General features: G+C 66.1%; 110 protein-coding genes, 1 other RNA gene and 1 pseudogene (2 of these 112 cut by a window edge). 61 read left to right on the top strand and 51 right to left on the bottom strand.

The genetic code is table 11. The annotated features are described in order from the left end of the window. A protein-coding gene (locus HH212_RS03960; protein ID WP_169434190.1) for a DUF4214 domain-containing protein crosses the window boundary here: on the top strand, positions 1-703 show its 3' end. 3443 nt of this gene lie to the left of the window's left edge; only the last 703 of its 4146 coding nucleotides appear in the window; its start codon lies beyond the left edge, outside the window; it ends in the stop codon at positions 701-703. 123 nt (positions 704-826) lie between these two features. Here the strand turns inward: HH212_RS03960 and HH212_RS03955 are convergent, their stop codons facing one another. Continuing rightward, positions 827-1549 carry a TetR/AcrR family transcriptional regulator gene (locus tag HH212_RS03955; protein WP_169434189.1) on the bottom strand — a complete coding sequence of 241 codons (723 nt, stop codon included), beginning with the start codon at positions 1547-1549 and terminating at the stop codon, positions 827-829. A 103-nt stretch (positions 1550-1652) separates the two neighbouring features. On the opposite strand from HH212_RS03955, the gene HH212_RS03950 reads away from it, so the two are divergent. Next, positions 1653-2807 carry an epoxide hydrolase family protein gene (locus HH212_RS03950; RefSeq protein WP_169434188.1) on the top strand — a complete coding sequence of 385 codons (1155 nt, stop codon included), beginning with the start codon at positions 1653-1655 and terminating at the stop codon, positions 2805-2807. 15 nt (positions 2808-2822) lie between these two features. Here HH212_RS03950 and HH212_RS03945 read toward each other — a convergent pair whose 3' ends face one another. The 4 genes from HH212_RS03945 to HH212_RS03930 form a co-directional block, all read right to left on the bottom strand. Further along, positions 2823-4493: a rhamnogalacturonidase gene (locus HH212_RS03945; RefSeq protein WP_169434187.1), complete on the bottom strand. Its 1671-nt coding sequence runs from the start codon at positions 4491-4493 to the stop codon at positions 2823-2825. A 282-nt stretch (positions 4494-4775) separates the two neighbouring features. Next, the gene (locus HH212_RS03940) at positions 4776-5261 is read right to left on the bottom strand and encodes a glutathione peroxidase (protein WP_308633268.1); all 486 of its coding nucleotides are present in this window, start codon (positions 5259-5261) and stop codon (positions 4776-4778) included. A gap of 256 nt (positions 5262-5517) precedes the next feature. Further along, positions 5518-6654 carry a PilT/PilU family type 4a pilus ATPase gene (locus HH212_RS03935; protein WP_169434185.1) on the bottom strand — a complete coding sequence of 379 codons (1137 nt, stop codon included), beginning with the start codon at positions 6652-6654 and terminating at the stop codon, positions 5518-5520. A gap of 17 nt (positions 6655-6671) precedes the next feature. Beyond that, entirely contained in the window at positions 6672-7715 is a 1044-nt protein-coding gene (locus tag HH212_RS03930; protein WP_169434184.1) for a type IV pilus twitching motility protein PilT, read from the bottom strand. 88 nt (positions 7716-7803) lie between these two features. Between HH212_RS03930 and HH212_RS03925 the strand changes: the two genes are divergently transcribed. Next, positions 7804-8505, top strand: coding sequence for a YggS family pyridoxal phosphate-dependent enzyme (locus HH212_RS03925; protein ID WP_169434183.1), 702 nt, complete (start codon positions 7804-7806; stop codon positions 8503-8505). A gap of 31 nt (positions 8506-8536) precedes the next feature. Then, a complete protein-coding gene (proC, locus tag HH212_RS03920; protein ID WP_169434182.1) occupies positions 8537-9355 on the top strand; it encodes a pyrroline-5-carboxylate reductase in 819 nt (272 codons plus the stop codon). 142 nt (positions 9356-9497) lie between these two features. On the opposite strand, the gene HH212_RS03915 is transcribed toward proC, so the two are convergent. From HH212_RS03915 to HH212_RS03895, 5 genes are all read right to left on the bottom strand, one after another. Then, positions 9498-9815: a hypothetical protein gene (locus tag HH212_RS03915; RefSeq protein ID WP_169434181.1), complete on the bottom strand. Its 318-nt coding sequence runs from the start codon at positions 9813-9815 to the stop codon at positions 9498-9500. Continuing rightward, the gene (locus HH212_RS03910) at positions 9808-10233 is read right to left on the bottom strand and encodes a phage holin family protein (RefSeq protein ID WP_169434180.1); all 426 of its coding nucleotides are present in this window, start codon (positions 10231-10233) and stop codon (positions 9808-9810) included. Before HH212_RS03910 ends, HH212_RS03915 begins: the two co-directional genes overlap by 8 nt. Further along, positions 10233-10553 carry an ElaB/YgaM/YqjD family protein gene (locus HH212_RS03905; RefSeq protein ID WP_169434179.1) on the bottom strand — a complete coding sequence of 107 codons (321 nt, stop codon included), beginning with the start codon at positions 10551-10553 and terminating at the stop codon, positions 10233-10235. The genes HH212_RS03910 and HH212_RS03905 overlap by 1 nt, the downstream gene beginning before the upstream one ends. A 98-nt stretch (positions 10554-10651) precedes the next feature. Further along, on the bottom strand, positions 10652-11506 hold the full coding sequence (gene ubiA / locus HH212_RS03900) for a 4-hydroxybenzoate octaprenyltransferase (protein WP_169434178.1): 855 nt from the start codon (positions 11504-11506) through the stop codon (positions 10652-10654). Positions 11507-11724: 218 nt separating this feature from the next. Beyond that, positions 11725-12675 (bottom strand): hydrogen peroxide-inducible genes activator, encoded by a 951-nt coding sequence (locus HH212_RS03895; RefSeq protein ID WP_169434177.1) that lies wholly within the window; start codon positions 12673-12675, stop codon positions 11725-11727. Between the two features lie 172 nt (positions 12676-12847). On the opposite strand from HH212_RS03895, the gene HH212_RS03890 reads away from it, so the two are divergent. Both HH212_RS03890 and HH212_RS03885 read left to right on the top strand, forming a co-directional pair. Beyond that, positions 12848-14023: a PilT/PilU family type 4a pilus ATPase gene (locus HH212_RS03890; protein ID WP_169434176.1), complete on the top strand. Its 1176-nt coding sequence runs from the start codon at positions 12848-12850 to the stop codon at positions 14021-14023. Positions 14024-14154: 131 nt separating this feature from the next. Then, on the top strand, positions 14155-14637 hold the full coding sequence (locus tag HH212_RS03885; protein WP_169434175.1) for an adenylyltransferase/cytidyltransferase family protein: 483 nt from the start codon (positions 14155-14157) through the stop codon (positions 14635-14637). Positions 14638-14818: 181 nt separating this feature from the next. Here HH212_RS03885 and HH212_RS03880 read toward each other — a convergent pair whose 3' ends face one another. The 3 genes from HH212_RS03880 to HH212_RS03870 all read right to left on the bottom strand — a co-directional run bounded on the left by HH212_RS03880 (position 14819) and on the right by HH212_RS03870 (position 16617). After that, positions 14819-15136, bottom strand: a complete 318-nt coding sequence (locus HH212_RS03880) for an H-NS histone family protein (RefSeq protein WP_169434174.1) — start codon at positions 15134-15136, stop codon at positions 14819-14821. A 156-nt stretch (positions 15137-15292) separates the two neighbouring features. Then, complete coding sequence (locus HH212_RS03875) at positions 15293-15763, bottom strand: tRNA (cytidine(34)-2'-O)-methyltransferase (RefSeq protein ID WP_169434173.1); 471 nt, start codon at positions 15761-15763, stop codon at positions 15293-15295. Between the two features lie 77 nt (positions 15764-15840). Beyond that, positions 15841-16617, bottom strand: a complete 777-nt coding sequence (locus HH212_RS03870) for a ComF family protein (RefSeq protein WP_169434172.1) — start codon at positions 16615-16617, stop codon at positions 15841-15843. A gap of 56 nt (positions 16618-16673) precedes the next feature. Between HH212_RS03870 and HH212_RS03865 the strand changes: the two genes are divergently transcribed. The 7 genes from HH212_RS03865 to HH212_RS03840 all read left to right on the top strand — a co-directional run bounded on the left by HH212_RS03865 (position 16674) and on the right by HH212_RS03840 (position 22854). After that, positions 16674-17579, top strand: a complete 906-nt coding sequence (locus HH212_RS03865) for a methyltransferase domain-containing protein (protein ID WP_229217556.1) — start codon at positions 16674-16676, stop codon at positions 17577-17579. 393 nt (positions 17580-17972) lie between these two features. After that, positions 17973-19169, top strand: coding sequence for a cytochrome c oxidase subunit II (gene coxB / locus HH212_RS03860; RefSeq protein WP_169434171.1), 1197 nt, complete (start codon positions 17973-17975; stop codon positions 19167-19169). Between the two features lie 81 nt (positions 19170-19250). Next, positions 19251-20864 carry a cytochrome c oxidase subunit I gene (gene ctaD / locus HH212_RS03855; protein WP_169434170.1) on the top strand — a complete coding sequence of 538 codons (1614 nt, stop codon included), beginning with the start codon at positions 19251-19253 and terminating at the stop codon, positions 20862-20864. Positions 20865-20866: 2 nt separating this feature from the next. Then, positions 20867-20995 carry a cytochrome oxidase small assembly protein gene (locus tag HH212_RS27040; RefSeq protein WP_308633243.1) on the top strand — a complete coding sequence of 43 codons (129 nt, stop codon included), beginning with the start codon at positions 20867-20869 and terminating at the stop codon, positions 20993-20995. 10 nt (positions 20996-21005) lie between these two features. Then, positions 21006-21584, top strand: a complete 579-nt coding sequence (locus HH212_RS03850; RefSeq protein ID WP_169434169.1) for a cytochrome c oxidase assembly protein — start codon at positions 21006-21008, stop codon at positions 21582-21584. A gap of 119 nt (positions 21585-21703) precedes the next feature. After that, positions 21704-21868 carry a DUF2970 domain-containing protein gene (locus tag HH212_RS27180; RefSeq protein WP_229217713.1) on the top strand — a complete coding sequence of 55 codons (165 nt, stop codon included), beginning with the start codon at positions 21704-21706 and terminating at the stop codon, positions 21866-21868. Between the two features lie 92 nt (positions 21869-21960). Beyond that, the gene (locus HH212_RS03840; protein ID WP_169434167.1) at positions 21961-22854 is read left to right on the top strand and encodes a cytochrome c oxidase subunit 3; all 894 of its coding nucleotides are present in this window, start codon (positions 21961-21963) and stop codon (positions 22852-22854) included. Between the two features lie 186 nt (positions 22855-23040). Here HH212_RS03840 and HH212_RS03835 read toward each other — a convergent pair whose 3' ends face one another. Further along, complete coding sequence (locus tag HH212_RS03835) at positions 23041-23241, bottom strand: twin transmembrane helix small protein (RefSeq protein ID WP_169434166.1); 201 nt, start codon at positions 23239-23241, stop codon at positions 23041-23043. Positions 23242-23327: 86 nt separating this feature from the next. On the opposite strand from HH212_RS03835, the gene HH212_RS03830 reads away from it, so the two are divergent. The 6 genes from HH212_RS03830 to HH212_RS03805 all read left to right on the top strand — a co-directional run bounded on the left by HH212_RS03830 (position 23328) and on the right by HH212_RS03805 (position 28498). Next, on the top strand, positions 23328-24089 hold the full coding sequence (locus HH212_RS03830) for an SURF1 family protein (protein WP_169434165.1): 762 nt from the start codon (positions 23328-23330) through the stop codon (positions 24087-24089). Positions 24090-24165: 76 nt separating this feature from the next. Next, positions 24166-24741, top strand: a complete 576-nt coding sequence (locus HH212_RS03825) for an SCO family protein (RefSeq protein ID WP_170205253.1) — start codon at positions 24166-24168, stop codon at positions 24739-24741. 6 nt (positions 24742-24747) lie between these two features. Beyond that, the gene (locus HH212_RS03820) at positions 24748-25902 is read left to right on the top strand and encodes a COX15/CtaA family protein (protein ID WP_169434164.1); all 1155 of its coding nucleotides are present in this window, start codon (positions 24748-24750) and stop codon (positions 25900-25902) included. Next, positions 25899-26804 (top strand): heme o synthase, encoded by a 906-nt coding sequence (gene cyoE, locus HH212_RS03815; RefSeq protein ID WP_169434163.1) that lies wholly within the window; start codon positions 25899-25901, stop codon positions 26802-26804. Before HH212_RS03820 ends, cyoE begins: the two co-directional genes overlap by 4 nt. A gap of 1 nt (position 26805) precedes the next feature. Then, positions 26806-27414 carry an SCO family protein gene (locus HH212_RS03810; RefSeq protein WP_169434162.1) on the top strand — a complete coding sequence of 203 codons (609 nt, stop codon included), beginning with the start codon at positions 26806-26808 and terminating at the stop codon, positions 27412-27414. Positions 27415-27427: 13 nt separating this feature from the next. Continuing rightward, positions 27428-28498, top strand: a complete 1071-nt coding sequence (locus HH212_RS03805; RefSeq protein ID WP_169434161.1) for an AI-2E family transporter — start codon at positions 27428-27430, stop codon at positions 28496-28498. Positions 28499-28710: 212 nt separating this feature from the next. Here HH212_RS03805 and HH212_RS03800 read toward each other — a convergent pair whose 3' ends face one another. The 14 genes from HH212_RS03800 to nhaR form a co-directional block, all read right to left on the bottom strand. Next, entirely contained in the window at positions 28711-29547 is an 837-nt protein-coding gene (locus tag HH212_RS03800; protein ID WP_229217555.1) for a LytR/AlgR family response regulator transcription factor, read from the bottom strand. Beyond that, complete coding sequence (locus HH212_RS03795) at positions 29544-30689, bottom strand: sensor histidine kinase (protein WP_229217554.1); 1146 nt, start codon at positions 30687-30689, stop codon at positions 29544-29546. Before HH212_RS03795 ends, HH212_RS03800 begins: the two co-directional genes overlap by 4 nt. A 56-nt stretch (positions 30690-30745) precedes the next feature. Beyond that, the gene (locus HH212_RS03790; RefSeq protein ID WP_169434160.1) at positions 30746-31234 is read right to left on the bottom strand and encodes a nuclear transport factor 2 family protein; all 489 of its coding nucleotides are present in this window, start codon (positions 31232-31234) and stop codon (positions 30746-30748) included. Between the two features lie 173 nt (positions 31235-31407). Beyond that, entirely contained in the window at positions 31408-31605 is a 198-nt protein-coding gene (locus tag HH212_RS03785) for a type II toxin-antitoxin system antitoxin (RefSeq protein WP_169434159.1), read from the bottom strand. A gap of 12 nt (positions 31606-31617) precedes the next feature. Continuing rightward, positions 31618-32508: an SPFH domain-containing protein gene (locus tag HH212_RS03780; protein ID WP_169434158.1), complete on the bottom strand. Its 891-nt coding sequence runs from the start codon at positions 32506-32508 to the stop codon at positions 31618-31620. 67 nt (positions 32509-32575) lie between these two features. Then, positions 32576-34138 (bottom strand): hypothetical protein, encoded by a 1563-nt coding sequence (locus HH212_RS03775; RefSeq protein WP_169434157.1) that lies wholly within the window; start codon positions 34136-34138, stop codon positions 32576-32578. After that, entirely contained in the window at positions 34135-35001 is an 867-nt protein-coding gene (locus HH212_RS03770; RefSeq protein WP_169434156.1) for an ABC transporter ATP-binding protein, read from the bottom strand. Before HH212_RS03770 ends, HH212_RS03775 begins: the two co-directional genes overlap by 4 nt. Positions 35002-35271: 270 nt before the next feature. Beyond that, a complete protein-coding gene (locus HH212_RS03765) occupies positions 35272-35739 on the bottom strand; it encodes an RES family NAD+ phosphorylase (protein ID WP_169434155.1) in 468 nt (155 codons plus the stop codon). Continuing rightward, positions 35736-36401, bottom strand: a complete 666-nt coding sequence (locus tag HH212_RS27175) for an Xre family toxin-antitoxin system antitoxin (RefSeq protein WP_229217553.1) — start codon at positions 36399-36401, stop codon at positions 35736-35738. The genes HH212_RS03765 and HH212_RS27175 overlap by 4 nt, the downstream gene beginning before the upstream one ends. Positions 36402-36487: 86 nt before the next feature. Continuing rightward, the gene (locus tag HH212_RS03755; protein WP_169434154.1) at positions 36488-36853 is read right to left on the bottom strand and encodes a VOC family protein; all 366 of its coding nucleotides are present in this window, start codon (positions 36851-36853) and stop codon (positions 36488-36490) included. Positions 36854-36918: 65 nt separating this feature from the next. Then, a complete protein-coding gene (locus tag HH212_RS03750; protein ID WP_169434153.1) occupies positions 36919-37746 on the bottom strand; it encodes a helix-turn-helix domain-containing protein in 828 nt (275 codons plus the stop codon). A gap of 21 nt (positions 37747-37767) precedes the next feature. Next, positions 37768-38391: a glutathione S-transferase family protein gene (locus HH212_RS03745; RefSeq protein ID WP_169434152.1), complete on the bottom strand. Its 624-nt coding sequence runs from the start codon at positions 38389-38391 to the stop codon at positions 37768-37770. A gap of 149 nt (positions 38392-38540) precedes the next feature. Next, positions 38541-39884, bottom strand: coding sequence for a hemolysin family protein (locus HH212_RS03740; protein ID WP_169434151.1), 1344 nt, complete (start codon positions 39882-39884; stop codon positions 38541-38543). Between the two features lie 106 nt (positions 39885-39990). Next, entirely contained in the window at positions 39991-40914 is a 924-nt protein-coding gene (nhaR, locus tag HH212_RS03735; protein WP_169434150.1) for a transcriptional activator NhaR, read from the bottom strand. Positions 40915-41019: 105 nt separating this feature from the next. On the opposite strand from nhaR, the gene HH212_RS03730 reads away from it, so the two are divergent. The 5 genes from HH212_RS03730 to eruA all read left to right on the top strand — a co-directional run bounded on the left by HH212_RS03730 (position 41020) and on the right by eruA (position 48478). Beyond that, positions 41020-42090, top strand: coding sequence for a DUF475 domain-containing protein (locus HH212_RS03730; RefSeq protein ID WP_169434149.1), 1071 nt, complete (start codon positions 41020-41022; stop codon positions 42088-42090). Between the two features lie 88 nt (positions 42091-42178). Next, complete coding sequence (locus HH212_RS03725) at positions 42179-42754, top strand: TerD family protein (RefSeq protein ID WP_169434148.1); 576 nt, start codon at positions 42179-42181, stop codon at positions 42752-42754. A gap of 67 nt (positions 42755-42821) precedes the next feature. Beyond that, on the top strand, positions 42822-43517 hold the full coding sequence (locus tag HH212_RS03720; protein WP_169434147.1) for a TIGR00266 family protein: 696 nt from the start codon (positions 42822-42824) through the stop codon (positions 43515-43517). Positions 43518-43543: 26 nt separating this feature from the next. Beyond that, positions 43544-44125, top strand: coding sequence for a TerD family protein (locus tag HH212_RS03715; RefSeq protein ID WP_169434146.1), 582 nt, complete (start codon positions 43544-43546; stop codon positions 44123-44125). 417 nt (positions 44126-44542) lie between these two features. After that, on the top strand, positions 44543-48478 hold the full coding sequence (gene eruA, locus HH212_RS03710) for an NACHT domain-containing antiphage protein EruA (RefSeq protein ID WP_169434145.1): 3936 nt from the start codon (positions 44543-44545) through the stop codon (positions 48476-48478). A 334-nt stretch (positions 48479-48812) separates the two neighbouring features. Here eruA and ggt read toward each other — a convergent pair whose 3' ends face one another. The 4 genes from ggt to HH212_RS03690 form a co-directional block, all read right to left on the bottom strand. Next, positions 48813-50573, bottom strand: coding sequence for a gamma-glutamyltransferase (gene ggt, locus HH212_RS03705; RefSeq protein WP_169434144.1), 1761 nt, complete (start codon positions 50571-50573; stop codon positions 48813-48815). A 28-nt stretch (positions 50574-50601) separates the two neighbouring features. Further along, positions 50602-51111, bottom strand: a complete 510-nt coding sequence (locus tag HH212_RS03700) for a hypothetical protein (RefSeq protein ID WP_169434143.1) — start codon at positions 51109-51111, stop codon at positions 50602-50604. Between the two features lie 88 nt (positions 51112-51199). Next, positions 51200-52732: an MDR family MFS transporter gene (locus HH212_RS03695; protein ID WP_229217552.1), complete on the bottom strand. Its 1533-nt coding sequence runs from the start codon at positions 52730-52732 to the stop codon at positions 51200-51202. After that, a complete protein-coding gene (locus HH212_RS03690; RefSeq protein WP_169434142.1) occupies positions 52729-53184 on the bottom strand; it encodes a MarR family winged helix-turn-helix transcriptional regulator in 456 nt (151 codons plus the stop codon). The genes HH212_RS03695 and HH212_RS03690 overlap by 4 nt, the downstream gene beginning before the upstream one ends. A gap of 185 nt (positions 53185-53369) precedes the next feature. Here HH212_RS03690 and HH212_RS03685 point away from each other — a divergent pair, with 185 nt between their 5' ends. Further along, positions 53370-54254: a dienelactone hydrolase family protein gene (locus tag HH212_RS03685; protein WP_169434141.1), complete on the top strand. Its 885-nt coding sequence runs from the start codon at positions 53370-53372 to the stop codon at positions 54252-54254. Between the two features lie 325 nt (positions 54255-54579). Here the strand turns inward: HH212_RS03685 and rpoH are convergent, their stop codons facing one another. From rpoH to ftsY, 4 genes are all read right to left on the bottom strand, one after another. Then, a complete protein-coding gene (gene rpoH, locus HH212_RS03680) occupies positions 54580-55470 on the bottom strand; it encodes an RNA polymerase sigma factor RpoH (RefSeq protein ID WP_370663907.1) in 891 nt (296 codons plus the stop codon). 586 nt (positions 55471-56056) lie between these two features. Then, on the bottom strand, positions 56057-56977 hold the full coding sequence (ftsX, locus tag HH212_RS03675; protein ID WP_169434139.1) for a permease-like cell division protein FtsX: 921 nt from the start codon (positions 56975-56977) through the stop codon (positions 56057-56059). Next, complete coding sequence (locus tag HH212_RS03670) at positions 56974-57663, bottom strand: cell division ATP-binding protein FtsE (protein ID WP_169434138.1); 690 nt, start codon at positions 57661-57663, stop codon at positions 56974-56976. Before HH212_RS03670 ends, ftsX begins: the two co-directional genes overlap by 4 nt. A gap of 5 nt (positions 57664-57668) precedes the next feature. Continuing rightward, on the bottom strand, positions 57669-58925 hold the full coding sequence (gene ftsY / locus HH212_RS03665; RefSeq protein ID WP_169434137.1) for a signal recognition particle-docking protein FtsY: 1257 nt from the start codon (positions 58923-58925) through the stop codon (positions 57669-57671). A gap of 303 nt (positions 58926-59228) precedes the next feature. Between ftsY and HH212_RS03660 the strand changes: the two genes are divergently transcribed. Then, the gene (locus tag HH212_RS03660) at positions 59229-59546 is read left to right on the top strand and encodes a hypothetical protein (protein ID WP_169434136.1); all 318 of its coding nucleotides are present in this window, start codon (positions 59229-59231) and stop codon (positions 59544-59546) included. Between the two features lie 74 nt (positions 59547-59620). Here the strand turns inward: HH212_RS03660 and HH212_RS03655 are convergent, their stop codons facing one another. Continuing rightward, positions 59621-61321 carry a thiamine pyrophosphate-binding protein gene (locus HH212_RS03655; RefSeq protein ID WP_169434135.1) on the bottom strand — a complete coding sequence of 567 codons (1701 nt, stop codon included), beginning with the start codon at positions 61319-61321 and terminating at the stop codon, positions 59621-59623. A gap of 200 nt (positions 61322-61521) precedes the next feature. On the opposite strand from HH212_RS03655, the gene HH212_RS03650 reads away from it, so the two are divergent. The 5 genes from HH212_RS03650 to HH212_RS03630 all read left to right on the top strand — a co-directional run bounded on the left by HH212_RS03650 (position 61522) and on the right by HH212_RS03630 (position 65771). Then, positions 61522-62637 carry a S41 family peptidase gene (locus HH212_RS03650; protein WP_169434134.1) on the top strand — a complete coding sequence of 372 codons (1116 nt, stop codon included), beginning with the start codon at positions 61522-61524 and terminating at the stop codon, positions 62635-62637. 79 nt (positions 62638-62716) lie between these two features. Then, positions 62717-63064: RNase P RNA component class A (rnpB, locus tag HH212_RS03645), an RNA gene on the top strand. A gap of 26 nt (positions 63065-63090) precedes the next feature. Further along, entirely contained in the window at positions 63091-64584 is a 1494-nt protein-coding gene (gene glpK / locus HH212_RS03640) for a glycerol kinase GlpK (RefSeq protein ID WP_169434133.1), read from the top strand. Positions 64585-64691: 107 nt separating this feature from the next. Then, positions 64692-65195 carry a hypothetical protein gene (locus HH212_RS03635; protein WP_169434132.1) on the top strand — a complete coding sequence of 168 codons (504 nt, stop codon included), beginning with the start codon at positions 64692-64694 and terminating at the stop codon, positions 65193-65195. 72 nt (positions 65196-65267) lie between these two features. Continuing rightward, complete coding sequence (locus HH212_RS03630) at positions 65268-65771, top strand: hypothetical protein (RefSeq protein ID WP_169434131.1); 504 nt, start codon at positions 65268-65270, stop codon at positions 65769-65771. Positions 65772-65944: 173 nt separating this feature from the next. Here the strand turns inward: HH212_RS03630 and HH212_RS03625 are convergent, their stop codons facing one another. Further along, the gene (locus HH212_RS03625) at positions 65945-66568 is read right to left on the bottom strand and encodes a YcxB family protein (RefSeq protein ID WP_169434130.1); all 624 of its coding nucleotides are present in this window, start codon (positions 66566-66568) and stop codon (positions 65945-65947) included. Between the two features lie 318 nt (positions 66569-66886). Here HH212_RS03625 and HH212_RS03620 point away from each other — a divergent pair, with 318 nt between their 5' ends. The 23 genes from HH212_RS03620 to lpxC all read left to right on the top strand — a co-directional run bounded on the left by HH212_RS03620 (position 66887) and on the right by lpxC (position 95496). After that, positions 66887-69643: a type VI secretion system Vgr family protein gene (locus HH212_RS03620; protein WP_169434129.1), complete on the top strand. Its 2757-nt coding sequence runs from the start codon at positions 66887-66889 to the stop codon at positions 69641-69643. A gap of 21 nt (positions 69644-69664) precedes the next feature. Continuing rightward, positions 69665-71878: a T6SS effector phospholipase Tle3 domain-containing protein gene (locus HH212_RS03615; protein ID WP_169434128.1), complete on the top strand. Its 2214-nt coding sequence runs from the start codon at positions 69665-69667 to the stop codon at positions 71876-71878. Beyond that, positions 71875-73353 carry a hypothetical protein gene (locus tag HH212_RS03610; RefSeq protein ID WP_229217550.1) on the top strand — a complete coding sequence of 493 codons (1479 nt, stop codon included), beginning with the start codon at positions 71875-71877 and terminating at the stop codon, positions 73351-73353. The genes HH212_RS03615 and HH212_RS03610 overlap by 4 nt, the downstream gene beginning before the upstream one ends. A 62-nt stretch (positions 73354-73415) precedes the next feature. After that, entirely contained in the window at positions 73416-73679 is a 264-nt protein-coding gene (locus tag HH212_RS03605) for a PAAR domain-containing protein (RefSeq protein ID WP_169434127.1), read from the top strand. 1090 nt (positions 73680-74769) lie between these two features. Continuing rightward, positions 74770-75198, top strand: a complete 429-nt coding sequence (gene mraZ, locus HH212_RS03600; RefSeq protein WP_169434126.1) for a division/cell wall cluster transcriptional repressor MraZ — start codon at positions 74770-74772, stop codon at positions 75196-75198. An 8-nt stretch (positions 75199-75206) separates the two neighbouring features. Continuing rightward, a complete protein-coding gene (gene rsmH / locus HH212_RS03595) occupies positions 75207-76178 on the top strand; it encodes a 16S rRNA (cytosine(1402)-N(4))-methyltransferase RsmH (protein WP_169434125.1) in 972 nt (323 codons plus the stop codon). Continuing rightward, positions 76175-76447, top strand: coding sequence for a cell division protein FtsL (gene ftsL, locus HH212_RS03590; protein WP_169434124.1), 273 nt, complete (start codon positions 76175-76177; stop codon positions 76445-76447). The genes rsmH and ftsL overlap by 4 nt, the downstream gene beginning before the upstream one ends. Continuing rightward, the gene (locus HH212_RS03585; protein ID WP_169434123.1) at positions 76444-78213 is read left to right on the top strand and encodes a peptidoglycan D,D-transpeptidase FtsI family protein; all 1770 of its coding nucleotides are present in this window, start codon (positions 76444-76446) and stop codon (positions 78211-78213) included. The genes ftsL and HH212_RS03585 overlap by 4 nt, the downstream gene beginning before the upstream one ends. Continuing rightward, on the top strand, positions 78213-79775 hold the full coding sequence (locus HH212_RS03580; protein WP_169434122.1) for a UDP-N-acetylmuramoyl-L-alanyl-D-glutamate--2,6-diaminopimelate ligase: 1563 nt from the start codon (positions 78213-78215) through the stop codon (positions 79773-79775). Before HH212_RS03585 ends, HH212_RS03580 begins: the two co-directional genes overlap by 1 nt. A 2-nt stretch (positions 79776-79777) precedes the next feature. Further along, positions 79778-81292 carry a UDP-N-acetylmuramoyl-tripeptide--D-alanyl-D-alanine ligase gene (locus HH212_RS03575; protein ID WP_211172501.1) on the top strand — a complete coding sequence of 505 codons (1515 nt, stop codon included), beginning with the start codon at positions 79778-79780 and terminating at the stop codon, positions 81290-81292. 1 nt (position 81293) lies between these two features. Then, positions 81294-82463, top strand: a complete 1170-nt coding sequence (mraY, locus tag HH212_RS03570) for a phospho-N-acetylmuramoyl-pentapeptide-transferase (protein ID WP_169434120.1) — start codon at positions 81294-81296, stop codon at positions 82461-82463. Between the two features lie 20 nt (positions 82464-82483). Next, positions 82484-84028, top strand: coding sequence for a UDP-N-acetylmuramoyl-L-alanine--D-glutamate ligase (gene murD, locus HH212_RS03565; protein WP_170205246.1), 1545 nt, complete (start codon positions 82484-82486; stop codon positions 84026-84028). Beyond that, positions 84028-85263: a putative lipid II flippase FtsW gene (gene ftsW, locus HH212_RS03560; protein WP_169434119.1), complete on the top strand. Its 1236-nt coding sequence runs from the start codon at positions 84028-84030 to the stop codon at positions 85261-85263. The genes murD and ftsW overlap by 1 nt, the downstream gene beginning before the upstream one ends. After that, positions 85260-86366, top strand: coding sequence for an undecaprenyldiphospho-muramoylpentapeptide beta-N-acetylglucosaminyltransferase (gene murG, locus HH212_RS03555; RefSeq protein WP_229217549.1), 1107 nt, complete (start codon positions 85260-85262; stop codon positions 86364-86366). Before ftsW ends, murG begins: the two co-directional genes overlap by 4 nt. Beyond that, on the top strand, positions 86363-87760 hold the full coding sequence (murC, locus tag HH212_RS03550; RefSeq protein WP_169434118.1) for a UDP-N-acetylmuramate--L-alanine ligase: 1398 nt from the start codon (positions 86363-86365) through the stop codon (positions 87758-87760). Before murG ends, murC begins: the two co-directional genes overlap by 4 nt. After that, positions 87757-88731 (top strand): D-alanine--D-alanine ligase, encoded by a 975-nt coding sequence (locus HH212_RS03545; protein ID WP_169434117.1) that lies wholly within the window; start codon positions 87757-87759, stop codon positions 88729-88731. The genes murC and HH212_RS03545 overlap by 4 nt, the downstream gene beginning before the upstream one ends. A gap of 46 nt (positions 88732-88777) precedes the next feature. Beyond that, positions 88778-89602 (top strand): cell division protein FtsQ/DivIB, encoded by an 825-nt coding sequence (locus HH212_RS03540; RefSeq protein ID WP_169434116.1) that lies wholly within the window; start codon positions 88778-88780, stop codon positions 89600-89602. A 21-nt stretch (positions 89603-89623) separates the two neighbouring features. Further along, positions 89624-90856 (top strand): cell division protein FtsA, encoded by a 1233-nt coding sequence (ftsA, locus tag HH212_RS03535; protein WP_169434115.1) that lies wholly within the window; start codon positions 89624-89626, stop codon positions 90854-90856. A 238-nt stretch (positions 90857-91094) separates the two neighbouring features. Beyond that, the gene (gene ftsZ / locus HH212_RS03530) at positions 91095-92309 is read left to right on the top strand and encodes a cell division protein FtsZ (protein ID WP_169434114.1); all 1215 of its coding nucleotides are present in this window, start codon (positions 91095-91097) and stop codon (positions 92307-92309) included. A gap of 305 nt (positions 92310-92614) precedes the next feature. Continuing rightward, positions 92615-93118, top strand: a complete 504-nt coding sequence (locus HH212_RS03525; protein WP_169434113.1) for a peroxiredoxin — start codon at positions 92615-92617, stop codon at positions 93116-93118. Between the two features lie 12 nt (positions 93119-93130). Beyond that, a complete protein-coding gene (locus HH212_RS03520; RefSeq protein ID WP_169434112.1) occupies positions 93131-93580 on the top strand; it encodes a GNAT family N-acetyltransferase in 450 nt (149 codons plus the stop codon). Positions 93581-93645: 65 nt separating this feature from the next. Further along, entirely contained in the window at positions 93646-94488 is an 843-nt protein-coding gene (locus tag HH212_RS03515) for a DMT family transporter (protein ID WP_170205245.1), read from the top strand. 72 nt (positions 94489-94560) lie between these two features. Beyond that, on the top strand, positions 94561-95496 hold the full coding sequence (gene lpxC / locus HH212_RS03510) for a UDP-3-O-acyl-N-acetylglucosamine deacetylase (protein ID WP_169434111.1): 936 nt from the start codon (positions 94561-94563) through the stop codon (positions 95494-95496). A 220-nt stretch (positions 95497-95716) separates the two neighbouring features. On the opposite strand, the gene HH212_RS03505 is transcribed toward lpxC, so the two are convergent. Next, entirely contained in the window at positions 95717-96220 is a 504-nt protein-coding gene (locus HH212_RS03505) for a DciA family protein (RefSeq protein ID WP_169434110.1), read from the bottom strand. A 318-nt stretch (positions 96221-96538) separates the two neighbouring features. Here HH212_RS03505 and secA point away from each other — a divergent pair, with 318 nt between their 5' ends. After that, positions 96539-99331, top strand: a complete 2793-nt coding sequence (gene secA, locus HH212_RS03500; RefSeq protein WP_169434109.1) for a preprotein translocase subunit SecA — start codon at positions 96539-96541, stop codon at positions 99329-99331. A gap of 251 nt (positions 99332-99582) precedes the next feature. Here secA and HH212_RS03495 read toward each other — a convergent pair whose 3' ends face one another. After that, positions 99583-100581: a MerR family transcriptional regulator gene (locus HH212_RS03495; protein WP_169434108.1), complete on the bottom strand. Its 999-nt coding sequence runs from the start codon at positions 100579-100581 to the stop codon at positions 99583-99585. Positions 100582-100658: 77 nt separating this feature from the next. Next, positions 100659-101717, bottom strand: a complete 1059-nt coding sequence (locus HH212_RS03490) for an AI-2E family transporter (protein ID WP_169434107.1) — start codon at positions 101715-101717, stop codon at positions 100659-100661. A 148-nt stretch (positions 101718-101865) separates the two neighbouring features. On the opposite strand from HH212_RS03490, the gene argJ reads away from it, so the two are divergent. Genes argJ through HH212_RS03475 form a run of 3 tightly spaced genes read left to right on the top strand, consistent with a single transcriptional unit; the run spans position 101866 to position 104510 of the window. Continuing rightward, on the top strand, positions 101866-103104 hold the full coding sequence (gene argJ / locus HH212_RS03485; protein ID WP_169434106.1) for a bifunctional glutamate N-acetyltransferase/amino-acid acetyltransferase ArgJ: 1239 nt from the start codon (positions 101866-101868) through the stop codon (positions 103102-103104). Between the two features lie 10 nt (positions 103105-103114). Continuing rightward, positions 103115-104026 carry an ATP-binding protein gene (locus HH212_RS03480; protein WP_169434105.1) on the top strand — a complete coding sequence of 304 codons (912 nt, stop codon included), beginning with the start codon at positions 103115-103117 and terminating at the stop codon, positions 104024-104026. Positions 104027-104063: 37 nt separating this feature from the next. Then, positions 104064-104510 carry an NUDIX domain-containing protein gene (locus HH212_RS03475; protein ID WP_255486925.1) on the top strand — a complete coding sequence of 149 codons (447 nt, stop codon included), beginning with the start codon at positions 104064-104066 and terminating at the stop codon, positions 104508-104510. Positions 104511-104654: 144 nt separating this feature from the next. On the opposite strand, the gene HH212_RS03470 is transcribed toward HH212_RS03475, so the two are convergent. Genes HH212_RS03470 through HH212_RS27655 form a run of 3 tightly spaced genes read right to left on the bottom strand, consistent with a single transcriptional unit; the run spans position 104655 to position 107919 of the window. Beyond that, positions 104655-105113, bottom strand: coding sequence for a response regulator (locus tag HH212_RS03470; RefSeq protein WP_169434103.1), 459 nt, complete (start codon positions 105111-105113; stop codon positions 104655-104657). Beyond that, positions 105110-107104 carry an ATP-binding protein gene (locus tag HH212_RS03465; RefSeq protein WP_211172450.1) on the bottom strand — a complete coding sequence of 665 codons (1995 nt, stop codon included), beginning with the start codon at positions 107102-107104 and terminating at the stop codon, positions 105110-105112. The genes HH212_RS03470 and HH212_RS03465 overlap by 4 nt, the downstream gene beginning before the upstream one ends. Continuing rightward, positions 107101-107919: a helix-turn-helix transcriptional regulator gene (locus tag HH212_RS27655; protein ID WP_308633242.1), complete on the bottom strand. Its 819-nt coding sequence runs from the start codon at positions 107917-107919 to the stop codon at positions 107101-107103. The genes HH212_RS03465 and HH212_RS27655 overlap by 4 nt, the downstream gene beginning before the upstream one ends. Before the next feature lie 163 nt (positions 107920-108082). On the opposite strand from HH212_RS27655, the gene HH212_RS03455 reads away from it, so the two are divergent. Beyond that, positions 108083-108616: an SgcJ/EcaC family oxidoreductase gene (locus HH212_RS03455; RefSeq protein ID WP_229217547.1), complete on the top strand. Its 534-nt coding sequence runs from the start codon at positions 108083-108085 to the stop codon at positions 108614-108616. On the opposite strand, the gene yidD is transcribed toward HH212_RS03455, so the two are convergent. The 7 genes and pseudogenes from yidD to HH212_RS27790 all read right to left on the bottom strand — a co-directional run. Next, entirely contained in the window at positions 108613-109179 is a 567-nt protein-coding gene (gene yidD / locus HH212_RS27035) for a membrane protein insertion efficiency factor YidD (protein WP_211172449.1), read from the bottom strand. The genes HH212_RS03455 and yidD overlap by 4 nt on opposite strands. Next, the gene (locus HH212_RS03445) at positions 109176-109556 is read right to left on the bottom strand and encodes a tautomerase family protein (RefSeq protein ID WP_169434102.1); all 381 of its coding nucleotides are present in this window, start codon (positions 109554-109556) and stop codon (positions 109176-109178) included. Before HH212_RS03445 ends, yidD begins: the two co-directional genes overlap by 4 nt. Positions 109557-109620: 64 nt before the next feature. After that, positions 109621-109803: a DNA gyrase inhibitor YacG gene (gene yacG, locus HH212_RS03440; RefSeq protein WP_169434101.1), complete on the bottom strand. Its 183-nt coding sequence runs from the start codon at positions 109801-109803 to the stop codon at positions 109621-109623. A 28-nt stretch (positions 109804-109831) separates the two neighbouring features. Further along, positions 109832-110587, bottom strand: a complete 756-nt coding sequence (zapD, locus tag HH212_RS03435; RefSeq protein ID WP_169434100.1) for a cell division protein ZapD — start codon at positions 110585-110587, stop codon at positions 109832-109834. 117 nt (positions 110588-110704) lie between these two features. Beyond that, positions 110705-111364, bottom strand: a complete 660-nt coding sequence (gene coaE, locus HH212_RS03430; RefSeq protein WP_169434099.1) for a dephospho-CoA kinase — start codon at positions 111362-111364, stop codon at positions 110705-110707. 25 nt (positions 111365-111389) lie between these two features. Then, the gene (locus HH212_RS27650; RefSeq protein WP_370663928.1) at positions 111390-112559 is read right to left on the bottom strand and encodes a prepilin peptidase; all 1170 of its coding nucleotides are present in this window, start codon (positions 112557-112559) and stop codon (positions 111390-111392) included. A gap of 36 nt (positions 112560-112595) precedes the next feature. Further along, positions 112596-112964: pseudogene (locus HH212_RS27790) on the bottom strand (prepilin peptidase); the annotation flags it as partial. Between the two features lie 201 nt (positions 112965-113165). On the opposite strand from HH212_RS27790, the gene HH212_RS03415 reads away from it, so the two are divergent. Then, on the top strand, positions 113166-113843 hold the full coding sequence (locus HH212_RS03415) for a hypothetical protein (protein WP_169434098.1): 678 nt from the start codon (positions 113166-113168) through the stop codon (positions 113841-113843). 46 nt (positions 113844-113889) lie between these two features. Beyond that, positions 113890-114273, top strand: the 5' portion of a protein-coding gene (locus HH212_RS03410; RefSeq protein WP_229217546.1) for an RES family NAD+ phosphorylase. It continues 231 nt past the right edge of the window; the window shows 384 of its 615 coding nt (coding positions 1-384); it begins with the start codon at positions 113890-113892; the stop codon falls past the right edge of the window.

The raw sequence follows: 114273 nt of genomic DNA, 5'->3' as shown, positions 1-114273 counted from the left end.
TGTCGCCGCAGGCAGCACGACCTTCGCCGGCGGTGTGGCAGGCAAGACCCTGGTGCAGGGCTTCGTCATCGGCCAGACGCTCAAGGCCGCCGGCGGCACCGTCGACCAGGCCGGCACCAGCCTGAACACCGCGTTCATCGACGATGGCCAGTCGACCACGCAGATTACCAGCGGCCACAGCATGGACCTGATCGCGGACAACGGCGGCACCCTGCGCATCGTCTACAACCAGTTCGTCAAAGGCGCCCAGGACCTCATCCTGGGCTTTGACAGCGGCAACGACAAGATCCTGCTGGGCGGCCAGGCCGCGAGCCTGGTGGATGCCGACGGCAACGGCGCCATTAGCTGGGCCGTGGCCGACAAGTCGCCGTACATCGTCACCGCCGACAAGGAAGCGGTCGAGGTCGCGGTATCCGGGCCGTTGCGCATCAGCAGCTTCGAAAGCGACCTGGGCTACGACGCCAGAACGCTCAACAGCGTGCTCGACTTCGGCGACATCCAGCAGGACCATGGCGTGCTGATCCTGGCCAACGACCAGGACCACGGTGTCCTGTTCTACTACAACAATATGGATGACAACGGCAAGATCGACGCCGGCGAACTCACGGTGGTCAATGTGTTCTCGGGCGGCGTGATCCACAACGCGGATATCCAGCTGGTCGGCGTCGCGGCGCTCCCGCCGCCATCGTCCACCAACGGCTGACTGCCGTGTGCGGCCTGCAACCGGTTTCCGGATGCGAGGCCGCCAACGGGTTGTCATGAACAGGAACATCCTCCGCTGCGGCGACGCGGCGGAGGATGTTTTGTTTTCATTGGCGTCGGCTCTTCAGTCCAAGCCGTCCAGCACGCCGCTCGCCTGCAGCGCGTCGATCGCCGCGCCGATCCGGACCGGCGCCGCGGCGGCCAGCAAACCGGGCTCTTCTCCCAGCAGGGCCAGCAGCAAGGGCGGCGCCAGCACCAGTTCGGTGAAGCGGGCGGCGGCAGGCGCCACCCTGGCGGCCACGGCTGCGTCATCCGGCGCGCCCGCCGCCAGTACCGCGGCGATGCGCTGCGTGCCGATCCGGCGGCGGATGCCGGCGGCGTCCAGGTCCAAGTCCGGAAAGCGTGGGCTTTCGGCGACCAGTAGCCGCAGCAATGCGAGCGCATCGGGCGACAAGGCTGCTTCGACCACCCGCATTCCCGCCTCGTGCAAACGTTCGCGCAGCGGCTGCAGCGGCTGCAGCGGCTGCAGCGGTTGCGCGGCCGGCGCCCGGTCCGGCCCTTGCGCCGTCGCGTCTGGAAACAGCCTGGCCAGGCTGGCGTCGACCACTGCGCGCAGCAGCGCCGTCTTATCGGCATAGCGCGCATAAATGCTGGCCTTTCCCGCGCGCGCATCGGCCGCCACCTGGTCGCAACTGGTTCCTTCGAATCCATGACGCAGGAATAGCCGGGTCGCCGCCTCCAGGATGCGGATATCGACCTCGCCCTTGCGGCTGGATGGCGGACGTCCGCCCGTGCCGCGTCCTTCTTGTACCTGCGCTTTCGTGCCGGCGCGCGTTCGTAAAATCATTGTATCCATCAAATGCCGTGTTAAAATAGACTGAACCGTTCAGTTCAATTATGGTGCATCGTTATTCCCGATTGTATGCGCACCGCCAACCAAAGGAGTCATCATGCCGGATGCAATCCACGCTTTCCATCTGTCGATTCCCCAAGCCGACCTCGACGATTTGCGCGATCGCCTGGCGCACACCCGCTGGCCCGATGCGGAAACCGTCGGCGATACCAGCCAGGGACCGCAGCTGGCCAAGCTGCAGGCGCTGGCCGCGCATTGGCAGGAACGTTACGACTGGCGCCGCTGCGAGGCGCTGCTGAACGGCTTCGGGCAGCATCGCACCGAAATCGATGGCCTCGGCATCCATTTCCTGCACGTGCGCTCGCCCGAGCCGGATGCGCTGCCGCTGCTGATGACGCATGGCTGGCCGGGCTCGGTACTGGAATTCCGCAAGGTGATCGGGCCGCTGACCGATCCGGTGGCGCACGGCGGCAAGGCGGACGATGCCTTCCACCTGATCGTTCCCTCGCTGCCCGGCTTCGGTTTCTCGGACAAGCCGACGGCAACCGGCTGGCACCCCGATCGGATCGCCGACGCCTGGATCGCGCTCATGCAAAGGCTGGGCTACGAACGCTGGGCCGCGCAGGGCGGGGACTGGGGCGCGGCGGTGACCATGGCGCTCGGCCGCAGGGCGCCGCCCGGCCTGCTCGGCATCCACCTGAACATGGTCATGTACCAGCCGACCGCGCAGGAACGTGCCGAGGCCACGCCGCAGGAGCAGGCCATGCTCGACGCGGCGCAGCGCTACATGGACGAGTATGCGGGCTACTACAAGCTGCAGAGCACGCGGCCGCAGTCGGTCGGCTTCGGCCTGGCCGATTCGCCGGTCGCCCTGGCGGCCTGGATCTATGCCTTGTTCCAGGACGTGGCGGATTGCGGCGGCGACGTCGAAAGCGTGTTCGACCGCGACGAGCTGCTGGACGACATCATGCTGTACTGGCTGCCGAACACCGGCGCCAGTTCGGCGCGCCTTTACTGGGAAGCGATGCAGGCGATGCGCCAGGGCGCGCCGGCGGCCGATCCGATCCGGGTCCCGGCCGGCATCAGCATGTTCCCGGGCGAACAGCTGCGCCTGTCGCGGCGCTGGGCCGAGCGGCGCTTCTCGCAATTGGTGCATTTCGGCGAGCTGGCCCAGGGCGGGCACTTCGCCGCGCTGGAGCGTCCCGACGATTTCGTGGCGGAGGTACGCGCGACATTCCGCTTCGCGCGCTGATCCGGCCGCAACGGATCAATAACTGGCCTGCGTATGGCTGGCGCGCGCGAGGTCGCGCATGCCCTCTGCTTCCTTTACCGTCAACCCGCGCACGTCGCGCAGCAGGAAGGTCGGCGTACCGGCGGCGTGCATCAAGCGCACGTGATCGAAGGCGGCGCCGTCGACATCGTGCAGCACCACCGGCGGCCGCCCTTCGTTGGCGGTGCTGCGCAGATCGACATGGTGCACCTGCAGGTTGCGCGCGTGGCGCACGAACAGGCCGTAGCCCGGCGTCACGCCGAACATGCTCGGCTCCGGATAATGGTCGGCGTGCTCGGGAATGGGACGTTGTGCATCCGCTGCCTTGCCGCCGCCGCCGCCGTGCAGCACCGTGAGGTTACTGATGCGCACATCCTCGACCGGCGCTTCCGCCAGGCCGGCGACGGTCGAGGCATAGGGCGCGTTGGCGCCGGACACGGTGACATTGCTGATGTTGACGCGCCGGATCGCGCCCACCGGCGTGCCCTGCGGCGCGCGCATGCGCCGGCCCAGGCGGATGAACAGCGGCGCCGTGGTCAGATCGCGCATGCTGAGGTTGTCGACCGTGACGTCCTCGATCAGCGCGCCGTCCACGCTCTCGATGGCCAGGCCGCGGCAATGCGCGAACACGCAGTTGGCGATGGCGATGTTCCTGAAGCCGCCGTTCGATTCGGTGCCCAGCTTGATGCGGCCGCACACGCCTTCCTTGTCCGGTGCTTCGGTCTGCGTGGTGCCGTAGCTGCCGTCCAGGAAGGTGCCGAGGTCGTAGCCGGACACCTGGCAATTGGTGATCGTGACGCGCTCGGTGAAGCGTGCCGCGCCCAGCGCATACGAACTTTTCAGGCAGATGGCGTCGTCGTTGGGCGTGTTGACCGCGCAGTTGGCGATGCGCACGTTGCGGCAGCAATCGATGTCGAAGCCGTCGCGCTCGGTGTCCACGCTCAGGTTGTCGATGGTCAGATTGTCGACGCCGGTCGCCAGCACGGCAAAGTGGCCGCACTTGAGCATCGAAAAGTCGCGCAGCGTGACGTTGCGGCAGTTCTTCAGCGCGATCGCCTTGTTGCCCTTGCCGGCCATCTCGGCGCCGAAGCTCGCGCCCTGGCGCGTGCGCTCGCCCATCGGGTCGGCGCCGCCCAGCGAGGAGGGCATGTCGCCGGCTTTCAGCGGGCGGTTGGCGCCGGGGCCGGAGCGCGTCAGGCCGCGGCCCCAGATGCGGCCCGGTCCGGCGATCGTCAGGTTGTCCAAGTTCTCGCCCCACAGCAGGCTGTTGTGCCAGTGGCTGTGGCCGAAGTCCTGGTAGGCGTCCCAGCGGTTCGGTTCGGCGTCGTCGTAGCGGCCGCCGTCCGTGGCCGGGTCGGCGGCGATCAGCACGCAGCCGGCGTCCAGGTACAGCGCGACGTTGCTGCGCAGGTGGATCGAAAAGCTCAGGTAGCGCCCGGCCGGGAACAGCACGGTACCGCCGCCGGCCTGCGCCGCGGCGGCGATGGCGTCATTGATGGCGGCGGTGTCCAGCGTCACGCCGTCGCCGCGCGCGCCGTGGCTGCGCACGTCGAAGGCATTGGCCGGCGCGGCGGCATGGGCGGCGGCGAGCGGGAATAGCGCGGATGCGGCGCCGGCCGCGGCGATGCCCTTGAGGCAGGCGCGGCGCGTGGTACGGAATGGAGGCATGGTGTCTGGTCCTGGAATCGTGCCCGACAAGGTAGCATTCGCGGCGGGTGCGGCACGCGCAAGATCGTGATCGATTGCGACGAGACCAGTGACCGCTATGAGGCCGCTTGCCTTGAGACCGTCGTCCCCGCGGAAGCGGGGACCCATACCGAATATCCAATTCGTTATCTTGGAAGTATTCCGGCCATTCCAAGCACCTGACTTCGGCAACTCAGCATGGGGTGAAGAATGCCGGTGGCATTCTTCACCCTGCGCGGGGACGACGGCGTGACCGGCAGCAGCTTATTGAGCGAGCGCCTTTTCGATCTCCACGATCATATTGTCCGGCCTGGTCCGCGGCGCATACCGCCGGATCACCTTGCCGTCGCGCCCGACCAGGAACTTGGTGAAGTTCCATTTGATGCTTTCGGTGCCCAGGAAGCCCGGCGCCTCGGCCTTCAGGTGCTTCCACAGCGGATGCGCATGGTCGCCGTTGACGTCGATCTTGGCGAACATCGGGAAGCTGATGCCGTAGTTGCGCTCGCAAAAGGCGCCGATCTCGGCGGCGCTGCCGGGTTCCTGGCTGGCGAACTGGTTGCAGGGGAAGCCGAGGATTTCCAGTCCCCGGTTCTTGAAACGGTGGTACAGCTCTTCCAGCGCTTCGTATTGCGTGGCGAAGCCGCATTTGCTGGCGGTGTTCAGGATCAGCAGCACCTTGCCACGGTATTCGGCGAGCTTGACCGGTTTGCCGGCGAGCGAGGTGGCCTGGAAATTGAAGACGTTCATGATGATTCCTGCATACAAGTGTTCCTGATAACTTATGGGCAAGAGTGTACGCCAAAGCGGTGCCAACGGCGCAGACGGGAGACACGCGGCGGTGCGGGGAGATGCGGGGAGGACGATGGGATGCGTAGTGGCGAACGTGAAACGCAAGGTGTGCCGGACGCGTGGATGGCGCGGACGTCGCGTGGAAGCGGACGACAGGGTGTAGCCATCCACCCTGCGGGAACCGGAGGAACGGAAGCCGCAAGGCGCGGCGTCCGGTTCAGACCAGGCCGAGGGTTTCGGTGCCGGCCGAGAAATCGCGGTTCTTCGCGTGCTTGCTGTTGAGCTTGATGTTCAGGCGCAGGTCGTTCACCGAGTCGGCGTTGCGCAGCGCATCTTCGTACGAAATCTTGTCGGCCTCGTACAGGTCGAACAGCGCCTGGTCGAAGGTCTGCATGCCGAGCTCGCGCGACTTCTTCATGATTTCCTTGATCTCGTGGACTTCGCCCTTGAAGATCAGGTCCGAAATCAAGGGAGAGTTCAGCATGATCTCGATGGCGACCACGCGGCCCTTGGTTTCCTTCCTCGGGATCAGGCGCTGCGAGATCAGGCCCTTCATGTTCAGCGACAGGTCCATCAGCAGCTGCTGGCGCCGCTCTTCCGGGAAGAAGTTGATGATGCGGTCGAGCGCCTGGTTGGCGCTGTTGGCGTGCAGCGTGGCCAGGCACAAATGGCCGGTCTCGGCGAAGGCGATCGCGTGCTCCATGGTTTCGCGGTCGCGGATTTCGCCGATCTGGATTACGTCCGGCGCCTGGCGCAGCGAGTTCTTCAGCGCCGCCTCGAAGCTGTCGGTGTCCACGCCGACCTCGCGCTGGGTGATCACGCAATTCCTGTGCGGGTGGACGAATTCGACCGGGTCCTCGATGGTGATGATGTGGCCGTAGCTGTGCTCGTTGCGGTAGCCGACCATGGCCGCCATCGTGGTCGACTTGCCGGAACCGGTGGCGCCGACCATGATCACCAGGCCGCGCTTGGTCATGATCACGTCTTTCAATACCTCCGGCAGGTCCAGCTCGGCGAACTTCGGAATGGTCGTCGTGATCACGCGCAGCACCATGCCGACCGCCCCCATCTGCATGAAGGCCGAGACGCGGAAGCGCCCCAGGTCGCCCGGGCTGATGGCGAAGTTGGCTTCCTTGCTCAGCTCGAAGCCGGCCGCCTGCTTGTCGTTCATGATGGCGCGCGCCAGGTCGGCCGTGTGGGCGCCGGTGAGCGGCTGGCTGGAGACCGGCGTCATGCGGCCGTCGATCTTGACGGCCGGCGGAAAGCCGGCCGTGATGAACAGGTCGGAGCCGCCCTTGTTCACCATCAGGCGCAGCAGGTCGAACATGAATTTGGAGGCCTGGTCGCGTTCCATGTCGGGGTTCCTGTGGCTCAGCCGGGGAAGTTTTCGGGGATCTTGGCGGCGCTGCGCGCGGCCATGCTGGAGATGACGTTGCGGCGCACCAGGTCGGTCAGGTTCTGGTCGAGGGTCTGCATGCCGGCGTTGGAACCGGTCTGGATCGCCGAGTACATCTGGGCGATCTTGGCTTCACGGATCAGGTTGCGGATCGCCGGGGTACCGATCATGATCTCGTGCGCGGCCACGCGGCCGGACCCGTCCTTGGTCTTGAGCAGCGTCTGTGAGATCACCGCCTGCAGCGATTCCGACAACATCGCGCGCACCATTTCCTTCTCTTCGGCCGGGAACACGTCGACGATACGGTCGATGGTCTTGGCCGCCGACGAGGTGTGCAGGGTGCCGAACACCAGGTGGCCGGTCTCGGCGGCCGACAGCGCCAGGCGGATGGTCTCCAGGTCGCGCAGTTCGCCCACCAGGATCGCGTCCGGGTCTTCGCGCAGCGCCGAGCGCAGCGCGTTGTTGAAGGACAGCGTGTGCGGTCCGACCTCGCGCTGGTTGATCAGGCATTTCTTGGAATCGTGCACGAATTCGATCGGGTCTTCGATGGTGAGGATGTGGCCGTACTCGTGCTCGTTCAGGTGGTTCACCATCGCCGCCAGCGTGGTCGACTTGCCGGAACCGGTAGGGCCGGTCACCAGCACCAGGCCGCGCGGCTTCAAGGCCAGTTCGGCGAAGATCTTCGGTGCGTTCAATTCTTCCAGCGACAGGATCTTCGAGGGAATCGTGCGCAGCACCGCGGCGGCGCCGCGTTCCTGGTTGTACGCGTTGACGCGGAAGCGCGCCAGGCCGGGAATCGCGAACGAGAAGTCGCACTCCAGCATTTCCTCGTACTGCTTGCGCTGGCCGTCGTTCATGATGTCATAGATCATGCCGTGCACGTCCTTGTGCTCCAGCGGCGGCAGGTTGATGCGGCGGACGTCGCCGTGCACGCGGATCATCGGCGGCAGGCCGGCCGAGAGGTGCAGGTCCGACGCCTTGTTCTTCACGGAGAAAGCGAGGAGTTCCGAAATGTCCATCTATAATCCTTGTGTTGGCTCAAGACCGGGTTGTCACATGGTCATGTCCAGTATTGCCGCATAAAAATATTTCCTACAGAAAATCATTATGTCCATAATCGCCGAGAACTTGCAAGCTGTCGAAGCGACAATCGAAGCAGCCTGCAAGGCCGCCGCCAGGCCGCGTTCGACGGTCGAACTGCTGGCCGTTTCCAAGACCTTCCCTGCGGAAGCGGTGCTGGAAGCGGTCGATGCCGGCCAGCGCGCGTTCGGCGAAAACTATCTGCAGGAAGGCGTCGACAAGATCGCCGCTGTGGCGAAAGCGCGACCGGACCTGGCGCTGGAATGGCATTTCATCGGCCCGATCCAGAGCAACAAGACGCGCCCGATCGCCACCCACTTCGACTGGGTGCACACGGTCGAGCGCCTCAAGATCGCCCAGCGCCTGTCGGAACAGCGCCCGCCCGAGCGCGGTCCATTGAACGTCTGCCTGCAGGTGAACATCAGCGGCGAGACCAGCAAGAGCGGCGCCCAGCCAGGCGAAGTGCTGGCGCTGGCGCGCGCCGTTGCGGCGCTGCCGAACCTGCACCTGCGCGGCCTGATGGCGATTCCCGAGCCGCAGGCCGACCCGCAGCTGCAGCGCCAGCCGTTCGCGCAGCTGCGCACGCTGGCGCGCGACATCGTCAAGGCCGGCATCTTCATCGACACGCTGTCGATGGGCATGTCGGCCGACATGCATGCGGCCATGCTGGAAGGCGCCACCATCGTGCGCGTGGGCAGCGCCATCTTCGGCGCGCGCCACTATGAGTAAGAGCGCCTGACGCTCTTTCGGAAGGAAGCACATGAAGATCAGTTTCATCGGCGGCGGCAACATGGCCGCGGCCCTCATCGCCGGCCTGGCCGGCAAGGTGGCGCAAGCCGCCGACATCCACGTGGTCGATCCCAGCCAGGATGCGCTGGCGCGCCTGGGCGCGCAATACGGCGTGGGCACCGCGCCCGGGATCGGCGCCGCGGTCGGCGCGTCCGACGTGATCGTGCTGGCGGTGAAGCCGCAGCAGATGCGCGACGTGGCGCTGCGCCTGCAGGCGGAATTGACGAACCGTCCGCTGGTGCTGTCGATCGCCGCCGGCATCCGCGGCGCCGACCTGTCGCGCTGGCTGGGCGGCTACGGCGCCATCGTGCGCACCATGCCGAACACGCCGGCGCTGATCGGGCAGGGCATCACCGGCATGGTGGCGATGGCGGGCGTGAGCGACGCGCAAAGGGATGCCGCCGACCGCATTTTGCGGGCGGTCGGCAAGACCGTGTGGCTGGACGAGGAAGCGCTGATCGACCCGGTGACGGCGGTCTCGGGCAGCGGCCCGGCCTACGTGTTCTATTTTCTGGAAGCGATGCAGCAGGCGGCGCTGGACATGGGCTTGTCGGCGCAGCAGGGCCGGGAGCTGGCGCTGGAGACGTTCATCGGCGCGGCGCAACTGGCGGCGCAGTCGGAGGAATCGCTGGAAACCCTGCGCCAGCGCGTGACCTCGAAGGGCGGCACGACCCATGCGGCGATCACCAGCATGCAAGCGGCGGGCGTGAAGGAAGCGATCGTCGCGGCGATGCAGGCTGCCGCGGCGCGCGGACGCGAGTTGGGTGACGAGTTGGGGCGGGATGCGTGAGCCGGAGAATGGCGCATCGTCGTCGGACGCGATGCGTAGGGTGGACGGCTAGGCCGTCCACGCGTTCACGGAACGCATGCATACCGCACGGCCGTTCGAACGCCGCTTGAACGCGTGGACGGCGAAGCCGTCCACCCTACGATTATTGTCGGTAGCGTCCCATCAGGGACATCGCCCCCTGCGCCAGCTTCCAGGCCGACATCGCCGAGGTCGCCACGCCGGCCAGCGACTTGCGCCGGAACAGCGCCAGCCCCACCACGACGCCGAGCGCGCCCAGCGCCAGCTTGCGGTGGCCGTTGACGTACTCCATCACCCGCACGGCGGCCGGATTGGCCGCCGCCATGTCGCCGACGGCAGCCGACGGGCGCAAGGCGCGCAGCTCGTCCGCCAGTTCGGCGCGCTGTACGGCGCAACGCGCGACCAGGTCGCGGCGCTGTTGGTCCAGGCTCGGTTTATCCATGGGTCTTCTCCGGGTGGGCATGGCGTTCGGCCGGGTTGCTCGAGGTAACCGCGGCGGCGTGGCCGCGCAACTGCGCCACGTCGTTCTTCAGCTCGGCGATCGTGCTCTGCAACATCGGCGGATGCGCACCGAGCGCACTCTTGATCTTCAGCAGGATGGCCAGGGCCCCCAGCGCGAACAGGATCGCCATGCCGGCCGTGGCCTGCAGCGGGTAGGTATCCCAGAACAGTACGATCACGAACAGCGCCGCCAGCATGATGGCGCCGCACACCAGGAATACCGCGACCGCGCCCATGGCCAGGTAGACCAGCATGCGCTGGGCGTCTTCGCGGAATTCCACCGCGGCCAGCGCCAGGCGCGTGTGCGCCATGTCCAGCAGGGTCGATGCTGCGCAGCGTGCAGCCGCCAGGATAGCCATTATTTACGGGCGATCAGCATGCCGAGCACGACACCGACGGCGGTGCCCAGGCCGACCGATTTCCATGGATTCTCGGTCACGTATTCGTTGGTCGCCTTGGCGGTGGCCTTGGTTTTTTCGACCACGGTCTGCTCGATGCGGACGATGTCTTCCTTGGCCTTGCCGATGGTGCGCTCGAACTTGGCCTTGGCCGCCTTCAATTCGTCGCCGGTCAGCTGGGTGCTCTGGCGCAGCCAGGTTTCCGCATCCTGGATCACGCCTTTCAGGTCGGACAGCAGTTGGTCGGTGGCGCCGGATTGGGTAGGGATTTTTTCCATCATGGAATACCTCGTTCGTAGTATGTGGCGCTGCCGGGGCAGCGAAGCGACAGGTGCTTGTCTCCATGCACCATGTATTCAGTAATATATATCAGACAATATTATCTTAAAGCATAGTCCAGCGCGACGCCAACGAACAGTGCGGCCCCCAGCCAGTTGTTGTGGCGGAAGGCGGCGAAGCAGCGCATGCGCTCGCGTCCGCGGATCAGCGTGTAGTGGTACAGCGCCATCCCGGCCGCCACGGCCACGCCCGCCACGAACCACCAGCGCAGGCCCAGCAGCCAGCCGCAGGCCAGGTCGATGCCCAGCGCCAGCGCGTAGCAGAGCATGACGGCGAACACGTCGTAGCGGCCGAAGGTGATGGCCGAGGTGCGGATGCCGATCCGGATGTCGTCGTCGCGGTCGACCATCGCATATTCGGTGTCGTAGGCCACCGCCCAGAACACGTTGGCCGCCAGCAGCCACCATGCCACCGCCGGCACCGTGCCCTGCACGGCGGCGAAGGCCATCGGGATGCCGAAGCCGAACGCGATCCCCAGATACGCTTGCGGAATGGCGAAGAAGCGCTTGAAGTACGGGTAGCTGCCGGCCACGATCACCGCCACCACGGACAGCTGCTTGGTGAGCGTGTTGAGCGGCAGGATCAGCAGGAAGGAAACGATGGCCAGCACCGCCGCCACCATCAGCGCTTCCCAGCCCTCGATGCGGCCGCTGGTGAGCGGACGGTCGACGGTGCGCTTGACGTGGCGGTCGAAGTCGCGGTCGGCGTAGTCGTTGATGGCGCAGCCGGCGGAGCGCATGAGCGCGGTGCCGAGCACGAAGATGGCGACGATGGCGGGGTCCGGATGGCCGCTTGATGCCATCCACAAGGCCCACAGGGTCGGCCACAACAGCAGGAGGATGCCGATCGGCTTGTCGGCACGGATCAGGCGGAGGTACAGCGCCAGCTTGGTCATGAGGGATTCGGATCGGTGATCGGCAAACCCGGATTGTAGCGTGCCGACGGGTACGCTTTGGCCGAAACCGTCGATTCGCCTGGTGCGTCGTCCCCGCGAAGGCGGGGACCCATAGTAAGCTTCCGAAGTCGGGATCTGAAAAAAGATCGTGGTATCGCTGACTTGACGAATTCTGTTGCTTCGTATGGGTCCCCGCCTGCGCGGGGACGACGGTGATGCTAAGCCGCCGCCTGCAGGCTGACCATCTCCACCCCCGGCAGCCGGCAATCGCCCACCGCCTGCACCACCGCGTCGATCGCCGCGCGTCGTGTAAAACTCTTGCGCCAGACGATCACCACGCGGCGCGACGGTGCCGGCTCCTGGAACGGCACGAAGGTCAGCATGCCGTGCGGGTCCTTCATGTCCGGCACCGAGGCGCGCGGCAGCACGGTCAGGCCGATGCCGCTGGCGACCATGTGGCGGATGGTTTCCAGCGACGAGCCCTCGAAGGTACGCTGCATGCCATTGCCCGCGCCCGAGCCGGACGAGAAGCGCGCCATTTCCGGGCAGACTTCCAGCACCTGATCGCGGAAGCAGTGGCCGGCGCCGAGCAGCAGCATGGTTTCGCTCTTCAGGTCTTCGGCCGAGATGTCCTTGCGCTTGGCCCACGGGTGGGTCTTCGGCATTGCCACCACGAAGGGTTCGTCGTACAGCGGCTGTACCGCCATGCCGTGTTCCGGCAGCGGCAACGCCATGATGGCGGCGTCCAGCTCGCCCTGGCGCAGCAGGTCGAGCAGCTTCACCGTGAAATTCTCCTGCAGCACCAGCGGCATCTGAGGCACGTGCTCGATCAGGTTCTTCACCAGCGGCGGCAGCAGGTAGGGGCCGATCGTGTAGATCACGCCCAGGCGCAGCGGGCCGGCCAGCGGGTCCTTGTTTTGCTTGGCCAATTCCTTGATGGCGGCGGTCTGTTCCAGCACGCGCTCGGCTTGCGCCACGATCTGGGCGCCCAGCGGCGTGACGGAGACTTCCGAGCCGCCGCGCTCGAACAGGGTCACGCCGAGCTCGTCCTCGAGCTTCTTGATGGCGACGGACAGGGTCGGCTGCGCCACGAAACAGGCTTCGGCGGCGTGCCCGAAATGGCGGGCGCGGGCGACGGCAACGATGTATTTCAGTTCGGTCAAGGTCATGGGTTTCGTCGGGCGGAATGCGAAAGCGGAATGCGAGAGCGGACATACCGCGCCGTGTTGTGAACGACACGTTTGCCGCAAAATCAAGGATGTAAGCCCTATTTTACCGGTAAAGCTGTGGCTATAATGCCCAAACAGGCGATGTTGCCTGTGGTTAATATAAAGGCATGCCATGTCTTCGACCTTCGGCCCGGCGGAAGCCCAGGCCTACATGCACAAGCTGCTGACCGTGATGCAGCACCAGGGCGGCTCCGACCTGTTCATCTCCGCCGACTTCCCGCCCAGCATGAAGCACCAGGGCGCCATGAAGCCGCTCAGTAACCAGCGCCTGACCGGCGAGGTCACGCGCGCGCTGGCGTTGTCGCTGATGAACGAGCGCCAGCGCGCCGAGTTCGAGGCCGAGATGGAATGCAATTTCGCCATCTCGCTGCCGGGCGTGTGCCGCTTCCGCGTCAACGTGTTCGTGCAGCAGCAGAGCGTGGGCATGGTGGTGCGCACCATCGCCTCCGAAATCCCGAACTTCGAAAAGCTGGATTTGCCCGAGGTGTTGAAGGACGTGGTGATGACCAAGCGCGGCCTGGTGCTGGTGGTGGGCGGCACCGGTTCCGGCAAGTCGACCACGCTGGCAGCGATGATCGACTATCGCAACGCCAACTCCGCCGGCCACATCATCACGGTCGAGGACCCGGTCGAGTACGTCCACAAGAACAAGAGCTGCCTGATCACGCACCGCGAGGTCGGCGTCGACACGCTGTCCTGGCACAACGCCCTGAAAAACACGCTGCGCCAGGCGCCGGACGTGATCCTGATCGGCGAGATCCGCGACACCGAAACCATGGAGCACGCGATCGCCTTCGCCGAGACCGGCCACCTGTGCCTGGGCACGCTGCACGCGAACAACGCCAACCAGACCATGGACCGCATCATCAACTTCTTCCCGGAAGAGCGAAGGAACCAGTTGCTGATGGACCTGTCCTCGAACCTGCGCGCCATCGTCTCGCAGCGCCTGGTGCGCACCGAGGACGGCAAGGGCCGCAAGGCGGCGATCGAGATCCTGCTGAACACCCCGACCATCGGCGAGATGATCCTCAAGGGGAACTTCCACGGCATCAAGGAAATCATGCACAAGTCGCGCGAACTCGGCATGTGCACCTTCGACCAGGCGCTGTTCGACCTGTACAACAAGGGCTACATCGGCTACGACGAAGCGATCCGCAATGCCGACTCCGCCAACGGCCTGCGCCTGCAGATCAAGCTCTCGGGCGAGCGCAAGGCGCCGGGCGAGGGCGCCGTGTCGAAACCGGCCGAACTGTCGATGCTGGCGGACGAACCGGAAGAAGGGGTTTGAAGCGTTCGAGGACCGGGATAGTGGGCTAGAATCGGCCACCCATAACCGTCGTCCCCGCGCAGGCGGGGACCCATGCTGCGCTTGCCAAAGCACGAACGCTCGCGCAGCCCAGCCGCGAACCGAAGCCAACCATGCCCACCTTCGAACAAAAACTCTGCACCCGCGCCACCCTGCCGCAACGCATCGCCGACCTGCCGCAACCGGTGGTGCTCACCAACGGCGTCTTCGACATCCTGCACCGCGGCCACGTCACCTACCTGGCGCAAGCGCGCGCACTGGGCGCCTCGCTGGTGGTCGCCGTCAACACCGACGCCTCCGTGAAACGCCTGGGCAAGGGCGACGACCGCCCGTTGAACACGCTGCACGACCGCATGGCCGTGCTGGCCGCGCTGGAATCGGTCAGCCTGGTGGTCGACTTCGACGAGGACACCGCCCTGGAAGTGGTGCGGGAAGCGCGCCCCGGCATCTACGCCAAGGGCGGGGACTACGTGATGGACGCCATCCCCGAAGGCAAGGAGGTCATCGCCCAGGGCGGCAAGGCGGTCGCCATCGATTTCCAGCACGACCGCTCGACCAGCAAGCTGGTGGCGAAAATCCGTCAATTCGGCGGCTGATGCAGGCGCGGCGAGGCCGCGCTTAGAACCTATCTCAGTAGGGAGAGGGAAGTTGATGACGATGACTGACAAGCGCGGGCAAGGCGCGAGGAGGCGCATGGCGAGCCATGCAACGACGAGCAACGCAGCACCCGCTTGTCAGGCGCGTCAGCAACGACCGGTTTCCTACTGGGATAGGTTCTTATGCCTTCGCGTCGTCCAGCGACTTGCCGGAGGCAATCCACGCCTTGACCCAGGCCGGCTGGCGTCCACGGCCGCTCCATTGCTGGCTCGGATCACCGGGATGGCGGTACTTGGCCTCGGCAACTTCCTGCTTCGGCAGCTTCGGCGTCTTGATGGCGAGGAGATCCTTGTCGGACATGCCCGCGCTGCGCGCGATGTGGAGAATCTGCTCGCGCGCCTTGCTGACGCTGAGGAAATGGCGCGTCTTGAGTTCCTCGATGACTTGCGCTTCCAGCGCCTGGAGTTTGGTGAGCGAGTATTTGGATAAATCGTACATTGTTTGGCCTGATTGCTTCGTTACAGAAAAATGCTTATACCGCGTTGCGCGGTTAGCAGCTTGTCACTATTCTGACAGCTTTGCGCCATCGAGCGCTCATCGGCATGCTCATCGGCATGCTCATTGACGTTTTTCGGTCGCGCCGGCGCAGCGCATTCAGCCGCCGCCCGCATACGCGTTCTGGCGCCACGCCTCGTACACCACCACCGCCACCGTGTTCGACAGGTTCAGGCTGCGGTTCCCCGGCATCATCGGCAGGCGGATGCGCTGGGCCGGCGGGAAGGATTCGCGCAAGGCCGGGTCCAGCCCGCGCGATTCGGCGCCGAACACGAACACGTCGCCCGGCCGGAAAGCCGCATCGGCGAACGGCGCCGAACCGTGCGTGGTCATGGCGAACATGCGCGCCGGGTCGGGCCGGGCATCGGCCAGGAACGCCGCCCAGTCCTTGTGCACCTTCATGGTGGCGTAGTCGTGGTAGTCGAGGCCGGCGCGCCGCATCTTGGCGTCGTCCAGCGGAAAGCCGAGCGGTTCGACCAGGTGCAGCTGGGCGCCGGTGTTGGCGCACAGGCGGATGACGTTGCCCGTGTTGGGCGGGATCTCGGGTTCGACCAGTACGACGTGAAACACGACCTTCTCCTTTGACCGGCCGGCGCCGGCGATGTTTTACAAGGCCGCCATATTAAGCGCTCGTGCAGCTAATTGCATCATGGATGCGGTGGGGTACGCGCCACCACCAGGTTGGTCACGCGCGCCGCGCCGAAGCGTTTGCAAGTCGCCGCCAGCTCGCCCAGGGTGTGGCCGCTGGTCATCACGTCGTCGACCAGGCCGACGTGGCGCCCGACGATGGCATCCGGGTCGGCGATGGCAAAGGCGCCGCGCACGTTGCGGGCGCGTTCGGCCGGCGTGACGCCGGACTGCGCCGCGGTGTCGAGGAGGCGTTCGGCCAGGCGCGCATGGACCGGGACGCCAAGCGACGCCCCCAGCGGCCGCGCGATTTCCAGCGCCTGGTTGAAGCCGCGTTCCACCAGGCGCCGCGGTCCCAGCGGCACCGGGCACAGAAGATCCGGCAGGCCGGCATCGGGCCGCGCCGAGACGGCGTCGCGCAGCAACCGCGCGAACCAGGGCGCCAGCGCCAGGCGCGCCCCGAATTTCAATTGCAGCACCAGCTGGTCGAGCGGGGCGGCATAGTCGACCGCGGCGATGGTGGCGTCGAAGGCGGGCGGGTTCGACAGGCAGGCGCCGCAGAGCGGTGCGTGCGCCGGCGAAGCGGCGCACGCCTGCATCGCGGCGGCGTCCAGCGCCGGCAGTGGATTCGCACAGCAGGCGCAGCGCCCGGCGCGCGGCGCCGCATACTGTTCCCGGCAGGGCGCGCACACCGCCGCGTCGCAGCCGGCGCCGCACAGCGCGCAACTGGAGGGCAGCAGGCGCGCCAGGGCGCGCGCCAGGCCGGCAGGCAAGACATGGGGCAGGCGGATCGGCATCGCTTCGTTTTCCTCATGTACACTCCCGCCATTATTCCATTTGACGGCAGTCGACCATGGCTTCACCCCAAACCCCTTCCAGGATGAGCGCGCCGATCGATGCGGCGCGCGTGCGCCGCCTGTTCGCCGATCCGGCGCGGGTGGCGCCGTCCGATTTCCTGCGCCGCGAGATCGCTTCGCGCATGTTCGAGCGGCTGGCGCTGGTCAAGGTGGCGCCGCGCCACGTGCTGGATGCCGGCTGCGGCGCCGGCGCCGACCTGGCCGAGCTGCAGAAGCGCTATCCGGCGGCCCAGGTGCTCGGCCTGGACGCGGTGCCGGCCATGCTCGCCGCGGCCGCCGCCAACGCGGCGGCGCCGCGCACTTTCCTCAGCCGCCTGCTGCCGGCCAAGACCGGCATCGACCTGGTCGCCGGCGACTTCGGCCAGCTGCCGCTGGGCTCGAACTCGCTCGACCTGGTCTGGTCGAACCTGGCGCTGCACTGGCATCCGCAGCCGGACCGCGTGTTCGCCGAATGGCGCCGCACGCTGCGCACCGACGGCTTGCTGATGTTCTCGAATTTCGGGCCGGACACTTTTACCGAGCTGCGCGCCGCCTTCGGCGCCATGGACGAGACAGCGCACACGCTGCCCTTCGTCGACATGCACGACTTCGGCGACCAGCTGGTGGCTGCCGGCTTCACCACGCCGGTGATGGACATGGAAAAGATCACGGTTACCTACGACGATGCAGGGAAGATGCTGGCCGACGTGCGCGCCTTCGGCGGCAATCCGCTGGCCACGCGCCGGCGCGGCCTGGTCGGGCGCGTCGCCTGGCAGCGCATGCTGGATGCCTTGGAGGCGGGGCGCCGCAGCGACGGCAAGCTCGGCGTGACCTTCGAGGTAATCTATGGACACGCCTTCCTGCCGGCGCCGCGCACCACGGCGGCGGGCGAGGCGATCGTGCGTTTCCAGCCGCGCGCGTAGCCGCGCGCCAGGGCGTGGCGTGCCCGGCGGCGCGACTGTCGCAGCGCCGCCCGCCGCTTGCGATCGCCGCCAATTTTCCTTGAATAAAAATTAGTGCTTTAAGTATAATCAATGACACTTTTTTCGACTTGCACCGAAAAAAGGCCGCAAAAAAGCAGGGATCGACAGCCGTACCGGAAACAGCCGGCGCCGCAAGGCCCGCAAGCGCTTTGGAAACGACAGAATAAAAACAGGGTAGAGTCGAAGGTTGCAGCAACAGCAGGCCAAGGCCGGCGCATCCTCCGGGATGCAGCGTGGAAGGCGTTTGCTGGCAAAGATTTCGGAGCGGCAGCGGTTCGTTCATGGAATTGCTGACTGTTTGAAGAAACTGGTTCTTGGACGGTTGGGGACAACATGACTTATGCAAAGCGAATCAAGGCGTTGATGTTCGGTCTTGCGGTGTCGGCCAGTATCCAGGCCCTTGCCGCGCCGGAACCGGTGCTCACCGGCCGGCCGCAGGCGCTGCAGTTGAACCTGCAGCAACCGGTGACGGGCATCGGTTCCTATATCTACAACCTGCACACCTGGATGCTGATCGTCTGCCTGGTGATCTTCGTCGGCGTGTTCGGCGTCATGTTCTACTCGGTGTTCAAGCACCGCAAATCCCTCGGCCACAAACCGGCCACCTTCCACGAATCCACCAGCGTCGAGATCGCCTGGACCATCGTGCCGTTCCTGATCGTGATCGGCATGGCGCTGCCTGCCACCCACGCGGTGGTGGCGATGAAGGACACCTCGAATCCCGACCTGACCATCAAGGTCACCGGCATGCAGTGGAAGTGGGGCTACGACTACCTGAAAGGGGAGGGCGAAGGCATTTCCTTCCTGTCCAACCTGGCCACGCCGCGCTCCCAGGTCGGCGAGCCGGGCGTAGCGCCCACCGAACGGCGCACCGAGAACTACCTGCTCGAAGTCGACAACCCGGTGGTGGTCCCGGTCAACAAGAAGGTGCGCCTGGTGCTGACCGCCAACGACGTGATCCACTCGTGGACCGTGCCCGCCTTCGCGGTGAAACAGGATGCGATTCCCGGCTTCGTGCGCGACACCTGGTTCCGCGCCGAGCAGGTCGGCACCTACCGCGGCAATTGCGTCGAGCTGTGCGGCAAGGAGCACGCCTTCATGCCGATCGTGGTGAAGGTCGTCTCCGACCGGGACTACACCGCCTGGGTGAACGGCGAGAAGAAGCGCATGGCGGCGCTGGCCGACGACCCGAACAAGGTCTGGACCCTGGACGAGCTCAAGACCAAGGGCGAAAAGGTGTACGCCGCCAACTGCGTGGCCTGCCACCAGGCCAGCGGCCAGGGCGTGCCGAACGCCTTTGCCGCGCTGGTCGGCTCGCCGGTCGTCAACGGCCCCAAGGCGGAGCAGATCGCCGTGCTGCTCAAGGGTAAGCACAGCGGCAAGTACCCGACCGCGATGCCGGCCTGGGCCCAGTTGTCCGATACCGACATCGCCTCGGTCATCACCTACACGCGGAACAACTGGACGAACAAGGCCGAGGAGAATATCGTACAACCGGCCGAGATAGTGGCCGCACGCGGCAAGCTGTAGGCAGCAAGCGTTTGGATTCAAGGATGGGCTCGCCGTCAATGCGGCATAGCTCCTGTAGTTCTGCTCGACTAGGACACCGACATGACTTCCAGCACGATCGACCACGCTCACGAACGCGGCCACGGCAACGACCACGCCCACGATCACGAACATGAGCACCCGCACGGCGCCCGGCGCTGGCTGTTCGCCACCAACCACAAGGATATCGGCACCCTGTACCTGTGGTTCGCCTTCGTCATGCTGCTCTCGGGTGGCGTGCTGGCGCTGATGATCCGCACCGAGCTGTTCCAGCCCGGCCTGCAATTCTTCCGCCCCGAATTCTTCAACCAGCTGACCACCATGCACGGCGTGGTGATGGTGTTCGGCGCGATCATGCCGGCCTTCGTCGGCTTCGCCAACTGGATGATCCCGCTGCAGATCGGCGCGTCCGACATGGCGTTCGCGCGCATGAACAATTTTTCCTTCTGGCTGCTGCCGCCGGCGGCCATCCTGCTGGCCTCGTCCTTCTTCGTGCCGGGCGGCGCCACCGCGGCCGGCTGGACGCTGTACGCGCCGCTGTCGACCCAGATGGGGCCGGGCATGGACATGGCGATCTTCGCGCTGCACATCATGGGCGCCTCGTCGATCATGGGCTCGATCAACATCATCGTCACCATCTTGAACATGCGCGCGCCGGGCCTGACGCTGATGAAGATGCCGATGTTCTGCTGGACCTGGCTGATCACCGCCTACCTGCTCATCGCCGTGATGCCGGTGCTGGCCGGCGCCATCACCATGACCCTGACCGACCGCCACTTCGGCACCTCGTTCTTCAACGCCGCCGGCGGCGGCGATCCGGTCATGTACCAGCACATCTTCTGGTTCTTCGGCCACCCCGAGGTCTACATCATGATCCTGCCGGCGTTCGGCATCATCTCGCAGATCATCCCGGCCTTCGCCAGGAAGCCGCTGTTCGGCTACGCCTCGATGGTGTACGCCACCGCCTCGATCGCCATCCTCTCGTTCATCGTCTGGGCACACCACATGTTCACCACCGGCATGCCGGTGACCAGCCAGCTGTTCTTCATGTACGCCACCATGCTGATCGCGGTGCCGACCGGCGTAAAGGTGTTCAACTGGGTCGCGACGATGTGGAAGGGTTCGATGACCTTCGAGACGCCGATGCTGTTCGCGGTCGGCTTCATCTTCGTGTTCACCATGGGCGGCTTCACCGGCCTGATCCTGGCGGTGACGCCGATCGACATCCAGGTGCAGGACACCTACTACGTCGTCGCCCACTTCCACTACGTGCTGGTGGCCGGTTCGCTGTTCGCCCTGTTCGCCGGCTTCTATTACTGGGGCCCGAAGTGGACCGGCCACATGTACCCGGAACTGCGCGGCAAGATCCACTTCTGGAATTCGCTGTTCTGGTTCAACGTCACCTTCTTCCCGATGCACTTCCTGGGCCTGGCCGGCATGCCGCGCCGCTATGCCGACTACGCCGTGCAGTTTACCGACTTCAACCAGATCGTCTCGGTGGGCGCCTTCGGCTTCGGCCTGAGCCAGGTGTACTTCCTGTTCTTCGTGGTGCTGCCGACCATCCGCGGCGGCGCCAAGGCCGACGCCAAGCCGTGGGAAGGCGCCGAAGGGCTGGAGTGGACCGTGGCCAGCCCGGCGCCCTTCCACACCTTCGAGAACCCGCCGCTGGTGAAGTGACCGTGCGCGAGGAACCGATGGCCGAGCAGCCGCCCCGCAAGCCGAACAACCTGCGCACCGCCTTGCTGCTGGCGGCCCTGGCACTGTTCTTCTTCGCGATGTTGTTCGTCAAGCGCCTGTGGCTGGGCTGAGGAGACGAGCATGAGCGCCCCCGCCACCGCCGGCGTCGAGGAGAGCGGGCGCCTGCGCCTGAATCGCGTCACCTTGCTGAAGCTGGTGGTGGTGGCGTTCGTGATGTTCGGCTTCGGCTACGCGCTGGTGCCGGTGTACCGCCAAGTGTGCGAGGCGCTCGGCATCAACGTGCTGACGCAAAAGGACGGCACCGTGGCGCGGCCAGGCAACACGCAGGTCGACCTGGCGCGCACGGTCACCGTCGAGCTGGACGGCAATGCTCAGGGACCGTGGCGCTTCCGCCCGACCACGCGCAGCATCGACGTGCATCCGGGCGAGATGGCGACCGTGGTCTACGAAGTCGTGAACACCCAGGCGCGCACGGTCAAGGCGCAGGCGATCCCGAGCTATGCGCCGCAATCGGCGACGCCGTTTTTCAAGAAGGTCGAGTGCTTCTGCTTCCAGGAGCAGGTGCTGGGACCGAACGAGGCGCGCCAGATGCCGGTGGTGTTCTTCATCGACCCCGGCTTGCCGCGCGAGGTGAAGAACATCACGCTGTCGTACACCTTCTTCGAGATCGGCGGCGCGGTCACCGCGCGCAAGGAATGACGATGGCGGACGACGAACGGGATCGGCCGGTGCCGGCGGAAACGCCGGCGCGGCAGCGGCCGGGGCAGGGGACGCAGCGGTCCGATGCGCAGCCGCGCGCGGCCTCGTTCGGCGCCACGATGAAGGCGGTGTTCTGGTCCTTCTTCGGCGTGCGCAAGCGGCGCGACTATGAGGACGACGCGGCGCGCCTGAACCCGGTGCACGTGATCCTGGGGGCGCTGCTGGGCGTGGCGCTGTTCATCGGCATCCTGCTGGTGGCGGTGCGGTTCGCGGTGGCAAAGTAAGCGCCGCCGATACAGGCGCCATGGCGGCGCTGCAGTCGGCAAGACATGGCAGGCAAGCGGCATTCGACCAATCTTTGAGCGAGGAGACGAACATGAACGCACCGCACAGCGCACCGCCCGGCGCCGCGCACGGCGCACCCCCTACGGCGCCGTATTACTTCATTCCGGGACCGTCGCGCTGGCCGCTGGCGGCCGGCACCTCGATGCTGGCCACCATGGCCGGCGCCTCGGGCTGGGTCAACGGCGCCGGCTGGGGCATGCCCCTGTGCCTGGCCGGTATCGCGGCCATGCTGGCGGTGCTGTACGGCTGGTTCGGCGATGCCATCCGCGAATCGGAATCCGGCGTCTACGGCCCGCGCATCGATTCGTCCTACCGCTGGTCGATGAGCTGGTTCATCTTTTCGGAAGTGATGTTCTTCGCCGCCTTTTTCGGCGCGCTGTTCTACGCGCGCGCGATCTCGATGCCGTGGCTGTCCGACCTCGACCACAAGGTGATCTGGCCCGACTTCGCCGGCCACTGGGGCAACACCGGCCCCGCCGGCACGGTCGAGGACTTCAACGTCATGGGACCGTTCCCGATCCCGACCATCAACACCGCGCTGCTGCTGACCTCGGGCGTGACGCTGACCATCGCCCACCACGCGCTGCGCATCGGCCAGCGCGGCAAGACCGCGTTCTGGCTGTTCCTGACGATCCTGCTGGGCGCCGTGTTCATGGGCTTCCAGGCCTACGAATACCACCACGCCTATTCGGAATTGAACCTGAAGCTCAGCTCCGGCATCTACGGCTCGACCTTCTTCATGCTGACCGGCTTCCACGGCTTCCACGTGACGATGGGGGCGATCATGCTGTCGGTGGTGCTGTACCGGGTGCTGCGCGGGCACTTCACGCCGGACCACCATTTCGCGTTCGAAGGGGCGGCGTGGTACTGGCACTTCGTGGACGTGGTGTGGCTGGGGTTGTATGTGGTGGTGTACTGGTTGTAGAAATGTTGTCGGCTCGACGTAAGCCGCCGGCGTGAAAGCGTCGTCCCCGCGCAGGCGGGGACCCATACTGAGTTTCCAAAATCGTCCATTTGAGAGTGCCGCGGTATGCAAGCGCATTGGTTTCTGATGCTCGGCATGGGTCCCCGCCTGCGCGGGGACGACGTACGGTTGCAACCAGGCTGATGGTCAGTGCAACCCCGTCGGCTGTATCCACCCCATCTTGTACGAAAACAGCACCAGCAGGAACAAGGTGATCGACAAGCCCACCCGCATCGCCAGCGCCTGCACGGTGCGGTTGCTGCGGCCCTTGTCGCGCATCAGGAAGAACAGCGCGGAAGCCAGGCTGCCGAGGATGAGCACGAAGGCGATGGCGACGACGATTTTCATGGCGGGTCCTGGAATGACGAATGCGTGGAAGGAGTGACAAGTTTGATCGAAAATCCCCGCTTTGTCCGCATGCATTGAGTACCACGATGCCATCCTCCCCCCGCGCCGGCCTGCGTTTTTCCTTCCGCGCCATCCCGTTCGCCGCCACCCTCGTGCTGGTCATCCTCGGCATCGCGCTCGGCAACTGGCAGACCCGGCGCGCGTTCGACAAAACCGCGTTGCAGGCGCGGTTGAACCAGCGCGCCGGCGCGCCGCCGCTGGTGCTGGACGGCGCGCTGCAGGATCCGGCTGCCGTCGAATTTCGCCGCGTGCGCGTGCGCGGCCGTTTCGTCGTCGGCTGGCCGCTGTTCCTCGACAACCGCCCGCTCGATGGCCGCAGCGGCACCATTCTGCTGATGCCCTTTACAATAGCGGGTTCGAACCGCCAGGTCTTGGTGGCGCGCGGCTGGCTGCCGCGCGACCCCGGCGCGACCGCTCCGGGCGCGCGCCCGGCGCCGCCGGCGCCGCCGGGCGGCACCGTCACCATCGAAGGCATCGCGGTGACGCATGCGGCGCGCGTGCTCCAACTGGGGACGGCGCCGCGGCCCGCGCCCGGCGCCGTACTGCAGAACCTCGATATCGGCGAGGTCGCGCGCGCCAGCGGGCTCGACCTGCAGCCCTTCCTGGTCGAGCAGACCGGGGCGGGGCAGGGCGCGGATGACAGTGGGCTGGTGCGCAAGTGGCCCGCGCCGGCGCTCGACGTGGACCGCCACAAGGGGTACGCCTTCCAGTGGTATGCGCTGGCGGCGATGGCGCTGGTGTTTTTTCTCGTGACAGGAATGCGACGTGGAAGCAGACAAGCAGGTTGAAGCCGCCGATGTGCCCGCCAACTCGCCGGCCTCGGCCCCGGTTCCCGCCGCGGCCGCCGTGGCGCCGGACCCGGCGATGCGGCGCCGCGGCCGCCGCATGCTGTTGCTGGTGCTGCTGGTATGCGCGGCGCCGCTGATCGCCTCGTACTTCACGTTCTATGTGCTCAAGCCGGAAAAGCGCAACAACTACGGCGCCCTGGTCGACCAGCGCGCCCACCCGGTGCCCGAACTGGCCAGCACCACGCTGGACGGCCGCCGGCAGACGCTGCAGGACTTCAAGGGCAAGTGGATCATGCTGATGGCCGCGCCCGGCGCCTGCGGCGACGCCTGCCGCAACCGGCTGTTCACGATGCGCCAGCTGCGGCTGATGCAGGGCAAGGAGATGGACCGCATCGAACGGGTCTGGCTGATCACCGACCGCGCACCGCTGGACACCATCGTCATCCGCGAATTCGACGGCACCCGCATGCTGCGCGCCGACGGCGCGGCGGTGGCGCGCTGGCTGCCCGCCGATACGGGTACCACGGCCGCCGACCACATCTACCTGATCGACCCGCTCGGCCACCTCATGCTGCGCTTTCCGAAAGACCCGGAACCGCGCAAGGCTTACAAGGACCTCTACAAATTGCTCAAGGCTTCGGCCGTGGGCTGACTCACCATGCATTCCACCACGCTCCCCCAATTGGCGATCACCGGCCTGCTGGTCGCCTGCCTGCCGCTCTCGATGGTCTGGATGTCGTCCGACCCGCACAAATTCCGCAAGCTGGTCTGGACGATCGCCTTCCTGACCTTCGACCTGATCGTGTTCGGCGGCTTTACCCGGCTCACCGATTCCGGCCTCGGCTGCCCCGACTGGCCCGGCTGCTACGGCCTGGCCAACCCGTTCCTGGCGCACGCGCACATCGCCGCCGCCGAGGCGCTGATGCCGACCGGGCCGGTGAACGTGTTCAAGGCCTGGATCGAGATGATCCACCGCTACCTCGCCATGGGCATCGGCGTGCTGATCGTCGGCCTGATGTCCACCGCCTGGATCCAGTGGCGCCGCTCGCATGCGCGCGCCTTCAACCCGCTGCTGCCGACCGTGCTGTTCCTGTGGGTGTGCGTGCAGGGCGCGTTCGGCGCCTGGACCGTGACCCTGAAACTGCAGCCGGCCATCGTCACCACCCATCTGCTGCTGGGCATGACCATGCTGGCGCTGGCGACCTGGCTCGGTGGGCGCCAGGACGCCATCCTGGCGCCGCCGCCGGCGCCCGATGCCGCCGCCGAAAGCGCGCTGCGCCGCCTGCGTCCGCTGGCCTGGGCATCCGGCGCCGTTCTGCTGCTGCAACTGGCGCTGGGCGGCTGGGTGAGTACCAATTACGCGACACTGGCCTGCACCGACTTTCCTTTATGTAATGGACAAATTGTCCCAGACATGGACTTCCAGCACGGCTTTACCCTGTGGCGCGAACTCGGCAAGACCGCCGCCGGCCACTACCTGCCGTTCCAGGCGCTGACCGCGATCCACTGGGTGCACCGCAATTTCGCCGTGGTCGTGGTGCTGGTGCTGGGCTCGACCGCGCTGCGCGCCTGGCGTTTGCCGGGCCTGCACGGCACGGCGCGCAACCTGGCGCTGGTACTGCTCGCCCAGGCAATGACGGGCATCGCCACCGTGTATTTGAGTTTCCCGTTGACGATCGCAGTACTGCACAACGCGGGGGCGGCCCTCCTCGTCTTGCTGGTGACCATGTTAAACTACAAGGTACAGCACCTACTCGACCCGGCGTCACGCCCGCCCAGATGGCAGGCCGCGGCGTCCGCGAGCCATTCATGATTACCCAGACCGCCACCCACAAACCGCCCAGCCGGATCGCTCAGTACTGGGCGCTGACCAAGCCCCGCGTCACCCAGCTCGCCGTCTTTTGCGCCGTCATCGGCATGTTCCTGGCTACCGACGGCTTTCCGGGCTGGCACGTGCTGGTCTGGGGCACGGTCGGCATCTGGCTGCTGGCCGGCGCCGCCTTCGCCGTCAACTGCCTGATCGAGGCCGAAGTCGACGCGCGCATGGCGCGCACCGCGCGCCGCGCCACCGCCATGGGCGAACTCAGCACCATGCAGACGCTGGTGTTTTCCGGCGTGCTCGGCGGCCTCGGCATGGGCGTGCTGTACACCATGGTCAATCCGCTCACCATGTGGCTGACGCTGGTCACCTTCGTCGGCTATGCGCTGATCTACACGATCCTATTAAAACCGAACACGCCGCAGAACATCGTCATCGGCGGCCTGTCCGGCGCCATGCCGCCGGCGCTCGGCTGGGCCGCGGTCGCCAATACCGTGCCGATGGAAGCCTGGCTGCTGGTCTTGATCATCTTCATCTGGACCCCGCCGCATTTCTGGGCGCTGGCCATGTACCGGCGCGACGACTACGTGCGCTCGGGCCTGCCGATGCTGCCGGTCACGCACGGCATGGCGCATACCGGCCTGCAGGTATGGCTGTATTCGGTGGCGCTGGCCGCCTGCACGCTGCTGCCGTTCGCGGTCGGCATGAGCGGTTATTTGTACCTGGCGGCGGCCGTCGCGCTGAACGCGGTGTTCCTGCGCTACGGCTGGCTGATCCACAAGCGCTACAGCGACCAGATCGCACGCAAGGCCTTCGCCTGGTCGATCGTCTACCTGTCGCTGCTGTTCGCGGCGCTGCTGGTCGACCATTACGTCAAGCTCTACCTGCACTTCTGACATGAAAAAACTGCTGCCCCCCTTGCTGATTGCCTGTGCGCTTGGCGCCTCGCTCGCCGCCTGCGACAAGACGCCCGGCACGCCGGCCAAGCCGGCGGTCAGCTTCCAGAACACCGACGTCACCGGCCTCGACTACGCCAAGGGCTTCAGCCTGACCGACCACACCGGCAAGCCGCGCACGCTGGCCGACTACAAGGGCAAGGTGGTGGTGGTGTTCTTCGGCTACACCCAGTGCCCGGACGTGTGCCCGACCACGATGGCCGACATGGCGGCCGCGATGCAGAAGCTGGGACCGCTGGCCGACAAGGTGCAGGTCGCCTTCATCACCCTCGACCCCGAGCGCGACACGCGCGAACTGCTGGCCAGCTACGCGCCGGCGTTCGACAAGCGCTTCGTCGGCCTGTACGGCACGCTTGATCAGACGGCGAAGGTGGCCAAGGACTTCAAGGTGTTCTACGCCAAGGTGCCGGGCGCCACGCCGACCACCTATACCATCGACCACACCGCCGGCAGCTACGTGTTCGACCGCGACGGCCGCCTGCGCCTGTTCGTACGCCACGGCACCAGCCCCGACGCCATCGTGCACGACATCCGTCAGTTGTTGTCCTGACGCGCGGCGCGGCATGCACTCCCGACCAGGACGCAACTATGCCCGCGCCGCCGCCGTCATCCTGCTGGCGATCGGTTGCTTGTATGTGCTGCGGCCGTTCCTGGCCGCGATCCTGTTCGCGGCGGCGGTGGTCATCTCTTCCTGGCCGCTCTACCTGCGCCTGCTGAACCGCCTGCGCGGCCGGCGCACGCTGGCGGCGCTCACCATGACCCTGTCGCTGACGCTGCTGGTGATCATCCCGCTGGCGCTGGGGGCCTACCGGCTGGCCGACAACGTCGCCGACGCCTTCGACCAGATCCGCGTGGCGCTCGACCACGGCGAACTGGTGCCGCCATCCTGGATCCGCACGCTGCCGCTGGTCGGCGAGCAGCTCGACGCCTATTTGCGCCAGCTGGTGGCCAGCCGCGAGCGCATGCTGGAGCTGGGACGCCGCCTGATCGAGCCGGCGCGCCACTACCTGCTGGCAGGCGGGCTGGCGCTCGGCACCGGCATCGTGCAGATGGGCCTGGCCGCCTTCGTCAGCTTCTTCTTCTACCGCGACGGCGCCGCCCTGATGACCGTGATCGGCGCCTCCATGCGCCGCATCATCGGCGAGGAAGCCGGCCCGGTCGCCGAGATCGTCAGCCAGACCGTGCGCGGCGTGATGTACGGCCTGCTCGGCACCGCGCTGGCGCAGGCGGTCGTCGCCGCCATCGGCTTCCTGGTCGCCGGCGTGCCGGGCGTGCTGGTGCTGTCGGTGCTGGTGTTCGTGCTGTCGCTGATCCCGGTCGGCCCGCCGCTGATCTGGGGCGGCGCGGCGGTCTGGCTGTTCAGCCAGGGCGAGAACGGCTGGGGCATCTTCATGCTGGTCTGGGGCTTCTTCCTGATCAGCGGCGTCGACAACGTGGTGCGGCCGATGCTGATCAGCCGCGGCTCCAGTTTGCCGTTCCTGCTGACCTTGCTCGGCGTGCTGGGCGGCGTGCTGGCGTTCGGCTTCGTCGGGCTGTTCATCGGGCCGGTGCTGCTGGCGGTGGGCTATTCCTTGATGAGCGGGTGGACGCATACGCGCGATCCGATCGTGCGGCAGAAGGGGGAGGGGCTGTGATGGGCCTGTTGCTCGTCTGCCCGCATTGCTGCCTTGGATGATATCGCTGACGCAAAGGCCGTCGTCCCCGCGAAGGCGGGGACCCATGCCGAGTGTCCAAAGTTGGTATCTTTGAACCATTTGGGTAGTTCTTGAGGTACCGGATTTCGTTGCTCAGTATGGGGTAAAGAATGCCAGTGGCATTCTTTACCCTGCGCGGGGACGACGGTGTATCAGCCGGTTTTCAGCAGCGCCGCTGCCGGCTGCCCCTGCCGCGCCAGCGCCTGCGTCAGCGCCGGCATGTAGGTGCGGCTGGCGCGTAGCAGGGTGCCGTCGCGCAGGCGCAGCAGGGCGTCGCGGTTGGTGAGGGCGCGCAGTTCGGCCACCATGTCCAGGCGCACGATGCTGGAGCGGTGCACGCGCTGGAACTGCAGCGGATCGAGGCGCCGCGCCAGCGCATGCAGGCGTTCGCGCACCAGGTAGCGGCGCGTGCCCACGTGCAGCGTGGCGTAGTCGCCGTCGGCCTCGATGCGCTCGACCTCGGCGGCGCCGACCAGCACCGTGCGGGCGCCGGCGCGCACGCTGAAGCTGCGCAGCCAGGGGGCCGCCGCTGCCGCCGCGGCGCTCGTGCGACGGTAGGGAAAGGCGTCCAGCGCGCGTTCCAGCGCTTCGTCCAGGCGCTCGTCGTCGATCGGCTTGAGCAGGTAGTCGAGCGCCGCCAGTTCGAATGCCTGCAGGGCGAAACCTTCGTGGGCGGTGAGCAGGATCGCCATCGGCCGGCTGTCCCTGGGCAGCGCGGCCAGCGCCGCCAGCCCGCTGCGGCCGGGCATCTGCACGTCGACGAAGGCCAGGTCGGGGCGCAGCAGGGCCAGGCCGTGCGCGGCGGCGTCGCCGTCGGCGTATTCGGCGACGATCTCGAAGCCCGGGCGGCGCGCCAGGTGCGTGCACACCGCCAGCCGCGCCAGCGGTTCGTCGTCGACGATCGCGACGCGCAGCGGCGTGCGCTGCATCCTGTTGCCAGCGCCAGCGCCGGCGGCATCGCCGATGTGATGGTCCGCGGCGCCGCTCATGGTGCCACGCCGGCGTCGTTCGCGGCCAGTGCCGGGGATGGCGGCGGCAACGGCCGCAGCGGCAGCGCGATGCGCACGCCGAAGCGGCCATCGGCGCGCCAGCCGGCATCGACCTGCTGCGCCTCGCCGTACAGGCGGCGCAGGCGCTCGGCGACGTTGGCCAGGCCGATGCCGCCTTGGGTCGTGCCGGCTTGGTCGATTCCGCCCGGCGCGTTTGCGGCCCTGTCCGCCACGGCCGCCACGTCGCTGCGCGCAGCTGCGCCAGGCCGTCCGTCGTTGCACACCTTCACCAGCAGGCTGCCACCGGCGCGCCCGACCACGATGTCGAGCCGTCCCGGCACGGCCAGCGGCGCGATGCCGTGGCGCACCGCATTCTCGACCAGCGGCTGCAGCATCAGGTAGGGCACGGCGGCATCCAGCAGGTCCGGCCCGGCCTTCATCGACAGTTGCAGGCGCGGGCCGAGCCGCGCCTTTTCGATGTCGAGGTAGGCTTCGGTCAGCGCCAGCTCCTCGGCCAGCGCGTGCTCGTGGCGGCCGTCGTGCGCCAGCGTGGCGCGCAGGAAGTCGGACACGCGTCCGATCATGCGGTTGGCGTCCTGGGCGGCGCCGGCCGTCACCAGCGCCGAGATCGCGTTCAGCGTGTTGAACAGGAAGTGCGGATTCACCTGCAGGCGCAGGGCGCGCAGCTCGGCGTCGCGCGCCGCCGCCTCGGCCTGGGCCAGGCGCAGCCGGGTGCGCTGCAGCGACAGGTAATACACGGCCAGCGCATGCACCGCGCAGAACATGGCCAGCGCCAGCCAGCAGCCGTCCAGGCCGTATACCAGGTCGCGCCAGTCGATGTGTCTGGCGAGGCCCAGCGCGATTCCCAGGAATTGCCCGAACAGGTTGTTCAGCAAGGACATCCCGTAGCTGGCGCCCAGCAGCGCCAGGCCGGTCACGAGCCAGGAAGCCTCGCGCCGCCACAGCGCACGCTGCAGCAGCGCCAGCGGCACGGTCCAGGCCATGCAGGCCACCAGGTACATCGTGCGGAATGCCAGCGCAGGGCCGTTGCCGAGCGCCGCGGGCAAGCCCAGGATCGCCATGCACAGCGCCACCGGCAGGGCGGCGAGGACGGGGACGAGCGGCGGCGCCGGTTGGTTCACGCGATGGGTCCTGGAAGTGGATGAAGGTGCATGGATGACGCTGCAATTCTAGCCGCTCAGCGGTCGAACGAGTACAGCATCGAGCTGATCTTCCAGCCGTCGGCGTCGTGCACCATCTGCCACGATTCGGCGCCGCGGTTGGTGACCTCGCCATTGCTCAGGAAATCGAAATCGAAGTAGACCGAGGCCACGGCGCCATTGGTGTCGATGCGCACGTTATAAAAGCGTTCCTCGACCGGCCGCTTGCCGTTCTGGATCATGTCGGCGAACTTGCGCCAGCTGGACTTGAGCACCTTGCGCGCGTCCGGGTGGCGCACCTTGACCTCGGCCCAGGCGGTGTCGTCCGCCACCGACAGCCAGCTGTCGTGGTCCTGCAGGAACAGCGCGCCCAGCGCCTTGCCGTCGTGGGCGATGATGGCGGCCTGGAACTGCTGCACCACCTGCCGGATGGCGGCGCGGTCGGCCTCGTGCGGGTCGGCGGCGCGCGCCGGGCCGATGCAGCAGGCGGCGAGCAGGCAGGCGGACAAGAGGTGCTTGGCATTCATGGAGACTCCCGTTGTGATGGACGTCTTCACATTACGGGGTGCCCGCATGCCGGTCCAGCGCGGTGCGGCGACCCGTGTACGGGGTGCGATGAAGCGGTGAAGCGACGGAGTAATCGGGCGATAAGCGATGCGCGCTGAAGCGATGGGCGCTAAAGCGGTGCGGCGGCGACAACCTACTTGCCGTCCTGGACCTGGTCGCCGTCCGGCGCCGGGGGCGCGATGCGGATGCCGCGCCGCGCCAGCGCCTCGCGCAGCAGGAACTCGATCTCGGCATTCACGCTGCGCAGTTCGGTCGCGGCCAGCCGCTGCAGCTGTTCCCACAGGGCCGGATCGATACGCAGCGGATATGCTTTTTTACTGGGACTTGCCATCGCCGCATTATCTCAGTTGTACAGCGTGCCCGCATTCACGATGGGTTGCGTGTCGCGGTCGGAGCACAGCACCACCAGCAGGTTGGTGACCATCGCTGCCTTGCGCTCGGCGTCCAGCGCGACGATGTCGCGCTCGGCCAGGCCCTTCAACGCATCCTCGACCATGGCGACGGCGCCGTGCACGATCTGGGCGCGCGCGCTGATGATCGCCTGCGCCTGCTGGCGGCGCAGCATCACCTGCGCGATCTCGGGGGCGTAGGCGAGGTGGGTCAGCTTGGCATCGACCGTCTCGACGCCGGCGGCCTCGAAGCGCTCGGTCAGCTCGTTCTTCAGCGCCAGCGCCACCTCGGCGGCGCCGCCGCGCAGGGTCAGCTCGCCCGGCGCCAGGTCCAGGCCTTCGTCGTAGGCATACTGCGCGGCCAGGTGGCGCAGCGCGGCTTCGGCCTGCACGCTCACGTAGCGCTCGAAACTGTCGACCTCGAACAGCGCCTGGGCGGTATCGCGCACGCGCCAGACCACGGCCGCCGCGATCTCGACCGGATTGCCGCGCTTGTCGTTGACCTTCAGGATCGGGATGTTCAGGTTGCGTGCGCGCACCGTCAGGCGGCTCTTGCGGTACAGCGGAAAGGCCCAGCGCAAGCCTTCGCTGCGGTCGGTGCCGACATAGCGGCCGAACAGCGTCAGCACCGCGGTCTGGTTCGGCTGCAGCATGTACAGGCCGGCCCAGGCGAACACGCCGGCCAGGATCGCCGCGATGCCCAGCAGCGCCGCCAGGCCCGAACCCGCCTCCGCCGCCGTCTTGAGCAGCCAGGCGCCGGTGGGGATGGCGAGCAGGCCGCCGCCCAGGGCGAGGTAACCGTTCATCGACGAAAGCGGCGTTTCGTGCCGGGTGTGCGTGGACATGCTGGGCCTCCTGGTTATATGAAAGTGATATCACTTTAAGATCAGGCAGCCTGTTCGTCAAGCACGATCATCGATGTCGTTGATGCCGCCCATTCCATGCATGGCCCGTGAAGGCGGCGGCGATTCCCACGGCCAGCCATCCCAGCACCGACGCCGCCGTCGCCACGCCGTGGAAGCCGACCACGTCGGCGAACGGCTTGGCAACCTGCATGCCGAGGTACAGGCCGAGCAGGAACAGCGCCAGGAAGGTGCGCGCGCTGCCGCTGGCGCGGCCCAGCAGGCCGGCCAGCGCCGCCAGCGCGCACAGGCCCGCCACGATGGCCGCGGCCCGCAAGGGCGTGGACGAGGCCAGGCGCAGCGCCGCCACGCCGGTGAACATCAGTCCCAGCAGCATGGATGCGGCCAGCTGGCGCCAGTAACGGCGCACGGCGCCGCCGGGCACCGCCGCGCCCAGCGCGGCGCAGCCGGCCTCGTCGTCGCGCGTGGACAGGTCGCCGGCCAGGATGCCCCAGCACGCCACGCAGGCCAGCACCAGCGCCGGCAGCAGGCGCGCATCGAGCGCCAGCGCGGCTACTTGCGCCGCCAGCAGCAGTGCGACCGCCGACGGCGCCGCCGCCAGCGCCAGGGCGACGTCGGCCACGGCCTGGCCGGCGCTGCCCGGCAGGCGCGCGCCCAGCGCGAACAGCGGCTGCGCCAGGCGCCCCAGCGGGCGCAGCCAGCCGTCCACCAGCGCCAGCGGCGAGCGCCGCGCATGCGCACGGGTGCGCTTGACGTGGTCGGGCGAAAAGCGGTGGAACAGCAGCACGGCCGGTGCCAGCGGCAGCAGGGCCAGCAGCGCCGTCGCACAACGCATCGCCGCCAGCTGCCCGGTCCACAGCGAGGCCGGCAGCATCAAGGGTGCCGCGGCGCGGTCGAAGTCGGCGATGCCGAGCATCATGTCGTGTACGTCGACGTGCGCCGCCAGCGCAGCGATGACGGCGCTGATACCGATGAAGTCGACCGGGACGGCGGCCGGCGCCTGGCCTTCGGAGGCGCTGGCCAGCAGCCCCACCTGGCCGACCCAGACCAGGAAATACAGCAGGTCGCCGACCTTGCCCATCAGCAGCGCCCAGCTGTCGCACAGCGTGGCGCAACTGGCGGTGAACAGCGCCAGCGGCGCCAGCACCAGCACATAGGTCTGCAAGTAGACCAGCGGCTGGATCGGCCCTTCGCCGCGCACCGCGTGGCACACCAGCACGGTGGCCATGAAGGCGCCCGCCAGCCCCAGCAGGTACAGCACGCCGCCGCACCAGCGCCCCAGCACGAGGGACGCGTTGCCGGCCGGGCTGGCGCCGATCACGCCGGCGATGCCGCTGCGCAGGTCTTCGGCCACGCGGCCGCGCAACAGATAGAAGCCGGCCAGCCCGAACAGCAGCCCGGCCATGGCCGCGCTGCCCAGCGCCAGCGCCGAACTGGTGTACAGCACGCGCGCGCCGCCCACCGCGATCAGCGTCTCGCCGCCGGCGGGATCGGAAATCATCAGCCAGCTCAGCGCGACCACCGCCAGCAGCGTGGCCAGGGTGGCCGGACGGCGCAGGCGCAATCGCGCCTCGGCCAGCGCCAGGGTGCGGACGACGAACGCGCCGCTCATGCCGCCTCCCGCACCGCGTAGCGCTGCGCCATCAGCGCTTCTTCCAGGCTCGGTTCGGCCAACCGCGCGCCGGGGCAGGGAGAGTACGGATGGGCGATGCGCAGCGCTACTTGTTCTCCTTGGCGCAGCGCCTGCAGCACGTGCGTGGCGGCGCGCAGGCGTTCGTACTCGTCGGCGTCGACGCTGGCCGACCATACCCGGCCGCGCGCACGTGCCAGGATCGCGTCCGGCGTGTCGCACGCCGCCAGGCGGCCGTTCTTCATGATCGCCAGCCGCCCGGCGATGCTCTCGACGTCGGACACGATGTGGGTCGAGACGATCACCAGTTTATCGAAACCGAGTTCGGCCAGCAGGTTGCGAAAGCGCAGCCGCTCTTCCGGATCGAGGCCGGCGGTCGGCTCGTCGACCACCAGGATGTCCGGGTCGTTCAATAGTGCCTGCGCGATGCCCAGGCGGCGCAGCATGCCGCCCGAGAAGCCGCTGGCGGGGCGGCGGGCCTGATCGTGCAGGTTGACCAGTTCCAGCAAGCGGCGGATGCGCGCCGGGTCGCGCACGCCTTTCAGGGCGGCGAAGTACTGCATGAATTCGAGCGCGCTCACGTTGCGGTAGACGCCGAAATCCTGCGGCAGGTAGCCCAGGCGCCGGCGCATCGCTTCCGGGCGGACGGCGATGTCGGCGCCGTCGAACAGGATGCGTCCGCTGCTCGGCCGCGCCAGCGTCGCGATCATCTGCATCAGCGTGGTCTTGCCGGCGCCGTTGTGGCCGATCAGGCCGACCACGCCGGCATGCAGATGCAGCGAGACATCGTCGACCGCGACCAGGTCGGCTCCGAAGCGTTTGGTGACGTTTTGCAGTTCCAGCATGGCGGTGTCCGGTAGTGGGCGATGACGCTACTGTAGGCAAAGGCGGTTCGCAGATTCCGGCCCATGCGACAGGATGCCTATTCGAGGAAGTGGACAGTAGTGGAACCTGCCTTACGCACTGCACGCATCAGCTTTTGGCAACCCGAAAAACCTGCTGCGCGTTGCCAGAGTGGCTTGCGATGCTCACTGTACTCGTGTACAGCTGCGCTTCTCAGCCACCTTGACTGCCGCTCGTTACGATTTTTCGAGGTGCCCTGAAAGTATCAGGCGCTACTTGCCGAGACGCGAATCGTAAGTCCATTTACGTACTTTGCGTACCTGGAACGTCTTGGTGTCAGAGTGCAATGGGTTGATCAACACGTTGTATTCTTCCGAGACAATCACCGAAGGGACTACCATCAATGCACTGGTATTCGCCCTGATCCAGTTGTCACCGGTATTCAGGCTGACTGTCCCTGCGGGAATCGCATCCCATCCCACTGGTGGGTTCCGCATGTCCACGGCTTTATTCCATACATCGTCGTGTACGTTGATCTCCACCAGATAGCGATTCAACGGAAGACCACCTGCTTTCAAATGGACGAAAGTCTCAAGGACTGCCAGGGAGATATTTGTGCCGCAGTACAGCATGGCAGTACCCGGACGGTTCCAGCGCCCGCCGGAGATCTTGGCTCCCGTTCCCGTCATGTCGTCCGATGTGTAATCAGGGGTGTCGGTTGCGATACGCCATAGTTTCATGCATATGCCCCCGTCTGCATCATCGATAGAAGCCGCGATACCATTTCTTGCCCCTCGATCGTGTCCATATACTCGGCCGGACGCTTGTCTCCCAATGCCGGGGACGGCTCTTCAATCCAGCGCGCAAGCCATTTGGGTGCATCGAAATCCCGCATCAATTCGGGGTCTCCCGATTGTTCCAGCATCGTTTCGACTTGACCGACCAACTTTGCCATTCCGACGATTTTCGCGCTTTCATCGACTGACATCGCTTGCTGTTTCAAAGCCTTGCGCGTCACCGTCGCCTGGGCGATGCCAAACATACGAAAAAACCGGTCCTGTGGAATGCCAAGGTCAGCTGCGAAGGCCTTCATTTCGGTGGCGCCGACGCCTGCACGAATGAGTTTGATGCGATCTTCGGGCGGTGACTGATACAGGATGCGAAAATCACGCACATTCAGCCGTGTGTGATCTTTTCGAAGGATAGCCGGGTGGATTCGCGGCGACGACTGAAGCGCGGCGACGTATTTGCCTTTGGGCGCGGAAGATGCTGCCCTCGACTGAGACAGTTTCGTCGCCGGCTTGGTCTGCGTGGCGCTCTTACGAGCCGGCGGCTTAGGATTGGCAGCGCTCACCGGCATTGCGGTCTTGACTTGAGACTGCTTTGCTGCGGAATTTTTCATGTCATGCCTCCATGATTGGAATGATCATTTGAGCACACATGCTAAGTCAAATGAGCTTTGGCTGCAACCGCAGCAAGGCACTCCCTTCAGCGCACGGCGGCCGGATCGAACAGCGGATTCTCGATCAGGCCGAGGACGTTGCCGAACGGGTCCAGCAAGGTCGCGACGCGGATGCCTTCGCCGACGTCCTGCACCGCCTCGTGCACGCTGGCGCCGAGCTTGACGATGCGCGCCAGCTCGGCCTCGACGTCGTCCACGCCCCAGTACACGATCGAGCCGGCGGTGCCGGGCGTGCCGTCCGGTACCAGCCCGAGTTCGAAACCGCCGACGCTGAAGCCGACGTAGAAGGGCTGGTCGAAATAAGGGCCGGTGCCGAGCACTTCGGTGAACCAGCCCTTGGCGCGGTCCAGGTCGGCCACGGGGTACTGCACGGTACGCAATCCTTTGAGCATGATGGTCTCCTGTGAAAACGTCCATGGTGCGCGCCGGCCGGCGCCTCGTATTGGAAAAATGGAAGCTAGGGCTGTCCGCCCGCGGTCGTGGCGGCCCCGGAGCGCCCGAGTGCGAAGGCTTGCGGCGTCTGGTCCGCGAACAGCCGGAATTCGTGGATCAGGTGCGACTGGTCGTAGTAGCCGCAATCGAGCGCCAGCCCGGCCCAGTCGATGTCGCGCGCCGCCGCGCCATGCGCAGCGCGCAGCGCGGCGCCGGCGCGCCCGAAACGGCTGACCATGGCGTAGGTCTTGGCATTCAGCCCGACGCGGTCGCGGAACTGCTGGTTCAGGTGCTGGCGCGAGACGCCCAGCGACTGCGCCAGCGCGCCGATGCGCACCGCGCCGCCGGTGCCGTCGATCAGGCGCAGCGCCGCATCGGTCAAGCGGCCGGCCGGCGCCGCACTGCCGGCCGCCAGCGCACAGGCGGCGCGATCGCGCAGGCGCGCCAGCAGGGCGCCTTCGATCGTCGCCAGCTGCTGCGCCGGCGTCCGTTCGTGTTCCCATAACTCCGCGCCCAGCGCCTCGGCCTCCGCGTGCGGCCACAGCGCGTCCAGTGCCGGATGCGCATCCTGCAGCACGTGCAGCGGCAGGTCGAACAGGGCGCGCGCCGCGCCGGGCCGCAAGCGCACCGCCACCGTCCGCAGCGGCTGCGGCGTCTCGAAGCGGTGCGCGCGCGACATCATGCCGGCGACGAAGCCCAGCGGCGCGCGGTCTTGCCACAGGATGTCGATGCAGTTGTCGGGCAGGATGCGCCGGCGCAGCGGCGTGCCATCCGGCAGCGCCTGGCTGGTCCACAGGCAGGCGACGTGGCCGGCCAGGGCCGGGTGCGGCGCGAATTCGCGGTACAGGTGCATGGCCTGCGGGCGCTGCCGCCGTCAGGCCTGCGCCGCCGCCAGCTCGGCGTCGGCCGCCGTCGCCCGCTGCGCCGCCGGCCGCGATGTCACGCGCTCGACGTAGGCCATGATCTCGGGCAGTTCCGGCACGAGTTTGAAGGCCGTGGTCCAGCCCAGCGCGCTGCCCCACAGCACGTCGGCCGCGCTGAAGCGCTCGCCCAGCAGCCAGGGGCCGCCGCGCAGCTGGGCGGTGAGCGTGTCCAGCACGGTGTCGTAGTCGCCGTACGGGCACAGCGACGGCGGCGCCGGCTCGCGTTTCAGGGCGCGGTCGATCAGGGCCGGTTCGAACGAGGCGCCGTAGAACACCAGCCAGCGCAGATAGGCGCCGCGCAGCGGGTCGTCCAGCGCCGGCGCCAGGCCGGCTTCCGGGTACAAATCGGCCAGGTAGATGAACACCGCCGGCTGTTCGGTGACCAGGATGCCGTCGTGCAGGATGGCCGGCACCTTGCCCATCGGGTTGACGGCCAGGTAGCCGGGTGCGCGCGTCTCGTGCTGCTTGAGGTTCAGTACGTGCAGGTCGTAGTCGGCGCCGAGTTCCTCGAGCAGGATGCGCACGGCGCCGGAACGGGAGTGGGGAGCGTGGAACAGGGTCGGTTTGCGGTCCATGGCATCCTCGCGGAAAAGGAAAGCGACAGCGGGAAGGGAACCGACAGCATAGACAATGCCGGAGCGGCTGTCTTGCAAAACTGTGAATGTTGTATGGAAGATACTGCAGTGCGCCACCTGCGCGAGCCGGCCGGTGGCGCCGGTGTGGATCAGTCGAGGTCGTCCTCGTCGGCGCCGCGTTCCAGTTGCGGAATCACCTTTACCAGCAGGATGCGCGGGCCGTTGGTCTTCTTGACGACCACGTCGAACTTCGGGAACTCGATGCGCTGGCCCTGCTTGGGGATGTCGCCCAGCTTGGCCATCAGCAAGCCGCCCACCGACTCGACCTCGTCCAGGCCCATCGCCTCGTTGTCGATGTCGATGCCGAGCACGCGCTCGAGCGAGACGATCGGCAGGCTGGCCTTGCCGATGTAGGTGCCGTCGGTCTGCTTCAGCCAGTCGTTTTCGTTGAGGCGGAATTCGTCGCGGATCTCGCCGACGATGGCGCCCAGCAAATTGTCCAGCGTAATAAAACCGACCGGGCGCTTGCCCTTTTCGCCGATCAGCGCGAAGTGCGGGGCGCCGCCGCGCAGGCGGCGGAACAGTTCGATCGCCGGGGTGCGCGCCGAGATCATCTCGACCGGGCGCAGGTAGTCGGTGAGGTCGGTGACTTCCTTGCCCGACTGCTCGGCGAAGAACAGGTCCTTCAAATGGATCACGCCCAGCACCTCTTCGCCTTCCTCGTCGAAGTACGGGTAGCGCGAGAAGCGGTTGCGGCGCATGGTGTCCAGGTTGGCTTCCAGGCTGCGGCTGGCGTACAGCGCGCTGACCTCGTTGATCGGACGCATCAGGTCGGCCACCGAGTGCTGCGAGAACTCCAGCGACTGCGCCAGGATGTGGCGCTCGTCGTGGGTGAATTTTTCGCCGGTGCTGGTGTTGGTGCGCAGGATCAGCTTCAGCTCGTCGTTCGAGTAATGGGTCTCGTGGCCGCCCACGCCGGACAGGCCAGCCACGCGCAGTACCATGTTGGCGCTGGCATTGAGCAGCCAGATCGCCGGGTACATGGCCCAGTAAAAGCCGTACAGCGGCACCGCGCTCCACAGGCCGACCGCTTCCGGCACGCGGATCGCCAGCGACTTCGGCGCCAGTTCGCCCACGACGATGTGCAGGAACGAGATCACGCCGAAGGCGATGACGAAGGACACGCCGTGGATCAGCTGCTCGTTGGTCACGCCGGCCAGCGCGAACAGCGGCTCCAGGATGCGCGCAAAGGCCGGTTCGCCGACCCAGCCCAGGCCCAGCGAGGCCAGGGTGATGCCGAGCTGGCAGGCGGACAGGTAGGCGTCGAGCTGGCCGTGGACCTTGAACAGGATGCGCCCGCGCAGGCCGCCGGCCTTGGCGATCGCGCGCACGCGCGTCTTGCGCAGGGTGACGATGCCGAATTCGGCCGCCACGAAGAAGCCGTTCAGCGCCACCAGGAACAGGGCCAGAACGACGAACAATACGTTTTGCATAGAGTGGTTCGACACCCCGGCCGGGCCGGCGCTGCTGCTGCCGGCGCCTTGTCGCGAGGCGTCTGGTAATTAATAAAAAGACAAAGCTTGCGTCACATTGTACAGATTAACTCGCGGCCAGTGCCCCTTTGTGCACCGCCGCCAGCATCGCCTCGACCGCCGGATGCTTGATCTTGCGGTCGTTCGAGATCATGTAGAACTGCTCGCGCACGCTCGGCACCTTGCCGATCAGCACCGCGCCGAACTGCTCGGCGACCTCGCCCGCCAGCGCCGCCGGCGCGAAGAACAGGCCCAGGCCGCGCCGCCCGAAGGTATTCAAGAGGGCGTTGTCCTCGAACTCGCCGACCACGTCCGGTCGCACGTGGTGCTGCACGAACCATTCGTCGATCTTGCCGCGCAAGGCATTGTTGCGCGTCGGCAGCAGGAACGGCGCGCCGTTCAGGTTGGCGGGGAAGGTGTCGCCGTCGTGCGCGTCCGCGCCGAAGCGCTGCGCCAGCGCCGGCACGCCGACCACCACCATCTCGCTCTCGAACAACTGGTGGCTGAACACTTTCAGGGTGGCGCCGGCGCGCACTTCGCGGTCGGTCAGCACCACGTCCAGCTTGTGCAGCGCCAGGTCGGCCAGCAGCGCCTCGAACTGGTCTTCGTAGCACACCAGGCGCACCGGACGCTCGACCTGCATCGCCGCTTCCAGCATGCGGAAGGCCGACAGCTTGGGCAGCGAATCGGAAATGCCGACCGTCAGCCGGGTGCGCCCGCTGTCGGCTTCGTTCAACGCTTCCTGCAGCTGCTCGCCCAGCAGGAAGATCTGGTCGGCATAGGTCAGCGCCAGGCGCCCGGCCTCGGTCAGCACCAGGCGCCGGCCCTGCTGCGAGAACAGGGTCTTGCCGAGCGCCTGCTCCAGCAGCGTCAGTTGCGAACTGACGGTCTGCACCGCCAGGCCGAGGCGTTCGGCGGCGCGCGTGATGCCGCCTTCCTTGGCCACGACCCAGAAGTAATACAGGTGACGGTAGTTGATGTCGTTTTTCATTGATCAGTTTTTTTCGAAGTAATTCTCATAGTATCTTCGCTTTTTTGATTGGTTGCAAAGACCTACACTGCGCCCTGTCAACAAAAACAACAGGGATCCCCAGCCATGAAGCACTTCAGAATCTCATTCATCGTCACGGCGCTGTGCCTGGTCGGCTCGGGCTGGTGGGGCTACGAACACGGCGGCCTGAGCGGCGCGGTGACCGCGGTCGGCATCGCCGCGATCCTGGCCGTCATGGAAGTCTCGCTGTCGTTCGACAACGCGGTGGTCAACGCCTCGGTGCTGAAGGACTGGGACGAATTCTGGAAAAAACTGTTCCTAGGCGTCGGCATCGTCATCGCCGTGTTCGGCATGCGCCTGCTGTTCCCGCTGGTGATCGTGGCGGTGGCGGCCAACCTGAGCATGGTCGACGTGTGGCACCTGGCGCTGGAAAACCCGAAGGCGTATTCGCAGCACCTGACCAACCACCACGCGGAGGTGGCGGCGTTCGGCGGCATGTTCCTGCTGCTGGTGTTCCTGAATTTCCTGTTCGACGACGAGAAGGAACACCACTGGCTGGGCCACTTCGAAGCCAAGCTCGGTTCGCTCGGCAAGGTGTCTTCGATCTCGGTGATGATCGCGATCGCTGCCCTGATGGCCAGCTTGTCGCTGGTCGCCGAAGCGCAGAAGATGGTGGTGCTGCTGTCCGGCCTGTGGGGCATCCTGGTCTACGTCGGCGTGGATGTGCTGAGCAACATGCTGGAAAAGTCGGAAGAGGGCGGCGGCGACGTCGGCGAGATGGTCAAGCGCGGCGGTATCGGCGGCTTCCTGTACCTGGAAGTGCTGGATGCATCGTTCAGCTTCGACGGCGTGATCGGCGCGTTCGCCATCACCAACGACGTCGTGATCATCATGCTGGGCCTGGCGATCGGTGCGATGTTCGTGCGTTCGCTGACGGTGTACCTGGTGGAAAAGGGCACGCTCGACCAGTTCGTCTACCTGGAGCACGGCGCCCACTATGCGATCGGCATCCTGGCCCTGATCATGTTGGCGAGCATGAAGTTCCATGTGCCCGAACTGATCACCGGCCTGGCAGGCGTGGCCTTCATCGGCGCCTCGGTGTGGTCGTCGATCCGCTACCGCAAGCAGCAGGAAGCGCTGGGTGTACAGCACAAGGAAATGGCCGGCATCAAATAAGGAATTTGCGGCGAATGGCAGAACACCAGTTCGCTGCAAGTGGTACCAAGGGTGTTCAACAAGACCTACCAATCAAAGGAGATCCATCATGGCAATCAGCTTGCAAAAAGGCGGTAACGTCAACCTGTCGAAAGAAGCCCCCGGCCTGACCAACCTGAAGCTGGGCCTGGGCTGGGACGTGCGCGCCACCGACGGCGCCGAGTTCGACCTGGACGGCGTGGTCTTCCTGCTGAACCAGTCGGGCAAGGTGCGCTCGGATGCCGACTTCGTCTTCTACAACAACGCCAAGTCGGCCGACGGTTCGGTGCAGCACTCGGGCGACAACCGCACCGGCGCCGGCGACGGCGACGACGAGACCATCAGCATCGATCTCACCAAGGTGCCGGCAGACGTCGACCGCGTGGTGCTGGCGGTGACGATCCACGAAGGCGATGCGCGCCGCCAGAACTTCGGCATGGTCGGCAAGGCCTTCATTCGCTGCATCAACGCCGGCAACGACAGCGAGATCGCCCGCTACGACCTGTCCGAGGACGGCTCGACCGAATCGGCCATGATCTTCGGCGAGGTGTATCGTAACGGCGGCGACTGGAAGTTCCGCGCGGTGGGACAAGGTTTCAACGGCGGCCTGGGGCCCCTCGCCAAGAACTACGGCGTCGCCGTCTAATCCTCCGCTGCGCCATCCCGTTTGGTAACGGGATGGCGTCGAGCCCAACCGAAAGGAAGCCAGTAACATGCCAGTGTTTACCGTGACCGGAGACGTCGATCCATTCCTTCATGTATCGATGAAGCGGGGCGAAACCATCTACTGCGAATCGGATGCGATGGTGATGATGGAATCGACCCTCGACCTGAAGGGCAAGATGAAGGGTGGCCTGGGCAGCGCCCTGATGCGCACCTTCGCCAACGGCGAGTCGTTCTTTCAGCAGCACATCGAGGCCACGCGCGGCGACGGCGACTGCCTGCTGTCGCCGACGCTGCCGGGTGCGATGCAGGTGGTCGATTGCGGTCCGCGCCAGTACATCATCAGCGACGGCGCCTTCGTCGCGGCCGGCTCCAGCGTCGACCTGCGCGTGCGCACCCAGAGCGTGGGCAACGCGCTGTTCGCCCAGAGCGGCGGCTTCTTCGTCACCGAGACTTCGGGTACCGGGCAGGTGGTGGTGTCGGGTTTCGGTTCGATGAACGAGCTGGAAGTCGAGCCGGGCAAGGACGCGATCATCGACAACTCGCACGTGGTGGCCTGGGACAGCACCCTGCACTACGAAGTCTCGATCACGACCGGCACCAGCGGCGGCTTCCTCGGTAACCTGATCAACAGCCAGACCAGCGGCGAAGGCATCGTCCTGCGCTTCTCGGGTCGCGGCAAGATTTTTGTCTGTTCGCGCAACCGCACCGCATTCAAGGCTTGGGTGCAGGCGCCGGCGCGCTGACGGACGCCACAATTTAGGAGGCAAGGATGAGCGTCAATCTGCAGAAGGGCCAGAAGATCTCGCTGGAAAAGGAAGCCGGCGGCGCGCTGTCGCGCATCACCATGGGCCTGGGCTGGGACGTGGTCAAGAGCAAGGGCTTCTTCGGCTTCGGCGGCAAGAGCGAAAGCATCGACCTGGATGCGTCGGTGCTGCTGTTCGACGAAGGCAACCGCCCGGTCGACGTGGTCTGGTTCCGCCAGCTGAAAAGCCGTGACGGCAGCATCGTCCACACCGGCGACAACCGCACCGGCGCCGGCGACGGCGACGACGAACAGATCAACGTCGACCTGACCGCGGTGCCGGCGCACGTGAAGACGCTGGTGTTCACCGTGAACAGTTTTACGGGCCAGAATTTTTCCACGGTCGAAAACGCTTTCTGCCGCATCGTCAACAGCGGCAACAACAAGGAAATCGCGCGCTACGACCTGTCGGTGCAGGGCTCGCACACGGCCCAGATCATGGCCAAGCTGTACCGCCACAACGGCGAATGGAAGATGCACGCGATCGGCGAGAACGGCAATGGCCGCACCATCGATGAATTGATGCCGCAGATCACGCCGCTGTTGTAATACACGCAAGGTTTTTCGGCGCGGACGCCTCGTCCGCGCCAACGGTTTCACGCGGGCGCCCCCCGCCCGCGTGATTGGGTGCTTGGGACCCAACCTTTAACGGCTCCGCTTGCGGAGCCGTCTTTTTATCCGCTTCGCCTTCCTTCACCAGCGTTGTTCGCGTAAGAATTCAGCAAACAGCCGCAGGTGGCTTGAGACAAGCGTGTCCGCTATTGACAGTACACCTCAGGATTCCCTTGGGCTTAGGCATATAAGAGTCCTTACTTGGCACGGAACGGGCCCTCAAAAACGGTGTCTGTTGCTCAGTTGCGTCTGGATCGTCACCCTATAGATCGCGGTAGCCTTCGTCCGCTTAATTAGGTGTTGCCGAGTAGCCGTGATGCTCCAGAGCTGTCGATCTATGTTTTAATAACAACAATGAAGAGCAAGCACATTGAACGAAAGCTCTGGTACGAGGACAATGGCAGGGTTACCACGACCGAAGCCGACGCCCTCCAACGTCCAGAACCGCTGATCATTCTTGGTGAAGCGGGAATGGGTAAGACTTCACTTCTCCGCTGGATTGCTCGTTCTCCGGGCTATGTGCTGTGCACAGCTCGAAGTCTCATCACTCATCCGAACCCGCGACAACTCCTAGGTTCGTTCCGAGTTCTGGTAATCGATGCGATTGATGAGGTTAGTTCCCATAAGCAGGGGGATGCTGTCGATTTGGTGCTTGGCCAACTTGCTGAGCTTGGGGTTCCGCGTTTCATCTTGTCCTGCCGGGTGGCGGACTGGCGCAGTGCTACGGCAGTTGAAGGCATCCGCGGACAGTACGGATGCAATCCTCTGGAGATGCATCTTGTTCCTTTCGACGAGGATGACTCCGTGGACTTCCTTAGCAGTCTCGTTGGTTTAGCTAAGGCGCGGGATGTCGTTGCCCACTTCAACTCTCGGAACCTGCACGGCATGCTCGGTAACCCGCAAACACTCGAGCTGTTGGCGAAGGTTTGCAACAACGGCCCCCTTCCTGAATCCAATAGTGCGCTCCTTGAGAGGTCGATCGACGTGTTGCGTGTCGAGCATAACGAACGAAAGGCCGACCCGCAGGTGGCTAAAGAGATTGCGCTTGCAGCAGCGGGGGCCGCAAGCGCCGCCTTGATTCTCAGCGGCAGTGACGTCATCAGCCGTAAAGCGACGGCACATGTCGGTCCTGACGAGCTTTCCCTTGCTGACGTGTGTCTCCTGCCTGGGGGGAAAGAAGTCGACGTGATGCTCCGTACCCGACTGTTTACGGCGGACGGCACAGAACGATTTCGTTACTGGCACCGGCGAATTGGTGAATACCTTGGAGCTCGCTGGCTGGCCAAGGCGGCGATTACGCCCCGCAAACGCAGGCGAGTGCTTTCGATGTTCCATGCTGGAGGCCTAGTCCCGGCGAGCCTTCGTGGCATCCATGCCTGGCTCGCACTCGATCCAGCTTTCGCCCCAGCCGTCATCGACACTGATCCTATAGGCCTGATCGAGTATGGCGATCCCAGCACTCTGTTTCCCGCCCACATCGCAAGGCTGTTGAAAGCACTGGAGCGTGTTGCAGCATCCGACCCAAGCTCGCTCTGGAATCGAGGGGATATCTCGCTCGGCTGTATCGCGCAACCTGCGATGCTCGATGACCTGCGTAGGCTGATCACTTCAGAAGGCACCGCCTTCGGCCTGCGCATGCTCGTTCTCCGAGCATTAGAGGATGCGCCAATAGCTGTTCAACTCGTCAACGAACTTCATGACCTGGTGCTCGACGCTAACATGGCCTTTGCGTGCCGAAAGGCCGCAGGCCAAGCGCTCGTGCCACTCGTGGCCGCCGATGACTGGCCCCAGGTGATGACTAGGCTGCTGGACCAGGGCGACGATCTGTCGGTACGACTGGCAATCGAGCTGATGGACGACATCGACTATCGACATTTCAGTGACGAGTTGATCATCGACTTGGCGGTTTCATATGCGACCAAAGAAAGTCAGACGGTCGGAGTGCTCTATGTGTTGGAACGCCGGCTTCCTGACGATCGGCTGGACGGCGTTCTCGACAAGCTCGCCGCCAGGGCGTCCGCACTTGGCGAACCGTTTAATCATCGAGACGGCTATGAGCTTAGCGACTTTGCCTATCACTTGCTATCACGGCGCATCGCTGGCGCGCCGGCGCAGGCCGACCAGCTGTGGTCCTGGCTCCAGCATTTTGACGAGGGTGACGGCTATCGACGCGACACCCGGGCCACAGTTGCCAAGCACCTACAGGAAAATCAAGAGCTGCGACGTGCGATCCAAAAGCTCGTGATCCTGGATCTTCCAGGAGAAGCGACACCATGGGAGCGGTTCTGTCGCATGACTTGTCGGCCGAGCGGTCTGGCGCCGACGCCGGAAGACGTGATCTTCTTGTTGCAGGCACTCGACCAGACATCCAGGGAGGACATGCGCTGGCAGGATGTCGTGCAGATGGCGCGGCATGATGGCGAGATCGGCGCAGCAGTACGAACTGAAGCGTTCCCGTTCGCAGAGCATCGGCCAGACCTTCTGCAATGGCTGATGCAACTTGCGGAACCCCCGAGCTGGAAACGCGAGAACGACCTGCGCACAGAGCGTCACAGGGCGAAATTCCTTGCCCAACGTACGAAAATGCGGGCTCATTACGGAGAGCATATCGCGCGTGTGCGCACTGCAGACTACGGAGCGCTCATCGGCCCAGCCAAGGCCTATCTCGGCTTGATCCATGACATCAACGAAGAGAACCTGCCGTCGCATGAGCGCATTGCCGACTGGCTTGGCGCCGACATTGCTGCCGCTGCCTTCTCCGGTTTCGAAGCCTACCTGGTCGATGGACCGAGCACGCCGACGGCAGACGAACTGGCCGCCAGCTTCGCGCAGTCTCGGTGGAGGGATTCCGTCCTCATCATTGTCGTCGCGCTCGCTGAGCGCGTGCGACGGGGCGCAGGACTGGCAGACGTTAGCGACGACCGGCTGCTCGCGGCCCTCTTCGAGTTGAGGCGCATCAGCTATGAGCACGACGCGACGATTGATACCCTGGAAGAGGCCGTGGAAACGGAAGTGAAAGCACGGGGACTCTGGCCGAGCGCAATGCGCAGGTACCATGAGCCTCAGTTGGAGGCCCGGTTAACGCAAATATCAGGCCTTTATTCCCTGATGCGTGGCCAGGATGTCGATTTTGCGAATCGCCTTGCGGCCGAGTGGCTCACGCGCTTTCCTCACATCGCTGCCGAGGTGGAAGAAGAACTTGTCGACCGGCTTATACGGTCCAATCGTTATGAGGAGCTCCGTGCGCTCCTGCCTAAAAGGCGCGACTTGGACGACGAACGACGCCGGCGCAATTGGCTGTCAATCGGTCTGATCGTCGAGTTTAACGAAACGGCTGCAGAGCTGGCCGGACGCCCGCTCCCACCTGAACTAATCTGGCACGTCCGTGATCGTTCGGGTGGGGAAAGACCGTCCGTTCCTTTTCAGGCGAATCAACTCGAATGGCTGATCACGAAATTCCGCACGCTTTGGCCGGTCGCGCATCGGCCTGCCGGCGGAACGTGGGGCGACACAAGTCCGTGGGACGCCAGCGACTATGTCACTTCGCTGATCAAGAGACTTGGCAATGATCCGAGCGCAACTGCGGCCCAGGTCATCCGGCGGCTTCGCGACGCACCGCCGGATGGCTACTTCGACACGATCAAGATGGTCGCCGCAGAGCAAGCGCGGTTGTGCGTCGAGACGTCATACTCGCCACCAACACTCGAAGCGATCGCCGCTATCACGCGTGATGTGGCGCCTGTCACGATGCCTGACTTGCAGAAATTCATGTTGGAAGAGCTCGATGTTGTGCAACGCATGGTATTCAGTGACGACGTTGAGTCCTGGCGTGGCTTCTATGATGACCAACACATTCCCCACAACGAGGAATGGTGCCGCGACCACCTATTGTTGCTGTTACGCCAAACGTGCCGCGATGTCACACTGACGCCAGAGGTCCACGTTGGCGGCGATAAGGAAGTGGACATTGGGTGCGCGGTCGATAATCTGAGAATGCCGATCGAAATCAAGTGCCAATGGCATCGCGACCTGTGGCACGCGGCCGACTCTCAACTCGACAAATTGTATTCGCAAGACTGGAGTGCTGAAGGGCGTGGCATCTACTTGGTACTCTGGTTTGGTCATCAGGACAAACCGTCCAAACGGCTGCGAACACGCGGTCGAGAACGCACGATACCAACCAGCCCCCAAGACCTTCAGCAGATGCTGACATCCTCCAGCCGGGCGGCATTGGATGGTCTAGTTGAGATTGTGGTGATGGACCTGAGTCGCAGCCAACCGTCCAGCTAAAGATCCGAGCAACCTGTCGCAAGCAATTGAGGGTTCAAAGTTGAGCGATGGGTCGTGCTAGCACTACACCAAAAAATGGACAGACATCTACACTTGCGTCCATTTTTTTATGTATGAACATGGACAAGTAAAATTGGAGTTGAGTGGTAGTTTCCCTATGAAAGGGCCTGTCCATTTTTGTGTAGTTTGCACATGCTACGCATATCCTGTCCGACCTAGAGCGCGTCGCCTTCGACCTCGCCTTTTTGAAGGACGGGAAGATCGCGCTGCAGGGCCAGACCGACGCGCTGCTGGAAGGCGCGCGCCGTATCGTGGCGCCGCCGCACGCCGCCCGTCAATGCGCACGCTTCTGCACCAGCGCCGTGCCGATACCGTGGCGGCGCCCCTCGCTGACCGCCGTCACGCTGCCATCCGGGTTGAACACGATCGCATTCGCCGCGCCGATCTCTTCCGGCGCCGGATTGCTTTCCCATTTATGCCCGAATTTTTCCAGGGCGCGCGCCTGTTCGGCCCCCGTGAAACCCGGCTCGACCGAGGTCTCCCTGGCATTGCGCTGCGACAGGCGCGGCGCGTCGATGGCCCGGTCCATCGGCATGCCCAGGTCGAGGTAGTTGACGATGGTCTGCAGCACGGTGGTGATGATGGTGGCGCCGCCCGGGCTGCCGACGGTGAATGCCGGCTTGCCGTCCTTGAGCACGATGGTGGGCGACATGCTGCTGCGCGGGCGCTTGCCGCCTTCCGGGATGTTGGGCGCCGGGCCGCTGAAGTCGAAGTCGGTCATCTCGTTGTTCAGCAGGAAGCCGTAGCCCGGCACCACGATGCCGCTGCCGCCCCAGGATTCGATGGTGAAGGTGTAGGCGACCACGTTGCCGTCCTTGTCCGACACCGCCAGGTGCGTCGTGTGCAAGCCTTCGCGCTGGATCAGGTTGGCCTGCGGGCGCAGCGGAAAGCTCTGGTCGTTCTCGTACAAAAAGGCGTCGCCGGCCGGCACCACGCTGGCGGCGCGGTCCGGGCGGATCAGCGAGCGGCGCTGGGCCGCGAACTGCTTCGACAGCATGCCTTCCACCGGCGCGTCGACGTATTCCGGGTCGCCCAGGTAGGCGTTGCGGTCGGCGAAGGCCAGGCGGCTGGCTTCCAGGTACAGGTGCTCGGCGTCCGGGCGCGCCATCGATTTCAGGTCGAAGCCTTCCAGGATGTTCAAGGCCTCGGCCACCGCCACGCCCCCGCTGCTGGGCGGCGGCATGCCGTAGATGTCGTAGCCGCGGTAGGTCGAGCGCACCGGCTGGCGGATGCGCGCCTCGTAGTTGGCCAGGTCGGCCAGCGTCATGTTGCCGGGGCGGACCGTGGCGCCGGCGGCGAGCGGCGGATGCACGACGGCATCCACCAGCGCATTCGCCATCGGCCCCTGGTAGAACGCTTGATAGCCCTTGGCGGCCAGTTCGCGGTAGGCCCTGGCCAGGTCCGGGTTCTTGAGCAGGGTGCCGGCCGGCAGGGCCTTGCCGTTCTTCAGGTAGAGCTGGCTGGTGCTGCCGAACTGGCGGAACTTGGCTTCGTTTTCGGTCACCAGCTTGTTGAAGGTGTCGTTCACCGTAAAACCCCGGGTGGCCACGCCGATGGCCGGCGCCAGCACCTGCTTGAAGGACATGGTGCCGTAGCGCTCCAGGGCCTCGTGCCAGCCGCGTACCGTGCCCGGCACGCCGACCGCGGCGCCGCTGGCGACGGCGGTGTCGAAATCGATCGGCTTGCCGTTCTCGAGGAACACGGCGGGGGTGAACGCCGCCGGCGCGGTTTCGCGGTGGTCGATGGTGATCACGCGCTTGTCCTTGGCCAGGTAGATCACCATGAAGCCGCCGCCGCCGATACCGCAGCTGAACGGATCGGTCACGCCCAGCGTGGCCGCGGCGGCCACGGCGGCGTCGATTGCATTGCCGCCTTTGTTGAGGATGGCGAGCGCCGATTCGGACGCTTTTTCGCTGATGGTGGCGACCGCGCCGCCGGTGCCGGTGGCGACCGGGGTCTTGGCCAGCGCCGGCGGCGGGCACAGCACGATTGACAGGATCAGGGCGCCGGCGAGGGCGCGCGGGGAAGAGGTCATGGGTGGCATCCTGTGTGGAAAACGGCGCTCATTTGGCGCTGACCGTGAGCGTGACCGGGAAGGCTGAGGCCGGGCGCGCGCCGATGCGCGCCGGTGGAATCGCGGCCGTATCGAGCGTGATGCGCGCGCCGCGCAGGGCGGCGGGAGATGCCTGCGGCTGGTCGGGGCCGAGGGTGAATTCTTCCTGGCCGTCCGGGCCGGCGAGGATGAAGCGCAGCGCCAGGCGGCCGGCCCACACGCACTGGGTGTTGGCCGGGCAGCGGCTGTCGCTGAAGCTGTCGTAGGTGAGGCTCATGCCGTTCGCCAGCGTGGCGCGCTGGCCGGGTTGCAACGGATAGCTGGCGTCCGCGACCGGGGCGGCGGCGCAGGCGGCCAGCAGCGTGGGCAGCAGGATCGACGCCGCCCGTGCCGCCGCCCCTGCCGATACTGCGCGCGCCAGCCGGCCCGGCCAGCCGCCGGCGGCGCGCCGTGGGAGCGGCCTGCGCTGCGCTGCCGGAATGGCCTGGGACGGCGACGGCGGATGCCGGAACAGCTTCATCGGATACGTCCGGTTGTTGGCGACGAGTCATCATAGCAAAGTCGCCGCCATGGCCGGGAGCGCATGCGTGCGTCGCCGGCCGTGGCGCTCAGTCGGCCGCCAGCGGCGCCGCTTCCGGTCGTTTCGCGGTGCCGCCGGGTGCGCCGCCGTGTGCGTCATCCTCCAGGGATACCTCGGGCAGGAACAGCAGCAGCACCAGCGCGGCCAGCACGATCACCGTGCCGGCCACGAAGATGTCGGCGATGGCGTGGCGGTAGATCGCCCGCAGCGCCGGCTCCAGCACGGCGCCGGAACCGGCGCTGGCGGCCGCCGCGATGCCGTGCCGGTGCAGTTCCAGCGCCAGGATCGCGCCCGAGCCGGTCACGCCGAGCAGGCCGCCGAACGAGCGGAAGAAGGTCAGCATGGCGGTGCCGACGCCGCGCCGCGCCGGCGGCAATGCGGCCTGCACCACGATGGTCATGTTCGGCATCACCAGGCCGAGGCCGGCGCCCAGCATGAAGATCGCCGGCTCGATCACCATCCAGCCTCGCCCCGTCTCCATGCCCCAGGCGAGCGTCCCGAAGGACAGCACCGCCACCGCCAGGCCGGCCACCTGCACGGCCTTGTAGCGGTTGGCCTTGGCCAGCACGCGGCCGTTGAGGGTGGAAGCGATGATCATGCCGACCATCATCGGCACCGTCAGCATGCCGGAATCGGCCGGGCTGCTGCCCATCACCAGCTGGAAGAACAGCGGGAAGAACACGCTGGCGCCCATCAGGCCCATGAAGGTGAGCGCCATCACGATGCTGGCGATGTCGAAGACGCGGTTCTGGAACAGGTCCGGCGGCAGCACCGGCTCCGCGGCGCGGCGCACATGCAACACCAGCCAGGCGCCCAGCCCCACGGCCAGCGCGGCGCACAGCTTGATCTGCGGCGCGTCCCACGGCCATTCGGTGCCGCCCAGCGCCAGCACCAGCAGCAGGCTGACGATGGCGCCGGTGAGCAGGGCCGAGCCGAGGTAGTCGATGCGGTGCGCGTGGGTCGCCGCCGGCTTGCGCAGCGCACGCGCGATGGCGAACAGGGCCAGCGCGCCGACCGGCAGGTTGATATAGAAGATCCAGTGCCAGGACAGGGCGTCGGTCATGACCCCGCCCAGCACCGGGCCTAGCACGCTGGTGAGGGCGAACACGATGGCGATCGAACCCTGCCGCTTGGCGCGTTCCTGCGGCGTCACCAGGTCGCCGATGATGATCTGCGCCAGCGGCATGAAGCCGCCGGAGCCGAGGCCCTGGATGGCGCGGAACACGATCAATTGCGTCATGTCTTGCGCCAGGCCGCACAGCACCGAACCGGCCAGGAAAGTGGCCAGCGCGGTGAAGATCATCGGGCGGCGGCCGTACTGGTCGGCCAGCTTGCCGTACAGCGGCATGGTGGCGGTGGAAGCAAGCACGTAGGCCGTCACCACCCACGACAAATGCGCCATGCCGCCCAGGTCGGCGACGATGCGCGGCAGGGCGGTGGCGACGATGCTCTGGTCGAGCGCGCCCAGGCCGAGCACGGCCATCAGGGCCAGGTAGACGGCGCGGATCTCGCGTTCGGTGACCGGCGCGGCGGCGTCGGCGTGATGGGGCAGCTTATTCATGGGCGGGCGATCAAGGCGAGGGGTTCGATGGCGGCGGCCAGCGCAGTCATCTGCGCGGGGGAGAGGCGGGCGATGCGCTGCGACAGCCAGTCCAGGCGCTGGGTGCGCAGCGCCTGCAAGTGGGCCTGGCCGGTTTCGCTCAAGACCAGGCCGCTCCTGCGGCGGTCGTCCGGATCGGGAGCGGTACGCGCCAGCAGCCCGGCCGCTTCCAGCGCCTTGACCTGGCCGCTCATGGTCGGGCTGCGCACGTGTTGCATGCGCGCCAGCTCGGCCACGCCGATGCCGGGGTGCTCGTCGACACAGCCCAGCAATGCCGACTGCAGCAGCGAAAGGCCGTTGTCGCGGCGTTCGGCGTCTCGGCGGATTTCGCGCACCATCAGCTTGAGGACGTTGCGCAGGTTTTCCGAGAGTTCCGCGATATCTGCTGGCTGGTTCTGTCCGGGCGATGTCATGGCTATGAAGTTAGGTAGGCTACCTACTTAGTTTACTGCGCGATGGGTCGGCGTTCAAGCGAAACCTGCACGTGTCCGGTACATGCCGAAATGGCAAATGGCGGCGGCTGCGGGTATGCTGTGGCGATGCCCGGCCGCGATCGAGACTGCAGCCGACCTGCCCGACTCACCCTGGAGAATTGACCATGACGCGATTGACCGCAGCCGACTTCGACCCGGAAGTGCTGAAACTCTTCGATGGCTACGTGCACGGCCAGGTGTCGCGCCGCGACTTTTTGGCGCGCGCCGGACGCTATGCCGCAGGCGGGGTGACGGCCGCCACCCTGCTGGCGCAGCTGTCGCCATCCTTCGCCGCGCCGCTGGTGGGGCCGAACGATGCGCGCCTGAAGACCAGCTACCAGGAATTTCCGTCGCCGCAGGGCTACGGCAAGCTGCGCGGCTACCTGGCCGTGCCGGCCAATGCCAAGGGCAAGCTGCCGGCGGTGCTGGTGGTGCACGAGAACCGCGGCCTGAACCCGCACATCGAGGACATCGCGCGCCGCCTGGCGCTGGACGGCTTCATCGCCTTTGCGCCGGACGCGCTGTTCCCGCTGGGCGGCTATCCGGGCGACGAGGACAGCGCGCGCACCCTGTTCTCCAAGCTGGACCAGACCAAGACCCGCGCCGACTTCATCGCCGCCGCGCATGCCCTGAAGAACATGCCGCAGGCGGCCGGCAAGATCGGCGTGGTCGGTTTCTGCTACGGCGGCGGCATCGCCAACTACCTGGCCACGCAATTGCCCGACCTGGCCGCGGCAGTGCCTTTCTACGGCCAGCAGCCGCCCGCTGCCGAGGTCGCGCACATCCGCGCGCCGCTGCTGATCCACGACGCCGGCAAGGACGAGCGCATCCTGGCGGGCTGGCCGGCCTACGAGGCGGCGCTGCAGGCCAACAAGGTCGCCTACCAGCACTACGTCTACGCGGGCGTCGAGCACGGCTTCAACAACGACACCACGCCGCGCTACGACGATGCCGCCGCCAAGCTGGCCTGGGGACGGACGCTAGCGTTTTTGAAGGAAAAGCTGGCCTGACCCGTTGTAGAGTAGTTCGGGGTCAGGAAAATTCGGGGTCAGAGCACAATGAGGGGTCAGAGCACAATTTAAGGGAACATCGAACGATTCGGGGTCAGAGCACAATGTTGCTGCCATGATCTGAGCCCGAATGTTGTTAGCATGCTGTAACGCCGCCACGGGCCATGGGCTGTGGACGAAGCCGTTGATCCATCTATCGAGCTAAGCTGAAAATGCAAAAGATCATTTTCTTTGCAATTTGCTCTGACCCCGAATTGTGCTCTGACCCCAAATTGAATAAAGCAAAAGGCGCCCGGAGGCGCCTTGGTGGTGGGACGAGTTTGGTTTAGACGAAGGCGGCGAGGGCCGTTTTCATCTTTTTCAGCGCGGCCGATTCGATCTGGCGGATGCGCTCGGCCGACACGCCGAATTCCTCGGCCAGTGTGTGCAGCGTGGCGCCGGAACCGTCGTCGTTGGCCAGCCAGCGCGCTTCCACGATACGGCGCGAACGCGGGTCGAGCTTGCCGAGGGCGGTTTCCAGGCCTTCGGATTGCAGCCGCACCTTGTCTTCGGCTTCCAGCACCTTGGTCGGCTCCTGCTGCTCGGACGACAGGTAGGCGATCGGCGAGAACTTGTCGTCTTCCTCGTCGGACGGCGCTTCCAGCGCGATGTCGCGGCCCGAAAGACGGGTTTCCATCTCGATCACTTCTTCGCGCTTGACGTCGAGCATCTTCGCCAAGTCGTCGACCTGCTGCGGCGACATCGCGTCCAACCCCTGCTTGTTGCTGCGCAGGTTGAAGAACAGCTTGCGCTGCGCCTTGGTCGTCGCGACTTTTACCAGGCGCCAGTTCTTCAGGATGTATTCGTGCATTTCGGCCTTGATCCAGTGCATTGCATAGGACACCAGGCGCACGCCCTGGTTCGGGTCGAAACGTTTTACGGCCTTCATCAGGCCGATATTGCCTTCCTGGATCAGGTCGGCGTGCGGCAGGCCATAGCCCAGGTAGCCGCGCGCGATCGACACCACCAGGCGCAGGTGGGACATCACCAGCTTCTGTGCTGCGTCCAGGTCATTGTTATCGCGCAGGCCCTTGGCCAGCGAGACCTCTTCGTCATGGGTGAGCATCGGCAGGCGGTTCACCGCCGAGATGTATGCGTCGATATTGCCGAGATTGCCAGTAAAACCGAGTCCCAGAGCACGGCTGCCGGTAGGTACCAATGCGGATTGTGCGGACATAGTCATTTCCCTCTCAGAGTAAGCTGTACTGCATCATCGATTGCCCTTGCGCAAACCCCGAAGGCGTATCCAGGCACAAGGCTCGTTGTCGATGCTGGCGGCGCGTCATAGAAACCACGATCCGTCATGTACAGGAGACATATTAGCACTCTCTTGAGGTGAGTGCCAGGCGCCTCCATATGACTTCCGACGCCTTTAAGTTTCACTAAAGTATTTCTCAAAGGAATCGAATCAGGGAACGCTTCAACTGTAGAGTGTCATCGCAATCTGCAATTGATTTGGCTCAAACGCACCGCACAAATCGTTTGAAATCGTTAAATGACAGGTTAAGGAAGGTGTGCTTGACCTTCTGTTGGGTGGCGCACGTAGCCGTGTAGGCGCATGCCTTGCGTCCGCTAAGGATTTGACTGGCCAACAGTCAAGCGGTTCACCCGGCAGCGTGTCGGAAGAAGAGAGGAAGAAGCAGGACGACTACCCTAAAAGAACGCAGTGCCGTCGGATACGATATGAGGTGCCTGGCCTGGAACACAAGACATGTCCTGCACCATTCGTGACGATGCAAGACATGTTTTTCAGTGCATTCGCGTCAGTGCATGCGCGCCAGATGCCGCTGCACCGACAGCATGGCGCCGATCAGTCCCAGGCCGGCGCTGATCGCCAGCAGGCCGACCAGGCCCAGCGGCGGCAGGGTGGTCAGGTGGTATTCCGACGCGTACAGGCGGGCGAACTCGGCGATGGCCGTGTTCAGCGGGCGCAGCGCCAGCGCCACGCCGCCCAGCGCCACCGCGCCGGCGCACAGGCCGAGCAGGGCGCCGGTGTAGTAGAACGGGCGGTGGATGAAATCGTTGGTGGCGCCCAGCAGTTTCGATACCGCGATCTCCTCGCGCTGGGTCAGCACCTGCAGGCGGATGGTATTGAACACCACCGCGATCACCACCACGCCCAGCGTCGCCGCCAGCAAGGCCAGTGCCAGGCGCAGCACGCCCAGCAGCGCGGCCAGGCGCTTGACCCAGGCCGAGTCGACCTGCACCGATTCCACGCCCGGCAGGCCGCGCATCTGCTCGGCGATGCCGTCCACGCGTGCCGCGTTGGCATTGCTGGTAAAGCCTTCCAGCTTCATCACGTAGCTGTCCGGCAGCGGATTGTCGCCCAGCGTGTCGATCACGCTGGACAGGCCGCTGCGCAATTTGAGGCTTTCCAGCGCTTCCTCGCGCGGCACGAAATCGACCCTGGCGTGGCTGCCGGCCAGGATCTGCTGCAGCTGCGGCGCCAGCGCCTCGGCCTCGGCGCGCGTCGCGCTACTCTTGACGAACAGGCTGATCTCCGGATCGACCGACAATTGCTCGGACAGCGGACGCACGTTGTCGAGCAGGGTCACGCCGGCGAAGGGCAGGGCCAGCGCCACCGCCACCACCAGCACGTTGAACAGGAAACTGCCCGGCGCCTTGCGCACGTGGGCGAGGGCGGCGCCGAGGGCGAAGCGATGCTGGCGAACCCAGATGTTCATGGCGCACCTCCGCCGGCATTGGCGGCCGTATCGCCGGCCAGCTGCCCGTGTTCGAGGCGGATCACGCGCGCCGCGCCGGCCAGGATCTGCTCGTCGTGGGTCGAGATCACGCAGGTCACGCCGACCGAATGAAAGGCGTGCAGCGCGCCGATCACCTTGTCGGCGGCGGCGCGGTCGAGGTTGGCGGTCGGCTCGTCGGCCAGGATGATCTGCGGCCGGTTGACGATGGCGCGCGCGATCGCCACGCGCTGCTGCTCGCCGCCGGACAATTCCAGCGGCAGCGCTTTCACGCGGTCGAGCATGCCGACCTTGTCGAGCGCGGCGCGCGCCCGTTCGGCGGCGGCGCCCTTGGGCGCGCCGGCCACCACCAGCGGCAGCATCACGTTGGCCAGGATGGTGCGGTCGTTGAGCAGGCGCTGGTGCTGGAAGATCAGGCCCAGCTTGCGGCGCAGGAAGGGCACGCCGGCCTTTTTCAGCTTGCCGATGTCGTGGCCGCTGACGATCACGCGGCCCGAGGTCGGACGCTCGATCGCCGCCACCATTTTCATGAGGGTCGACTTGCCGGCGCCGGACGGGCCGGCCAGGTAGACCAGCTCGCCCTTGGCGATGTCGAGCGACACGCCGGACAGCGCGAACGCGTCGGCGGCATCGGAATATTTCTTGGAGACGGACTGGAACTCGATCATCGGCACTATCCCAGCAGCGCCTCGGCGAATTCTTCGGCGCTGAAGGGTTGCAGGTCCTCCAGCTTTTCGCCGACGCCGATGAAGTACACCGGCACCGGACGGGTGCGCGCGATCGCCGCCAGGATGCCGCCTTTCGCCGTGCCGTCGAGCTTGGTGATCACCAGGCCGGTCAATTGGAGCGCATCGTCGAAGGCTTTCACCTGCGCCAGCGCGTTCTGGCCGGTATTCCCGTCGATTACCAGCAGCACTTCGTGCGGGGCGTCATCCATGCCCTTGCCGATCACGCGCTTGATCTTTTTCAGTTCTTCCATCAGGTGCAGCTGGGTCGGCAGGCGGCCGGCGGTATCGACCATGACCACGTCCACACCGCGCGCCTTGCCCGACTGCACCGCATCGTAGGCGACCGCGGCCGGGTCGCCCGAGGCTTGCGAGATCACGGTGACGTTGTTGCGCTGGCCCCAGACCATCAATTGCTCGCGCGCGGCGGCGCGGAAGGTGTCGCCGGCGGCCAGCAGCACCGATTGCTCGAAGCGCTGCATGTGCTTGGCCAGCTTGCCGATGGTGGTGGTCTTGCCGGCGCCGTTGACGCCGGCGATCATCATCACCAGCGGTTCGTGGCGGCCCAGTTCGAGCGGCTTTTCGAGCGGCCGCATCATCTCGACCAGTAATTGCCTGAGCGCGCCCTTGACGGCGGCGGCGTCCAGCAATTTTTCTTCCTTGACCTTGCGCCGCAGGCTGTCGAGCAGGAACTGGGTGGCGTCCATGCCGGCGTCCGACATCAGCAGTGCCGATTCCAGCTCTTCGTACAGGTCTTCGTCGATGCGCGCGCCGACGAACAGCAGCGACAGGTTGCTGGAGGTCTTGGACAGGCCGGCCTTCAGGCGCGCCATCCAGGATTTCTTCTTTTCCTGCTCGCTGCCCGGACGTTCGGCCGTTTCCGGAAAGAGTTGCCCTTCGTAGGTGTTGACCAGCACGGCGGCATCGGCGGCGATCCTGGCGGCGAACGGATCGATGTTGGTGGCGTCGCGCGCCGGCGGCGATTCGGGTTCGGCCGGCGCCTCGGGAATGACGGGCGCGACCGGTTCGGCCTCGCCGCCGCCGAACAGGCGGCGCAGGAAATTCGCGGGGCCGGCGGCGGGCGCGGCGTCCGCTTGCCCGGAGGGCTCGTCCGGCGCGGCCGGTGCGGCAAGCGCAGCGGACTGCGCTTCCGCCAGCGCCGGCGTGTCTGCTTCGGGCTTTTTCTTTTTGAAGAAACTAAACATGGTGTGTGTGGGGAGGGGCTGCATGCCAGGCCGGCGGGGCGGGGCTGGCGAAAAGGATCGTCGGTATTCTACCAGAGCGGGGCAGGGTTTTTCTTCGCGGCGCGCCGTGGGAGGGCGGCGCGGGGTGCGGGAAAATGCACCATGAGGCATCGCAATGCATGGTGCATGAGCGCCCGTGCGCGCTGCATCGGACGCCGCCGCATCGCTAGAATGATCCTGGCAATATCAGTCGATACGGCGCGGTCCGGCGGCCGGCATGCGGACCGTGAAACCTCATCGCACCTGACTCGCACAAGGATCATCGTGACCCTCTCCAGGTTCCTGCAGCGCCTTGCCAGCGGCGACGATGCGTCGGGCGGCGGCGCGGCGTCGCTGCGCAATGTCGCCGTCTGGCTGTTCATCGCTCTCGTCGCCCTGTTCCTGACGCAGCCTTCGGGCGGGCCGTTCAGCGCACCCGGCATGCAGGTGCCGTGGCCCGCCGAACTGGGCCTGGATGGCGGCATGCCGGTGCCGGAACAAGGTGGGGGCACTGCGCCGTCGCACCGTCACGCGGACGCCGGCACCCGGCTGCGCAGCGCCTGGACGGCGCACGGGCGCGGCTGGACGTACGGCCGCGCGTGAACCTGGGGACATTGCCGCACGCTTGCACCGGGCACGCGGAGGGCAGGGCGCGGCAAGCGGCCGCGCCGCATCGGTCAGCCGGCCCTGGCCTTTTCGGCATTGCCGCGGATCGTCTCCAGCGTCGCGTTCGGCGTGATCAGGTTGCCGTCGTAGCGCAGTTCGATCAGGGCCGGCAGCCGGTGCTCGGCGGCGAACGCCAGCGCGCGCCGCAGGGCCGGGGCAAAATCCGCGGTGCTGTCGACGGTTTCGCCGTGGCCGCCATAGGCCCGCGCCAGCGCCGCGAAGTCCGGATTGTGCAGCCCGGTGCCGGACACGCGGCCCGGGTATTCGCGCTCCTGGTGCATGCGAATGGTGCCGAACATGGCGTTGTTGAAGACGATCGTCACCACGCCGGCGCCGTACTGCACCGCGGTCGCCAGTTCCTGGCCGGTCATCATGAATTCGCCGTCGCCGGCGAACGCGACCACGGTGCGCGCCGGGTCGACGATCTTGGCGGCCACCGCCGACGGCAGCGCGTAGCCCATGGCGCCGCTGGTCGGCGCCAGCTGGGTACGCAAACCGCCGTAGCGCCAGAAGCGGTGCGCCCAGGTGGCGTAGTTGCCGGCGCCGTTGGTGATGACGGCGTCGCGCGGCAGCGCCGCCGCCAGGTCTTGCATCACCTGCCACAGGTCGAGCGGCAGGTCGGCGCCGTCGAACACCGGCGGACGCTGCTGCCAGGCTTGCAGCTCGGCGTGCGCCTGCCCGGCGGCGCCGCGCCAGGCGGCGGCGTCCACCGGTTCCATCGCGGCCAGCATGGCGCAGGCTTCGGCGGCGCCGGCGGCGATCATCAATTCGCCCTGGTAGACGCTGCCCAGTTCCTGCGGGTCCGGGTGGATGTGCACCAGGCGCTGCCGCGGCAGCGGCGCCTCCAGCAGGGAATACCCGCCGGTGGTGATCTCTCCCAGGCGCGGGCCGATGGCGATCAGGACGTCGGCGTCGCGCACGCGCGCCGCCAGCTTCGGGTTGATGCCGAGGCCGACGTCGCCGGCGTAGTGCGGGTGGCCGTTGTCGAGCAGGTCCTGGAAGCGGAACGCGCACGCCACCGGCAGCGCATTCGCTTCGGCGAAGCGCGCCAGGTCGGCGCAGGCTTGTGCATTCCAGGTGGCGCCGCCCAGCAGCACTAGCGGGCGCTGCGCTTCCTGCAGCATGGCGCGCAAGCGCGCTATCTGGGACGACGAAGGCGAGGCCTGCACCGGCTGGTAGCGCCGGGTGTCGGCGACGGCGGCGCGGGTGACCAGCATGTCTTCGGGCAGGGCCAGCACCACCGGGCCGGGACGGCCGCTGGTGGCGACCTGGAACGCGCGCGCGATGTATTCCGGGATGCGTTCGGCGCGGTCGATCTGCGCCACCCATTTCGCCATTTCGCCGTACATGCGGCGGTAGTCGATTTCCTGGAAGGCCTCGCGGTCCATGAAATCGCCGCCGACCTGGCCGATGAACAGGATCATCGGCGTCGAATCCTGGTACGCGGTGTGCACGCCGATCGAGGCATTGGTCGCGCCTGGGCCGCGCGTGACGAAGCAGATGCCGGGCTTGCCGGTCAGCTTGCCGTACGCCTCGGCCATGAACGCCGCCCCCGCTTCCTGGCGGTTGACGACGAAGCGGATGGCCGAATCGTGCAGCGCGTCCAGCACGTCGAGATAGCTTTCGCCGGGGACGCCGAAGGCGGTGTCGACGCCGTGCACTTGCAGGGCGTCGACCAGGATCTGGCCGCCGGAGCGGGAAGGGTGGGTCATGGTGGCGTCATCCTCATATGGTGTTGTCGGGGCATTCTATGCGAGGCCGGCGCCGCGGGCTTTTGAAATGGCGACACGAAATGTCGAAAAAACCGGCATGCAGACGTCATTGCCGGCACCGAAGCGGTTTAGTATTGTGTTTTCCTATTGACAACAAAGGCATGCATATGTGTGTTCTGCGATCTGTTCTGCGCCGGTTCGTGTTCACCCTGTCGATCGTCGCGCCCGCCGCCGCCTTCGCGGCCGATGCGCCCGCCGGCAAGCCCTATACGCCCGCCCAGTGCGGCGCCGACCTGGACGACCTGGACGCCTTCATCCGCGCCAACGACGCCGGCGCCGCCGCCGCGCTGGCCGACCACGGCCCGGCCATCGCCCAGGCCCTGGAGCAGGCGCGCCGGGATGCCGCCGGCGCCGCGGACATGCCCGTGTGCGGCAAGCTGATGCATGCTTACGCGCGCGCCTGGCGGCCCGGCCACATCGCCGTGGTGCCGATGGCGGACCAGGACGAGGGCGCGGCCAAGGCGGCGGGCGCGGCCGGCGCCAAGCCTGCCGCCGATCCATTCGCGCCGCGCTTGCAGGCGCTGAGCAAGGACACGATCCTGTTCGTGATCCCGAGCTTCAACGACCGCCACGCCCCGTCCATGAAGAAACTGGTGGCCGGCCACCGCGCCGAGCTGGCGTCGCACCGCAACTGGATCATCGACGTGCGCGACAACGGCGGCGGTTCCGACGTCACTTACGCGCCGTTGATGGGCTGGCTGCTGGACGGCGACCTGCGCGGTTTCGGCACAGAATATTTCGTCACGCCGGCCAACCTCGCCGCCCAGGAGCGGATCTGCGCGCGCACCAGCGACGTCGGGTATTGCGACAAGGAGATGCAGCCGATCCTGGCCAAGATGCGCACGGCGGCGCCGGGCAGCTTCGTGCTGGCCGGCGACAAGCGCATCTCGGTCGATCCGGTGAAGCTGGAAGCGCCCCGCCCGGCGCGGGTGGCGCTGCTGACCGACCACGATTGCGGCAGCAGCTGCGAGCAGTTCGTGCTGGAGGCGCGCACCAGCTACCGTGTAAAAGTGGTGGGGCGGCCCACCTACGGTTCGCTCGACGTGTCGAACCTGCGCCCGCACGTGCTGCCGTCCGGCCGCGCCCAGCTGTACTACGCGACCACGCGCACTACCCGGCTGCCGGACATGCGCATCGACACGGTCGGCATCGCGCCGGACATCCTGCTGCCCAAGCCGGCGGACGCGGCCGGCCGCGACGCCGAAATCAAGCGGGTGCAGCGCTGGCTGGAAAGCGGCTCGGCGAGCAGCTTGTGACACCGGCGCGGCGCCGGTGAGGCCAATACGCCACGCCGCCGGCGCCGGACGGGCGCGCATCGGGTACAATGCGCCCCGTGAAGCAGGCCAGACAGCCGCTGGTCCACGCCGCAAGGTGGTGGGCGGGAGGAAGGTCCGGACTCCATAGAGCGGGGTGACGGTTAACGGCCGTCCGCCGAAAGCCCGGTGCAAGCCGGGTATAAGGCGAGGAATAGGGCCACAGAGACGAGCGTATTCAGTTACGGTGAAACGCGGTAACCTCCACCTGGAGCAATTCCAAATAGGCACGCGTTGAGGTTGCTCGCGGAGCGTGCGGGTAGGAAGCTTGAGCGCCGGAGTAATTCGGCGCCTAGAGGAATGGCTGTCATAGGGGCGTCCCGCAAGGGAAACCACTACACAGAATCCGGCCTATCGGCCTGCTTTACACATAATTCCGGCGCCCTGGAGGCAGCGATGCACACCATCCTCGCCCTCGACCAGGGCACCACCAGTTCGCGCGCCATTCTGTTCGACCGCCAGGGCCGGGTGCTCGCCACAGCCCAGCAGGAATACCCCCAGCACTTTCCCCAGCCCGGATGGGTCGAGCACGACGCGCGCGACATCTGGACGACCCAGCTCGCCTGCGCGCGCCGGGTGCTGGCCGAGAGCGGCGTCGATGCCGCCCAGGTCGCCGCCATCGGCATCGCCAACCAGCGCGAAACCACGCTCGTATGGGACCGCCGCAGCGGCGCACCGCTGACGCGCGCCATCGTCTGGCAGGACCGGCGCACGGCAGAAACCTGCGACGCCTTGCGCGCGGCCGGCAAGGCGGACCTCATCGGCCGCAAGACCGGGCTGGAACTGGACGCCTATTTTTCCGCCACCAAGCTGCAATGGATCCTCGACCACGTGCCGGACGCGCGCCGGCGTGCCGAGCGCGGCGAACTGGCCTTCGGCACCGTCGACAGCTGGCTGGTGTATCGACTGTGCGGACGCCACGTTACCGACGTCAGCAATGCCTCCCGCACCATGCTGTTCGATATCCATACGCTCGGCTGGGACCGGGAATTGCTCGACCTGTTCGGCGTGCCGGCGGCCCTGCTGCCGGAAATCGTGCCCAGCGCCGGCGTGGTGGGCCACACCCACGACGCCCTGTTCGGACGGGCGATTCCGATCGCCGGCATCGCCGGCGACCAGCAGGCCGCCACCTTCGGCCAGGCCTGCCACCGCCAGGGCATGGTCAAGAATACCTACGGCACCGGCTGCTTCATGCTGATGCATGCGGGAGACGAGGCGCCGCGCTCGCGTCACCGCCTGCTGGCGACGGTCGGCTGGAACGTCGGCGGCCGCACCGATTACCTGCTGGAGGGCAGCGTGTTCATGGGCGGCGCCACCGTGCAATGGCTGCGCGATGGCCTCGGCATCATCGAGCGCTCCGGCGACGTCGAGGCGCTGGCGCTGTCGGTGCCGGACAACGGCGGCGTGATGCTGGTGCCGGCCTTCGTCGGCCTGGGCGCGCCGCACTGGGACCCGTACGCGCGCGGCACCATCGTCGGCATGACGCGCGGGACCACGGCGGCGCACATCGCCCGCGCCGCGCTCGAGGCCATCGCCTACCAGAGCGCGGAACTGCTGGCGGCGATGCAGAAGGATGCCGCCTGCGCCGTGCACGAGGTGCGCGCCGACGGCGGCGCCGCCAACAACGATTTGCTGATGCAGTTCCAGGCCGACCTGCTCGGGGTGCCGGTGGTGCGCCCGCGCGTCACCGAGACCACGGCGCTGGGCGCGGCCTACCTGGCCGGGCTGGCGGTGGGGTTCTGGCAATCGGTCGCGGAAATCGAAGCGCAATGGCAGGTGGCGCGCCGCTTCGCGCCGCAGCGCAGCGCCGCCTGGCGCGAAGAGACGATGGCGCGCTGGGTGCGCGCGGTGGCGCATGCGCGCGCGTGGGCGCAGCCGCATCCGGCGTGAACGGTCGTCGCACATGATCCGCATTCCCATCCGTGTGACCACCTGAAACTGATTCAAGGCACAATCCTGTCGATATTTACAATGCTGCATCATCGACGGAGCCTTCCTTGAAATACATGAAAAACTTCTTTTCCTTCGCCCACGCCGTGCTGGCGCTGCTGTTCGTCGGCGTCTCGATCCTGTTGACCGTGCTCGGCATCGAGACCGGCTGGGCCGCGGTCGGCGCCGATCCTGCCGAGAGCGCGGACCAGGCGATCGAAGCGATCGGCCTGCTGGCCATCGCCGTGGTCGCGCTGCAGATCGCCCAGACCATCAGCGAGGAAGAGGTGGTGCGCGAAGCCCACATCAGCGCGCCGACGCGGGTGCGGCGCTACCTGTCGCGCTTCATGGTCGTGGTGGTGGTGGCGATGTCGATCGAGGGGCTGGTCGGCATCTTCAAGGCGCTGCACGAGGAACCGGAACTGCTGCCGCACGCCGCCTCGGTGCTGGTGGCGGCCGGGCTGCTGCTGGCCGGCTGGGGCGTGTTCATCCGCTTCAACAAGGAAGCCGAGCTGCTGGAGCCGGAGGCGATGGAAGACGCCAAGAGCGAGGACGTCAAGCTGGAGGAGTAAGCTGGGTTGCGGCGCTTGCCCGCGGTGCGCCGATCGCGTAGCCTTGTCGGACGATCGACACGGAGCCATGCCATGCGCCAGCACGCCATTTTCCTGCCAGCCCTCGCCGTCCTGACCTGCGCCGCCGGCGCCGCGCTTGCCGCCGCGTCGCAAGCATCACCCCCGGCGCCTTCCCAGGCGCAGCCGCAAGCGAAAGCGCAGGCACGGTTCGAGACCTTGTCGCTGTCGGCAGAGCAGATGCAGGCGCTGGCGCAGCAGACGATGACGCCGCCAATGCCGGCCGGCCCGGAACCGCAGATCGCCTCGCTGGACAAGCTGCCGGCCGACATCCGCGCCGAACTGGGCGAGGAGGTCGCCGACCGCGGCAAGCCGTTCGCCGCCGGCTGCGTCGGCGTCAACGGCGAAGCGCACAGCCGCTTTTCCGGCGGCCGCATCGAGGGCGACACGGCCAGCGTGACGATCGAGCGCGGCGGCATCGCCCATTACTTCGAAACGCTCGAATTCCGCCGCAGCGCGGGTCGCTGGGTCAAGGTACAAGTGCCGGCCACGATGGCGGCGCTGCCGCCGCCGGCTTGAGGGCACCTTGAAAAACCTACTACGCGTTGCATTTTCAGCTTGCGATGCTCCGCTACGGCGGACCGGCCGTACGCCTGTACGGCTGCGCTTCTCAGCTGAAACTGCTGCCGCTCGCGACGGTTTTTCGAGGCACACTTGAGGCATATCCGTCCAGCAGCCGCGAACACGCCGCTTCAGGCGCCGCTGCGGGCCAGCGCATAGGCCCGGAAACGTTCCTGCTGCCCGGCATCCAGGCAGCGCAAGGGAATCGGCATGGCGCCGCGCGCGAACACCAGCAGGTAGCAGCAAGGGTAGCGGCGCACCGCCCGTACCTCGCTCCATGAACGCTTGAATACGCCGCGGCGCGTGCTGCGCTCGATCGTCTCGCCATCGATCCGGAAATCGCAGACCGGCATGCGCCGCCGCTTGAAGGCGAACAGCGGCGTGCACAGCACTACCACCCAGAACGGCGCCGTCGCCGGCAGGCTGGCCAGCGCCAGGCCGCCGCATGCCAGCGCCGGCAGCACGGCCCAGGGCGGCGCCGCGCTCCAGTGCAGCAGCGCGGCCAGCGCCAGGCCGGCCGCGCCCAGTCCCAGCGGCCATCGCACGGCGCGGCGGCGCGCGGCCGGCGGCGTGTGGCGCGCCAGGAAGGCGACGTGATCGCGCACCACGCCCAGGTATTCGCGCAGCGTGTACGCGACGCTGAAACGCAGCGGCGCGTCCGGCCCGGCGGGCCCGATGGCGCGGCGGCCATCCGGCATGCCGACCGTGAGTTCGGTGGCGGCAACGGTCTTGCGTTGTTGCCGGACGATTTGCATCGCAACTTCCTTGCGGTGCGGGGGCTGGGGGTGGCCGCTGCCGAACATGGAGGACTCCGGGAATGTCGATGTCCGCCACATGGCGCTGCCAGGTTCATATTGCAATAGTGCAAAGAAAAGATGTCGGACACATGCGCATGGCCGGCAGCTTCAGGGTCGGCCCCAACCATTCATGCCCGATACAACACCGACTCTCGTCACTTGCTCCAGCGCACTGTCTTGACGCGCATCGATTGCCATACTGGTCAGGTTTGCGCGTTCGAAAGCAGCGGCGCCGCTGCTGCATGCGACCGCGCCCTTAGCAAGCGGGAGCCGTAAATGGACGTTATCGAGAGCGCATGGCGCAATGCAATTGGTGGCTTGAGCGATAAAAACCGTCCGATCGGCTTGCGCCTATGGAACAAGCGCGTCAGGACCGCCGATCCTTTGCTGGTACAGCACGTAAGCGGTGTGGAAACGATGTGCGGCGGTATTGACTATACCCTGCTGTGTGTTTCTATCCGCGCCGGCCTGCCGCTCAAGGAATTCATCGCCAATCCCGCCGAGCTGCAATTCGTCACCGATAAAGGCGATCTGCGCTGCGTGTGCGGGATCGTCGTCGCCGTGGCGGAAGGGCAAAGCGACGGCGGCCTGGCGACTTACCGGCTGGTCGTGCGCGATGCGTTCGCGCTGCTCGACAAGACCTGCAATACCCGTGTATTCCGCGATGTCAGCGAAATCGACATCACGACGATCCTGCTCAAGGAGTGGCGCGCCGTCAACCCGGTCGCCGCGCATGCGTTCGACTTCGAGTTACGCCTGTCGAAAACCTATCCGCCACGCGGCTTCACCCTGCAATACAACGAATCCACGGCGGCGTTCCTGCGGCGCTTGTGGAAACGGCGTGGCATCGCCTGGTTCATCCGGCCGGGCGCCCTGGGCGACCTGCGTGATGGCGATGCGCCTTGCCATACCCTTGTGCTGTTCGACGATGCCATGGCGCTCAAGCAGAACGCTGCGGGAACGGTCCGCTTCCACCGTGACGCTGCTACCGAAACCCGCGACACCGTCACCGCATGGCATGCTGCGCGCAGCCTGACGCCGGGCTCGACCGCCGGCAGCAGCTACGATTACCTGCGCGGTGGCACGGCAACCAGCGAGGACACCGGACTGGCGGACCAGGGAGCGCTGGGCAACCGCTTCGCCGCCAGCCTGGACGACTACCTGGTCGACGTGCCACACGCGGGGGCCGATGGCGCCGATTACCGCAGCCTGGGCCGCGCCAGGATGCTGCGCCACGAATACGAGGCCAAATTCTTCCATGGCGAAGGCAGCGTGCGCGACATGCGCGTCGGCGAGTGGAATGGCGTCAGCGGCCATCCCGAACTCGATACGCATCCCGAGCGCGAACGTGTCTTCGTGATCACGGAACTGTGCGTCGACGCCGAGAACAATCTTCCCAAAACACTGGACGATCGCGTGCGCCGCCTGTTCGCTCGCAATGGCTGGCACGCCGCCGGCCAGGACGACGATGCCGGCCTGGCGCACGCCAGCGCCGAGCGCGGCGTGCGCTACACCAACCGCTTTACCTGCGTGCGGCGCGGCATTCCGATCGTGCCGCGCTACGACCCGCGTGTCGACCTGCCGCGTACCGAGCTCCAGTACGTCACGGTGGTCGGCCCGGTCAACGAAGAAATCCATTGCGACCATCTCGGCCGGGTCAAGGTACGCTTCCCCGGATGCCGCCCGGAAGACCACGAGCATGCGCACGGCGCCGGGGCGTCCGGCACCGATCGCGATTCGGCCTGGGTGCAGGTAGCCAGCCCCTGGGCCGGCGACGGCTACGGCACGATCTCGCTGCCGCGCGTCGGTCACCAGGTCTTGTGCGCATTCGTCGGCGGCGATCCGGACAAGCCGCTCATCATCGGGCGTGCGCATGGCGGCCAGGCGCCGCCGCCTTCGTTCAGCCGCGTCAGCCTCCTGCCGGGCGACCGCTACCTGTCCGGTATCGTCAGCAAGGAAGGCGGTGCGTATCGCTACAACCAGCTGCGCCTGGACGACACGCCGGGCCAAATCAGTGCCCAACTCGCGAGCGTGCACGGCCAGACCCAGCTCAACCTCGGCTACCTGACGCACCCGCGCCGGGAGGGAAAGGCCGAAGCACGCGGCCAGGGCTTCGAGCTGGCCAGCGATGAAAGCGGCACGATCCGTACTGCGAAATCGCTGCTGGTCTCGGCCTGGAAACGGCTCGGCGCCAGCGGCACGCAACTGAGCGCGAGCGAACACCTGGCGCTGATGCAGGATTGCCTGGACCTGTTCAAGACGCTGGGCCAATACGCGACCGAGCACCAAGGCTTGCCAGTCGATCCTGTCCCCCAGGCTGCGCTGAAATCCGATCTCGACGTCATGCCGGGCGCCGCTACCGGCGATCCATGCGGTGTAGAAGGCAAGCCGACGCTGAGCCTGACGGCACCAGCGGGCATCGCATTCAGTACGCCGAAGACTATCGTCAGCTATGCCGGCGTTAACCTCGACAGCGTGGCGCAGCAACACATGCAGCTCGCCAGCGGCCAGCGCTTCAACCTGAATGCCGGCAAGGGCATTTCGCTGTTCGCGCACGCTGGCGGCATCACGCAGGTGGCGCATCATGGCGTGTTCCTCATGCAAAGCCAGCACGACGACATGAAACTCGATGCCGCCCGCGACCTCAAGGCGAGCGCGCACGGGCGTGTGGTGTTCATGGCGGAACAGGAAGTCACTTTCATCGTGGGCGGCGGCGCCTACCTCACGCTCAAGGGTGGCAACGCGGAAATCGGCGGGCCTGGCGTCCTGACGGTCAAGACTGCCGGCCACCACTGGGACGGCCCCGCCAGTGGAAAGGCCGATTTGCCGAGTTTCGGGAAAGGCGACTTCGAACGCACGCCGCGCCTGTTGCGGGCGACCGATGGCAAGCCGGTGCCCGACATGCAGGCGCAGGTCGAGCAGCCGGATGCCGGAACGCTGTCCGGCGCCAGCAACGCCGCCGGCGAAGGACCGCAGGTCAAGGCTGACCGTTTGCAGCAATTGAAAGCGGTGTTCCGCAAGGTAATGAAATAAATCAACCAGCATAGAGCCAATATGACTGACACGTCTGTTTCTTCCATCGGCCTGTCGTCGGACCGCGCCGGCGATGGGCTGGAGCCCGTCAACTCGATCGCGGTTGGCGAAAAGACCGGCACGCTGTTCCTGGGACCGAAATACCTGGATGTGATCATGCAGTTGCCCTTGCCCGGCATCGTCATTTTCGTTCACGGTGTGAATTCCGACGGCGAATGGTTCAGCCAGGCCGAACAAGGATTGTGCGATGGCTTGAACAATCGTTTGAAACGGCGCGCCGAGCAATTGGCATACCCTACGATCGAAGGCGGCCAGTTGCACCCCGTGCCTTACCTGCCCGATCTGACCGCCGACGGGTTTTTGAATCCGAGGAAAACGGCCAAGAGTTTTATCGCGTCCTCTGCACATTTTTCGCCGGTCATCCAATTCCGCTGGGGCTACAAGGCCAGCAGCACCGAGCTGCAGACGTTCGGCAGCGGAATCTATTTGAATGAAGATAATTACTGGGGTGGCGGCCCTTTCGCCAACGGCTGCACGGCGCTCCCGGACTTGTGGGGCGATGGGCTGTCGGACCAGCTGTTCCTGTGGCTGCACGTGCAGCACATGAACCCGACCAACGACCGCAAGGTGTATGCGTGCCCGCCACGACCTTACTACGTACTGGCCGCGCTGCGCCTGGCCAAGCTGGTCGAGGCCGTCCGCAGCAAGCAGGCCGACGTGCCGATCACCATCGTCTGCCACAGCCAAGGCAACATGATCGGCATGGCCGCCGCCTTTCTAGGCGACCGCCTGGCGCCGGCGCGCGATCCGTCCGGCAAGAATGGGCGCTGCGTGGCCGATACCTACGTCCTGTGCAACCCGCCATACAGCCTGGTAAAGGACAACGTGTTCCAGGCCTTGGCCGAGCGCGGTCTTAAAGATCCTGATGGCAATGGAGGACGCCAGACTTGGGATGCGCGCATCGGCACGCTGCGCGCATTCTTCGACATCGTGCGCCGGCAGAAAGACGCAGAGCAGGAGGCCGATCTCATCGACGAGGCCATGGCGAACAAGACGCATGGCTTCGACGCTGCATCCGACCGGCGCCGGCATGGCTATGGCCCCACGCCCTCCACACATGGCCGCGTTACTCTGTACTTCAATCCGCATGACCAGGTCATTTCATCCTCCACGGTCCAAGGCATCGGCTGGCGCGGCCTGAGCCAATACGAGATCGATGCGGCCAACGGCGCCGGCACGTTCTGCCAGCGCGTGTTTTCCCAAGGCTTCACGGTTGGCAAGAAGGGGCAATACGATGCCTGGGCGGACCAGCACAACAAGCCGAAGCGCGGCAGCCAGGATTTCTGGTATCCGCCGTCTCCCAAGGCATACTATTCGATGTCGAAAGGCCTGAGCTCGAACACCAACTGGGCCGGCAAGGTCATGACCTTTGCATCCGCGCCGGTCCTGCTGGCGGCGACCGGCATGATGGACATACGCATCAATGCCTTGCCCCCTAATGACTGGATCACACCCCTGGCTGGCCCCGATCTTCCGGAACCGTTCGATCCGGAAGGCCTGCGCTTCGGCCAAGCCAGCAAGGCCTTTGACCAAGGCATGGATGCGCCAGGAGAATACCGCGACAGCAAACGGATAAGGGAGCCTGGGGACCCTTATGAAGGTGACCGCCCCATGCCTGCAAACGCGACAGCAGATGCCAGGCGCAAGGGCATGGACGCCGCCGAAGGCGACCAGGACAGCGAAGCGGCGCTTCGTTACGAACACCATGCCATGCTGCGTATGCAGGCCAAGCGCGAAGGCCTGTACACAAACGATAAATCGGTGGTGGAAGAAGACGATCCGTCGAACGCCAGCGCCAGCTATACCGCTTGGCGTACGAAGAAAATCAGGGAGAGCTTGGCCGAGACGATCGATACGCATGCGACCGATCATTCGACCATCATGACTAATTCAATGCACTCGCGGAAGGCATTGGCGTATGACGTGGCTGTCGGAATTTGCTGGATTAACAAAAGTGATCTGGCAATGTTGCGCTTAATTGCGGACTGGCGCTATCTAGAATATGTTGATAGAGAAAATACAAACTCGATATTTGCCGAATACTTTAAAAAAGGTCGATTCAAGAACATGTCGGTCCTAGAATGGGCGGCGCAAAAAGGAGGCGACGGTAGCATGCCGTCAAAAATTGTTGACCATCGTGAGGTATTTTCTGGAAAAAATGGAGGAGGCAAATGAGCGCTAAACTCAACATTTACGCTCGTCGTGCAGTGTACTGTATCGGTGTGTTTGTAGCAGCGTTTATGATTGCAGTATTTAGCATCCGATATAGAGAGCCGACCGCGTCTGACGCATTTGCCGATGGAGATCTTATCATGCGACTGTTTGTAGCTCCCACTTCTTTTTCATTCATCTTTTTTTTATGTCTTACTTTTTTCACTACTCAAACAGCAAAAGCCGAACATGTGAATGTGCCTTCTACCAACACAAAGCATCAGAAGCAATTCGTCGCCCAAGTGGTAGGTTTGCAGTGGCTAAACCCATTACAACGAATGGACTACCCTACGGAATGGCAACTATTATGGACGATGGGGCTGGTAAAGCCGAATCAGAACGATGACATGGTCAAGTCTGATCCTAGGGCCTTTAGTAGTGTGCAAGCTGTAGCAATCATTGCCTTTGGAAATAATGGATTAACGCCATTTTCAGAATATCATCGTCAATTTCTTGAAAAGATAATTGGTAAGCACCGAGACATTTATTTTAGTGATTCTGAGTATTTCTATAATGCTCATTCATTAAAAGACAAAACCACATGGCGGGAGTTGGCAGGAATTCATGTCGAGTATGCGATCCCACACGGAAAAATTGATCCTGTCGAAGCCACTAAACTTGTACGCGACTGCATTATCGATAGTTTCGATATCGGCCTTCATTCATTTCCAAATGCCTGGACCCGCAGCACGCCCCCCGACGTCAGTATCACTCTGGGTGGCCCGAACGCCGGCTTCACTTCCCTGTCCGCCGGCCTCGATTACCTGCAAGCGCACCCGAAAGAAACCGTCTGGGTCATGAACTGGGACGCACCAAGCTATCCCCTCAAGGATGAGCAGATCAACGAAAACATGGTGCTGCTGGTCCTCGCCGGCCCCGACTACAATACCGAGCGCGCCCCGCTGGCCTGGCTCGGCTATCCGACCGTTACAAGGGTCGCGGATTTCGAAGCGAAGAGCGGCCAGGCGCCGCGCGCCATCCAGGCATGGAAAGCGGTGCTGGACAAGGCCGCGCATAACGCCGGCAAACACACTATCGACATCGGTTTCACCATCCACGACGCCGGCAAGCTGCATCCCGATTCGTCGGACCGCCTGGCCCTCATCGGTCGCACACTCACTGAAAGCGTGCCGGAACTCGACTTCGTCAAGCAGACCTTCAATACGCCTGCACTGCTGGGTGAGATGGGCGCCGGCACTGCCCTGACTAACGTCGCGCTGGGCATTGCCTATGCCAATCATCTCGGCAAGACCGTCCTGGTGGCCGGGACCACCGATGCATCGCAACCGACGGCAACGCTGGTACTGCCGCCCGCCGTGGTGAGCCCGATCCAGGCGGACAAACCCTGGTTCCGCGCGCGCGGCGGAAATACCGCGTACCTGCCATGGTGGGGCTTGCGTCATGATGCAAAACCCGGCTCGCAAGGCTACTCCCGTTGACAGCGGGACATCATCTATACCCTCTGGACTGGTTGCCAGCTTTAGACGAGCGGAGAAAAACGATGCGTCACGTCATCCGTTTGAACGACCCGACCAGCCATGGCGGAAAAGTGATTTCGGCCGCCCCCCATACCACGGTGATGGGCGTGGCGGTGGCGCGCAAGGGCGACCGCTGTCTTTGTCCGATCAAAGGCCATGAATACTGCGTGATCGCGGAAGGCGATCCGGCGGTACTGATCGATGGTATTCCGGTCGCGTTCGAAGGTCATACGACAAGCTGCGGCGCCAAACTGATATCCACGGTAGGCGGCAGCGGTCGAACTTGAAGAGTATCCAGGTAGAGCTGATTTACATCGTTTTCCATGGATGGTGCGATGACAAAAGCACGGCTGAGGCAAATCGACCCCAAACGTACGGCATGCACGCTTGGATGAACCGATTTCCCGGTCTGCTCATCCGCTGGCCGAATGAACCAAGCACTGATCTCGCCTGTCTCGCACGCAGCATTCTCGCTGCACGCGCAGTAGGTCTGCCCGAATAGACTTTTAGAACCTATCCCAGTAGGGAGAGGGAAGTTGATGACGATGCATGGCGAGCGCGGGCAAGGCGCGAGGACGCCGCATGGCGAGCCATGCAAGGACGAGTAACGCCGCCCCCGCTTGCCAGGCGCGTCAGCAACGACCGGTTCCCTACTGGGATAGGTTCTTAGTACCCGATTCGACCCTTGCCCGTCATCGGCTTGCAGCGGACGTCCGCAGTCATTACCTATATGCGTCGATCCGCCACCTCATAGCCGAGCGCGTCGAGCACCATCTTGCGCACGTCGCGCGGCGACACGTCGGTCAGGCGCGCCGGCGACGCGTCGCCGGCACGTCGTACACCGCCATGCAGTTCAACAGTGGATGCAGGATACCTTCGACCCAGTTCTCTCCTTGTCGCCGGCGTGGGCCAAGCCGTTGTCGAGACCTTGCCGAGCTGAACATTGCACCGCCAGGCGGACAGAGAGATACCAGAGGGGCACTCGAATCCGTCCTGTCCTCGATGCGTGAATACGCAATTTCGGCGGTCATGCCGCTAACGTGCGCCATGTGGCGTCAAATCGGCCAAGTCGACCTCCATATTTGCGCTCGATCAAACATAAAACCCATGTGTCTAGATGAGGTAGCACATGCACTTGATGACCTAAGTGTCTAATTTTGCTCAACATTTTTACTTGAGCGACCTTCAAGTAAGTGCGCTAAGTCATTGGTTTCATTAGCAATTTCGAAGTTTTCTGGACGTGAATTCGCTTGACCAGTGACAACGCATCCTCTAAAGTGGGAAACGGTGGCAAAAAGTGCAGTTTTGTGGGAGACACACCTGTTTCCTGGCCCCTAACCAATATCAGATAGACAACTCTCCAAGACTAGGTAAAACGTGTTTCAGGGCGCGTCAGCGATCAATCTCGATGCGAAAGGGCGGATGTCCGTCCCAGCCAAGCACCGCGACGCCTTGATCCAGCAGTGCGAAGGCCGTATGACGCTCACGAAACACCCGCATGGTTGCCTGTTGTTCTTCCCGCGCCCGGTATGGGAACAACACCGCGAACAGATCGCCGCCTGGCCGATGTCGGCCCGGGCGTGGCAGCGCATTTTCCTCGGTAACGCCTCCGATGTCGAGATGGACGGCAGCGGCCGCGTCCTGATCGCGCCCGAGCTGCGCAGCGCGGCGGGCCTGGAAAAGGAAGTCATGATGCTCGGCATGGGCAGCCATTTCGAGATCTGGGACGCCGCCAGGCTGGCCGCCGACGAGGCCACGGCCGTGGCCGGCGGCATGCCCGATGCCCTTTCCAATTTTTCCTTCTGAGGCACCGCATGAACTCGACTCAGCCGGTGCCGGATCTGCAGCATCGCACGGTGCTGCTGGATGAAGCGGTCGATGCCCTCGACCTGGCCGGCGCGCGTGCGTCCGGCACCTACATCGACGGCACCTTCGGGCGCGGCGGCCACAGCCGCCTGATCTTGTCGAAACTGGCGCCGCAGGGCCGCCTGATCGCCTTCGACAAGGACCCGCAGGCGATCGCCACCGCCGAACGCATCGACGATCCGCGCTTTTCCATCGTCCACGACAGCTTCGCCACCATGCGACAAGCGCTGGCGGTGCGCGGCGTGCAGCGGGTCGACGGCATCCTGCTCGACCTGGGCATCTCGTCGCCGCAGGTGGACGATGCCGCGCGCGGCTTCAGCTTCCGCAACGATGGTCCGCTCGACATGCGGATGGACACGACACGGGGCATCTCCGCCGCCGAATGGCTGGCCGAGGCGCCGGAACGACAACTGGAAAAGGTGATTCGCGATTATGGGGAAGAACGGTTTGCTTTTCAGATTGCAAAGGCGATTGTTGCTCGCCGCGCAGTCGAGCCAATTTCAAGCACACGACAGCTTGCCGCAATCGTGGCAAACGCGGTCAAGACAAGGGAGAAGGGCAAGGATCCGGCAACCCGGACCTTTCAGGCTGTCCGGATTTTCATCAATCAAGAGCTTGAAGACCTGGAAGCAGGTCTGAGCGCGGCCTTCGGCCTGCTCGCGCCCGCCGCGCGCCTGTCGATCATCAGTTTTCATTCGCTGGAAGACCGCATGGTCAAGCAATTCCTGGCCTCCAAGGCCAAGGTCGAGCAGCCGGACCGGCGCCTGCCGATCCGCGCCGCCGACCTGCCGCAGCCGCTGATGAAGCTGCTGGGCAAGGCCAAGCCGTCCGAGGGCGAGGTCGGCGCCAATCCGCGCGCGCGCTCGGCGGTGCTGCGCGTGGCCGAGCGCCTGGAGGCGGGTTCGGGAGCACCTGCATGACGGGCAAGCTGAACATCGTGCTGACCGTGCTGCTGGTCGGCTGCGCCCTGTCGGTGGTGAACGCGCGCTACCAGGCGCGCCACCTGTTCATCGACCTCGAGCGCCTGCAGCAGCAGCAGCGCCAGCTCGACATCGACTGGTCCCAGCTCCAGCTCGACCAGTCCACCCTCGGCAAGAACGAGCGTATCGAGCAGATCGCCGTCTCCAAGCTGAACATGGCGCCCCTGACCCCGGCGCGCACCCAATACCTGACGGAAGGCGCCCAATGAAGGCTGGCACCAACGGTTCCCGCGTGGCCGCGGGCAAGGGCATGGCATTTTCCAAGAGTCCGGTGCTGAGCGTGCGCCTGCCGGACTGGCGCTCGCGCGTGGTGCTGTTCGTGCTGTTCGCCGCGTTCGCCGGCCTGGCCGGGCGCGCCATCTGGGTGCAGGCGATGGACAACCAGTTCCTGCAGAAGCAGGGCGCCAGCCGCTACATGCGCACCGAGGAACTGGCCGCCACGCGCGGCAAGATCTTCGACCGCAACGGCATGGTGCTGGCCTCGTCGCTGCCGGTGAAGTCGGTGTCCGCCTTCACCGCCGACATCAAGGACGCGCCGCCGGAAAAGCTGCGCGAACTGGCGACCCTGCTGGAGATGCCGGAAGCCGACCTGCTCAAGAAGCTGGCCTCCGACCGCAGCTACGTCTACCTCAAGCGGCAGGTCGAGATGGACGTGATCGCCAAGATCCAGAAGCTCGACCTCGACGGCATCGACATGCGCAAGGAGTACAAGCGCTTCTATCCGCAGGGCGAGGTGATGGCGCACATGGTCGGCTTCACCAACGTCGAGGACGTCGGCCAGGAAGCGATGGAGCTGGCGCAGCAGAAGTCGCTGGTCGGCCAGCCGGGCAGCCGGCGCGTGATCAAGGACCGCCTCGGCCACATCGTCGAGGACGTCGGCATGTCGCGCGAGCCGCACGACGGCAAGGACCTGACCCTGTCGGTCGACAGCAAGCTGCAGTACATCGCCTTCAACAGCGTCAAGAACGCGGTCGAGAAGTTCAACGCCAAGGCCGGCGCCGCGGTGGTGATCGACGTCCACACCGGCGAGGTGCTGGCGCTGGCCAACTGGCCGACCTACGACCCCAACAACCGCGCCCACCTCACCGGCGAGCAGCTGCGCAACCGCGTGATCACCGATACCTTCGAGCCGGGTTCGACGCTGAAGCCGTTCACGGTAGCGCTGGCGCTGGACAAGGGCCTGGTCAAGCCGACCACGCTGTTCGACACCGGCGGCGGCCGCTATTCGACCGGCGGCCACGTGATCCGCGACACCCACCCGCACGGCGTCATCGACGTCAGCACCATCATCCAGAAGTCGTCCAACATCGGTACCACCAAGATCTCGGAAATGCTGACGGCGCAGGAAATGTGGGAGATGTTCACCAAGGTCGGCTTCGGCCAGGCGCCGCGCTACGGCTTCCCCGGCGCGGTGGCGGGGCGCGTGCGTCCCTACAAATCCTGGCCGATCGTGGCCAAGGCCAACATGTCGTTCGGCCAGGGCATCTCGATGTCGCTGCTGCAGCTGGCGCACGCCTGGCTGATCTTCGCGCGCGACGGCGACATCATCCCGCTGTCGTTCCAGAAGGTGACCGAAAAGCCGGTCGGCCAGCAGATCATCTCGCCGAAGACCGCCGCGCAAATGCGCACCATGGTGGAATCGGTGGTGAGCCCGCAGGGCACCGCGTCGCAGGCGCAGGTGGCGGGCTACCGCGCCGGCGGCAAGACCGGCACCGCGCAAAAGGTCATCGACGGCCGCTATTCGCAGACGCACTACGTCGGCTCGTTCGCCGGCATGGTGCCGATGTCCAACCCGCGCTTCGTGATCGCGGTGATGATCGACGACCCGACCGGCGCGATCCACACCGGCGGCGGCGTGGCGGCACCGACCTTCGCCGCGCTGGCGGCCAACGCGCTGCGCGCCGACAACGTGCCGCCGGATTCGACGGTCACCGACATCATCATCCCGGAACATCCCCTCGAGGAGAGCAACTGATGAGCGCGCGCCTGGACGACATCTGCGCCTGGATCCGCGCTGCCGCACCGACCGGCCGCATCACGTCCGATTCGCGCCGTGTGACGCCCGGCGACGTGTTCTTCGCCTATCCGGGCGAGGCCGCCGACGGCCGCACGTTCATCGGCGCCGCCATCGCCAACGGCGCAGCGGCGGTGCTGTTCGAGGAACGCGGCTTCGCCTGGGATGCGCGGTTCGCCGTGCCGCACCTGGCCGTGGCCGACCTGAAAGCCAGCGCCGGCCCGATCGCCCACGCCTTTTATGGTCATCCGGACGCCGCCATGTTCACCGTCGGCGTCACCGGCACCAACGGCAAGACTTCGTGCGCGCTGTGGACCGCGCAGGCGCTGGCCCAGCTTGGCGCAGGCAAGGGCGAGGGCAAGGGCGAAGCGGCCGCCGTGATCGGCACGCTCGGCGTGGGCCTGGTGCGCGGGCGCGCCGAACCGGTATTCGACGTCACCGGCTACACCACGCCGGACGCGGTGCTGCTGGCCGGCGAACTGGACAAGCTGAAAAGCGCCGGCGCCGCCGCGCTGGCGATCGAGGTGTCGTCGATCGGCCTGGTCGAGCGCCGCACCGCCGGCATGCACTTCGACGTGGCCGTGTTCACCAACCTGACGCGCGACCACCTCGACTACCACGGCGACATGGACGCCTACGAAAGCGCAAAGCTGCAGCTGTTCGGCTGGCCCGGCCTGCGCACCGCGGTGGTCAACCTGGACGACGCGGCCGGCGTTCGTATCGTCGATTACCTGCGCGCCCAGCGCCCGGACGTTGCCGTGACCGGCTATACCGTGGAGGAAGACGGTGCGGGCACCGGCGCGGCCGTGTTCGACGGCATCGAGGTCTTGCGCGCCTCGAACCTGCGTGCGCGCCCGGCCGGCACCGAGTTCCAGCTGGCCTCGCCCTGGGGCGCGCTTGTGGCCAGGACGCAGCTGGTGGGCCGCTTCAACGTCAGCAATGCGCTGGCGGTGCTGGGCGCGCTGCTGGCCAAGGGCATCGAATTGCGCGCGGCGCTGGACGCGATCGAGGCCTTGACGCCGGCGCCGGGGCGCATGCAGCAGGTCGGCGGCCAGGATGCGCCGCTGGTGGTGATCGACTACGCGCACACGCCGGACGCACTGGAAAAGACCCTGGCCGCGCTGCGGCCGGTGGCGAAGGAACGCGGCGGCCGTCTGTGGTGCGTGTTCGGCTGCGGCGGCGACCGCGATCCGGGCAAGCGTCCGCAGATGGGCCGCATCGCGCAGCATGCCGACCAGGTCGTGGCCACCAGCGACAATCCGCGCAGCGAAGCGCCGCAGGCGATCATCGAGCAGGTCGTGGCCGGCATGGATGCGGCCGGGGCGCCGTGGCAGGCGGTCGAGGACCGCGCCGCCGCCATCCTGCTGGCGGTGAAGCAGGCCGGCAAGGCGGACGTGATCTTGCTGGCGGGGAAGGGCCACGAGCCCTACCAGGAAATCAAGGGTCGGAAAATCCCGTTTTCCGACGCCGACCATGCCGCGCTGGCGCTCACCGCGCGGCTGACGATGATGAGGACGAATTGATGATCCGCGGCTCGCTCGCACAATTGCTGCCCGCGCTGGACGGCGCGCGCATGACCGCGGACGCCGCCTTCGAGGGCGTGTCGACCGACAGCCGCAAGGCCGCCCCCGGCGCGCTGTTCGTCGCCCTGCGCGGCGAGAGCTTCGATGCCCACGACTTCCTGGACCGCATCACCGCCACCGGCGTGGCCGCCGTCGTGGCCGAGCGCCTGCCGCAAGGTTTTACGCTGCCGGCCATCGTGGTGCCGGACACGCTGGCGGCGCTGGGCCGCATCGGCAACGCCTGGCGCAGCCGCTTCGCCATTCCCGTCATCGGCGTCACCGGCAGCAACGGCAAGACCACGGTCAAGGAAATGATCGCAGCGATCCTGGCGGCTGCGGTGGGCGAGGATGCGCGCCTGGCCACGCAAGGCAATTTGAACAACGAGATCGGCGTGCCGCTGACCGTGATGCGCCTGCACGACGGCCACCGCGCCGCGGTGGTCGAACTCGGCATGAACCACCCGGGAGAAATCGCGCGCCTGGCCGCGATCGCGGCGCCGACGGTGGCGCTGGTCAACAACGCCCAGCGCGAGCACCAGGAGTTCATGCACACCGTGGAAGCGGTGGCGCGCGAGAACGGCGCGGTGCTGGCGGCGCTGGCGGACGACGGCGTGGTGGTGTTTCCGGGGGATGACGAGTACACGGGCCTGTGGCGCGGGTTGGCGGGGGAGCGCGAGGTGCTGACTTTCGGCTTGAGCGAGGCGTGCGACGTGCGGGCGAGCTACACGCCGAACAATTTCGGCAGTGAGTTGACCATCACCGCGTCGTCCCCGCGCAGGCGGGGACCCATGCTGAGCATGCAACAATTGCACAGCCTGCGGGAAGGCGAAGTCAGCTTGGGTCCCCGCCTGCGCGGGGACGACGTGGTGGCGGACGTGGCCGAACGTGAAGCGGCGCGTGACGCAGACGGCGTAATGCACTTCACCATCCGCTTGTCCGCCGCCGGCACCCACAACGTCCGCAACGCCCTGGCCGCCTGCGCCTGCGCCCTGGCCGCCGGCATCCCGGTCGCCGCCATCGTGCGCGGCCTGGAAGCGTTCGCGCCCGTGAACGGCCGCCTGCAGCGCAAACACACCGCGCACGGTGCAGCCTTGATCGATGACACCTATAATGCCAACCCCGATTCGGTGCGCGCCGCCATCGACGTGCTGGCGCAGGCCGCCGCGCCGCGCATCCTGGTGCTGGGCGACATGGGCGAAGTCGGCACGCAAGGCCCCGAATTCCACCGCGAGATCGGCGAGTATGCCGCCGCCCGCGGCATCGACGCCGTGCTGGTCACCGGCGCGCTGGCGCGCCACATGACCGGGACGGGCGCGCAACACTACGAGCAGTTCGACGATTTATTGGCAGCACTGGACAAGCAACTGGGCAGCAAATCCGACGCAACTGTGTTGGTGAAGGGCTCGCGTTTCATGAAGATGGAACGCGTGGTCCAGCACCTGACCACCCCACACGAACACCGCAAGGATTCTCACTGACATGCTTCTCTGGCTCGCACAATATTTTCAGGACTATATCGGTCCGATGCGCGTTTTCAACTACATCACCTTCCGTGCCGTCTTCGCTACCATCACCGCGATCGCCATCGGCCTGTTCTGCGGCCCGGTCGTGATCCGCCGCCTGACCGAGCTGAAGGTCGGGCAAGCGGTGCGCACCTACGGTCCGCAGACCCACCTGTCCAAGCACGGCACCCCGACCATGGGCGGCGTGCTGGTGCTGATCGCGATCGGCTTGTCGACCTTGTTGTGGTGCGACCTGTCGAACCGCCTGATCTGGCCGGTGCTGGTGGTCACACTCGGCTTCGGCGCCATCGGCTGGGTCGACGACTACCGCAAGGTGGTCTACAAGGACCCGGAAGGCATGCGCTCGGGCGAAAAATATTTCTGGATGTCGCTGATCGGCATCACCTCCTCGCTGTACCTGGCGTTTTCGGTCTCGGCGGCGACCCCGTGGGAAGTCTGGAAACTGTTCTTCGCCTGGGTGCAGTCCGGCTTCTCGCTCGACCTGCCGCCCAAGGCCGACCTGATCGTCCCGTTCTTCAAGAGCATCAGCTACCCGCTGGGCGTGTGGGGCTTCATCGCGCTGACCTATTGCGTGATCGTGGGCGCCTCGAATGCCGTCAACTTCACCGACGGCCTGGACGGCCTGGCGATCATGCCGACCGTGATGGTGGGCGCCGCGCTCGGCCTGTTCGCCTACCTCACCGGCAGCGCCACCTATTCGCGCTACCTGTTCATCCCGCACATCCCGGGCGCCGGCGAGATCCTGATCTTTTGCGGCGCCATGGCCGGCGCCGGCCTGGCCTTCCTCTGGTACAACGCGCACCCGGCGCAGATGTTCATGGGCGACGTCGGCGCGCTGGCGCTGGGCGGTGCGCTCGGCACCATCGCCGTCATCGTGCGCCAGGAAATCGTGCTGTTCATCATGGGCGGCGTGTTCGTGGCCGAGACCCTGTCGGTGATCATCCAGGTCTCGTGGTTCAAGTACACCAAGAAGCGCTACGGCACCGGCCGCCGCGTGTTCCTGATGGCGCCGCTGCACCACCACTTCGAACAGAAGGGCTGGAAGGAAACCAAGGTCGTGGTGCGCTTCTGGATCGTCACCATGATGCTGGTGCTGGTCGGCCTGTCCACCCTGAAACTGCGTTGACCGGGATGACCATGAACGCCATCGACTACGAAGGCAAGACCGCACTGGTGCTGGGCCTCGGCGAATCGGGCCTGGCGATGGCGCAATGGTTGGCGCGGCGCGGCGCCGACGTGCGCGTGGCCGACACCCGCGCCGAGCCGGCGCGCCTGCCGGCGCTGCTGGCGGCGGTGCCGGAGGCGCAGTTCACCGGCGGCCCCGACGCCGCGGTCGATGGTTTCCATCCGAGCCTGCTGGACGGCATCGATTTCGTCGCCGTCAGCCCGGGCCTGGCGCCCGAGCGCGAACTGGCGTCGCTGGCGCCGGCGGCGGCCGCGCGCGCCATCCCGCTGTGGGGAGAAATCGAACTGTTCGCCCAGGCGCTGGCGGCGTTGCAGACCGAGCGCGGCTACGCGCCGAAAGTCATCGCCATTACCGGCACCAACGGCAAGACCACGGTCACCAGCCTGACCGGGCTGCTGTGCCGGCGCGCCGGCTTGGCCACGCAGGTGGCCGGCAACATCAGCCCGGCCGCGCTCGACGTGCTGCGCGAGGCGCTGGATCGTGACGAGCTGCCGCAGGCCTGGGTGCTGGAACTGTCCAGCTTCCAGCTGCACACGACCTACAGCCTGCGCGCCGACGCCGCCACCGTACTGAACGTCACGCAAGACCACCTCGACTGGCACGGCGGCATGGAGGCCTATGCCGCCGACAAAGCGCGCATCTTCGGCGCGGATACGGTGCGCGTGCTGAACCGCGACGATGCCGTGGTGATGCGCATGGCGCAGCCGGGCACGATCCCGCTCACCCCGGAACCGCGGGTGACCACCTTCGGCACCGGCGAGCCGGATGCGCCGGAAAGCTTCGGCCTGGTGAACGAGCGCGGCGTGCTGTGGCTGGCGCAGGCCGCCCCGGCGGAAGAGCCAGAAAAGAAACGCCGCCGCCAGGTGCCGGAAGCGTCCACGGAAGCGGCCGAATCGATCATCAACCGCCTGATGCCGGCCGACGCACTGCGCATCCGCGGCCTGCACAACGCCTCCAATGCGCTGGCCGCGCTGGCGCTGTGCCGCGCCGTCGGCCTGCCGCTGGCGCCGCTGCTGCACGGCCTGCGCGAATACGCGGGCGAGCCGCACCGCGTGGAACTGGTGACCGCCATCGACGGCGTCGAGTACTACGACGACAGCAAGGGCACCAACGTCGGCGCCACGGTGGCGGCCCTGGAAGGCCTCGGCAAATCCTTCGGCGAAGCCGACCGCCAGATCCTGCTGATCGCCGGCGGCGACGGCAAGGGCCAGGACTTTGCGCCGCTGGCCGGCCCGTGCTCGCGCTACGTGCGCGCGGTGCTGCTGATCGGGCGCGACGCGCCGGCCGTGCGCGCCGCCATCGAAGCGTCCGGCGTACCGTGCTTCGACCTCGACGACCTGACCCAGGCGACCCGGCGCGCCGCCGGCCTGGCGCAAGCCGGCGACGTGGTGCTGCTGTCGCCCGCGTGCGCCAGCCTGGACATGTTCACCAATTACGCCCACCGCGCCCAGGTGTTCGTGGACGCCGTGCGCGAGCTCGCGCTCGAGAAGGGGCAGGACCTCTGATGGCGTTCCAGCTGCCTTTCAATTTCAAGTTCGGCGCCGCCGCGCCCGACGACGGCGTCGCCAAGAGCGCGCGCCCGTCGCGCATGATGGAGTACGACCAGCCGCTGGTGTGGGTGGTGATCCTGCTGATGCTGTTCGGGATGGTGATGGTGTACTCGGCCTCGATCTCGCTGCCGGACTCGCCCAAGTTCGCCTACCTGGGCGGCAAGAACAATTATTTCCTGCTGCGCCAGGCGCTGTTCATCGCCATCTCGATGGTGGCCGGCCTGTTCACTTTCCGCATCAAGGTGGCGACCTGGCAGCGCTTCGCGCCGCTGATGTTCGTCGGCACCCTGATCCTGCTGGCGCTGGTGCTGGTGCCCGGCATCGGCACCTCGGTCAACGGTGCGCGCCGCTGGCTGTCGCTGAAAGTCTTCAACCTGCAGCCGTCCGAGATCATGAAGGTGGTGGCGGTGCTGTACGCCGCCGACTTCACGGTGCGCAAGCAGCAGTACATGCACAAGCTGACCAAGGGCTTCATGCCGATGGCGGCGGCGATGGGCCTGGTGGGCGGCCTGCTGATGCTGGAGCCCGACCTGGGCGCGTTCGGCGTGGTCGTGTGCATCTCGATGGGCATCCTGTTCCTGGGCGGCTTCAACATGATCTGGTTCGGCGGCATCGGCGCCGTGCTGGTGATGGTGTTCTCGACCATCATCGCGCTGTCGCCGTTCCGGCGCGCGCGCATGTTCGCCTACATGGACCCGTGGAAGGAAGGCAATGCGCTGGACAAGGCTTACCAGCTGACCCACTCGCTAATCGCATTCGGGCGCGGCGAGCTGTTCGGCGTGGGCCTGGGCGGCAGCGTGGAAAAGCTGCACTACCTGCCGGAAGCGCATACCGACTTCATCATGGCCGTGATCGGCGAAGAGCTCGGCCTGGCCGGCGTGATCGCGGTGATCGGCCTGTTCTACTGGCTGGTCAAGCGCGCCTTCGACATCGGCCGCCAGGCGATCGCGCTGGAACAGCACTTCGCCGGCCTGGCCGCCAAGGGCATCGGCATCTGGCTCGGTGTGCAGGTGTTCATCAACATGGGCGTGAACCTGGGCCTGCTGCCGACCAAGGGCCTGACCCTGCCGCTGATGAGCTACGGCGGTTCCGGCATCCTGTTCAACTGCGTCGGCCTGGCGATCCTGCTGCGCATCGATTTCGAAAACCGCGTGCGCATGCGCGGCGGGCGCCAGAAGGGAAGCAAATGAGCGGGCAAGCGACCAAGAAACTCATGATCATGGCGGCCGGCACCGGCGGCCACATCTTCCCCGGCATCGCCATCGCCCAGTCGATGCGCGAACGCGGCTGGGAAGTATCGTGGCTGGGCACCGCGCACGGCATGGAAGGCGAGATCGTGCCGAAGCACGGCATCCCGATGGACCGCATCGACTTCGCCGGCATGCGCGGCAAGGGCCTGTCGCACACGATCTCCGGCGCCTTCAAGATGGTGGGCGCGTTCGCCGCCTGCCGCCGCTTCCTGGCCGCGCGCAAGCCGGACGTGGTGCTCGGCATGGGCGGCTACGTGACGGTGCCGGGCGGGATGATGGCGCGCGCGGCCGGCGTGCCGCTGGCGCTGGTGAACGCCGACGCCGCGCTGCTGCTGTCGAACAAGACCCTGACGCCGATCGCGCAGCGCGTGCTGTTCGGCTTCCCGGCCGACTTCGGCAAAGCCGCCGGCAAGGCGACCGTCACCGGCAACCCGGTGCGCCGCGAGATCCTGGCGATGCCGTCTCCCGGCCACCGCTTCGCCGGCCGCAGCGGCCCCCTGAACGTCCTGGTGGTGGGCGGCAGCCTGGGCGCCAGGGTGCTGAACGACGCCGTGCCGGCCGCGCTGGCGCTGATCCCGCAAGGGCTGCGCCCGACGGTGACCCACCAGTCGGGCAAGAAGAACATCGACGCGCTGCGCGCCGCGTACGAAAACGCCGGCGTGACGGCCAACGTGGTCGACTTCATCGACGACATGGCAGCCGAATACGCGAATGCCGACCTGGTGATCTGCCGCGCCGGCGCCATCACGGTGTCGGAACTGACCGCGGCGGGCGTGGCCAGCGTGCTGGTGCCTTTTGTCGCCAGCACCACCGGCCACCAGCGCGACAACGCGGTCTGGATGGATAAGCAAAAGGCGGCGCTGCACCTGCCGCAGGGCGAACTGGACCCGAAGCGGCTGGCGCAACTGCTGCAACAGACCAGCCGCGACGATTGCCTGGCGATGGCCGAGGCGGCGCAGGCGGCCGGCAAGCGCGACGCCAACGCGGCGATCGCGCAGGTACTCGAACAACTGGCAGAACAGAAGGCAAGCAAGGCACGATGAAACACAAGATCAAACATATCCACTTCGTCGGCATCGGCGGCAGCGGCATGAGCGGCATCGCCGAGGTGCTGCTCAATCTCGGCTACAAGGTCTCGGGGTCCGACCTGAACGCCAACGCGGCCAGCAAGCGCCTGCAGGAGCTCGGCGCCACCGTCTGCATCGGCCACGCCGCCGAGCACGTGCGCGGCGCCGACGCCGTGGTCACCTCGACCGCGGTCAACGAAGCCAATCCGGAAGTGGTGGCGGCGCGCGCCGCCAAGGTGCCGGTGGTGCCGCGCGCGATCATGCTCGGCGAACTGATGCGCCTGAAGCGCGGCATCGCCATCGCCGGCACCCACGGCAAGACCACCACCACCAGCCTGGTGGCCTCGGTGCTGGCGCAGGGCGGCATGGACCCGACCTTCGTCATCGGCGGGCGCCTGAACAGCGCCGGCGCGAATGCGAAACTCGGTACCGGCGACTACATCGTGGCCGAGGCCGACGAATCGGACGCCTCGTTCCTGAACCTGACGCCGATGATCGAGGTGATCACCAACATCGACGCCGACCACATGGACACCTACGAGCACGACTTCGAGAAACTCAAGGGCGCGTTCGTCAATTTCACCCACCGCCTGCCGTTCTACGGCCGCGCCATGATGTGCATCGACGACCCGCACGTGCGCTCGATCCTGCCGCAGGTGACGAAACCGGTGACCACCTACGGCTTTTCCGAAGATGCCGAAGTGCGCGCCATGGATGCCCATGCCGACGGCGTGCGCATGCGCTTCACGGTGCGTCAGGAAGGCTATGCCGACACCGAGTTCGTGCTGAACCAGCCCGGCATGCACAACGTGCTGAACGCCTGCTCGGCGATCGCCATCGCGCGCGAGATCGGCGTGCCGGACGCGGCCACCGCGCAGGGCCTGGCCGAATTCCGCGGCGTCGGCCGCCGCTTCACCCGCTGGGGCGAGGTCGCGCTGCCGGCCGGCGGCAGTTTTACGCTCGTCGACGACTACGGCCACCACCCGGTCGAGGCGCAGGTGACGCTGGCGGCGGCGCGCGCCGCGTATCCGGGGCGGCGCCTGGTGCTGGCCTTCCAGCCGCACCGCTACACCCGCACGCGCGACCTGTTCGAGGACTTCGTCAAGGTGCTGGGCGCGCCCGACGTGCTGCTGCTGGCCGAGGTGTACGCCGCCGGCGAGGCGCCGATCGTGGCCGCCGACGGCCGCGCCCTGGCGCGCGCGCTGCGCGCCGGCGGCAAGGTCGAGCCGCTGTTCGTGGAAGCCATCGCCGACATGCCGTCCACCATCTTCGACATCGCGCGCGACGGCGACGTCGTGCTGACCATGGGCGCCGGCAGCATCGGCGGCGTGCCGCAACAACTGACAAACAATCAAAAGGTGGCCTCGTGAGCGTCCTGACTCCTTCTGAAATCGCCGCCCTGGGCAAGGTCGGCGTGCTGTTCGGCGGCCGCTCGGCCGAGCGCGAGATCTCGATCCTGTCCGGCAGCGGCGTGCTGCAGGCGCTCAAGTCGAAAGGCATCGACGCCCATCCGTTCGACCCGGCCGAGCGTTCGCTGGCCGAGCTGGAAGCGCAGCGATTCGATCGCGTGTTCATCGCGCTGCACGGCCGCTTCGGCGAGGACGGCAGCCTGCAGGGCGCGCTGGAACTGCTCGGCATCCCGTACACCGGCAGCGGCGTGATGGCCTCCAGCGTCGGCATGGACAAGATCACCACCAAGATCGTGTGGCTGGCGCACGGCGTGCCGACCCCGAAATACGCCGTCATCGACGACAATAGCGACTTGGCGCATCTCGATCGCATCGTGGCGGAACTGGGGCTGCCCTTGATCGTCAAGCCGCCGCTGGAAGGCTCGACCATCGGCATCACCAAGGTGACGCGCAAGGAAGACTTCCAGGCCGCGGTGGACCTGGCGCACAAGTACGACAAGGTGGTGCTGGCCGAGCAGTTCATCGAGGGGCGCGAATTCTCGGTGCCGCTGCTGGGCAGCGGACCCGAGGCACGGGCGCTGCCGATCGTCGAGATCGTGGCCCCGCAAGGCAACTACGATTACCAGAACAAGTATTTTACGGACGATACGCAGTACCACTGCCCGGCGCCGCTGGATGCGGCCACCACCGGCGCCATCCAGCGCCATGTGGAAAACGCCTACCGCGCGCTGGGCTGCGAAGGCTGGAGCCGCATCGACGTGCTGCTGCGCGCTTCGGACAATGCGCCGTTCCTGCTGGAGGTGAACACCTCGCCCGGCATGACGACGCACTCGCTGGTGCCGATGGCGGCGCGCGCCGAGGGCACCAGCTACGAGGACCTGTGCGTGCAGATCCTGCGCTCGGCCAGCCTGAAGCAGGGGCAGGTCGGGTAACGACAATTCAGTAAGAGTGGTAACAGAGTGAGAGGGAACTGGATCGATGTGGCATGACGTGCGAGCCTTGAATGCGACCGCCAGCTGGATTACCGCGCTGGTGGCGCTCGCCTGCATCGCGTCGGGAGCATGGTGGCTGTCGCAGCGCCCGATGTTCACGCTGCGGGCGGTGCGCGTCGAGAGCATGTACGGGATGGACCTGCAGCACGTGAACGAACTGACGGTACGCAACGGAGTGCTGGGCAAGATCAGGGGGAACTTCTTCACCTCCGACCTGGAACAGGTGCGCACCACCTTCGAGGCGGTGCCGTGGGTGCGCCGCGCCAGCGTGCGCCGCGAGTGGCCGAACCAGCTGATCGTGGGCGTCGAGGAGCACGAGGCGCTCGGCACCTGGGGCGAGGACGGGCGCCTGCTGTCGGTCAAGGGCGACGTGTTCACCGCCAACCTGGCCGAGGCCGACGACGACCATCCGCTGCCGGCGTTCGACGGTCCGCCCGGCAGCGAGAAGGAAGTGCTGGCACGCTTCGCCGAACTGCGCGGCTGGTTCGCGCAGGTGTCGCTGGTGCCGGAATCGATCAGCCTGTCGAACCGCTACGCCTGGACCGTCAGGCTGGACAACGGCATGAGCGTGGAGCTCGGCCGCGAGCAGGACCGGAATACCTTGAAAGGGCGCGTGCAGCGGCTGGTGGGCATCTATCCGCAGCTGGTGGCGCGCCTGCAGGAAGGGCGCATCGACACCATCGACATGCGCTATCCGAACGGCCTGGCGCTGTCGTCGGCGGCATTGACCGTGCCGATTGATGCCACCAAGCCGGTCAAGGCGGCGGCGAAGCCAAAAAAAGCACCTACCAAAACAACAAAGCAAACTTAATTCAAGCAGGCGACAGCAATCATGACTAAAGACGCAAAGAACCTGATCGTCGGCCTCGACATCGGCACCTCGAAAGTGGTGGCGGTGGTGGCCGAGGTGATGGCCGATGGACGCCACGAAGTGATCGGTCTCGGACAGCACGAGACCAAGGGCCTCAAGAAGGGCGTCGTCGTCAATATCGAGGCGACCGTCGAATCGATCCAGCGCGCGCTCGAGGAAGCCGAGTTGATGGCCGATTGCAAGATCCGTAACGTCTACGCCGGCATCGCCGGCAGCCATATCCGCTCGTTCAACTCGAGCGGCATGGTCGCCATCAAGGACAAGGAAGTCACCGCCACCGACGTGGCGCGCGTGATCGAGACCGCCAAGGCGGTCAACATCCCGACCGACCAGCAATTGCTGCACACGGTGCCGCAGGAATTCATCGTCGACAACCAGGAAGACGTGCGCGAGCCGATCGGCATGAGCGGCATCCGCCTCGAGGTGCGGGTGCACATTGTTACAGGTGCGGTGTCGGCCGTACAAAATATTGTAAAGTGCGTGCGCCGCTGCGGTCTCGAGGTGTCCGACCTGATCCTGCAGCCGATGGCCTCGGCCGACTCGGTGCTGACCGGCGACGAGAAGGAACTCGGCGTGGTGCTGATCGACATCGGCGGCGGCACCACCGACATCGCCGTGTTCTCCGACGGCGCGATCCGCCACACCGCCGTGCTGCCGATCGCCGGCGACCAGATCACCAGCGACATCGCGATGGCGCTGCGTACCCCGACCGGCGAAGCCGAGGAGATCAAGATCCGCTACGGCGTGGCCAAGCAGGTGCTGGCCGATCCGGGCGACGCTTTGGAAGTGCCGGGACTGGGCGACCGCGGCCCGCGTTCGCTGTCGCGCCAGGCGCTGGCGGCGGTGATCGAGCCGCGCGTGGAAGAACTGTTCGCGATGGTGCACCAGGTGGTGCGCGAATCCGGCTACGAGGGCGTACTATCGTCCGGCATCGTGCTCACCGGCGGCTCGTCCATCATGCCGGGCATGATCGAGATGGCGGAAGACATTTTCCTGAAGCCGGCGCGCCTGGGCACGCCGGAATACCGCGGCCAGCTGGCGGACGTCGTGCGCAGCCCGCGCTACGCGACAGTCCTCGGCCTGTTGATGGAAGCGAAAAAGCAGTACATGCGCGGTCATATCGTGACGCGCCAGGATGGATCGGTGAAGGCGGTCTGGCAGCGGATGAAAGAATGGTTCTTGGGGAATTTTTAAACGGATTCTCCAAAAATTGTGACAGGTGGAAACAGTTTTGGCGGTATTTGCTTCAGCGACACCAAAAATGCAACGTGTAACAGTTTTTTAATCATTTCCTACAGCGAGCGCAGCGGTTTTTCTTGGTATCGTACGAAAACATTTTTACAATATAGACGCACGTTTTCAACCTCCAGGCCTGATGACACGACATGAGGGTTGTGGCTTGGAAACGGCACATTGAGATTAGGAGTTCATCATGCAGTTCGATATGGTCGATCACGCATCACTCGGTACCGTCATCAAGGTCGTCGGCGTCGGCGGCGCCGGCGGCAACGCGGTCCAGCACATGATCAACAAGGGTGTGTCGGGCGTCGAGTTCATCGCCGCCAACACCGATGCGCAGGCGCTCAACGCGTCCAGCGCCCACAACATCATCCAGATCGGCGATTCCGGCCTGGGCGCCGGCATGCGTCCGGAAATCGGCCGCCAACTGGCCGAGCAATCGCGCGGCCGCATCGAGGATGCGCTGCGCGGCGCGCACATGGTGTTCATCGCGGCCGGCATGGGCGGCGGCACCGGCACCGGCGCCGCCCCGATCGTGGCCGAAGTGGCCAAGAACCTGGGCGCGCTGACCGTGGCCGTGGTCTCCAAGCCGTTCTCGTACGAGGGCGACAAGTGCATGCAGGTGGCCGAGACCGGCCTGGAAGAGCTGACCAAGCACGTCGACTCGCTGATCGTCATCCTCAACGAAAAGCTGGAAGACATCTACGAAGACGAATCGATGCTGGACTGGATGAAGCATGCGGACGACGTGCTGAACAACGCTGTCGCCGGTATCGCCGAGATCATCAACGTGCCGGGCCACATCAACGTCGACTTCAACGACGTGAAGACCATCATGAGCGAGCAGGGCAAGGCCATGATGGGCACCGCGACCGCCTCCGGCGTCGACCGCGCGCGCATCGCCGCCGAGCAGGCCGTGGCCTCGCCGCTGCTGGACGGCATCGACCTGTCCGGCGCCAAGGGCGTGCTGGTCAACGTCACCGCCTCGCGCGGCTTGAAAGGTAAGGAGATCAAGGAAGTCATGGCCGCCGTGCGCGCCTTCGCCGCGCCGGACGCCGCGATCGCCCAGGGCATCGCCTACGACGACGAGATGGGCGACGAACTGCGCGTGACCGTGGTCGCGACCGGCCTGGGCAAGAACAAGGCCAACATCTCGCTGGTGCAGCAGCAGCCCCAGCAAGTCCTGCGCACCGGCACCTACAACGCGCCGATGATGGGTTCGGCCACCGTGGCGGCCGGCGGCATGGGCATGGGCGCCATCAACAATGGCAACAACGCACCGGACGCCGGCATGAAGCAGCCGGCCGTATGGCGCCGCGAGCAAGCGTCGGAACAGGTGCGCGCGATGCAGAACAACGGCGTCGAGACCTACGACATCCCGGCCTTCCTGCGCAAGCAAGCCGACTGATCCCGACAAGCGCCGGCTGACCACCGGCACTGCATGATGGGGCCGGTACCGTACAATCGGTACCGGCCCTTCGCTTATCCGGCCACCTTGCTTCAATTCGGGGTCAGAGCACTTTGATTCGAGAATTCGGGGTCAGAGCACAATGCGAGCGGCCTTCAACACCAAACTTTTTCTTCGATCAGCGGCTTCCTGCCTTGAACGTTCCGCCCTTTGGCTTTTGCTCTGACCCCAAATTGCGGCGTGATTGTGCTCTGACCCCGAACTGGGCATACTTGCGGGTCCGATATCCATAACGAGGAGACGACATGACCATCCAGATCGGCGAGCGCTTGCCCGAGGGCAGCCTGGGCGAATTCATCGAGACCGCGAGCGAGGGCTGCGCCATCGGGCCGAACCTGTTCAAGGTGGCGGAGATTGCCAGGGGCAAGACCATCGCCATCCTCGGCCTGCCGGGCGCCTTTACGCCGACCTGCTCGGCGCAGCACCTGCCGGGTTTCATCAAGCTGGCCGACCAGCTGAAAACCAGGGGCGTCGACGAGATCTGGTGCGTTTCCGTCAACGACGCCTTCGTGATGGGCGCCTGGGGCCGCGAGCAGGGCGCGGGCGGCAGCGTGCGCATGATGGCCGACGGCAGCGCGGCGTTCACCAAGGCGCTGGGGCTGGACGTCGACCTGTCCGCGCGCGGCATGGGCACGCGCTCGATGCGCTACTCGATGCTGGTGCGCGACGGCATGGTCGAGCGCCTGAACATCGACAGCGCCGGCTTCGACGTGTCGTCGGCGGAAAAGCTGCTGGCCCAGCTGGGCTGAAGGCCGCCTGCCATGCTGATCAATGCCGAATCGCCGGACCAGCCCGAAGTCCGGGCCATGCTGGCGCGCCTGGACGCCTACTGCGCCGCCCTGTACACGCTCGAGAGCAACCACTTGATGGATGTCGATACGCTGCTGCGCAGCGACGCGCTGTTCCTGGTGGCGCGCGACGTCGACGGCGCCGCGGCCGGCTGCGCGGCCCTGGTCAACCGCGGCGATTACGCCGAGGTCAAGCGCATGTTCGTGGACGCGGACAAGCGCGGGCTCGGCACCGGCCGCAAGCTGCTCGACCACATCTTCCTGTTCGCCGGCATGGCAGGCCAACGCGAACTGAAGCTGGAGACCGGCATCCACCAGCCCCAGGCGATTGCCCTGTACGAGCGCGCCGGCTTCGCGCGTTGCGCGCCGTTCGGCGACTACCACGCCAATCCGCTGTCGGTCTTCATGGAAAAGCGCCTGTGACGAAAGCGGGCGCCGCCGCCGGCCAGGGTTCCAGGCTGAGCGGCAACCTGCGCAGCATCTACGCGATGCTGGCCGCGGTCGCCATGTTTTCGCTGATGGACACGGCAATGAAGCTGCTGGCCGCCGGCCTGCCGGCCATGCAGGTGGCGGCGCTGCGCGCACTGACGTCGCTGCCGCTGGTGTGCGCCTGGCTGCTGTGGCGCGGCGGGCTGCGCTCGGTGCTGCGGGTGCGCTGGCCGCTGCACCTGCTGCGCGCCGTGATCGGCATCGCGATGCTGGCGCTGTTCGCCTACGGCGTGCGCACGCTGTCGCTGGCCGAGGCGTATTCGATCTTCTTCATCGGCCCGATCCTGATCACCGCGATGTCGGTGTTCGTGCTCAAGGAACGCGTCGACGCGCGCCGCTGGATCGCCATCGCGGTCGGCATGGGCGGCGTGCTGGTCATCCTGCGCCCGAGCGGCGACGGCCTGTTCAGCCTGGCCGGGCTGGCGGTGCTGGGTTCGGCGGTCGGCTACGCGGTGTCGGCGGTCAGCGGACGCATCCTGGCGCGCACCGACCGCAGCGAGCACATGGTGTTCTGGCTGATGCTGATGATGTCGGCGGGGGCGGGCGCGCTGGCGGCGCCGGGCTGGGTGGCGCTGGAAGCGCGCCACGTGCCGCTGCTGGCGCTGCTGGCGGTGAGCGGCTTCCTGGCGCAGCTGGCGATCACCGAAGCCTTCAACCACGGCGAAGCCTCGGTGGTGGCGCCGTTCGAATACACCGCGCTGGCCTTCGGCGTGGCGATCGACTGGCTGCTGTGGAACACGCTGCCCGACCGGCTGACCCTGCTGGGCGCCGCCATCATCGTCGGCAGCGGCTTGTACCTGATCCGCCACGAAGCCGTTCACATCGAGTCGGAACATCCGTAAAAACGTGTGCTTGCGCTCAGCGGAACATGGCGGCCTCCGGCGGGCCGCCGCACCCTACTATATAATCGGCGCATGCTCAAACAACGAACCATCAAACAGCTGGTGCGCACGACCGGCGTCGGGCTGCACTCCGGTACCAAGGTCGAGCTGACCCTGCGTCCGGCCGCCGCGGGCACGGGCATCGTGTTCCGCCGCGTCGACCTCGACCCGATCGTCGAGTTCCCGTCGAATGCCGACATCGTGGGCGACACCCGCATGGCGTCGGTGCTGACCAAGGGCAACGCGCGCGTCTCGACCGTCGAGCACCTGATGTCGGCCTGCGCCGGCCTGGGCATCGACAACCTGTACGTCGACGTTACCGCCGAGGAAATCCCGATCATGGATGGTTCGGCCTCGTCCTTCGTGTTCCTGCTGCAGCAGGCCGGCGTGGAAGAGCAGGCGGCAGCGAAGAAATTCATCCGCGTGTTACAGCCGGTCGAGGTGCGCCAGGGCAGCGGCGCGGGCGAGAAATGGGCGCGCCTGAGCCCGTTCGACGGCTTCAAGCTCGACTTCTTCATCGAATTCAACCACCCGGCGGTCGACGGCACCATGCAGCGCGCCGAGGTCGACTTCGGCAAGGTCTCGTACGTGCACGACGTGGCGCGCGCGCGCACCTTCGGCTTCATGCAGGACGTGGAAAGCCTGCGCGGCATGGGCCTGGCGCGCGGCGGCTCGCTGGAAAACGCGATCGTGATGGACGAATACCGCATCCTCAACGCGGACGGCCTGCGCTACGACGACGAATTCGTGCGCCACAAGATCCTCGATGCGATCGGTGACCTGTACCTGGTCGGCAATCCGCTGCTGGCCAGCTACGAAGCCCATAAATCCGGCCACGGCCTGAACAACCTGCTGCTGCGCGAACTGCTGGCGCATCCGGACGCCTACGAGATCGTCACCTTCGACGAAAAGGAACGGGCGCCGGTGTCGTACGGGGCGCAGATGGAGCGGGAGTGGGCGCTGACCTGAGGCGCTGATTTGCAAGCGGTTTTACACGTAATGTAAATACCGTCGTCCCCGCGAAGGCGGGGACCCATACGGTGCATCCAAAGATGTCAATCCATACGGATCGCGGCATTGCCAAGGTTGTGATTCTCGATGCGCAGCATGGGTCCCCGCCTGCGCGGGGACGACGTAGCAGACGCTTCGTGTAAAGGTATGGTGCGGCGCCGATCGACGCTCTTGCCGCCTACCCCTGCCTGCGCTTCTCCGCCAGCCGCAGCAAGGCCGCGATCAGGGGCGCGTTCTGCGCCGTTTCCGGCAAGGCGTGCCCCAGGTCCTCGAACGCCTGCACCGCCGTCGGCGGCAACTGCAACGATCCTTTCGGCTGCTGCGGCTGCGGCAGCGCGCGCCCGACCTGGATCTTGATGCGCACCGATTCCACCTGCCAGCCCTTCTTTTGCAAGCCGCCCTGCAGCTTGGGCAATTGCTGCTTGAGCTTGGCGGCCACGGCGGAGGAGGGCACGGCCAGCACCAGCGCCGCGTCCTGGAAGGACAGGACGTCGCAGCCGGCATACATCGGCGGCAGGATCACGCGCACGTCCTTTTGCAGCTTGCCGATGCGCATCGCCGCCGGTAGCAGGCTGGCCAGGCGTTCGTGGGAGCGCAGGAAATCGGTGGCGACGAAGGCCGTGCGGCGGTCGCGCGTGCCGTAGACGTGGTAGGGACGCTGGTTCGGGGGAGAGGACTGCATGCATCCAACATACCACAGCCGCCCGCCCCCAGGAAGGCCGAAGCGAGGCCGAAGCGCGGACAATGCGAGCGCGCCACGATGTGTCGGCGAATGCAATTTGATAACATTTTTTGGCAAAATGCACTTGTGTTCGATGGCGTCAACCCCAAGTGTGGCCGCATCGCATGATAAAATCGGACGCTTTTTGCCCCAGGCGGTACTCGATCGATGATATGTTGATATCATCCCTGGCTTTTCGGGACTTCGAACCACTGTCGCGCGACCGGTGAACCGAACCCCAAGAACCCCTTCTCGCGGCGTACTCATTAAGAACACAGCATGTCATTCCTGACCAAGATTTTCGGTAGCCGTAACCAAAGGCTGCTCAAGCAATATCAAAAAACCGTACGCGACATCAATGCGCTCGAGCCGCAGATGGAAAAGCTGTCGGATGACGAACTGAAGGCGAAGACCCCCGAATTCAAGCAACGCGTGGCCGGCGGCGCCAGCCTCGACGACATCCTGCCGGAAGCCTTCGCGGTGTGCCGCGAGGCGGCCAAGCGCGTCATGAAGATGCGCCACTTCGACGTGCAGATGATCGGCGGCATGGTCCTGCACTATGGCAAGATCGCCGAGATGGGCACCGGCGAGGGCAAGACGCTGATGGCGACCCTGCCGGTCTACCTGAACGCGCTGTCCGGCAAGGGCGTGCACGTGGTGACCGTCAACGATTACCTGGCGCAGCGCGACGCCGAGCAGATGGGCCGCCTGTACGGCTGGCTCGGCTTGAGCACCGGCATCAACCTGTCGCAGATGGACCATGACAGCAAGCAGAAGGCCTACGGTTCCGACATCACCTACGGCACCAACAACGAATACGGGTTCGACTACCTGCGCGACAACATGGTGTACGAGCAGCGCGAGCGCGTCCAGCGCAGCCTGAACTTCGCCGTGGTCGACGAGGTCGACTCGATCCTGATCGACGAGGCGCGCACCCCGCTGATCATCTCCGGCCAGGCCGAGAACCACACCGAGCTGTACCACAGCATCAACGAAGTGCCGCCGCTGCTGACGCTTCAAATCGGCGAAGAGACGCCGGACGGCAAGGGGCAGGTCGAAGTACCGGGCGACTATACCAAGGATGAAAAGGCGCACACCGTGCTGCTGACCGAGGCCGGCCACGAAAAGGCCGAAGGCATCCTGACGAAGATGGGCCTGCTGCCGGAAGGCGCCTCGCTGTACGACGCCGCCAACATCACGCTGGTGCACCACCTGTACGCGGCGCTGCGCGCCCACGTGCTGTACCACAAGGACCAGCACTACGTGGTGCAGAACGGCGAAGTCACCATCGTCGACGAATTCACCGGCCGCCTGATGACCGGCCGCCGCTGGTCCGAAGGCCTGCACCAGGCGGTGGAAGCCAAGGAAGGCGTGCGCATCCAGAACGAGAACCAGACCCTGGCCTCGATCACCTTCCAGAACTACTTCCGCATGTACGGCAAGCTGTCCGGCATGACCGGTACCGCCGATACCGAAGCCTACGAATTCCAGGAAATCTACGGCCTGGAAACGGTCGTGGTCCCGCCCAACCGGCCGTCGGCGCGCAAGGACCGGCAAGACCAGGTCTACAAATCGGCCGAAGAAAAATACGGTGCGATGGTGGCCGACATCCGCGACTGCTACGAGCGCGGCCAGCCGGTGCTGGTCGGCACCACCTCGATCGAGAACTCGGAACTGCTGTCGGGCATCCTGAACCAGGCCAAGCTGCCGCACAACGTGCTCAATGCGAAACAGCACGCGCGCGAAGCGGAGATCGTGGCCCAGGCCGGCCGTCCGAAGATGATTACCATCGCCACCAACATGGCGGGCCGCGGCACCGACATCGTCCTGGGCGGCAACGTCGAGAAGCAGGTGCAGATCATGGAGGCCGACGCCGCCGTGGATGCGGGCGGCAAGTCGGCGCAGGCGCAGACCCTGCGCGACGAATGGCAATCGCTGCACGACCACGTGGTGGCCCAGGGCGGACTGCACATCATCGGCACCGAGCGCCACGAGTCGCGCCGCGTCGACAACCAGCTGCGCGGCCGTTCGGGCCGCCAGGGCGACCCGGGTTCCTCGCGCTTCTACCTGTCGCTCGACGATCCGCTGCTGCGCATCTTCGCCGGCGACCGCGTGCGCGCCATCATGGACCGCCTCAAGATGCCGGAAGGCGAACCGATCGAGGCCGGCATCGTGACCCGCTCGATCGAGTCGGCCCAGCGCAAGGTCGAGGCGCGCAACTTCGACATCCGCAAGCAGCTGCTCGAGTACGACGACGTCGCCAACGACCAGCGCAAGGTGATCTACACCCAGCGTAACGAACTGCTGGAAGCGGCCGACATCGCGGAACTGATCGCCTCGCTGCGCAGCGGCGTGTTCACCGACGTGGTACGTGCCCACGTGCCGGCCGAATCGGTCGAGGAGCAGTGGGACATCCCGGCGCTGGAAGCCGCGCTGGCGGGCGAGTGGGCGCTGCCGGTGCCGCTGGCCAGGATGCTGGAAGAAGAGCCGAACCTGAACGACGACGACATCCTGGAGCGCGTGCTGGCCGCCGCCGACACGTCGTACAACGACAAGGTCGGCATCGTCGGCAAGGAATCGTTCGCCGGCTTCGAGCGCAACGTCATGCTGCAGAATATCGATACGCACTGGCGCGAGCACCTGGCGGCGCTGGACCACCTGCGCCAGGGCATCCACCTGCGCGGCTACGCCCAGAAGAACCCGAAGCAGGAATACAAGCGGGAAGCCTTCGAGCTGTTCTCGAGCATGCTGGACCAGATCAAGAACGAAGTGATCCGCACCATCATGACGGTGCGCATCCAGACCCGCGAGGAAGTCGAGGCTGCCGAAGCGGCGATGCAGGCCGCCGTGGCGCAACTGGAAAACGTGAATTACCAGCACGCCGAGTTCGATCCGACCGCGGCCGATCCGGAAGACCTGCTGGCGCCGACCGCCACCACCGCGGGCGCCACCAGCGGCCCGGTGCCGTCCGGTCCGTCGATCGACTACCACGGCGTCAAGGTCGGCCGCAACGACCCGTGCCCGTGCGGCAGCGGCAAGAAGTTCAAGGCGTGCCACGGCAAGCTGGCGTAAGCCGCTTCGTGACTGGTGAAAGCTGCTCGAAGCGGCTTGAATACGTCGTCCCCGCGAAGGCGGGGACCCATGCCGAGTAACAGAATGCGCTGTTTCGGAAACACTGAGGTATTTCTCCAATAACGACTTCGGAGACTCAGCTTGGGTCCCCGCCTGCGCGGGGACGACGGTTTTCTGGCTGTTCGAAACGCTTTACGTTTCGTTTCCCTACGCTGCCTCCTTCGTCATCTTTTCGGATGGCCGTATCTGGCCTACGCTTGCATCCCCTTACGCAGCCACGCCACCGCTTCGTCGCTGATTCCCGACCCCTTGCGCAGCATCGGTTCCTCGGCGATCGCGCGGCGGAAGCCCGCAACCGCCTGCGGATCGGTGCCGACCATGTCGTGGAACAGGTCCATCCACTGCTGCCCCAGCGCCCGGGAGGCTGACTGAACGGCGTCCGGATCGAGGCGCATCTGCGCGCGCACCCGCTCGATCAGGGCGGTCCATTCGTGGCCGCGCGCGGCGTAATGGCGGCGCATGCGCGCTATCACTTCGGGATCCAGGTAACGCGACCAGATGGCGTATTTCAGCTCGCCGATCACCGCCATCATGTAGCGCATCACCTCGGGCGCCACGCCGGCCTTTTCCTGCTCGCGCGCCGCCATCAGGTTGATGCGGGCGGCGAAGTCGGCGTCGCCGCCGGTGCCGCGCCCGAAGGCCTCCAGCCAGCGTTGTCCGAAGGCCTTGGCCTCGTCCGAATCCGGCGCCACCTGTGCGCCGATCAGGCGTGACGCTTCCTCGACCAGTCCCTGCCACTGCGCCTTGACCGCTTCGTCGTGATACAGCGGCAGGCGCGCCAGTTCTTCCTGCGTAAAGTATTTTTCGTACATGCTCATCCTCTCCAGTGCGTCCAGCCAGGTGGACAGGTCCGGCTGCGCGCCGGCCGCCAGATCGCTACGAAGGCGCAGCAGCTGCTTGCGCATGTGCTGCGCTTCGGCGATTTGCCGGTCGAGCGCAGCCAGCTGGCGCTCGACCACGGCCAGCGGAGCGCCCGCCGGACTGTCCAGGTAAAGCCCGATGTCGGCCAGGCCCATGCCGAATGCGCGCAGGGCCTGTATCCGGTGCAGGCGCGCCACGTCATCGCGGTCGTAGAGCCGGTAGCCGGCATCGGAACGCGCCGAAGGACGCAGCAGCCCGATGCCGTCGTAGTGATGCAGCGTGCGCACCGTCAGTCCGGCGGCGGCGGCAAGTTCACCGACCTTCAGCATGAGATGTCCCCCGTTCTTCAGCGTGCAGGCAGGTTGGCGCCTCACGCGGCGTGAGGGTCAAGTATTTTTTGACGCCGTCAGCGCGCCACCTGGCGGAAGCGCCGCTCCTCGTGCCACAGCGTGACGAACAGCGTCATGATCACCGGCCCCACGAACAGGCCGATCAGGCCCAGCGTCTCGACCCCGCCCAGGATGCCCAGCAACACCGCCAGGAACGGCAGCTGGGTGGCGTTGCCGATCATGGTCGGGCGCACGAAGTGGTCGGCCACGAACAGGACGATGGCGCCCCATACCAGGATCGCCACCGCGGCCACGGTGGCGCCCTTGTACAGCAGCAGCGCGGCCACCGCGCCGAAGGCGAGCGGGGCGCCGAACGGGATGATAGCCAGCACGCCGGTGGCGGCCGCCCACAGCACCGCCGACGGTACCCCGGCGATCTGGTAGCCGATGCCCAGCAGGACGCCTTCGGCGAGGCCGACCAGCACCAGGCCATTGACGGTGGCGCGCACCGCCACCGGCACCTTCAGCGAATACAGGGTCCAGCGGGTGGGGCCGATCAGGTAGGCGCCGATGGCGTCCAGCTGACGCTGCAGGGCGGCGCCATCCTTGTAGAAGAAGAACAGGCACAGGAAGGCGAACCCAATGTCGATCAGGCGGTGCAGCAAGCCGCTGCCGGCGCGCTTCAGGACTTCGCTGGCCGATTGCATGCGGCCCACCGAGCCGTCCTGCAGCAGGTGCGCCAGGCCGTGCGGCTGGCCGAGCGTGGCCTGCCACCAGTCGTGGATCTCGGTGCCGGCCAGCGGGATGCGCTGCAGCCAGGCGGGCGCCGCCAGGCCGTCGGTGTTGGCGCCGGCGACCAGCTGGGCCAGCGCCGGCGCCTGGTGCGCGGCCTGGCTCACGCCCAGCGCCAGCGGCGTGATGAATACCACCGCGCCGGCGACGGTGACCAGCGCCGCGGCCAGGATCCCGCGTCCGCCGGTGGCGGCCAGCGCGCGCCGGTACAAGGGCCAGGTGGCGATGCACAGGATCGCCGCCCACAGCAGCGGCAGCAAAAAGCGCTCGGTCACGAACAGGGCGGACAGGATGATCGCCAGCGAAAAGCAGGCGCTCAGGACATCGCGTTGGTTCTCGGTCATCGGCGTCTCCGGATGGAATGAATCATCTTACCAAACCCGCAATGCCGGCAGCGCGATACGACGAGCCTGGCGCCAGCGCGCACGGCGCCCCGCGCGGTCCGCTGGCGGTACAATACCGGATTCGACAATCTTTCCTTTTGAGAACGCCATGGCCGTCAATTCCCCTCTGCCCGTCGCCGCCGAACTGAAGCCCGTCAACGGGTTCGAACTCGGCTTTGCCGAAGCCGGCATCAAGAAGCCGAACCGCAAGGACCTGCTGGTGATGACACTCGCCGAGGGCGCCACGGTCGCGGGTGTGTTCACCACCAACCGCTTCTGCGCCGCGCCGGTCCAGGTCAGCAAGGCCAACCTGGCGGCGGTGGCCGCCGGCGGCAAGCCGATCCGCGCGCTGGTGGTCAACACCGGCAACGCCAACGCCGCCACCGGCGAGCCGGGCCTGGCCAACGCACGCGCCACCTGCGACGAAGCGGCGCGCCTGCTCGGCATCGACGCCCAGCAGGTGCTGCCGTTCTCCACCGGCGTGATCCTGGAACAGCTGCCGGTGCAAAAGGTCATCGCCGGCCTACCGGCCGCGATCGCCAACCTGAAGGCCGACAACTGGTTCAACGCCGCCGAGGCGATCATGACCACGGATACGCAACCGAAGGCGGCCTCGCTGACCACCCATATCGGCGGCCACGAAGTGACCATGACCGGCATCAGCAAGGGCGCCGGCATGATCAAGCCGAACATGGCCACCATGCTGGGCTACCTGGCCATCGATGCGAAAGTGGCGCAGCCGGTGCTGGACGAACTGGTGCGCTACGCCGCCGACCGCTCGTTCAACGCCATCACCATCGACGGCGACACCTCGACCAACGATTCCTTCATCGTGGCGGCGACGGGTACCGGCGGCCTGGCGGTCGATTCGCTGGATCACCCGGACTACGAAGCGCTACGCGACGCCGTCACCGGCATCTCGCGCCACCTGGCGCAGCAGATCATCCGCGACGGCGAGGGCGCCACCAAGTTCATGACCATCAGCGTCGAGCAGGGCCGTGACATGGCCGAGTGCCGCAAGGTCGCCTACGCGATCGCCCACTCGCCGCTGGTCAAGACCGCGTTCTTCGCCTCGGACCCGAACCTGGGCCGCATCCTGGCCGCGATCGGCTACGCCGGCATCGACGACCTCGACACCAGCAAGCTCGACCTGTACCTGGACGACGTGCTGGTGGCTAGGGCGGGCGGGCGCAACCCGGACTACCGGGAAGAGGATGGCCAGCGCGTGATGAAGAACGCCGAGATCGTGGTGCGCGTGCTGCTCGGCCGCGGCGGCGCCGAAGCCACGGTCTGGACCTGCGACCTGTCGCACGACTACGTCTCGATCAACGCCGACTACCGTTCCTGAGGCGGCCCGCATGAACCAGCTGGAAAGCTTCCTGCACCGCGCCGAAGCGCTGCTGGCGCGGGTCGAGGCGCTGCTGCCGCCCGCCGCGCCGCGCGAGCCGGACTTCAAGCGCGGCTACGCGTTCCGCTGGCGCCGCCGCCAGGGCGTGAACGGCGGCGCGCATTACCTGCAGCCGGTGGCGCACGCATCGAGCATCCGCCTGCAGGACCTGCAGCACATCGGCCGCCAGAAGGAACAGATCGAGCAGAACACGCGCCAGTTCGTGACGAAGCGCCCGGCCAACAACGTGCTGCTCACGGGCGCGCGCGGCACCGGCAAGTCGTCGCTGATCAAGGCCTGCCTGAACGATTTCGCCAGCCAAGGGCTGCGCCTGATCGAGGTCGACAAGGCCGACCTGGCCGACCTGCCCGACATCGTCGACCTGGTGGCGGGGCGCCCGGAGCGCTTCGTGATCTTCTGCGACGACCTCAGTTTCGAGGAAGGGGAGGCCGGCTACAAGGCCCTGAAGGTGGCGCTCGACGGCAGCGTGGCGGCGCAGTCGGACAACGTGCTGATCTACGCGACCTCGAACCGGCGCCACCTGATGCCGGAAAAGATGTCGGACAATGCCGGCTACAAGCATGCCGACGACGGCGACCTGCACCCCGGCGAGACGGTCGAGGAAAAGATCTCGCTGTCCGAGCGCTTCGGCCTGTGGCTGTCGTTCTACCCGTTCAAGCAGGACGATTACCTGGACATCGTGGCGCACTGGCTGCGCAGCTTCGGCTGTGGCGACGAGCAGGTCGCCGCGGCGCGCCTGGAAGCGCTGCAGTGGGCGCTGGGACGCGGCTCGCGTTCGGGCCGCGTGGCCTGGCAGTTCGCCAAGGATTACGCGGGCAAGCTGCCGCAGGCGTTGCCGATGCAGGGGCAGGGCGATGCCTGAAGCGCGCGACGATCGACGCGCCACTGCAGGCGCTGGCGTGCCTGGCGCCGGCGACAAGTCCGGCAATAAGTCCGGCGCCGAGGCGGCCAGGCCGGTCGACGTCGCGGTGGGCGTGCTGATGCGTCCCAACGGCGACGTGCTGCTCGGCCAGCGGCCGGACGGCAAGCCGTATGCCGGCTATTGGGAATTCCCGGGCGGGAAGGTAGAGCCGGGCGAGGACATCTTCCACGCGTTGCAGCGCGAATTCGTCGAGGAACTCGGCGTGCGCGTGCTCAGCGCCGAGCCGTGGTGCTGCGTCGAACACGTGTACGAGCACGCGCACGTGCGCCTGTACTTCTACATCAGCCGTGAGTGGGAAGGCGAGCCGCAAGGCCTGGAAGGGCAGGCGTTCGCCTGGCAGGGGGCGTACGCGGTCAGTCCGCTGCTGCCGGCGACCATACCGTTGCTGGGGTGGCTGGATCAGGTTCGGTATCCGGCCGCATAAGGTGCCCGCCGACATATGCACGTCGTCCCCGCAAAGGCGGGGACCCATACATAGCTTCCGAAGTCGATATGCGAGCGTACCGGCTTCGTTGAATTCAGCATGGGTCCCCGCCTGCGCGGGGACGACGCTGGTGGGCATTACACACTACCGATACCACGCCCCCAACGGCATCTCCACCTTCGCCAGCGCGCGCAGCCGTTGGTACAGCAGCCTGGTCTCCAGCAGGTTGCAGATCCGCAGCGTGGCCTCCACCAGGTCGAACGGCTTGGTCAGGAAATCCTTGGCCCCCAGCGCCAGCGCGCGCCTTCTCGCTTCCTGGGTGACGTCGGCGGTCAGCACCATCACCGGGCGGAATTCGTCGGGCGGCGTATGGCGCTTCAGCTGTTCCAGCACGTCGTAGCCGTCCAGGCCGGGCATGGTGAGATCCAGCAGCACCAGGTCCGGGTCGAAGGCCGTCACCAGGTCGAGCACGCGGCGCGGGTCGACCGTGGAGACGACGTTGTCGAAGCCTTCGCGCGCCAGCATCTGTTCCAGCACCTGGATGTTGCCGGGCTGGTCGTCGACGATCAGGATGCGCATGCTCAGGATGTCGTTGGCGTTCATGCGAGCAGGCGGTCGAGGGTGGAAAAAAAGGCCGCCACGTTCAGCGGCTTGCTCAGGAAATCGTCGGCGCCGGCGGCGCGCACGCGCTCGGCGGTCGAGGGCAGGGCGTCGGCACTGAGCACGACCACCGGCGCCTGTCCGGCCGCGCCGGATGCGCGCAGGCGCGCCAGCACCTCTTCGCCCGTCATGTCGGGCAGGTGCAGGTCGAGCAGCACCAGTTCCGGTCCTTCCTCGCGCGCCACGCGCAGGCCATCCGCGCCGGTGACGGCGGAGACCAGCCGCAGGTCGGCGCGGCGCGCCATCAGGGTTTCCACCAGCGCCAGGTTGGAGCTGTTGTCTTCGATGTACAGGACGGTGCGGGCGCGCTGCCCCGTCGGCTGCGCGGCCGTCTGCACGAGCGCTTGCATCGGCGGCTGCACCGGCGCTTGCACGAGCGGCTGGAATGCGGCCGGCGCACCGGCGGGCGCATCGGCGGCCTGCAGTTCGATCCAGAAGCGGCTGCCCTGGCCGGGGGTACTGTCGACGCCGATCGTGCCGCCCATGGCGTCGGCCAGGTGCTTGGACAGCGCCAGCCCGAGGCCGCTGCCCTCGACCGGGCGCTGCTCGGCGCCCAGGCGGTCGAACGGCGTGAACAGCCTGCCCTGCAGCCGGGCCGGGATGCCGGGGCCGGTGTCCGTCACGTCGATGCGCACCCGGCCGCCGTCCGGGGATGGGTGGACATGCGCGCCGATGCGCACGCTGCCACCGGGCCGGTTGTACTTGACCGCATTGGACAGCAGGTTGAGCGTCACCTGCAGCAGGCGCTTGCGGTCGGCCAGCACGGCGGTCGCGCCGTGCCGGTCCTGGGGGCCGTGCAGGACGATGCCGTGGCGCTGCGCCTGCGGCAGCGTCAGCGCCAGCGCCTCGCGCAGCAGGCCGTGCACGTCGACCGCTTCCTGCGCCAGGTCGAGGTGGCCGGCTTCGATGCGGGTGATGTCGAGCATCTCGTCGATCAGGCCGAGCAGGTGGCGGCCGGCGCCCAGGATCTGCGCGGCGCCCTGGCGCGTGGGCGGGTCGTGCGCATCCTGCTCCAGCACCTGGGCGAAGCCGAGGATCGCGTTCAGCGGCGTGCGCAGTTCGTGGCTGGTGCGCGATAAGAACTCGGTCTTGGCGCGGTTGGCGCTTTCGGCCTCGCGGTGGGCGCGCTGGGCCTCGGCCGAGCGCGCCGCCAGCAGGCTGCTGGCCTGGGCCATGCCGGCGCCCAGCCGTCCCAGCTCGTCGGCGGCGCCCGCCACCGGCAACAGGGATTCGCCGCGCTCCAGGCGGCGCGCGTTGTCCGCCAGCGCCTGCACCCGGCCCACGATCCCGCGCGAAAACAGCAGCACCGCGAACAGGGCGCCGGCCACGCCGGCCGCGCCGGCAACGAAGGTCGCCATCATGGCGCGGTTGTGCACCTCGCTGGCGAACCCCATGCTCTGCTGGCGCAGCAGCATCTCGCGCGCCAGCATCGCCCCGATCTCGTCGCGCAGCCGGTCCAGCAAGGCTTTATTCGAGATCAGGATCGGAACCAGCTGCGGCGGCGGCGTGCTCGGGCCCAGCTTGACCAATTCGGCCAGGCCCTGGCGCTTCTGTTCCGACAGCAGCGTCAGGCGGCCGAAGCGCTCGGCCTGTTCCGGGTCGCGGATGCGCGAGCGCAGCCGCGCCAGGGTGCGCGGCAATTCCACGTTGGCGACCCGGTAGCGGTCGAGGAAGTTGTCGACGCCGGTCAGCAGGTAGCCGCGCACGCCGGTGGCCGCTTCCGCCAGCAGCGTGTGCACTTCCTGGATGTCGTGCTGGATCTGCAGCACGCGCTGCACGTCTTCCTGGGCGCGCTCGGTCTGGCGCCCGATCACGTAGCCGGACACCAGCGCGCCGAACAGCACCGCCAGCGGAAAGGCGATCACGATCAATCCCTTGGTGCGCAGCGGGCGGTCGGCCCACCACGACGCCATCGCGCCGATCACGCGCATCATGGTTTGATTCCCGAGCCGACGAAGCCCAGCTCCACCGCCAGCGCCGCGGCTTGCGTGCGGTCGCCCAGCGCCAGCTTGTGGATGATGCGCTCCACGTGCACCTTCACCGTGCCGGTGGCGATGCCCAGCTTCCGGCCGATGTCGGCATTGGTCAAGCCCTGCGGCAGCAGGGCCAGCACCTCGCGTTCGCGCGCGGTGAGCGGCGCCAGCACCTGCTCGATGCGGCGCGCCGCCTGCACCGGACGGATCGCCGCGCCGTCGTGCGCCGCCATGGCCAGCATGGTGCACAGGGTTTCCAGCGTCTGCAGGTCGCTCGGGTCGGGGTCGGCCAGCGCCTTGCGGCTGACCAGGGCCAGCACGCCGGCGGTCGCGCCGCGCGCCGTCAGGGGCAGCAGGATCTCCATGCCGACGACGCCGCCGGCCGGCAGCGGCAGGCGCGAGACCACGTTGCGCCGCACGAGGTGGCTCGAGGTATGGCCTGCAAGGTGGTCCGCGATGCGGCCTGTGATTCGGCCGGCATCCGGCTTCAGCACCGCCGCCAGCGCGCCGTCCGCCGTGAAGCGCGCCCCGGCCGGCAGCACCGGTCCCCTGGACGCCCTGATGCGCAGCGCGTCCGCCTCGCACAGCAGCAGCGCGCCCGCTTCGAAGGCGGAAAACTCCAGCGCCAGGCCGAGTACGGCGGCCATGGCATCGTCGCCGCCGGCGCCGGCCAGCACACGGCCGGCATCACACAGCACGCGCAGGCGGGCACTATTGGACTGGTCGCTGCGGTAGCGTTCGCGCAGCGCACGGGCGCTCGGCGGCGCGTCTGTCAATACGTTCTGGTCCATACGCCGCAGTATATGCCATTCGACATATGCCGGGTTAGGCTTGATGGCAGACTGCGGCATGCGCCGGTTTCTCTAAAGTGGGTCCTGTCGCGCCAACAACGTATTTCGATAGACGCGACGTACCGAAAGCCACCCTAGGAGAATTGTCGTGAAACGTGTTCTGATCATTGCTGCCATGCTCGCCGCCGCTGCCACCGCCACCGTCCAGGCCCGCGACCTGCCCAAGGTCTATGGCGAGGAAGCCACCGTACCCGCCAACGGCGCGGAAAAGGAGATCGCGGCACTGTTCGACCATTGGGAAGCGGCGCTGGAAACCGGCAAGCCGGAAGAGATGGTCAAGCTGTATGCCAGGGATGGCGTGCTGCAGCCGACCGTGTCGAACCGCGTGCGCACCACGCCGGCCGATATCCAGGATTACTTCGTGCACTTCATGGCGCTCAAGCCGCACGGCCACATCAACTACCGCCAGATCCGCCTGCTGGGTCCGGACACCGCGCTCGACAGCGGCGTCTACACCTTCGACATCGTCCGCGACGGCAAGCCGGCCAAGGTGCAGGCGCGCTACACCTACGTGTACGAAAAGATCGGCGGCGAGTGGAAGATCATGAACCACCATTCGTCGGCGATGCCGGAGCAGGTGGTGGTGGAAAAAGTCGTGGCTGAAAAGGTGGCGGCGAACTAATCGTCGCGGTCGTCGGCTGCGCGGCCGTTCATGCGGCGCCGCGCCCGGTTGCGCCGTATGCGGTCGGCCAGCGCGGCGATGCGCTGGCGGCTCCCCTCCTGCGGGCGGCGCCGCCAGCGCTCCGGCAGGCAATCGGCGGCATCGGAGGCGCAGTCGAGCGCGTCGCACACCTTCCCGGCGCCGCTGCGCGCATGCGCGTCGCAGCCGGGCAGGTCGCAATCGCACGACGGCACGTCGCAGAAGCCGCCCTGGCGGCCCGGCAGCGGGGGGCGAACCTGCGCACGCCGGCCCGGCGGCGCGGCGGCGCCAGGCGTGCCCGATAGCGCGAGCGGCGCGGGCGGCGCGCGCCGGTGCACCTGGCCGCACAGCGCCAGGCGGCGGTCGAGCAGGCCGAGTCCACGGCGCAGGCCGAAGCGTTCGATCACGCGGTAGCCGTAGGCCGAGCAGCTGTCGGCGCCGGTGGCGGCGCGCAGGGCGCAGCAGAATCCCTTGTGCGGCGACAGCCAGCGCTGGTAGGCGCGGATCGCGGCCAGCGCGCACCGCGTGGCCCAGGCGCCGCTCACGTATGAATGAAGCGTCCGCCCGCGAAGGCCCAGTTTTCCCAGGCGGTTTCCTTGAACACCACCATCACGTTCTCGGGGTCCAGGCCGGCCGCGCGCAGCCGGTCCATCAGTTCGCCCAGCAGCTTTTTCTTGACCTTGACGCTGCGCCCGACCGACCACAGGATCTCGATCAGCACGAAGTCCCCGTTGCGCGCGCCGGCGACGTCGGGATAGGCGGGGTCGTAGCGGAAGTCGGCGGCGTCCAGCTCCAGCACGCGCTGGAACTTGTCGGTATCCGGCACGCCGCTCGACACCAGGCTGGCATGCACGGCATCCAGCACGGCCGACTTGAATTCGCTGCTTTTCGGTTTGCGGACGGTCAGGGTCACGAGCGGCATGATTTCTCCAAAACGGATGCAGGAGCGCGCGATGCGCACCCTGGGAAGCCGGCCGTTCGGCCGTTCAGCGTTCGGGCGCGTCGTCGTCGCGCGTTTCTCCCGGCGACGAGCCCGGGATCGTGTACTTTTCTTCGGCCCAGGCGCCCAGGTCGATCTGCTTGCAGCGTTCGGAACAGAAGGGACGGTATGGATTGGCTGGCGTCCACTCGACCTTCTGGCCGCAGGTTGGACAGGATACGACGGTCATGACAGCGATTCTTTACAATGCGAAGGATTCAAAAATTGCAGAGCGTGAGCTCGAACGGCACGTCTTCTTCCAGCGGCTTGGGCTTCAGGTCGCCGCCCTGGGTGGTGAAGCGCACCCACAGCATGTACTTGTTGGCCGAGATCTCGGGGATCGCGCCCAGGTTCTCGTCCAGCGCCAGGCGCAGCATCTGGTACACCTTCCCCTGCAGCATCTGCTGGTAGCTGCCGGCCACGGCGATCATCTTGACCGGTCCGCCGGAATCGCGCAACAGGCGCAGCACCAGGGACAGCGCGTCGAACAGCGGCGCCAGCGGCGCGAACCAGGCCATGATGTCGGCGTAGCGCTGTCCGGCCGGGCGCTTTTGCCAGGCGTAGTAGGAGGGCAGGTCGAATTCGCAGGCGCCGCCGGGGATGATGGTGCGGCCGCGGATGCTCATCAGCCATTCGTTGTCGCGCACGTTCTGGCCGGTCTTGCCCTGGGCGTTCACCAGCGCGTTGCTGACGGTGTCGAGTTCGCCCAGCACCGCGTCCAGCATCTCGCTGGCGACGTTCGGATTGCTGCGGTAGGTGAGCAGGCTCTGCTTCTGGCGCTCCAGTTCCTGCAGCAGGTCGGACTTCAGGTCGGCGCGGCCGGCCACTTCCAGCATGTCGAAGATCGTCGCGAGCGCGACATGGTGCTGCAGCGGGTGTTCCTGATCGACGAAGAATTTGAACTTGCCGTACAGGTCTTCCAGCCGCAACAACGTGCGAATGCGCTCGTTGAATGGGTATTCGTAGACGATCAAAATGACATTCCTTTGAATGAAGAATCCACCATCAAAATGGATTCTCGGCAGGCGTGCGCATGCCGGCGGTACTGGACTGACGAGCAACCCCGTGATTCTGAACCATGATGGCCAAAATTACAAACGTCCGTTCACTGCGGTTTTCGATCTTGCCACTTCATCAAGGTAAAAGGCGTGCAGGCGTTCCACCTGCGGCAACAGGGCCTCGGTGCCGGCATCGTTGACGATCACGTCGTCGGCTTCCTGCAGGCGGCGCGCGCGCGTCACCTGCGCCGCCATGATGGCGCGCACCTGCGCTTCCGGCAAGCCGTTCCTGGCCATCACGCGCCGCACCTGCACCTCTTCCGGGCAGTCGATCGCCAGCACGCGCGCGACACGCTCGCGCCAGCTGCCGGATTCGATCAGCAGCGGCACCACGAACAGCACGTAGGGTCCGGTCGCCGCCAGCGCGGCCGCCGCGGTGGCGGCGCGGATGCGCGGATGCAGGATCGCTTCCAGGCGCGCGCGCGCATCGGGATCGTCGAACACCAGCTTGCGCATGCGCGCGCGGTCGAGCGCGCCGTCCGGCGTGGCGTAGCCGGGGCCGAAGGCCTCGACCAGCGCCGGCATGGCCGCGCCCTGCGGCGCGGTGAGGGAATGGGCGATCAGGTCGGTGTCGACGACGCTGGCGCCGCGCGCGGCGAACAGGTCGGCGACGGTGGTCTTGCCGCAGCCGATGCCGCCGGTAAGGCCGACCGCGAAGGGGGGAGGTGAGGGAAGCGGGCCTTGTGGTTCCATGTGCATCTCCGGCCCGGCCGCGGGCCTAGACAGTCAGTCCCAGCAACAGGCGCATGACCGGTGTTCCGTAGAAGAGTGCGATGATACCAGCCCCGGCGAGATACGGGCCGAACGGAATTTGCTGCTCGGGCCGGATGCGCCTGAACAGGATCAGCGCGACGCCGACCACCGAGCCGACGCCGGCCGACATCAGGATCAGGGCGGGCAGCATGCTCCAGCCGAACCAGGCGCCGAATCCGGCCAGCAGCTTGAAGTCGCCTTCGCCCATGCCGATCTGGCCGCGCACCATCCGGTACAGGCGCGACACGGTCCACAGGAACAGGTAGCCGGCCACCGCCCCGATGACCGCATCGCGCAGCGGCACCAAGGTGCCGTTCAGGTTGACCAGCAGGCCGAGCCACAGCAGCGGGTAGGTGAGCACGTCCGGCAGGGTCTTGGTATCGTAGTCGATCAGCGTCAGCGCCACCAGGATGCAGCCGAACGCCAGCGCTGCCAGGCCGAGCCAGCCGCTGCCGAAATGCCAGACCAGCGCCGCCGCCAGCAGGCCGGTAACCGCTTCGACGATCGGATAACGCGGCGATATCGGCGCCTTGCACTGGCTGCACTTGCCGCGCAGGACCAGCCAGCTGACGATCGGGATGTTTTCCAGCGCCGTGATCTGGTGACCGCAGTGCGGACAGCGCGAGCGCGGCACCATCAGGTCGAAGCGGTCCTGGTGCGGCAACGCCGTGCCGGCCTGGTAGGCGATGTAATTGTCGATTTCGCGCTGGTCCATGATCGGCAGGCGGTGCACCACGACGTTCAGGAAGCTGCCGATCAGCAGGCCGACAAGTCCCGCGCCGACGCTGGCGAAGACGCTGGCCGGCGCGGCATCGGCAAAGGGGGCAGGCAGCGCGAACAGCGCCGCAGGGATGGCGAGCCAGCCGGTCCAGGCGCTGGCGGCTGCGGCCAGTTTGAACAAGCCATTGCCGATGAAGGATTTTCTGGTCAGTTGCTCCAGAAGGAAGTTGACTGTCCACAGCACCATGTAGGCGGCGAAAGCGCTGAAGACCGCGTCATGCAGCGGTGCGATGAAGCCGTTCAGGTTGGTCAGCAAACCCAGCCACAGTAATGGATAGACGAGATCGTCGGCAATGGTCCTGGTATCGAGCAGGATCAGCAGGATCGGTATCAGCAGATAGGCGCCTCCCAGCACTGCCAGGCCCGGCCAACCGCTGCCGAAATGCCACACGAGCGCCGCCGAGACCAGGCCGGTGATTGCTTCGACCAACGGGTAGCGTGCCGAAATCGGCGCCTTGCACTGGCTGCACTTGCCGCGCAGGACCAGCCAGCTGAGGATGGGGATGTTTTCCAGTGCCGTGATCCGGTGGCCGCAATGCGGGCAGCGCGACCGTGGCGTCATCAGGTTGAAGACGTCCTGGTGCGGCAATTCCTTGCCGCTTTCATCGGCGATGTAATTGTCGAGTTCGCGCTGCGACATGATCGGCAGGCGGTGCGCCACCACATTCAGGAAGCTGCCGATCAGCACACCGAAGAGGGCGGCAACGATGGTTGCCGCGACTGTCGCGGGCGCGGCAAAGAGGAACAAGTCCGGTTGCATAGGGAGTAAGTTGGCGAGGGTTTCTGTGAATCAACCTATTGTAGAAGTATTTGTGTCGCTTTGGAGCAATACCGAGGCATCGGCGCGACAGTATCGACAGCGGCGGCGTCAAAGGCATCGGCCGGACACCCATGGCGTCATCCGATTATTTAGATTATGATGAAACCAAGGTAATTCATCTCATCGACGGCGGGAGGCAACATGAGTGCGGCCCTGAAACAGGATACATCGGCGATTTCCACCTTGGCCGGTGCGCCCGAGGATGTGCGCAGGAAGCTCGAAAAGCTGGATGTCGAGCAGGTCGTGGCCCTCGGATTCGCCCCCGCCAGCGCGCGCGAGACCGAAGCCATCACCGAGACCATGGCCAACGTGGTCCACATCGTGCGGCGCCTGGTGGAAACACAGCGCCGCGAATCGCTCGAAATGATCGTCGAGGCGCTGGTGCCGAAGACGCCGCCCACGCCCAACGAACTCAAGGAAGCGGCCATGCTGGCGCGGGCGCGCACCGCGGTGATCGGCAGCGGCGACTGGCTGACCGCGGCGCAAGTCGCCGACATGGCGCAGTTCAGCGCCAGCAACCCCAGCGCCCAGCCCAACAAGTGGAAGCGCGACGGCGCCATCTTCGCCATCCGCCATCACGGCATCGATTATTTTCCCGCCTATGCGCTGGATGCGCACACCGGCTACCGCCCGCGCAAGGCCATGGCCGACATATTGAAGGCCTTCGGCGCCGCCAAGGATGGCTGGGGCCTGGCCTACTGGTTCATGTCCGACAACGGTTACCTGGGCGGCAAGCGCCCCAAGGACGTGCTGGCCGCCGACCCGCAACGGGTACTCGCCGCCGCCCGCGACGAACTGGAAGGCCCGCTCCATGGATGAGGCGGCAATTCTGCCGTCCGGCGATCTTCCGCCGCATGACTTGCACGTGTCGCGCACTACCTGGCCGCAAGACTGCCTCTTCCACCGCATCCACCTCGAGCGCTACGGCGCCGACGCCTTCAATCCCGGCATGCTGGGCAATGCCCGCTTCAGCCCGATCCAGGACGCCGCCGGCGCCCCGGTCCCGACCCTGTACGGCGGTGCCAGCTTCGTCTGCGCCGCCATGGAAACAGTGTTCCACGACGTGCCTTTCACGGCCGGCTTCAAGACCTACGACAAGGCCAAGCTGGCCGGACAGGTGCATTCGCGCCTGCGGCCGCTGCGCGACCTGGTGCTGGCCGACCTGGGCAGCAGGACGCTGCGCAAGCTGGGCGTGGCGCGCAACCGCCTGATCGACACCGACAAGGACCGCTATCCCGTCACGCGCCGC

This window comes from Massilia forsythiae (assembly GCF_012849555.1).
In the GTDB taxonomy this organism is placed as follows: Bacteria; Pseudomonadota; Gammaproteobacteria; order Burkholderiales; family Burkholderiaceae_D; genus Telluria; species Telluria forsythiae.
This window is presented reverse-complemented; position numbering and strand designations above follow the sequence as displayed.

Coding starts and splice junctions, on each gene's coding strand:
- HH212_RS03730 (WP_169434149.1), top strand. CDS start 41,020: ATGAAGCACTTCAGAATCTCATTCATCGTCACGGCGCTGTGCCTGGTC.
- ftsY (WP_169434137.1), bottom strand. CDS start 58,925: ATGTTTAGTTTCTTCAAAAAGAAAAAGCCCGAAGCAGACACGCCGGCG.
- HH212_RS03415 (WP_169434098.1), top strand. CDS start 113,166: ATGAGTGCGGCCCTGAAACAGGATACATCGGCGATTTCCACCTTGGCC.
- HH212_RS03780 (WP_169434158.1), bottom strand. CDS start 32,508: ATGTCCACGCACACCCGGCACGAAACGCCGCTTTCGTCGATGAACGGT.
- HH212_RS03915 (WP_169434181.1), bottom strand. CDS start 9,815: ATGGATAAACCGAGCCTGGACCAACAGCGCCGCGACCTGGTCGCGCGT.
- HH212_RS03750 (WP_169434153.1), bottom strand. CDS start 37,746: ATGCACCTGTACCGCGAATTCGCGCCGCACCCGGCCCTGGCCGGCCAC.
- ftsA (WP_169434115.1), top strand. CDS start 89,624: ATGACTAAAGACGCAAAGAACCTGATCGTCGGCCTCGACATCGGCACC.
- HH212_RS03520 (WP_169434112.1), top strand. CDS start 93,131: ATGCTGATCAATGCCGAATCGCCGGACCAGCCCGAAGTCCGGGCCATG.
- proC (WP_169434182.1), top strand. CDS start 8,537: ATGAAGATCAGTTTCATCGGCGGCGGCAACATGGCCGCGGCCCTCATC.
- HH212_RS03930 (WP_169434184.1), bottom strand. CDS start 7,715: ATGGACATTTCGGAACTCCTCGCTTTCTCCGTGAAGAACAAGGCGTCG.
- HH212_RS03790 (WP_169434160.1), bottom strand. CDS start 31,234: ATGAATGCCAAGCACCTCTTGTCCGCCTGCCTGCTCGCCGCCTGCTGC.
- eruA (WP_169434145.1), top strand. CDS start 44,543: ATGAAGAGCAAGCACATTGAACGAAAGCTCTGGTACGAGGACAATGGC.
- HH212_RS03725 (WP_169434148.1), top strand. CDS start 42,179: ATGGCAATCAGCTTGCAAAAAGGCGGTAACGTCAACCTGTCGAAAGAA.
- HH212_RS03830 (WP_169434165.1), top strand. CDS start 23,328: ATGCCATCCTCCCCCCGCGCCGGCCTGCGTTTTTCCTTCCGCGCCATC.
- HH212_RS03775 (WP_169434157.1), bottom strand. CDS start 34,138: ATGAGCGGCGCGTTCGTCGTCCGCACCCTGGCGCTGGCCGAGGCGCGA.
- HH212_RS27175 (WP_229217553.1), bottom strand. CDS start 36,401: ATGAAAAATTCCGCAGCAAAGCAGTCTCAAGTCAAGACCGCAATGCCG.
- HH212_RS03480 (WP_169434105.1), top strand. CDS start 103,115: ATGAACCAGCTGGAAAGCTTCCTGCACCGCGCCGAAGCGCTGCTGGCG.
- glpK (WP_169434133.1), top strand. CDS start 63,091: ATGCACACCATCCTCGCCCTCGACCAGGGCACCACCAGTTCGCGCGCC.
- HH212_RS03610 (WP_229217550.1), top strand. CDS start 71,875: ATGAGCGCTAAACTCAACATTTACGCTCGTCGTGCAGTGTACTGTATC.
- cyoE (WP_169434163.1), top strand. CDS start 25,899: ATGATTACCCAGACCGCCACCCACAAACCGCCCAGCCGGATCGCTCAG.
- HH212_RS03785 (WP_169434159.1), bottom strand. CDS start 31,605: ATGGCAAGTCCCAGTAAAAAAGCATATCCGCTGCGTATCGATCCGGCC.
- HH212_RS03615 (WP_169434128.1), top strand. CDS start 69,665: ATGACTGACACGTCTGTTTCTTCCATCGGCCTGTCGTCGGACCGCGCC.
- ftsL (WP_169434124.1), top strand. CDS start 76,175: ATGACGGGCAAGCTGAACATCGTGCTGACCGTGCTGCTGGTCGGCTGC.
- HH212_RS03935 (WP_169434185.1), bottom strand. CDS start 6,654: ATGGAACGCGACCAGGCCTCCAAATTCATGTTCGACCTGCTGCGCCTG.
- ftsW (WP_169434119.1), top strand. CDS start 84,028: ATGGCGTTCCAGCTGCCTTTCAATTTCAAGTTCGGCGCCGCCGCGCCC.
- HH212_RS03885 (WP_169434175.1), top strand. CDS start 14,155: ATGCCCACCTTCGAACAAAAACTCTGCACCCGCGCCACCCTGCCGCAA.
- HH212_RS03955 (WP_169434189.1), bottom strand. CDS start 1,549: ATGATTTTACGAACGCGCGCCGGCACGAAAGCGCAGGTACAAGAAGGA.
- HH212_RS03720 (WP_169434147.1), top strand. CDS start 42,822: ATGCCAGTGTTTACCGTGACCGGAGACGTCGATCCATTCCTTCATGTA.
- HH212_RS03685 (WP_169434141.1), top strand. CDS start 53,370: ATGACGCGATTGACCGCAGCCGACTTCGACCCGGAAGTGCTGAAACTC.
- murG (WP_229217549.1), top strand. CDS start 85,260: ATGAGCGGGCAAGCGACCAAGAAACTCATGATCATGGCGGCCGGCACC.
- HH212_RS03950 (WP_169434188.1), top strand. CDS start 1,653: ATGCCGGATGCAATCCACGCTTTCCATCTGTCGATTCCCCAAGCCGAC.
- HH212_RS03630 (WP_169434131.1), top strand. CDS start 65,268: ATGCGCCAGCACGCCATTTTCCTGCCAGCCCTCGCCGTCCTGACCTGC.
- secA (WP_169434109.1), top strand. CDS start 96,539: ATGTCATTCCTGACCAAGATTTTCGGTAGCCGTAACCAAAGGCTGCTC.
- HH212_RS03670 (WP_169434138.1), bottom strand. CDS start 57,663: ATGATCGAGTTCCAGTCCGTCTCCAAGAAATATTCCGATGCCGCCGAC.
- HH212_RS03470 (WP_169434103.1), bottom strand. CDS start 105,113: ATGAACGCCAACGACATCCTGAGCATGCGCATCCTGATCGTCGACGAC.
- HH212_RS03810 (WP_169434162.1), top strand. CDS start 26,806: ATGAAAAAACTGCTGCCCCCCTTGCTGATTGCCTGTGCGCTTGGCGCC.
- ggt (WP_169434144.1), bottom strand. CDS start 50,573: ATGACCTCTTCCCCGCGCGCCCTCGCCGGCGCCCTGATCCTGTCAATC.
- HH212_RS03755 (WP_169434154.1), bottom strand. CDS start 36,853: ATGCTCAAAGGATTGCGTACCGTGCAGTACCCCGTGGCCGACCTGGAC.
- HH212_RS03880 (WP_169434174.1), bottom strand. CDS start 15,136: ATGTACGATTTATCCAAATACTCGCTCACCAAACTCCAGGCGCTGGAA.
- murC (WP_169434118.1), top strand. CDS start 86,363: ATGAAACACAAGATCAAACATATCCACTTCGTCGGCATCGGCGGCAGC.
- HH212_RS03745 (WP_169434152.1), bottom strand. CDS start 38,391: ATGGACCGCAAACCGACCCTGTTCCACGCTCCCCACTCCCGTTCCGGC.
- HH212_RS03525 (WP_169434113.1), top strand. CDS start 92,615: ATGACCATCCAGATCGGCGAGCGCTTGCCCGAGGGCAGCCTGGGCGAA.
- HH212_RS03515 (WP_170205245.1), top strand. CDS start 93,646: ATGCTGGCCGCGGTCGCCATGTTTTCGCTGATGGACACGGCAATGAAG.
- rsmH (WP_169434125.1), top strand. CDS start 75,207: ATGAACTCGACTCAGCCGGTGCCGGATCTGCAGCATCGCACGGTGCTG.
- HH212_RS03620 (WP_169434129.1), top strand. CDS start 66,887: ATGGACGTTATCGAGAGCGCATGGCGCAATGCAATTGGTGGCTTGAGC.
- HH212_RS03580 (WP_169434122.1), top strand. CDS start 78,213: ATGAGCGCGCGCCTGGACGACATCTGCGCCTGGATCCGCGCTGCCGCA.
- HH212_RS03840 (WP_169434167.1), top strand. CDS start 21,961: ATGAACGCACCGCACAGCGCACCGCCCGGCGCCGCGCACGGCGCACCC.
- HH212_RS03805 (WP_169434161.1), top strand. CDS start 27,428: ATGCACTCCCGACCAGGACGCAACTATGCCCGCGCCGCCGCCGTCATC.
- yacG (WP_169434101.1), bottom strand. CDS start 109,803: ATGACCGTCGTATCCTGTCCAACCTGCGGCCAGAAGGTCGAGTGGACG.
- HH212_RS03700 (WP_169434143.1), bottom strand. CDS start 51,111: ATGAAGCTGTTCCGGCATCCGCCGTCGCCGTCCCAGGCCATTCCGGCA.
- HH212_RS03905 (WP_169434179.1), bottom strand. CDS start 10,553: ATGATGGAAAAAATCCCTACCCAATCCGGCGCCACCGACCAACTGCTG.
- HH212_RS03825 (WP_170205253.1), top strand. CDS start 24,166: ATGCGGCGCCGCGGCCGCCGCATGCTGTTGCTGGTGCTGCTGGTATGC.
- HH212_RS03850 (WP_169434169.1), top strand. CDS start 21,006: ATGAGCGCCCCCGCCACCGCCGGCGTCGAGGAGAGCGGGCGCCTGCGC.
- HH212_RS03495 (WP_169434108.1), bottom strand. CDS start 100,581: ATGCTGAAGGTCGGTGAACTTGCCGCCGCCGCCGGACTGACGGTGCGC.
- mraY (WP_169434120.1), top strand. CDS start 81,294: ATGCTTCTCTGGCTCGCACAATATTTTCAGGACTATATCGGTCCGATG.
- HH212_RS03890 (WP_169434176.1), top strand. CDS start 12,848: ATGTCTTCGACCTTCGGCCCGGCGGAAGCCCAGGCCTACATGCACAAG.
- HH212_RS03445 (WP_169434102.1), bottom strand. CDS start 109,556: ATGCCGCTCGTGACCCTGACCGTCCGCAAACCGAAAAGCAGCGAATTC.
- coaE (WP_169434099.1), bottom strand. CDS start 111,364: ATGGAACCACAAGGCCCGCTTCCCTCACCTCCCCCCTTCGCGGTCGGC.
- HH212_RS03895 (WP_169434177.1), bottom strand. CDS start 12,675: ATGACCTTGACCGAACTGAAATACATCGTTGCCGTCGCCCGCGCCCGC.
- HH212_RS03655 (WP_169434135.1), bottom strand. CDS start 61,321: ATGACCCACCCTTCCCGCTCCGGCGGCCAGATCCTGGTCGACGCCCTG.
- HH212_RS03800 (WP_229217555.1), bottom strand. CDS start 29,547: ATGAGCGGCGCCGCGGACCATCACATCGGCGATGCCGCCGGCGCTGGC.
- HH212_RS03770 (WP_169434156.1), bottom strand. CDS start 35,001: ATGCTGGAACTGCAAAACGTCACCAAACGCTTCGGAGCCGACCTGGTC.
- HH212_RS03925 (WP_169434183.1), top strand. CDS start 7,804: ATGTCCATAATCGCCGAGAACTTGCAAGCTGTCGAAGCGACAATCGAA.
- HH212_RS03540 (WP_169434116.1), top strand. CDS start 88,778: ATGTGGCATGACGTGCGAGCCTTGAATGCGACCGCCAGCTGGATTACC.
- HH212_RS03765 (WP_169434155.1), bottom strand. CDS start 35,739: ATGAAACTATGGCGTATCGCAACCGACACCCCTGATTACACATCGGAC.
- HH212_RS03835 (WP_169434166.1), bottom strand. CDS start 23,241: ATGAAAATCGTCGTCGCCATCGCCTTCGTGCTCATCCTCGGCAGCCTG.
- HH212_RS03870 (WP_169434172.1), bottom strand. CDS start 16,617: ATGCCGATCCGCCTGCCCCATGTCTTGCCTGCCGGCCTGGCGCGCGCC.
- rpoH (WP_370663907.1), bottom strand. CDS start 55,470: ATGTCCGCACAATCCGCATTGGTACCTACCGGCAGCCGTGCTCTGGGA.
- HH212_RS03585 (WP_169434123.1), top strand. CDS start 76,444: ATGAAGGCTGGCACCAACGGTTCCCGCGTGGCCGCGGGCAAGGGCATG.
- HH212_RS03740 (WP_169434151.1), bottom strand. CDS start 39,884: ATGCAAAACGTATTGTTCGTCGTTCTGGCCCTGTTCCTGGTGGCGCTG.
- HH212_RS03605 (WP_169434127.1), top strand. CDS start 73,416: ATGCGTCACGTCATCCGTTTGAACGACCCGACCAGCCATGGCGGAAAA.
- HH212_RS03715 (WP_169434146.1), top strand. CDS start 43,544: ATGAGCGTCAATCTGCAGAAGGGCCAGAAGATCTCGCTGGAAAAGGAA.
- HH212_RS03465 (WP_211172450.1), bottom strand. CDS start 107,104: ATGATGCGCGTGATCGGCGCGATGGCGTCGTGGTGGGCCGACCGCCCG.
- HH212_RS03820 (WP_169434164.1), top strand. CDS start 24,748: ATGCATTCCACCACGCTCCCCCAATTGGCGATCACCGGCCTGCTGGTC.
- ubiA (WP_169434178.1), bottom strand. CDS start 11,506: ATGACCAAGCTGGCGCTGTACCTCCGCCTGATCCGTGCCGACAAGCCG.
- HH212_RS03625 (WP_169434130.1), bottom strand. CDS start 66,568: ATGCAAATCGTCCGGCAACAACGCAAGACCGTTGCCGCCACCGAACTC.
- argJ (WP_169434106.1), top strand. CDS start 101,866: ATGGCCGTCAATTCCCCTCTGCCCGTCGCCGCCGAACTGAAGCCCGTC.
- ftsX (WP_169434139.1), bottom strand. CDS start 56,977: ATGAACATCTGGGTTCGCCAGCATCGCTTCGCCCTCGGCGCCGCCCTC.
- nhaR (WP_169434150.1), bottom strand. CDS start 40,914: ATGAAAAACGACATCAACTACCGTCACCTGTATTACTTCTGGGTCGTG.
- ctaD (WP_169434170.1), top strand. CDS start 19,251: ATGACTTCCAGCACGATCGACCACGCTCACGAACGCGGCCACGGCAAC.
- HH212_RS03945 (WP_169434187.1), bottom strand. CDS start 4,493: ATGCCTCCATTCCGTACCACGCGCCGCGCCTGCCTCAAGGGCATCGCC.
- HH212_RS03490 (WP_169434107.1), bottom strand. CDS start 101,717: ATGACCGAGAACCAACGCGATGTCCTGAGCGCCTGCTTTTCGCTGGCG.
- coxB (WP_169434171.1), top strand. CDS start 17,973: ATGACTTATGCAAAGCGAATCAAGGCGTTGATGTTCGGTCTTGCGGTG.
- HH212_RS03865 (WP_229217556.1), top strand. CDS start 16,674: ATGGCTTCACCCCAAACCCCTTCCAGGATGAGCGCGCCGATCGATGCG.
- ftsZ (WP_169434114.1), top strand. CDS start 91,095: ATGCAGTTCGATATGGTCGATCACGCATCACTCGGTACCGTCATCAAG.
- HH212_RS03505 (WP_169434110.1), bottom strand. CDS start 96,220: ATGCAGTCCTCTCCCCCGAACCAGCGTCCCTACCACGTCTACGGCACG.
- HH212_RS27180 (WP_229217713.1), top strand. CDS start 21,704: ATGAAGGCGGTGTTCTGGTCCTTCTTCGGCGTGCGCAAGCGGCGCGAC.
- lpxC (WP_169434111.1), top strand. CDS start 94,561: ATGCTCAAACAACGAACCATCAAACAGCTGGTGCGCACGACCGGCGTC.
- HH212_RS03910 (WP_169434180.1), bottom strand. CDS start 10,233: ATGGCTATCCTGGCGGCTGCACGCTGCGCAGCATCGACCCTGCTGGAC.
- HH212_RS03695 (WP_229217552.1), bottom strand. CDS start 52,732: ATGAATAAGCTGCCCCATCACGCCGACGCCGCCGCGCCGGTCACCGAA.
- HH212_RS03690 (WP_169434142.1), bottom strand. CDS start 53,184: ATGACATCGCCCGGACAGAACCAGCCAGCAGATATCGCGGAACTCTCG.